Source organism: Desulfosporomusa polytropa (genome assembly GCF_055380075.1).
This window is the reverse complement of sequence record NZ_AP042400.1, coordinates 580,261-695,603: the sequence shown is the minus strand read 5'-3', so window position 1 is coordinate 695,603 and position 115,343 is coordinate 580,261. Positions and strand designations below refer to the sequence as shown.

Sequence of the window (115,343 nt, the reverse complement as noted above, 5' to 3'; positions counted from 1 at the left end):
CAGGACGCTCATGATTTAACCTTCAAACTCTAAATATCTTCTTAAATAAGGCAGCTCAACAGGTGAATACAAATAGGTAATCCCATTATTCTCCTGTTTAATTGTTACTAAAATTAAGGGGTAGGAGTCACACTCTTCACCAGGCAGACCAGAAATGTAAACTTGTCCATCACCTTCCCATGCTGTATATTTTCGAAAAAGCACCTTGGCGGCTTCTATTTTATCCAGTAGCTCATTCTTTATATCTGGAATATCGTCTTCGCCAAACTCTTTTTTTATGTCTGCATTTGCTTGTTCTACTGTTTTAAATGGGAAAAACCAGTCAGTTGGTGCTAATTGATATATATAAGTTTTTGTCATTCTATAGTCTCCTTCCACCTTTTTCGCAATATAATTCGGCAAACGGCATTAAATTCCTGCCCTAAATGTCTATAAAATTTACAAAGCCGCCAGTAACTTGGAGCACTGGCGGCTTTGTCATAACTCGCTTTATTTTTGCATGAAAACCTAATGGTTCAATTTTGTTTCATTACATTTTTCAAAATTTCCTGGAAAGAAGTTTGGGATACTTTCTTTCTTGATCCTTCCTTAGGTGTTGAACCTTCTTTGTAGTTGTAGTTCGGAATAGCTTGAATTACGGCTACTTTTAAATCCATATTATTCGCCCTCCTTGGCTCATAACTTGTCTTATTACTATATTATCGTCATTATTCCTTAATGTCTTAAGACTAAAGTCCTATGTTATGATTCAAAAGTCCTATGTTTATTATCATGCTAACACCGAAAAGCTACCATGGAGACCTATGTCATTGAGTTTATTATCGATCTTGCCATGTCTTAAATCTTCTGATTTTACTCAACAATCCTTTTGCATCTCCATCGAAGGTTAGCGCCCGATCATCGACATACACAATGGCCGGTGGCTTATGAGCGAGTACCTCATCAACAGTGATATTATACTTTTCTAACCATTTCTTAATGGCATCTAGACCACCCTCCTGGAAGCAGCGAGTCGAAACTACAACAACTTTATAGTGCTTTCGAATATCTTCGATAGCTTCTTTGATCCCCTCTACCGGTGGATCGGGTATTACATCTACCCCTTTCCACTTACTTGTATAGCTGTGAATAACTCCGTCAAAATCCAGTACAACAGTTTTAGCCATTATAATCACCTCAACTCATATACTTCCCATTTGCTTAACTTATCCACCTTTGTTTGGCATTTAATTTTTAGGATAAACTATCACTAGGAGGTGATAGCTATTTCTCTATATAAACAAGATATAAAAGAAAATTCAAAGAAAGTTACTTTCGGCGATCCAAAGTATAATTCAAATCGTGATAGCGCTAAGGAAACGAATAGCCAAAATAAACCGTTATTACCGGATAAATGATACAAAGCTTTACTAACTGGCTAGAGTGACATTGCTGGTGGTTCCTATTTTTCAGTTTTTACCTGATGAATATAAACTTCACTTGGAAATACTACTATCGGCGGTGATTTTCTTGAAAAATTCTACTGAGCATAGCAAAAAATTCGAGCGTAAGACTCATGTCATTTCAAGTTTAAACGGTAAAGATACCCCCCCTGAAATTAAGAAAAATATCTATATAAATCAAGAAGAAGCGCCCCAGTAAATATAACAGTCACAGAGCCAGAGTAATTGTAAAAACAGTTCTCTGGCTCTTCTCATCACCACCTGCGCCTGCAAACTTCTTTATTGCACAATACTGTCCAAATAGTTCTATAGCAATCGCTACTTAGGTGTAATATTGCCTGCCGACAGCGTCTTCCCTAACTTGGTAATAGCATGTTTTTCTATTCTCGCATAACGGCTCATATTCTACCCATTTTCAGCAAGTCCACCGCCGTTGCCCGAAAGGAAGTCATCCGGCGGCAATTCAATACCGCCACTGTCATCAGAGCCAAATAGATACACATGAACATTCTCGCCGTCCCAAACCACCTTTTTCACAAAGGTGCGTAAGGCGGCGCGTTTTTGTTCGACGCTCATATCGTCTATCGTATCCCTAAAGGTTGTGAGCACTGACGTATAATATCAAATTCAATATTAGAAAGCGCATGACTGGCTGTAAGGCTCTCCATTTCAGAAATACGGCTTTTCATTATTTCACCCTTGCCGTGCAGTTCGTCAATTTGTTTAACAATATACCTCTCGGCTGCTGTACCCGCCGCTTTAGAGAGTGACGATACCAGCGCCGCAATCTCTTTTTCATTCTCCGCAAGCACACCGCGCAGACGATCTAAATTATCGTCATATTCTTCACGATTGCCTTCCAGTTGTTTTTTGCCGAGTTCAAGCTGACGGATAAATTCTGAACTATCTGCGCCAAGTCTTTTTATTTCTTCACACACGACTCGATCAAGCATATTTCCATTAGCGTTCTTCATCAGGCAGACATGAGAACGGCTCTTTTCTTTCATGGCGCAAAATTAAGAATAAATAAACTCTCCTTGAGCATCCATCCGTTTGCTCTGTTTAGGACGCATATAGTCACCGCAGGTGCAAAATAAAAGACCTGAAAGAAGGGCAATGTTGCTTCTGGGTTTACGAAAGGACTTCGACCGATTCTGTTCTAAATATTCCTGTACCTGAATCCATTCCGTACCTTTAATCATACCAGTGTGCTTCCCCACAGCCACAATCTATTCGTCCATTGGTCGTATTTGGTTAGCCTTACCGGATTTTTGAATGGTGCGGTTGTAGGCCATAACTCCATGCGTGCTATCAAAATCTTCTTTTGCAGCAAACAAATCTACCTCGTTTTCGATTAGGTAATTATAAGCGTCCTCGTCAGCAATCATATATACAGGATTGGTAAGGATATTACGGAGAGCAAAGCGGGTAAACAGTTTCTTGTTTTTCATTTTATAACCGTTTTGGATAAAGTAAGTTTCCGTTTTCGTCAATGAATTTGTTTCCACGAACACTCTGTAAATCTCTTTAACGATTTCTGCTTCTTCGGGAATGAGTTTTAGCTTACAGGCTTTTTTTTGTTTTCCCGTCTATTGTTACATTCTCCACTTGTTCAGAACTGGCGGGATTATTAACCGCCTCGAGTATATGGCTATTACCCAAAATTGCTGTAAACCTATCTCCTTCTGGCATTTATCATCAATACGGTCAAACCTCAATTGTAAGTAAACAAAACGTCCCATTGTATCCATTTCCAAATCACAGGAAACAGCAGAACCGTCACCTTGTATCCTTGCAGATGTAACGTTAATAATGGAAGCCTGTGGCTGGCGGATGAAATGCTCGACAAACATCATCGACAGATGTGTGGGAGCCTCAAAGTTTGCTGCAATTTCCTGGTGGCAGTAACTCCATTCCAGGCCAGTACCCAGCAAATTTATTCGCTGCTGGATTCCGGCATTGTTAATTAATACATTCACCGCCGGAAAAGTGCCTGTAACCCAGTTATATAATTCTCTTCTGCTTAACTCGTCGGCAATATCGCAAACTTTCGTATGCACACCAGGATATCTTTCCTTAACTTCCATCAACTGGTCTGGTCTTCTGCCGCAAATGATCACTTGGTTCCCAGCTTCTAAGAATCGTTTAGTTAAACCCAGACCAATTCCAGAAGCTCCTCCTGTTATCAAAATCGTATTTCCTGTAAGGCGCATAGGTAAACCGCCTTTGCTTGCATCACATTTTTAATTATTGCTCATTTTCTAAGGCTGAGATTATCTTTTGCTTTGCATTGTCCTATGAATAAAGGATACAAAATCATTTGGTCTTCGGCCCAGTATCCACGTCAGAACATTTGGACTACCAGCAAATCCATGTTCATTATAATGATGAAACATCGTTAATAAAGTATTAATTTGATAGTCTCCTAATCCATGCTTTTTCAATTGTGCAGCCCACAGTTCAACTGGAGTTGTTTGAGCTTTGACTTCACGTCCAAAATTCTTTTTAAACGCGGCTAACATATCAGCCATAGATAAATTTTCAGATCCACATAGTTCATAAGTGGCGCCCGTATGACCTGGCTTGGTGAGAATTATAGAAGCAGCCTCTGCCAAATCTTCTAAGTCAACCATACAAATGCGTGTTTCTTTTGACGTAAAAAATCTCTGCTCAAATATACCTTCTTCACTAAGCAACTTCCAACCTTCAAGTATATTCTGCATTAATATTGCAGGTTGAATAATGGTGTATGGTATACCTGAATTCACCACTATTTCCTCTACCCTAAGTTTTTTCTGATGATGCGGTAAATCCTGAAGTACGGAATGAAGCACCGAATGGTACACGAAATGCTCTATTTGGGCAGAACGAGCAGCGTTTATTGCTATTTGTCCTATCCAAACTTCCTCAGGATTCACGGCAGAGCAAATGTGATATGCGGCCCGAATTCCTTTAAATGCTTCATTTGTTGCCTCTTGATTCATCATGTCTCCTGCAACCACTTCCTGTACACCCAAGGATTTAAGTCCCTGAATATGTTCAGCTTTATGAACAAAAGCCCGAACTTCCTCTCCTTTAGATAATAAATTCCGAATTATTGCTCGACCTGTTTGCCCATTGGCTCCCGTTATAAGAATCATAATCCAACGCCCCCTTAATATTGCTAATACCGATGGCCTATCTGTAAAACGCCACTCCAATTTGGAATGGCGTTTTTCGTATTATATACCGCATCCTTAAACGGATAACCGCTTTCACTCCATTCAGGTCTATCCATATTTTACTTAGCCTTATGGAAATTACGTTGCAAAGGTTATACTATTTTTTCATTCTCGCAACTACCTTATGCCACAAGTGCTTTTCCATGAAACTTCCTGCAACGTTTTTTTCCATATCTAAAAACATTGCATACGGCACAGAAAACGAAAACATGTCAGGATCGACCATGGGGCGCACTGTAATATCGGTCAAACCTACCACTGCTCTCGGATTTTCCTTTTGAGCTTCGGCGTAGGGAATAAGAAAAGCAGACTGACATCCTGAACTTTGAGGAATCACAACGTTTTCATTTCCCGGTCTGTAATAGTTAGCAAGTACTGTAAGTGCTGACATCTGGTCATTATTAACATAAAACACAATAAGCTCCAGATTTTCTTTGGTAGTATCAACTTGTGACATTGGTTTTAAAATTACGTACTGATAAGGAATATCTGTTATTGGCAGGCATTCAACAAATTCTTTACCTAGCTCTGAGTTTTTTATATAACCCTCCCCTTCAATTTCACCTTTACCAGTTGATAGAAATTCCTCAATTCCACCTGGAAACTGTGGCATAGGTTTAGGATACTGACCAAACCCTAAGCCTACTTTTCCGCCAGGACAGACTGTTGTTTTACGCTCAAAAACTGCCGTCTTACCTTTTGCAGCAGCAATAAATAGTGGAATTATGCAACTCCAACGATCTCCCTTGCTCTGAAGTGCTCCTTCAGGTTTTTCATTGCTAAACAAGACAGCTACCGGTTCATAACGCAAACTCAATTCTTTAACTAAACGGCTTTCCATATTATTTTCCTCCATCTCGTTTTGTAATTAACATGGCTCCACGAATATCACTTGTTTGGGGTCGGGTGCTATTGGGCAAGCAGGTTCATCATGAGCTTTACCGGATGGTTTACTCGCCTCTGTCCGATAGTAGTTTCGTTCCGTTACCTATGTTATCAAAATCATTCTCTTTAATTACGGTAACAAAACTCTGTTGAGGGATATTAAGTATTTCGCTGCCTTTGTAACAAATTCTTTGACAAGTTTGGCCTTTTGTTCTCTCGTAATTTTAGGGCCGTCAAGGGTAATTACTGGCATCGCTTTTCACCTCCTTTCATAATAATTTCAACTTGATTAGCACCCAAACCAATCTTAAGGTATAAGCATTCTCTAAATTAACAACAGTCTAAAGTACACAGGGACAACAATCATCTTAATAGTGATAATTGTAGTTGTCATGGCAACTACAATTGTAAAAAAATATTTTACTCTATTTTTTAGAACTAATTTCTCTCTAAAATGCTCTGCCAGTCATGCTTTATTCCGCTTACTTTTTCCTGCCTCACTACAGTCCTGGTAAAAATAAAAGGCCTTAAGAAATTACAGACACAGCCATGGTTGTCAAGACAACCACAATCGCAAAAAACAGTTAATTTATATTATCATATATTTGATTTAGCAGTTTCTTCAATTCTGCTATTTTATGTTCTTCCATTCCCCTTGTTGCTTTTTTTATAAGTTGGTTAGCCTTGGGAATTAATTGCTCACGCAATGCCCATCCCTTGTCAGTCAAAAATATTTGAAACGCTCTCTTATCCACTGGATGAGAATTTCGAACAACTAACCCCTTTGTTATTAGCTTCTCCAAAATGCGATTCGTGTTCGGTTTATCTTTACAGGTCAAATCTGACAGTTCTTTAGGGGTAATACCTTCTTGTTCCCATAAACAGCATAATATAGCCCATTGCTCTGGCGTAATATCATATTCCTTGAATCGTTGAAACAATTCATTTTTTAGTTTTGCATTAGCTTTACTTAGTATAAACCCTAATGAATCATCCAATTTAAATCTCATTCATATCACCCTAATATAATTGTCTTGACAACTATATTATATGGCATAAATTAACTACTTGTCAATCACTAAAAACTTGTAAATGCTCTCCAATCAAGTTCCGGAGAAATTGATATACGACTTCATTTTTCGAATAATCAGTATGCTTGGCGGTAATTGTACTACTGGTATATATGCCAGTAAGCTCCGTCCAATATATTTCATTCTATAAACAATAAAAACCAGGCTAGCCGCACATTCAGCCACCCCAACCGACTTCCTACTTTTTATTCCATTTCACACTCACTCTCGGTTCCATCAAGCAATCTTACAATAATCTGATTTTCTTTAAACACCGTCATCTTCTCCACTAACCCCAAAGTATAGGGTAACATCAAATTCCCCGATTAGCTCCGCATCTGCCATAATTTTTATAAACTGCGCCACCTTATACGTTTGAAGCGGATTCTCAGTTTGTAAGTGGTACTTCCACTTGTCCAGAAAAAAATCTTGTTTTTAACCGTTGTATTATACACGCTTACAAAAGCCTGATATAGAACTCCGTCGTCAATATGCCTGCTTTCGCAGCCCTTTCCCCCTTCGCCGGATATTTGCCGTTGCATCACCAGATAATTCTTCTGAACCTTTCATCGGTTGATCTCCATACTTTTCTACCAAAAATTTGGCCTCAATAACCGCACCGGAGTATTGACCACATCCCCAGGATGAAGTTCCTGCGCCGCTTTGCCCATTCCTGATAATAGCCTCGGCCGGCTGTCACCAACAGCATTTGACCACCTCCTCTCGTTGCATGATGAATATGCCAGTGGTTACGGTATCCTGGCTCAAACGTCACATTTCCAACGATTACTTGTTTTAAGGAAGCATATTCAAATAGCTCTTTCCATCAAAATACTGTGCATAATTTATATTCTCCCTACCTATTGGGAATACACTATTTTCCATCAAGTCTTTTAATTCCATGATTTCTCATCTCTTCGCATTTTAATTATGCCTCATTATTTAGATTCATCCCTTAACGATAACCGCTGCCCTCTGTTTTTTCCAATATAGTAGAAACGTCAAAACACAGTATCACTATATGGCTTACTATTACCGCTCACTTGTTTCTTGCGGATCATCTTTATGTGTGTGACAATATCCTAAAAAGATACGGGCTGCCTTGGAAAGGGCTTGTTGCTTTTTCCATGCAAGAACTGCACCTACAGCCCCAATTCCCTCCAACGGTATGAATCGCAAACCTGGCGTCATATGCTGATGGAAATCATAACAAATTGCAGTACCTAACCCGCTCCTCACCATATAAATCGTATTTAACAAAAGATTATATGTCGCAACTTGATGAAGCTTCTCATACGTCCCACCAAACCAACGTTTCAGATGGGATTGTACCGATATACGTTCTGGCAAAATCAAGGGTACTTCCAAAAGATCGTCCGGATGTATATTTTCTTTCTCTGCCAATGGACTACTTTCCTGAACCAGGATACCCCACTGCTCCAGTAAAGGCATGCGCAGGACTTCATATTTCATAACATCCACTGGTTCCATTAGCAGCCCAATGTCCACCAGACCATTTTCAATTTGTTCTTGGACAACATCGGCCGTCTTACTTTGCACCTGAAACGTAATCAATGGATACTGTCTATGGAATTCCGCCATCCAAGCAGCCAGCACTGCCATATTTTGTGTATCACCACACCCAATACGGATATTACCCGCCAAGGTCCTACTGCCAACAAACTCCTGCTTCGTTTTCTCTGCAAGATCCAGGAGATCCTGTGCATAACGACGTAACAACAGTCCATCCTCTGTTAATCTAACGTGATGGCTGTACCGTTCCAAAAGCTTGACATTTAGTTCCTCCTCCAAGCCACGAATCTGTCGTGACAATGTTGGCTGCGTCATATGCAGCAGATTAGCTGCCTTGGTAATGTTCTCTTCTCTGGCTACTGTCAAAAAATAATTCAAAACGCGAAGTTCCAAGACAATTCCCCCCCCCCTCGATTTCGTGACCACGCTTTCGCATCATCCAAGTCTTTTTTGCATCTCATATTTCAAACAATCTATACGGGATATTATCTGCTCTTTCTTATGGATTTCCTCCAGCATATTATTTCGCTTTTCGTTCAGCAAATCCATGCAATGACAGTACTTGCCGTCCTTTTTCATTTTCATATAGCACATAATTTCGTCCCACGGGAATCCGAAATCTAATAAGCTCATAATAAAGCCCAGTTCCTCAAGTGCAGAATCATCATATACTGCCACTGTCCCTTCTACCTGAACCTTAGCGATTGAGCTGCTTTCGTATTTCTCCAACACCTCAAAAGGAATACAATACCTTTGATGAACTGCTTCACGATTCATGATTACACCACCTTTATTTTATAATGTATCAAAGATTTGCGCCAATTTTATATGCCTGATCCCCAAATTCAGATTTCTCTACCAAGGAACGAGCACCGCATCCAATGCCCAAAACCTTCCCGACATCATTCCATTCCATATATCGCACCAGGGTATCATAATGATCCACCAACGCACTCATTGTCCAATCAGCACTATTATAAGCCGTTGCCATCAATACAGATTTCTTGCCATGAAGTTTGCCTGTACGGGAATAGAAGCGGTCTACTATCGTTTTCAGCTGTGCAGACATGCCGTAATAGTAAAGCGGCGTAACTAACACCAATAAATCTGCCTCCAGCATTTTCGGCATAAGCTTCTGCTCAATGGCATCCTGCCAGGCGCATGGACCATCCATGTGGCACTGGTCACAGCCACGACAGGGATGTGTATTCTCATTAGCCGCATCAAAAGTAAATACCTCATGCCCTGCACTCTCTGCACCTTCCGTGAACCGCCCAGATAGATAAATCGATGTGGATTCATTTTTCGGATGCGGGCTGCTATTAATGACTACAATTTTCATGCTCTTACCTCCTGATACGCTTCCCTTTTTCGGGATTTTGCTTTCGTTCTCCTTTGCTCCAGTCAGTGTAGACAATCCACAGCCGCTCAAAAAGAGCGTCAATGTACCCATGCCGCTAACTTTCAGGAAATCCCGTCTATTCATACAACCCCTCCCATCTATTTCTTAGAAATAACCTCAACTTTTGCATCGAATTCACCATTCATGCCAGCCATATTTTCAAGACCACTGATGAAATGTCCCATAAGGATGAGTCCCTTGGAATACCTGAAGTCTTTATAAAAAACAGAAACATTGCCCCATGGACCATAAACCGCCAGATCACCCGGTTTGGGCACAAATCCTTCCGGAGCATTTTCTTTCGACAGCGTCTTTGGTGGATCAGCGATTTTTTCCGTTTCGTTATAATCCTTGAAGTGAAGCGTCATTGGCATGGATTGGAGGAAATCCCGACTAGTAGAGTTATCTTCCAATTCCGCAATTGCTTCCTTGCCATCAAAGGTAAATTTTATACGAACGTGGTTATCATCCTGTGATTGCGACATCGTTTCATGTTCTATCTTTACGGCCCCAGCCTGTATATCTCTCCGGCTTCCATAGGCAACGCCCACAGCAGCAATAACGAACAGGAAGGCAATCCCCAGAAAGCACCTCTTCTTCATGCTCATGATCCCGTTCTCCTTTACTTTTCCTGCAAACTCTGCTCAACAATTTCTTGTAACATGCGTGCATAATCTTCCTGAGATACAGCATTCTGGTTGGCTATGCAAGCCAGGCACATCCAGGAATAAACAGAACCAACAAATACCATTACCGCGAAAGCACCGATTAATTTTTTTTTCATCTCCATCACCCAATTCATTTACCTGATTGGACCTGATGACTCGAAAACCACTGTTCCAGTTCCTGTTTTGATGTACTCTGCGAGAAACGTTTGCCATCCACCCAGTTTGCGGAAGCAGAGCACAGAGTATGAAGTGCATCTGCACTAGAGCCTACATCGCTGCTGGCTGATGTGCAAAGCGGTATGATTTTCTTACCCGAAAAATCATAACTCTCCAAGAAAGTATCGATAATACGAGGAGCCTGTCCCCACCAGATTGGATAAGCAATTACGATTGTGTCGTATTTTTCAAAAGAAGGCACCTTCCCGTTAATGGCTGGGCGTGCATTGCTATCTTTCTGTTCCACTGTAGCACGCGTAGATTCATCGTTATAGTTCAGATCCTCACTGGTATATTTTTTCTCTGGTACGATTTCATAAAGATCTGCTTTGAGAACATCAGCTGCATTCTCTGCCAATGCTTTCGTATTGCCCGTACAGGAGAAATATGCGACCAGGATTTTACTGTTCCCATCTACCTTCGGCGCTGTCATTTCCGATGCAGGCTTCTCCGCCGCCACTCCACTTTGTGCCGATTGCGAAGATGTTGTTGCCTTGGTACTACCACATGCAGTAAACGTCATAATGATACATACGGATAAGAAGAGTGTCATAATTTTTTTCATATCAATATCTCCTTCTTTCTTTACTACAAAACTCAACTTCAATTTCATTATCTACGCATTTATCAAGAGAATTCCTTGTACTTCTTTGAACCATAAAGCTCACTACAGCATACATGCCGATGATATTGAGAAGCATCAACATGAATATCCCGAAAGGAGCCTGCGTTGCTGCCGTGACAAAGAGATGCTTCAGTCGCAGCCGATCGCCAACCTGATGCATAAAAGAACCATAGACGCCACCAGCAATAAAGAAAACCATCATAAAGTAACATCCAACTCGATATTTCAGCGATTGCAGATTCCAACGACGCCAGTTCGTAAAACGATGGCATAAAGACGACCAATGCATTCCCAGATGAAGTCCAAGCAGAATGAGCAACAAATAAGGCAAAGATACATGAAGCTGATGAACCGTTATGTTTCTCTGTAAATATATTCCAAGAATCCCTTTAAACAAATGATTGGAAATCATCATGCCAGTTGCCAGGATAATCACCACATTGACTATCAGCAGCCAATTAATCATCACAGACAGGCCTCGCCTGAAATTCCATTTTCTTCTAAGTAGCGTGGAAAACCATAGACGATTCCAGATGAGATGAAAAACTGCTGCTGCTAGCATAAGAACACCTAGCACCTCATGCAGTATTTTGGGTAAAAATTGGAAGCTCATAGTCAAAAGGAACAGCACCAACACAACAATGTCCAGGAAAATCCGTTTCATATACAATTATCCCATCCTTTCCTGGCAATAGTGGTCTATAGGGTATTTCCACTTTATTTTTCTTCATATACCTCTTTTGCCATACGAAATGCTGCCCAGGCTTTCGGCCAACCTGCATAAAAGCCAAGCTGCGTAAGCATCTCTACCATTTCATCTTTTGTCACACCATTCTGTTTTGCTGTCTGGATATGATATTTCAGTGAACTGTCTGTGACACCGCCTCCTACTAATGCGGATATCGTAACCAAACCACGGTCATGAAGCGAGAGCTTGTCATTGCGTGACCAAACTTCACCAAACAGAATATCATCATTATATCGTGCAAAATCTGGAGCAAAATCTCCTAATATATCGTGTCCTGCTGTCTGTACAATCTTCTTAGCTACTGGTTTTGTTGTTTTGTTCTCGTTGTTTTCCATATTCGCTGCCTCCATGCTCAAAAAATTTGTCATTATAATCCCTGCTGTCAGACCTAACACAATTAGCTTTTTCCATACCATTACAAATACCTCCTCAAACGATAGATGAATCCGTCTCATCTATTGTTTTATTGTAGGTTGTAAAAACAAATTAATCCAATGCTTAAAAATATGTATCATCTATGCTTAAAAGGCATTTCAATCTCTTGTTTCAACAAATTCTTGATATCCTTTGCAATTTGCTCCGGTGTCAAATGGTTTTGTTTCGCCAGTCCCGACGTATCGTAGCCCTTCGCCTTCGGGGCGCACAGTCTCATCTGCATATCTCACGAACTTATGTCCGCGCTTCTTCAGCTATTTGTAAAATTTTGCAAGGTAGGTATTCGATAGCAACGACGAAAGATTTTCTCCCTGCGAGGTTCTCGATGTACTAGGGCTGACCATGCCGCCTTCCATGATTCCACTTTTTAGGTATCTTCGGATGAGAGTGCTCACTCGTTCATCCTTGATTTCTTCGCGTAGCATGATAATGAGCATGTCATAATTTACCGTATCGCAATACTGGGCTAAATCAAGATCGACTACCTTCGTATATCCTTCCCGGTAGTACGCTCCGATACGGGTTTAATTATTCGAGATTTTCGATAGTTTAACAAAACCAATTAGCGAAAGGAGTTCCCAGCGTTCTAACGCTGAAAACTCCTTATTCACGGTATATACTGTAATAATTTCGTCCAAAATATAATAAACATAAATAATAGACGAAATCTCATTGCCCACAAGACACATTTCGGCTATAATATAATAAACTTTATTTTTAGACGATGAGGTGATTTCATGAATTATATACACAGAGCAATGGAGAATACGTTTCTCCGTCTTAGCAAAGAATTTCCAGCGTTGCTGCTCACCGGACCAAGGCAGGTTGGCAAGACAACCATGCTTCAAAAACTAGCTGCGAAGGAAAACATAGGACGGGAGTATGTGACACTGGATGATTTGACAGAGCGCCAAATGGCAAAGAACGATCCGAAGATGTTCCTGCAAATCCACAAACCGCCAGTATTTATCGATGAGGTACAATATGCACCGGAGCTGTTTACCTATATCAAAATACACGTTGACCAAAACCATCGGGCTGGTGACTTTTGGTTGACTGGATCGCAGGTATTCAAATTGATGGAGGGGATACAAGAATCGCTGGCCGGGCGTGTCTGTTTGCTGCATATGGCTCCCATGTCACAGGCGGAAATCTACGGTACTGCCACTGCACCTTTTGTGCTGGATTTGGAGCAGCTATCACAGCGGGTAAAGGAACGCACTCCTATTGATACGCCTGTACTGTATGAGCGTATTTTCAGAGGCGGTATGCCTGCCCTCATCAGTGGACAGTATAGCGACTATCGAACAGCTTATTCCAGCTATATCAGCACCTATATAGACCGGGATGTAAAAGAGCTTTCCGGTTCTATAGATTCGCTCAAGTTTATGGATTTCATCACAGCCGCCGCAGCCTTATGCGGACAGATGCTCAACTACAAGACCATTGCAGACGCTGCCGGCATTGACCAGATTACCGCCAAAAACTGGCTGGGGATTTTAGAGCGACTGGGCATCGTGTTTTATCTCCACCCGTATTCTAACAATATGCTTAAACGCATGGTAACCAAGCCAAAGCTCTATTTCTATGACTGCGGCTTGGCGGCATACCTGACCAAATGGAGTAACAGTGATTCCCTGATGAACGGTGCCATGAGTGGTGCGATTCTTGAGAATTTTGTAGTATCTGAGATTGTAAAAAGCTATCAGAACTGCGGCTGGGAAGCCTTTATTTATTACTATCGGGATAAGGATACCAAGGAAATTGATATTCTACTAGAGGACAGCGGCAAGCTATACCCCATGGAAATCAAGAAAACTGCCACGCCTCAAAAGCAGCTAACTCGTGTGTTTAGCGTAATTGACAAGGCTACTTTGGAGCGCGGCACCGGCGCTGTGCTTTGTACAACTGATAGGTTGTCGGCATTTGACAGCCAGAATTTAATTGTGCCTATTTGGGGGATATAAGTAAATGCCTTTGGTCGTTACCTCATGAAAACTATGATTCTTTTATCATTGGATAAATAGCGGGGATGCAGATAAATTTTTTTTTGATAGAGGTATTAAAAACCTCATATTGTACGCCAGATGCAAAGCTGCAGAACTTAAAAGAGAAAAATGAAATAACAGCAAGTAAAATCAAGCAGTCATCTCTCTATTTCTTTATAATAAATGTAGGGTGGTTGAAACGAGGTGAACAGACGAATGTATGAGTGGCAAAAACAAATTCAAATAATCGTTGATGAAATTGACAAATGTATTAAAAATTATAATGACGAAGCCTTGACACTACGCTTTCTTTCTCGCAGGCTGGGTTATTCCGAATTTTATACAACGAGAAAATTCAAAGAAATATCGGGCATGCAATTTAGGGATTATCTGCGTCATAGAAAATTAGCCTTTGCACTAAAAGAGGTTCGGGATAGTGAAAAAAACCTTTTAGATATTGCTTTTGATTATGGCTTTTCATCACATGAAGCTTATACCAGAGCTTTCAAGGAAACATATGGTGTAACTCCAAGTGAATACCGAAAAAAGCCTAAGCCTGTTGTTCTTCGTACAAAAATAAACCCTTTCGACCGCTACTTTTTCGGATTTGGAGAGATTGGTATGATGAAATCTACAGATGATGTTAAAATTTATTTTATAACCATTCCCGCACACAAATTTTTGCACATTAAAAACTATGAGAGTAATGGGTATTGGGATTTTTGGCAAAAGCAAAGTCTTATTCCGGGACAGGACTGCGAAACAATTTGCGGCTTACTCGATAGTATCAAGGGCAAATTGGATGACGATGGTGGGAGCGAATCTAACAGCGGCAGCGGTCAGATTATGGCGTACATTAATGACCCGGACGGCAGACTCTGCGATTGGGGTATTCCACGTACAGAGTGTTATGGTGTACGTCTTCCTTTTGATTATGAAGGCGAAGTACCACCACAAATGCTTATGATTGATGTTCCCGAAGCGGAGTATATTGTTTTTGAACACGGGCCATTCGATTATGAGCAGGAAAATCGTAGTGTAGAGGAAAAGATTGAAAAGGCAATGGCAACTTTTGATTTTGCAGGCACTGGTTACTGCTTAGATACTTCCCCCGGCAGAATAATTTACTTTTATCATAATCCGGAACGGTTTTTTAAGTATATCAGACCAGTGCGGAAGTAAATAAAATCGACTGCCTATCCACTATAGCCAATGACCATATGAAGTCATGTTTTGTTTATAAGGAGTTATTTGAAATAAGACAATCCGCCCAAACTTCCTCGTTGCTTTCCATCTCGTACACGGAAATAACTTCGGCATTCCGGCTGCTATTTACGATTTCTGTCCAATAAGCAGTATCTCTCAGATAGATAAGCTGCTCCGGCGTCCACGAGAGAAGCAATTCTTTCGGCAGGTTATCATGGCAATCTTTTTTCATGCCAGGTACACAGGCGTAAAATAATCTTATAGCTAAATTATACTCCGCTCATTTTATAAAAGCTCCCTACTAAACGATACACAAACAAAAAGGCGACATGACACATCTAGTATGTCATGCCGTCTTTTCAAGATTTATTTATCATATTTTTTTGCAGCTACTATCTTATATACAGTCTTTGGTGACAAATAATATTTACTTGCCAATTCCTGAGCAGATACACCAGCTTGATATTCCGCAAAAATAGCCGTGTTTCGCTCATTCAGAAAATACTTGCTATTTGCAAGTTCGCCCCATTTCTTTTTGCTCTCTGCTTTACGGGGAATATAAAGATACTGGCCGTCAATATGTTGTTGTATTGCCACGATTAAATCGTCCGGCAATACACAATTTGCATTGATATAGCCCATCGTGCGCCTCCTATTATCGAAAAGAATAGGATTACGCAAGGACTATCTTCATGTTGGAATTATGCGATAGCCCCTGCTATGCACAATTCCGACTCTGGTGAACGTTTAGTAATAAGACATGCTCCTTCCTTTTTATCTGTTATTTTTCCAATAATTATATAGAGAGTAACATCATATCGTTAAATTGTCAAATTCCCATTATTGCATCATTTTCGGGATTCCGCTAAACAGCAAGCAGTGCAACCGTGGCCACGGTTGCACGTTTTTGAGATTTTCCCTTATGGGAAAACTCAAAAACTGTTTGTTGGGAAGTGCCTTCCCCAAACCTGCAACTTCAGGCCAAGTGGCTTCGCAAGGTCGGCAATAAATTCTGGGCGATATAGGCACATAGGGCAATCTATTTTATCCCCGCGAAAATGCTTAAACAATTTGAGCATCGCATCTTTACCGATAAGCTCAAACAATTCCAAATAAATATCGTTTAGTTCGTCTACAGTATCCATGCTAACACAAAAAATTAACTTATCCACCGTTGTTTGGCATTTAATTTTTAGGATAAACTATCACCAGGAAGTGGTATCTATTTCTCTATATAAATCAAGAAGAAGCGCCCCAGTAAGTATAACTGTCACAGAGCCAGAGTAATTGTAAAAACAGTTCTTTGGCTCTTCTCATCACCACCTGCGCCTGCAAACTTCTTTATTGCTCAATGCTGTCCAAATAGTTCTATAGCAATCGCTACTTAGGTGTAGTATCACCTGCCGACAGCGTCTTCCCTAACTTGGTAATAGCATGTTTTTCTATTCTGCTGACATAACTGCGAGAAATCCCCAAAATTTTGGCAATATCGCGCTGGGTCTTGCGCCTGCCGTCAGGTAATCCAAAACGCATTTCAAGCACCCATTTTTCCCGTGCTGTCAGACGATGGATTTCACGGGTCAACCGTTCTTGTTCACACAGACTTTCCACTGCTTCGCCCACGACATCAGGAGCTGTGCCCAGCACATCAATTAAAGTTATCTCATTTCCCTCTTTGTCAACGCCAATCGGGTCATACAAACTAACTTCAGTACGAATGCGCCGAGTACTTCTCAAGTGCATGAGTATTTCATTCTCAATGCAGCGAGCGGCATAGGTGGCCAGTCTAATTTTTTTGGCCGGGTCGAAGGTATTGATGGCCTTAATAAGTCCAATGGTGCCGATGGAGATTAGATCATCCACATCCTCGCCCGTATTATCAAATTTTTTAACAATATGGGCTACCAGTCTTAGGTTGCGTTCAATCAATACACTACGTGCAGCTTCATCTCCGTCTTTTAGCCGCTGTAAATAGACACGCTCATCTTTTTCTGACAACGGTAAAGGAAACGTATTATTGGCTATGTAAGAAACAAGTAGGGTGATGCCTTTGATTATTGATGTTGCCAATACCGTTAAAAACGAAAGAGCCATTAGTCATTCACCCCCGAAAAGTCTGTCGACTACATCATATGGGGCAGACAAGCAAAATGTGCCTGGCAGAATTTATTTTTATTACTCGCTACTTGCGCTAGAAATACAAGTACCATATAATTCAAATAGGAAATGTATGCTGCTCAAAGGAGCGTGACTTGCATGGAGCATTATATTGCTGATATTGGTATATTCTTTGCTGGTACCTTGGTCGTACTGTATATGCTGTGGGATAGACTGTTTCCCGAGGAATAGCGAACATAAACAGAACGAGATTGCTTTTTCGGCAATCTCGTTCTGTTTATGTTTCAAGTATTTACTTAGCAACTGACTGCGTACAAATAGACATTTTATCCACTACTACCGTATTAAGGGCCTCAGTAATAGCTTCACCAATAACTTTACTAAGTTTCATCACTTTGCCTAAGGACGTGCTTTGTAGATCCAGATATCCAATCTGGCTTTGAGCATTGACTACACCGATAACTGAAATATCACCGATAGTAGGCAATCTGTTGCCTACTGCAATCCCTGCGGCCAAACCGCCCTGCCAAATTTCAATATTATCAACTTCATGACTTTTCCCCAGACAGGCATCAATGGCAATAATGAGGGGATGATGATAACGGTGCGTTATACTATTTAACGTCTCTACAAAGTTACCTGCATGAACTGGATGTTCTAATGTACCATACACATTACACTCCGTGTTTTCTTCAAGATAGGTACCGACTAATGGCCCTAAAGCATCACCTGTATATCGATCAGAACCAATACAGAGTGCCACAATTGGCCGCAAACATAATCCGTCTTGACGTTTCAATAGTACTATCAAATGTTCAAATAATTGTTTCCGGACATCGAGGTCATACAAATTAACAGTAAGCTTATTAAGGACATTTTTTACCATTCTCTCTCTCCTCTTAGCTATCTCATTAATCTATATGCAGCTTATGTCCAGTTTATGTTTGGTCTTAGTTACCTATCCTATCAGCGGTAGTTCCTGGTATTCAGGCATTTTCACAGCCTGAGCGAGTGCTTCAATGATAAAGGCAACATGGTCCTTAAAGTCAACTTTCATAGCTTCGGCACTTGTTGTCATGGTTTCACGATTGACAGCGCGAGCAAATGCCTTATCTTTGAATTTCTTCATAACTGATTTTACCTCTAAATTGTCAAGACTTTTATCAGGACGCACCAGTGCGCAGGCGATAACAAACCCAGTCAGTTCATCTACTGCTAATAATGTTTTTTGCAGTAGTGTCCGCTCTGGCTGCCAATCACGAGCGTGAGCCTCTACATCTGTGGCAAACTGACTGTCATAGCCAGCAGCAGTAAGAATTTCTCTACCATGATTCGGGTGATCATCGGGATATTTCTCAAAATCAACATCATGAAGCAGTCCAACCGCCCCCCAGTATTCAACATCTTGACCAAATTTAGCGGCATAGGCTCGCATCGCAATCTCAACTGCTAAACAATGTTTTAAAAGCACTTCGCTTTGAACATGGCTACGTAACAGTTGCCACGCTTCTGATCTACTATAGTTCATGCTAAACCTCCTAATTATGTGGATAATGATCTAACTTTCCGAGTTTATGTGCAATACAAGTTGCCAAGCTGGACTGCCCGAGCATATAAGCCACCTTTATCAATAAGTTCCTGATGAGTGCCGGTTTCTGCCACCCTGCCGCCTGACAAATACACCACCCGATCTGAAGACATAATTGTTGACATACGATGGGTAATAATAAAGGCTGTTCGTCCCCTGCAGGTTTGCCGAATAGCTGACATAACCTGTTTTTCGGTATGAGCATCAAGGGCCGCGGTCGGTTCATCAAAAAGTAATATGGCAGGTTCAGTAATTATCGCTCTGGCAATAGCAATCCGCTGGCGCTGACCACCAGACAAATTTCCGCCCAATTCTCCCACTATCGTATTATAGCCTTGTGGCAACTCCCTAATAAAGTCGTAAGCATTAGCTAACCGAGCTGCTTGTTCAATCTCACTTACGGTTGCAGTGGGCCTGCCATAGCGAATGTTTTCCACAATAGTGGTGTTAAATAACACCGGCTCCTGCTGAATGAAACCAATCTGTCGCCGCAAATCACCAATTTTAAGTTTTTTAATATCTATTCCATCTATATAAACAGTTCCTTTATTAGGATCGTAAAAGCGTAAGAGTAGATTGGCAAATGACGATTTACCCGCCCCACTGGGTCCAACAATAGCAACCACTTCACCTGGCCGCGCAATAATGTTGATATTTTCCAATATCAGGTTGCCGGTTTGGTACGCAAATGACACATCTTTAAACTCAACTAATCCCTCAGCCTTAGGCATCTGTAAATAGCCATCAACCACAGACGGAGTTTGTTCATTAAGTAAGCTGTTAATACGTCCCCAGGCTACCACACCAAGTTTCAGATAAGTTAGTGCTTGGCTGATTTTGCGTACAGGCATCGGAATATTGATAATATAAACAAGAAAAGCAAACATTCCACCGATACTCAGATCGCCCTGAATAACCTCCCGACCGCCGTACCAAACGATAATAGTTAAACCGATAGCGGCAAGAAATTCTACTAATGCTACCAAAATTGCGCTTAATCGCTGAGTTTTTAGTAAATCACTAGCTGCTTGCTGAATCTTGTCACTGAATTTTTTGTATTCATAATCTTCCCGAACATAACTTTGCACGATGATCACCGATAGCAATGATTGTTGAATAATGGCTGTAACTTTAGCAAGCGTATGGTCAACAATTACCCCTAAACGGCCAATTTTATTATTAAAAAAGCTAATGGCAATAATGATAAATGGTAAAGTAGCAAAAGTCACCATAGCCAGTTCCCAATCAAAATAAATCATAATTGCTACGATAGCCAACAGATTAAGTGACTCAACAATAGCATCAGGAATGCCTACTGTAACTGCCTGTTGAATAAATGAAAGATCATTGGTAAATAACGAAATAAGCTCTCCGGAAGAATTCTTCATGAAATAGGCATAATCTAACGATTGCAGCTTACTAAACATGTCCTGACGGAGTTTAGCCAACATCTTATTAGCAGCTTTAGCCATACTATATCCATAAAAATAGGAAAACAAACCACGAATGAGGTATAGCATCATGATACCCGCGGTAATCAAATGCAAAAACGTAATATTTCCCCCGGTCAGCGCATCGTCAATAAGCATCTTAACTACCAGCGGCGCCGCCAAGCCCGCTAAACTTGCAACAATAAAACACATTACAGCTGTTAAAGCTAATAACCAATATGGTTCTATAAACTTTCGCCAATAAAAACTAAACATAATCTATCTCCACTTAATACTGCTTAACTTGTCCACTTATATTGTCGCAGTTACTAGCATTAAATACAAGTACTTATGTAAAAATCCGCCCATTAATACTTGTATTTAAACTAAAAAAGGAAGGCCAACAATGCCTTCCTTTCTAGTTTACATCACCCGTCGAGCACCAATATAGCATGAACCCCAGTAGCCACTATCTAGACTATCAATTCTTACACCACTGCTAGACGTCGCACTGATAAATCTACCATCACCAATATAGATGCCACTGTGAGATGCTCCTGAAGTATAGGTGCTAAAAAACACCAAGTCTCCAGGTTGAAGACGACTATACGATACATGCCGTCCAACTTCAAATTGTTCATCAGCCATTCGAGGCAAATAAATACCGCTCTGAGCAAAAACATAGCGGGTAAAACCAGAACAGTCAAAACCGTCAGGGGTCGTCCCCCCAAACACATACGGTACCCCTCTGTAACTCAAGGAAGTCTGTATGATACGCCTTACCGAAGCGGTAGAGGAATCACGACTGGCTGGAATATCCCGTCCCATCAGAGCACGGTAGGTTTGCGCTCCAATCACACCGTCTGTTTCAAGACCACGTTCTTTTTGGAATGATTTAACAGCATTAACCGTTAGAGTTCCAAAATCGCCATCTGCTGTACCAGCATTAAAACCCAGATTATTCAGCTGAGCTTGAATAGCGGCTACATCATCTCCCTGGTCGCCAGCCTCATATGTTCCCGCCGCATAGGCAAAAGCAGTTGTACCTAAAAAGAGGCATAAAGCGACAATAATCCTGGAAAAATTGTGCAAATTGGTTTCTCCTCTCACTGGCCTCCGAGGTTAGCTGACGGGTTAGGGTTGCAGGCACCCTACTTGAAAAGCTGGCGCTTATCAAGTTTCACCCCCTTAACTTGGTTCCCCCGTACCTGAGCTGGATTCGGCTTTCTATAATGCTCTTATTTATTATTATTCGACTTAAACTTAAAAATTCCTTCCCAAAACCGTATTTTTTTTACATTTATTAGGTCAACTATTTTTTTCACCAACAGTTCACTCTTTATTTTTTGCCGTTTGTTGGCCAATCTCAGCCCGCAGCCAGTAGAGTGGACGCTGTTTTACTTCTTCAAATATCCGTCCAACATACTCACCAATAATACCAATTCCCGCCAATTGCACCCCCCCAAGTAGTAGAATACTAGCGGTAATTGTTGCCCAACCAGGTACAGCCTCAGCAGTAAAGAGTTTTATGTAGAGAACATGCATAGTTAGGGCAATGCTGCCAAATCCCAGTATAATGCCCATATAAAATGCAAAACGAAGTGGTGTTTTCGAATAAGCAGTAATCCCGTCAAGGGCAAAATGCAGCATTTTTTTTAATGAAAATTTAGATTGTCCGGCAAACCGTTTAGGAGCAATAAATTCAATATTGGTTTGACGGTAACCGATCGCACTAATCATGCCGCGAATAAATCTGGCTCGTTCCCGAAAGCGCCGAAAACTGTCTACCACCTGCTTATCCAACAATCTAAAATCAGAGCCACCCTCTGTAACCTGGACATTAGATAGGGCATTCATTAGCTTATAAAACATACCTGAGGTAATGTTCTTAAACCAGGATACACCTTCGGTATTTATCCTAACGGTTTGGACAACCTGAAAACCTTCCTCCCATTTACCAATTAGTAAAGGTATCATTTCCGGCGGATGTTGCATATCACCATCCATGGTAATAACCGCCTCTCCCTGGGCATGATCCAGTCCACAGGTTAAAGCCACCTGATGGCCAAAATTGCGAGCCATAATAAGCGCCCGCACCCGCTTATCAGCAGTAGCTAAACGCTCCAAAATAAGTGGAGTAGCATCGCTTGAGCCATCATCAACAAAGATAAGTTCAAAACGATATGACATTTGCTCCATATGTTTAACAACTTCGTTGTAAAAGTTATCAACATTATCCTGCTCATTATATACTGGCACAACAATAGATATCGAATTATTCATTACGCTCATTAATATGCAAACCTCCTTGTCACCACTATATTATTACATTGCTAGCATGTGATTGCAATTATACTCTATAAAATAAAACATAAAACCTGCCTTGCAAATTGCAAAACAGGTTTTATCCATAAGACGGTAATCTTATCATTATCGTTGAATATCTTGACGCAAATTAGCAGCACCATGTAGATAAACATGCTTAATGTCATGTTGCCCAAGATCAGTATTCCACAAAACCAGTACGCGGATACAAAGCGCCGGCGCATCAGGGCATTCGATTTCTTGCGTCCCAAATAGCGGTACTTGCGTCCAACCAGCCTTTCTTGCCCCGGCTGCCGGAAAGGCTGCATCTAGATCAGGGGTTGAGCTAAAGATTACTGCACCAATATCCTCGGTATTCAGCACATTTTCCTGTGAGATTGCCACAAGAAGTTCAGCGACATGTTCAAAGATTTCTTCACGATTATTAGTTGTAACAGTTGTTGCACCACGAATACCGCGTAATATAATCAACCACTCCCCATGAAAGAATTACGTTATACCATTATATATTATACGCATAAAGTATTCTTTTTCCTGCTAGTATGTATATTGTTTTTGTAATAAATCCTGTATTACGGTTTATTACACCGGCAAGAGTCACAATCATGGCATCGCCACCAGCCACATTCGGGGCAAACTGCATCTGATTGATTAAGTTCTATGTATTGCCCTTGCTCATATTCTTGCCAGCAAAAAATAGATCCTGCTACTTTTCTCAACTTCACGGCCCGGGTATCTACCCAAAGTTTTTGGTCAAAGACTGTAATTAATAACTCATGACAATTCTTTTCCTGGTTATACCGGTAATCCTCGGCAGGAAATACCTCTGGTTCTTCTCTCAGGGTAAGAATAACATACAGAACACGGTAGTTCAAATCCCCACCTCCCGCATTTGTAGATTACTATGTATGCTGAAGGTAGTTTATACCCCAAGAATCTAAAACAGCAAGCGTCCGTAATACAGCCTGCTCAATAGTCGGTTGCACAATCTGACTCAGTTCAAGACCAATATCAATAACAGCGGGCTGAACGCCCAAAACGACTATTTCTTTTACTGGCTCTGCTAAAAGCTCGAGCGCTGTTAGCACATCCTGAACCCCTAATTCGTGCATAGATACCTTTTGTTTAAAATAAACCTTAACTTCCTCATTGGCAAATTGATAAAACTCGCCAGGCTGTCCGCCGCCGTTTACCGCATCGATAATCAACAGACAATCGACACCAGCAATAAAGCGTAGTAGTTCCATTCCGAGAGTGCCGCCATCAAGAATTTGCACATGTTCCGGGAATGTATAGCGCCGGGTGATTTCTTCAATCACCCGGACACCAAACCCCTCATCTTGCATTAAGATATTGCCAACACCAAGAACAACAATTTTTTTCATAGATAGAGCTCCTACTTTGCCTTGCATTTCTTAGTATCTATTATATCCCCTACATCATCCGGCTCTTCTTCCATATATTTAATGCCCGAAAACATAGCAGATATCTCGCTGCCTTTTTCTGTAAAATCAGCCCTGATGGCCATATATACATGCACAATGACAAACAGGATGATAAACCAGGCAACAAAATGATGAATCATGTGTACCACATATTCATTGACCAGCCAGTTATTGAAAGGACCAAAGATTTTTGCCAAAAAGCGGTTAGGCTCAACCATATAATACATGGCGAAACCGGTTATGATCTCAATTAAAAACATGAAATACACCGCTAAATAGCCTGACCTAGCCAGCGAATTTCTTAAATAGGGCCGATGTTTGCCGCGCATAAACATATAATGCATTTGGGTATCCATAATTCCTGTCCAATACAGCTTTGTCCAGGGTTTAGGCAACAACCTATCGCCTGGATTAATAATAAAGCCGTAAATGCGCGGGATAAAGGAGATAACAAGGATATACGCAGCGAGAAAGTGGATATATCGTATCATCTCCATTGACATAATATTAGTAACGGCAAAAGTAGGTTCCATCCCCTGTGTCCCCAGGAAAAAAGGGTTACCGATGTACAGCCCGGTAACAAATAGGATAAATACGCATATTACCATGACCCAGTGGAAAATCCGTGTCCATGGGCTAAACAGGTAATAGGGTTTCATGGCTCCTTGACGCATGACCGGTATCCTCCTTTTCCTATAAATACGGGTCTGTGCGAACTACCGTAATTTCCTTGCCCTCTTTGTCAAATAGATGGGTCGCGCAGGCTAAGCATGGATCAAAAGAATGAAGCACCCGCAGTATTTCAAGCGGTTTTTCGGCAATTTTTACTTTGGTTTCCATCATGCTGGCTTCATAAGCACCATGACCAGATTTGTCATCCCGTGGGCAAGCGTTCCAGGTTGAAGGAACAATAGCCTGATAGTTGTCGATTTTTCCATCCTTAATGGTTACCCAATGGCTAAGACCACCGCGCGGTGCTTCGTGTAGACCCACACCTTTAGCTTCCTTCGGCCAAGTTGCCGGATCCCATTTAGCCGTATTGGCCACTGTAGTATCACCGGCTTTGATGTTATTTATCAGCTTATCAAAGAAGTATTTGTTTATGTAGGCACTCAGTTGAGCATCCAGCCCGCGGATTGCTGTCCGCCCCACCGTGGTAGGCATCCAGGTCTCCGGTGGTAAGTTAAGAAGTTTAGACACAGCATCAATTTGATCAACAATAAGCTTTTCGGCCCAAGTTGGCTGCTGAATAAGGCCCTGTTTAACCTTAGTATATACAACAATATACTTAGCCAGCGGACCAACTTCAGCCATTTTACCATTCCATTTAGGAGTCTTAATCCAGGAATATTTACCAGTTTCGTCAAGATATTTCCAATTGGTTTTGGTCCCTTCTTTAGGACCGGTATATTGCGGGTTAGTAACACCACTCCAAGGATGAAGATCTTTTCCAGCTTCAGGATAATTGTACCAAGAATGTTCAACACCTTCAGCCAAAACGTTCGGATCAGTTAAGTCTTTGCCTTCAAGCGGATAGAAGGTAGCTTTTGCCACACCTTGGCCAAAGTTTTCAACAACACCACTTGAGTTGACTAATAAATTTTTAAAATAATCGCCGTTAGCAACACCGTTATATTTTTCTTCCGGAAAATCTCCAAATGATAATACCCTTTGTCCGGCCAATCCACCACCGTCCACATAGCCTGCCTTAACAAATAAATCGCCAATTGCCAGTAGATCAGGAATATAAAAATTATTTACCAGGTCTATACCCAGATTAACTGAGGTGCCCACAAGTGCTAACCGTTCAGTATTGACCGGCGCATTCATGTCATTCATGGAGATAGAGCAGGGCATTCCCCCGACAATATAGTGGGGGTGAGGATTTTTACCGCCAAAAACAAGATGTGAGTATACTAGCTCTCGCTGACGGTCAAGCATGTTTAAATAATGAGACACAGCCATAAGATGAGCTTCTGGCGGCAATACATTGTAATCAGGATGATCCCAATAGTGACCTGCAAAAATGCCAAGTTGTCCACTCTCGACAATAGCCTTTATCTTATTTTGAATCTCTCTAAAATACGCGGTAGTTGCTTTGGGGAAATCTTTAGCATAAGCACTGGTATCAAAACTAACAGGTCCCTCAAACTTGAGGCTATATTTTTCCAATACAGTGTTTTGGAGAGCTGCTGTAGCTGCAGGATCAGCTTTGAGTGCAGCTACTGGACTTACCCAGTCTAACGCATGCAGGTGGTAAAAATGCACAATATGGTCATGAATCATTTGGGATGCAGCAATTATATTGCGCATATAGTTGGCGTTTTTAGGGATTTCAATTCCTAGCGCATCTTCAACAGCTCGTAAACAGCCTAAAGCATGTACAGTTGTACAAACGCCGCAAATCCGCTGAGCAAACATCCAAGCATCCCGTGGGTCGCGGCCTTTCAAAACCAATTCAATTCCGCGCCACGCAGTACCACTAGATAGCGCATCCTCGACTTTACCGGTAGCTTCATCTACTTTGATTTCAACCCGCAGATGGCCCTCAATCCGGTTTATTGGATCAACAACGATATGTTTCATCTATGCCGTTCCTCCTTGTCCACTATTCATTTTGACCGCGCTCAGGCTTATTCTGGTCATTACCTTGCTGCTCTTTTTCTGCTTTCGACTCATGTTGTTTGTGTTGGACATATGATGCTATACCATGAGCCACTACACCGGCAGTAGTCACGCCAGCCAAAACAGCGCCAACTTTGTCTGCATTGACAATAGTATTAGGCACTGGGATATTGGGTAACCGCTCATAGAATGGGTCATTATCCCAGAAATTTTTGGCAGCACACGCTACACAAGGTGCACCTGATTGGATAGGATAACTCATGCCATTCCACCACCGCATATTACCACAGGAATTATAGGCTTCTGGCCCTCGGCAGCCTACCTTATACAAGCACCAGCCAGCTTTACTTGCCATGTCGTCAAACTTCTCGACAAACATACCAGAATCAAAGAAAGGACGCCGGTAACAGGTATCGTGAATCCTGTTGCCAAAAAATTGTTTGGGCCGTCCTTGATTATCCACAGGCGGTAACTGACCAAATAAAACATAGTGCATAATTGTGCCTGTCAATACTTCAGGAATTGGCGGACAGCCAGGCACTTTAATAATAGGCTTGCCGCTAATTACGTCACTGACAGACACCGATTTAGTGGGATTTGGTCTAGCGGCCTGAATACCACCCCAAGCAGCACAAGAACCATTTTCAATAATAGCGGCGGCATCTTTAGCTACACGTTTCAGTGTCTCAATAATGGGCTTACCGCCTACCATGCAATATATGCCATTTTCCGCTTCTGGAACAGCCCCTTCAAATATCAAAAGATATTGACCGGAATATTGTTTCATAGTTTCTTCTAAATGATGCTCTAACTGTTCGCCAGCGGTAGCAGCCAGTACGTCCATATATTCAAGAGCAATCATATTGAGTACCAGGTCTGAAGCCAACGGTGACTGGGACCGGATAAACGTTTCATCACAGCCGGTACATTCATGACCATGGAGCCAAATCACCGGCGGCAGCGGTTTTTTCTCAGCTGCTTCTATGACTTGCGGAAGTAGTTCAGTAGACAGCCCCATCATGCTAGTCAAGGCCACACATGTCTTGAGAAAGTCACGTCTACTGATATTTTTTTTCTGAAATAGTCCCCAAAGAGTATCGCGCTTTTCCATAGTCGCCCCCCTTAAAAATAAGTACTGTTTAATAATCCTTAATTTGGTATTCTGTTTTTTTTCTCTGTTTCCTCTTCATTTGTCAGAATAAAAAAATATTTTTTTATTATATATAGTACCCAATAGCATTTATGCGCACTCACCAAGGCACCTAAGCACACTTACCCATATTGCTAATGAAAAAACGAGATTGCCACCTTCTGCTCGCCATGACCTATTATCTGGTATTAGTCATATCAAACGATTGTGAAACAATCCCGTCGTAGTTTATTCTGTATAGCTTTTACTGTTTTTCTCTAATACCCCGGCTGCACCAGGGTTCTTCCGCAAGGTAATCCCCGTCTGAGTAATAGTAGGCTCTGGCACGACAGCCGCCGCATAAGCTATCAAAACCACAAGAGCCACAGCCACCCTTAAGCGGTTCATGACGAAGCTTGTGAAACACTTGGCTGCTCTGCCAGATAGTGTCAAAGGCTGTCTCCCGCACATTCCCAACTTTCAGCGGCAAATACGGGCAAGGCTGAACATCACCATTAGGTAATATTACGCAATAGGAAGTTCCAGCAAGACAACCGCGAGTATACCGCATCGGTACGCCCCTTTCCTTGGCAATCCGCATGAATTGGGGAGCACACGTTGGTTTTATTTCAATAGCAGTAGTCGCCTGTTTGTCAAGAATACGGTTCAATACGGCTTCATATTGATTAGTCTTAAGTGTAGTTTCTTCAATGTCTTTTCCCCGCCCGGCAGGCACCAGGAAAAAAACATGGTGGGCAACAGCGCCTAGATCAACTGCTAAATCAGTAATATCAGTCACTTCCGCTTCATTCCAGTTAGTAACTGTAGTGTGAATTTGAAACGGTAAACCAGCTTTCCGGCAGGCCTTGATGCCATCCATGGTTTGCCGCCAAGCGCCTTTCACGCCCCGAAAGGTATCATGGCGCTCAGCATCACAACTATCCACACTAATACCGGCGCACATCAAGCCGGCCGCTTTAAGCTTGGCAGGTACATCGCCAGTAAATAAAATGCCATTGGTACCGAGAACAGGACGAAGGCCAACAGAAGTTGCATGAGTGATGAGTTCATAAATATCAGGACGAAGCATCGGCTCACCGCCGCTTAATATCATAATCTTGAAACCAGCTTTGGCTATTTCACTAAGCAGTTTTTTACCTTCGTCGGTACTTAATTCATCGGTACGTTTGGCACCAGCATCACGATAACAATGTACACAGTTTATATTGCACTGCTGGGTAGTATTCCATGAGATTATCATTCAATTACTCCTTGTAATCAGCAAGATAGCAGGCTGGGTCTTCACCCCATATGTCGCCTGACATGGCTTCCGCCCTTATCCGGCAACCGCCGCAGAAATCCTTGTAGCGGCATTCGCCACAGCGGCCAGTAACATACTTTTCTTTATTTCTAAGTTTGCATAAAAATTCATCTTGCGTGTTATGCCAAATTTGACTAAGCGGCTGTTTGCGTACATTGCCAAGTGACTTATGACCCCAGAACTGACAGGCATGTACCTCACCCTGCGGGTCGACATTAGCCATCTTCTGACCGGCTGAACAGCCACCATGCATCGCTAACAGTTCCTTAATCTCCGGCACACGTTCAGGATTTGTGCGTTCAAAATATTGCAGAATATAAATACCATCAGCATGATTATCTGTGGTAAGAATTTCAACCTCAATACCTCGTTTGTGAAAATCTAGGGTCCGTTCAATTAGCAGTTCAATTGTCTGACGCTTTTGTTCAGGCGTAGTGTCAAGCTCTGCCATTTCCTTGCCTCGTCCGGCATATACCAGATGGTACATACAAAAACGGGGAATCTTTTCGCGTTCAACAATATCTAGAATATCAGGTAACGTATGATAGTTAAGTTTATTTACCGTAAAACGGATCCCCGTTTTATTACCTGCCGCAATTGAGTTGCGAATCCCGGTAATAGTTTCTTGAAATGCACCCTTTTTGCCACGAAAATAATCATGCACTTCTTCGGTACCGTCAAGGCTGACACCAACATACTGGAAACCAGTCGCTTTAATGCGCTTAGCCATCTCAGGTGTAATCAAGGTGCCATTTGTTGAAATCACCGGACGAATTCCTTTTTCAATAGTGTATGCGCCCAATTCAAACAAATCTTTCCGGACAAGCGGCTCGCCTCCGGAGAATAATAGCACCGGCACTTTCATTGTAGCTAGATCGTCAATGAACGCTTTGGCTTCAGCAGTAGTAAACTCACCCGCATATTCATGATCTTCAGCAGAAATGTAGCAGTGCTGGCAACTCAGATTGCAGCGATTAGTCGAATTCCATACAACGATGGGCGTAGCATCTGAGGAAAACTGTAGCATCTGAGGTGGCAAATTTTGTGAACTGCGCCCATATTTTACGATATCCGACACGGTAGCTGTGCCGCAAAGTAATTTAGTACAACCTATCATCTTTGTTTATGTCTCCTTCGAATTCAAGTTTTAATGATAATTTCGACATGTTTTAATATCTTCCCTGCTGACCTCACAAACTTTCCTATCTATTACGATGCAAGTCTATTTACTGTGCTTACTGGTATAACTTCCTTAAAACGCGAATCGACAGTAGCATTAATGATTTTCGTCTTTGTTATAGCCTCTATTAGGCAGTCTCGTAATGGAATCTGAGTGTCAGATTGATGTTTGCCTTGACTAAACATGGTAAATCCATCTCCGCCTTGTGCTAAGAAATCATTTGTTACAACCTTATATGTCTTCGTAAGACTGAGGTTACTGCCATCATTTAAGGTTACTTTAGCAAGCTTCTTACCATCTGGCAATGATTCATCATACTCCACAATAAGACCAGAAAACTGCAGCATCCCGATTTGCTTATTATAAATACCGTGTTCGAGAACCGCCATGACCTGTTGACCAGTTAAATCTACCGTGATCAACGTATTGTCAAATGGTACTACTTGGTACAGTTTGCCTAACGTGATCGTACCTGCCGAGATACTGGTTCGCAGCCCCCCGCCATTCTCAAAAGCAATATCGGCTTTAACTCTGTGACGCATACTATCTGTTACCCATTGACCTAAAACAGAATGAGTGAATTTTTCATGATGCATTTCATTAACTGCCTGGCCAAGCACTTTATTTTTCACAGGAGCTATTTCTTCCTGTACCTTATCAACAATTTCCTGTACTGCAGGGTCGGCAACCAATTTATCAACTGCTAACTCAGTAACGTCGCTCGCTACTGTTACTACTTCCCTGTTATTCTTGGAAAAGGTAAACGCAAGCTTACCTACAGCCCGTCCATTGTACGCAGCCTGAATGACTGGTACTGAATTCACTTCACCAGCCACTTTCATATGCGTGTGCCCTGAGATAATAGCATCAATAGTAGGAACCTCACGCGCCAAGTCAGCTGCTTCGCCTGTAACCTGTTGGGTAAGCGGTTCAACGGCGCTGCCCAAATGTGACAATACGATAATGATATCAGCTCCTTGTTGTTTTAATTCAGGAAGAAGCTGTGTCACTATTTGAGCAGGATTAACAAAATTATAGTTTTTACTGTACTTAGGGTTGGTCTTATATGCTGTTTCTGGGGTTGCCAGACCGATTATAGCAATTTTTACACCGTTTTTCTCAACTAATGTGTACGGTTTGACAAAACTCACCACACGACCAGTAGCTTTATCAATAATATTGGCTGCAAGGTAGGGGAAATTTGATTGCGCAATACGTTCTTTTAACACCTGGATACCCCAATCAAACTCATGGTTACCAATCGCCATCGCCGAAAATCCAAGCTCATTCATAGCTTCAACTACTGGTTCTCCGTAGAGCATATTGGATTCAGGCGTTCCTTGAAACATATCACCGGCGCTGACAATAATCGTCCCTGCCGGATTCTTAGCCACCTCTTCTTTCAAAAAAGCGGCTAGTTTTGCCATACCGGGATTCTTGCCCCCCTCAGACAATGCACCATGGAAATCATTTACTGTTAGAATGTTAATCACTACTTTTTCATTTGATTCTTCCGCTGCTGAAATTACCGGTAAGAAACATGCTATACTTATACATATAATAGTAATAAGTACATTTAACTTTCTTGTAAACACCAAAATTCTCTCCTTTCTTCATGTATTTTTATTATGACAAAACTTCCAGATAAATACAAGTTGCTTATGTAAAAATAAAACTCCCGGATGCTATCCGGGAGTTTTATTTTATAGTGCCTTTTCTAACATATCAGCAATATCTTTTTGTGGACGATAACCGGTAATCCGGCCAACTTCACTGCCCGCTTTAAAAATCACCAATGTAGGTATACTCATAACATTGTAATGACTAGCCAAGTCCTGCTGTTCATCAACATTAACCTTAGCTACCACTGCCCGGCCTTCAAAGTTTTTGGCTATAGTCTCCACTTCCGGGGCTACCATCTTACAGGGACCACACCAAGGTGCCCAAAAATCAACTAGAGCAGGTTTATCTGACTTAAGTACCTCTTCATTGAACTCTGTAACGTTTGTAATGGTAAGCATACTTATATTAGCCTCCTCATATTAATTATATTATTATTCCTATTTGATAACAATATTAACCAGCTTCTTGGGCACTGCTATTACTTTGATTACTGTTTTTCCAGCAATAAGTTCCTGAACCCGTTGCTGTTCAAGAGCTGTCTTTTCAAGTTCTTTGGGAGTTAGGCCTACAGGTACAATCACTTTATCGCGAACTTTACCATTAATCTGAAGAACAATCTCGACCTCTTCCACTTCCAAAGCAGCCGCATCAAAGGCAGGCCAGAACTGTTTATGAACACTACCTTCGGCAATAGTCTCTTGCCATAGTTCTTCCGTAATATGTGGTGCAAACGGTGCCAGCATCTTCAGTAGAGCAGATACCACTTCCCGCGCCAAAGCTGTATTCGGTGTTACACCCTGATCTTTGAGCGCATACATGGCGTTAACCAATTCCATAATGGCACTAATGGCTGTATTGAAATTGAAACGCTGACCAATATCTTCGCTAACGCGTTTGATCGTTACATGTAAGATACGACGCAATTCCTTTTCAGGTTTGGTTAATTCTATGGGGTCATCACTTGTTACTTCTGTTTTAATTAGCGGCACATAATGATCGACTATCCGCCACAAACGACCTAAGAAGCGGTATGCGCCTTCTACTCCCTGATCGCTCCATTCCAGATCACGTTCCGGCGGTGCCGCAAATAACATAAACAACCTGGCCGTATCAGCACCATATTTGGCGATAATCTCTTCTGGAGAAACTACATTACCTTTAGATTTAGACATTTTGGCTCCGTCTTTAATGACCATCCCCTGGGTCAACAGGTTTTTAAACGGCTCATTGACGTTAACCAAGCCAGCGTCTTTTAGTACTTTGGTAAAGAACCGCGAATACAAAAGGTGTAAAATAGCGTGCTCTATACCGCCGATATATTGGTCAACAGGCATCCAATAGTTAGCTTTGTCAGGATCAAACGGCTGATCCGCACTATGCGGACTGGTATAACGGAAATAGTACCACGACGAACAAATAAAAGTATCCATCGTGTCGGTTTCGCGCCGCGCTTTGCCGCCACACTTAGGACATGTGCAATTAATAAAATCATCAGCTTTCGCCAGTGGCGATACGGAACCGCTGGCAAAATCAATATTTTCGGGCAGAAGAATCGGAAGTTGTTCTTTAGGCACAGGAACTGTGCCACAATCCGGACAATAAATGATAGGTATAGGCGCACCCCAATAACGCTGGCGGGAAATAAGCCAATCACGCAGTCGATAATTAATACGACGTTTACCAATTCCCTGTGTTTCAAACCACTGGGCAATCTTCACCTTACCGGTTTCATTATCCAAACCGGTAAATTCCCCGGAATTAACCATTGTTCCCTGACCGCCATACGCTCCGGTCATATCCTCAATTGAAATGTCTTCGCCCATCGGTTGAATTACTACTTTTTTAGTTAATCCATACTTACCGGCAAAGTCCCAGTCACGTTGGTCATGAGCAGGCACGCCCATAACTGCACCAGTACCGTATTCTACCAATACATAATTGGCAATCCAAATAGGCACTTGTTCACCAGTAAACGGATGAATGGCATAAGCGCCAGTAAAGATACCTTCTTTTTCTGTCTCATTCGAGGTGCGGGCAATATCACTTTGATTACGAACGCGGGCTATAAAAGCTTTTACAGCCGCTTCTTCCGATTTGCCAGCAATAAGCTTGTCCACCATTGAATGTTCTGGTGCAAGCACAATATAACTAACGCCAAATACAGTGTCATGGCGAGTAGTATATACAGAAATTTTATCATTAAGTTCCGGCACAGCAAAGCTGAACTGTGCACCTTCACTACGGCCAATCCAGTTTTCTTGCATAGTTTTGACCCGATCAGGCCAACCTTTAAGCTCAGACAAATCGGCTAAGAGACGATCCGCATAATCTGTTATTTTAAGAAACCATTGTTCAAGGTCTTTTTTAACAACAACTGAGTCACAACGCCAGCAACGACCATCAACTACCTGCTCGTTAGCCAGCACAGTATTGCAGTCATTACACCAGTTCACCGCTGCTTTCTTTTTGTAAGCCAAGCCACGTTCAAAAAACAGCAAAAACAGCCACTGCGTCCAATGATAATACTCGGGATGGCAGGTAGCTACCTCACGATCCCATTCATAAGATAAGCCTAACTCTTGCTGTTGCCGGCGCATATTAGCAATATTATCCCATGTCCATGACGAAGGATGAATGCCATTCTTGATGGCGGCGTTTTCGGCAGGCATGCCAAAAGCATCCCAGCCCATGGGATGTAACACATTGTAACCCTGCATTACTTTAAATCTGGCAATAACATCACCGATCGAATAATTGCGTACATGGCCCATGTGCAAATTTCCAGACGGATACGGGAACATTTCCAGAACATAGTATTCTGGTCGCTGGCGGTCAATATGTGTGCAGAAAGCATTGTTTTCGCTCCAGATTTTTTGCCATTTGGCCTCAATCTCGCGCGGTGTGTATTTCTCGTTCATCGAGTAATCCCCCTCGGACAAATAGTATTAAAAAAGTCCCGTGGCTAACGCCAGGGACGAGATTCTCGCGGTACCACCCTGTTTGATGAGCAAAGTCACCCACTCTTCGCCTATAACGCAGACTTACGTCGGCTGTTACTAAAATTTCGCAGCCACTCCTCAGCAGCGAGTTCAACTATCACGCAGATTGGCTCGCAACATCCGCCAACTTTCTGAACTGTGCTATAAGCTTACTATTCTGCCTCTTCAGATTTGTATGTTCCATTATATAACAACTAATTATAAAAGTCAACTTATAGCCTAGGTGTTAAAAGCAGTTCTATCTCTAGTTAATAGTCATACAATAGTTCATAAGGAGGTGCGTCATGTATAAGCTTATTATCGGCAATGTAAGAGTAACTGTAGATGATGACAGTATTAAGCGGGAGCAGGCCGCCGCTTATGCCAAGCAGGCTATTTCTGCCGCCAGTCAACAAGGTAAATTGCTTTCCCATGTTGGGCTTAGCGCCGGCCCTGACGGCATAGAGGTTACAACTACCGAGAAGGCCGGCTGCCGTATGATCAGAAAAACCATCAAGCAAAGCATGCTTGATGGTATCTTGGATGCTGCCCAAGAAAAACTGTACCCCAGCGGAACTTTTTCGCAAAAAGATTCGTGGTTTGACAGCGAAACCGGTCAAGAATGGAGAGGCGAAGAAGTAGCAACAGCCCGCGCTGAAGTATTGTCCAAGTTAGAGGAATGGATTAAATCAACCAGCCCTAATAATTAAATGAATGCAGAGTCAGTCAACGAAACCAATACCACCCAGAACCCGTACGCGGAATCTGGGTGGTATTGGTTTTGTCAGGTCTTAGCAGTATGGATAATCCTTTGTCTGGCTGGTATCGCAGCGTCCAGGCGCTATTACATAACCATATTTGCGGGCATAATATTGCCGTTGGCTGGCGATATGTGACAATAGTTTCAAAAAAACATCTATCTCCCGCAAATTATTATATAGGCCAAAACTAATTCGCACCAATCCTGGTATCGTTTTATCATCATGGGTCTGATAATAGTTAATTTCTTCGGTACTTACTTTTAGTAAATTTGCTACATACGGATGAGCACAGAACAAACCATTGCGAACGGCTATACCTGCTTCCTGAGATAATATTTCAGCTATTTGACTATGGTGCAGTCCTTCTAATGTAAAAGATATCAGGCTCACTCGTTCTGGGTTATTATTTCCAGTACAATATAGGGTAATTCCCGGTATCGCTGACAATCCACCGATAGTATACTCAATCAATTCCCGTTCATACTGACAAATATTGTTTATATCTAGTTCATTTAATGTCTCTATTGCTGTAATAAGGGCTAACACACCCATCATATTAGGTGTCCCGGCTTCATACTTGGCTGGTGGATTATCCCATTCAATTGTTTGATGTGAAACCAATCCAACAGCTCCCCCACCCTGATATACAGGAACAGCCTTCTCAAACGTTTCTTTGGGCCCAATGAGGACCCCTGTCCCAAAGGGTGCATACATTTTATGTGCAGAAAAAGCCAAGTAATCAATATGTTTAGGGGAATTATATGGTTTCATATCAACAGGCATATGTGGCACCCACTGGGCACCGTCTACCAGAATCTTAGCTCCGTATTGGTGAGCCAATTGAGCAATCTCATTTATCGGATTAACATAGCCGGTAACATTGGAAGCGCCTGTTACAGTTACAAGTTTCACCCGGTTTTCATATGCCTTAAGCTTTGATTCCAAGTCTTGTAGCGACAACCTGCCCGACTTAGTTAGTGTTATATAATCAATAATGAACTTATCCCGCCAAGGCATATCATTGGCAAGGTGTTCCATGTCTGTTGACAAAACAACCTGCTGCTCACTCTGATTGGTAAGCGCATATGCTAACATATTAATTGATTCTGTGGTATTCTTGGTAAAAATTACAGCGTCACGTTTATCTGCTTTAACAAATTTTCGTACCACGTCCCGGCCATGCTCATAAACTTCAGAAGTAAGAATGGACTTATAGCCTTTTCCACGATGGACAGAAGCATACCAGGGTGAAAATCGGGCTATTTCATTCAATACAGAGCAAAACGGCGGCGTAGTAGCCGCATTATCAAAATTAATGGCTGTAACATATTTGCCATTTGCTAATAGTATCTTTGTTTCTGTTCCGGTCACTAACTTCCGGAAATAATCATCCATTTTACGATAGCTCATGTTTCAACCCCGCCCTAAATTATTCTAGCTTAGCGATACGCCGTCCCTATAATGTATGCTGAAGAATAATATAATGGGAATACTAATGCAGGATTTTTACCTACCACAGGATAATTAATACTAATTGGACTACTGATAGAACCGGAAGGGAAGCCACATGTTAACAGACGAAATAATTAAAGCTGAAGCAGATTCTGACGCCTCTTATATGAGAGGCAGTCATTATTATCACAACAATTGTGTTGATAACTTACATTTGTCGCGCCAAGATAATACCTTTGAGGCTCGGGTGCGCGGCCAATATTTCTATATCGTAGCAGTGACTTTTAATGGTCAACAAAAAATAAAAAATTATGTCTGTGATTGCCCTGCTTTTCATAGTCACAAAGGTGCCTGTAAACATGTTGTTGCCGTATTAAAAGCCATTCAGCATGCTTGGCCAGACTATTTTGGTACATTAAAACAAGTGCCGCTAACACGGTCCACGCAGGAAATGCTTAATTTTTTTCAGAATCAGGCTACCGAGATGACTTCTGAAAAAGCAGATGCAACTCATTTGGTGAAGCTTACTCCTACGTATGGATTCTATGTATACAATACTAGAAAAATAAGCTACTTAGAGTTTACCATTGGTTCTGATCGCATGTATGTACTGAAAGATATTCCACAATTACTTGTCGCTTTAGATACAAACCAAGAAATTATTTTTGGCAAAAACTTGACTTTACTACCTCAGAAAGTACAGTTTGATGATTTGTCAGTTATATTACTAAACATGTTACACCAGGCTTATAAAGAAGAAAAGGAGCGCATCTTTTGGAACTATCCAGGCTTTTCAAGTTCTTCATCCCATTCAGCCTTTAGCGACTCACGGCACTTTAAACTTACCAATACAAATCTCTTGCATTTTTTGAAGACTATGGGAACAGCGCCATTTACCGCTGTAATTAACGACCAAAAAATTGCGAACCTCACCATCATTAACAGCAGGCCACCTGTTAATTTGGGCATTAAAGAAATCAATGGTGGCTTAAGTTTAACCATGAATTTGGCAAATGACGTATTTTATGGGCTTGATTCTGATTTTCAATACATCTATCATAACAAAGCGATCTATCATGTGGATGCGGTTTTCGCCCAATATATTAAACGTTTACTCAATTGCTTTAGTGAGAATCGAAAACCCGAATTACACATTCCGTCTGGAGCAGTGTCAGAGTTTGTATCAGCTGCCTTACCTGCGCTTGAAACAATTGCATCTGTTACCATTGATTCAGCTGTACATAAGAAATTCCACAAAAAACAGTTGCAGAAACGAGTATATCTCGATAAATTTGCTGAAGGTATAAGTGCAAAAATTGAATTTTGCTATGGCGATGTGATCATCCAACATAACGCCAGTCCCATTTCAGCACAAAATGCCGTTAAAGATAAATGGCTGCTACGGTCGGCCATTGAAGAAAAAATTTTATTAAACATTTTCCACCAGCACGGTTTTGTCTGGTCAACTGATAAATTTGTTTTAGCCGAGGAAGAAGCCGTCTATTCCTTTTTACAAGAAGCTTTACCTGAACTACAAGATATTGCTGAAATTTTTTATTCCGATGATTTTAACAATATGAAAGTACAACCTCCTGGAAAAATCGCCGCAGGAATAAGACTAAATACAGCTACTGACATGCTGGAGCTTTCCCTTGACTTAGAGGATATATCCTCTAAGGAATTAATTGAGTTATTGTCTGCCTATAAGCTTAAAAAGCGATACCACCGCCTCCCCACAGGCGCATTTATACCGCTTGATTCCCCTGAATTCCAGACGGTTGCCGGACTTATTGAAGAATTAGGTCTCCGTCCTGCCGATATTGAAAAACAAGTCGTTGAACTACCCAAATACCGCGCTTTATACTTAGATAGTTTAGCAAGAGATACCGCTGACTTTGCCTTTGAAAGAAACAGCGCGTTTAAACGCATGGTGCAAGATATTCGCGAACCACAAGATATTGAATATGCTGTTCCCCCAGGCATTCAGGGAAAGCTTCGGGATTATCAGAAAACAGGATTGAAATGGCTTAAGTCATTATCCTATTATGGTTTGGGGGGTATTTTAGCCGATGATATGGGCCTTGGGAAAACCCTGCAAGTAATCACTTTTATTCTTGCAGAAAAAGACCATGCCACGGCGCCATCACTCGTCATTGCACCAACCTCATTGGTATATAACTGGCAAGAAGAAGTATTTAAATTTGCGCCTAGTCTAAAAGCAATCGTTATCTCAGGGCAGCCAACTGAGCGGTTAGAACAGCTCAAAGATATAGACAATGCTGATTTAGTTATAACCTCCTATGCTCTTATCAAGCGGGATATTGAATTCTACGAAAAAAGAACCTTTACGTACTGTTTTCTAGATGAAGCGCAACATATCAAAAATCCTAACACCTTAAACGCTAAATCAGTAAAACAAATCAAAGCTAAAAGCTATTTTGCTCTTACCGGCACGCCCATTGAAAACACACTGACAGAGTTATGGTCGATTTTTGATTTCCTAATGCCAGGCTATCTGCGCACACACAAGATATTTACTAACCGGTTCGAAATTCCCATAGTCAAAAATGGCGACCAAACCGCCTTGCGAGAGTTAAGCCGTCATATTAAACCCTTTATTTTGCGGCGCATGAAAAAGGCAGTTCTAAAAGAACTGCCTGAAAAAATCGAGAGTAAAATGGTTAACGAAATGACCTCAGAGCAAACCAGATTATATGCTGCCTGGCTCTTAAAAGCCAAACAAGAGTTTGAAGTGGAAATCAGCACCAAGGGCTTTGAAAAAAGTCAAATTAAAATATTATCGTTATTAACCCGACTTAGGCAAATCTGTTGCCACCCTTCCTTGTTTATTGAAAATTATCAAGGTGGCAGCGGCAAACTTGATATGTTGCAGGAATTATTGAAAGACGCTACCGATGGTGGCCATAGGATTCTGCTATTTTCTCAATTTACCGGCATGTTAGCCATAATTAAACAGAAACTTGCGGCCATGAAAATTGATTACCACTATTTAGATGGCTCAACTAAGGCCGAGGATCGGATTAAACTAGTTAATTCTTTTAATGCCGGTGATAAAGAGGTTTTCCTCATCTCGCTAAAAGCAGGGGGTACCGGCCTCAATCTTACTGGCGCCGACATGGTTATTCACTATGACCCTTGGTGGAATCCAGCCGTCGAAGACCAGGCAACTGACCGCGCTTACCGTATTGGTCAAAAAAATTCCGTACAAGTTTATAAGCTAATTACTAAAAATACGATTGAAGAAAAAATATACCGCTTGCAGCAGAAGAAGAAAGAAATGATTGATTCTCTCATTCAGCCTGGTGAAAACTTCCTGACAAAAATGAATGAGACTGAAATTCGAGAGTTATTCACTTTATAGTACTGCTTTCTTACATTCTTACCTATTTGCTATTCATTCTAATATTAGATAAAATATATTCTAGGCTCTAAAATATACACAAAGGATGCTTTCTTTTATGAAGATATTCGCCATAGCAGATCTCCATTTGTCAGGCCAACCACCAACCAAGCCTATGAGTATTTTTGGCAGGCATTGGGATGGTCATTGGGAAAAAATCAAAGCAAGCTGGCAAGAACAAATAACAAATGAGGATATTGTCCTGCTTGCTGGCGACATTTCCTGGGCTATGAAACTACCGGACGCACTTGTTGATTTGAACGCCATTGCTGATCTTCCTGGCAGAAAAATCATAATTCGCGGCAATCATGACTACTGGTGGCAGACGCTAAGTAAGATGGCTACAGCCACTGAGGGCAAATTTGAATTTCTTAATAACAATTTTGCCACTGCCGGTAAGTGGGCTATCTGCGGCAGTCGGGGTTGGACCTGCCCGGAAGACCCCCTATTCAAATCTAAGGATCAGGCTATTTTTGACCGCGAGCTCCTGCGCGTGGAAGCATCGCTCAGTGCCGCCCGCGCTGCTGGCTTTTCCCAGATCATCCTTATGCTCCACTTCCCTCCGTTTTATAATCACCAAACGGCAACTGGCTTTGCTGATCTAATTAACAACTATCAGGTAGCTATTTGTATTTATGGTCATCTTCACAGTGCGTCATCAATAAAAACTGCCACTACTGGCATGATTAATAACACCATCTACCATCTAGTATCCTGCGATGCGTTGGAATTTACTGTGAAGCAACTTATCTAAAATACGCTTCTTTAATAAAAAATCCCCCAGATGATGCCTATTAACTTTTTCATCAAATCAAAATAAAGCAGAATACCTGCCACAACAAGTACAGTTCCGGCGGTCTGCTGAATAAGCGGCAACCACTTATATAGTCCTTTTATTTGATTCATATAGCGATTGAGCACAATAGCCAATGCCATAAACGGTAGGCAAAACCCCATAGCATAAATAAACAATAAAAAGGCCCCTTGCGCAACTGTGGCCGTAGAACCAGCATACATAAGCACAGTAGCTAGAATCGGCCCAGTGCAGGGTGTCCAACCAGCAGTAAATGCCAATCCAAGCAAAAAAGCCCCAAATGGACCAACAAAAGTCCCCTGTAATAAAGGACGATACTCGCGCTCAAGCCCGGGAATCTTTAGTACACCAATCACCTGTAAACCCATAATTACCATGAAGGCTGCCCCTACTTTGCGGATAATCTCCTGATAATTTAAAAAGAACTCACCAATATAGGAAGCCGTTGCCCCCATAGCGACAAATAGCAAGGTAAATCCGCTCAAAAAGCTAAGGGCATTAACAAAGAAGGTCCAGCTTCCATTGCTTGACTTTGCCGGAGTTTCCGTACCGGCTAAAAGTGCAGTATAGGTTGGCAGCATTGGCAGTACACATGGTGATAAAAATGAAACTACCCCTGCCCCAAAAACTGTTACCAATGTAAGGTTATAATCCATTCAACACCCCTTCCAATTCGGTCACCGTAACCGGACCCGACTTTCGATATTTGATAATACCTTGTTTATCCACTACCAGGGTTGTTGGGATACTATTAATACGAAAGTTCTTTGCCACCTCCCCGTCTTTGTCGGAAAGCACCTTCATGGTGTATTGATTTTGTGTCAGAAATTCGGTCACTGTATCACTAGGCTCCTGAATGTTAATCGCATAAAACATCACTTTACCGCTATACTGTCGGGCAAATTTCTCAAGCTCAGGCATCTCCTGGCGACAGGGTGGACACCAGGTTGCCCAAAAGTTGAGTACAATAATTTGTCCGTCCAGAGTCACTCTGGTTTCTTTTCCTGTCAGCGTAGCCAGCGCAAATTCCGGTAACCGTTTCCCAACAGTTACCCCTGTATCGATGACTGGTTTAGCTGCAGCAAAACCATTACTTTGCTGCTCGTTATTGGCTTTTTCGGGCGTTACACCTGTACTTACTGCTGGCTTACCAGCGTCAGTCCCCGTAAAATTATCTGGCTGCATAGCGATAAAACCTATGGCAACAGTCACCGCAATCATTGCTATGGCTAGTACTATAAATCTTCTTGGCATAAATATCCCCTTTCCTATATAACAGATATATGTTTGATGGCTTGCTACTATTAATTAATAATGGAGGTTTCAACATACTATGCATCAGTACCTCTTTTTCATTGGTGATTTTCCAATCCGCGCTTATGGGTTAATCTTAAGCTTAAGTATCATCCTAGCTACCGGTACCGCCTATTTTCTTGCCAAACAGGACGGCCGCTGGCACCAGCATGTGCCGGATATTGGGATTTACTGCGGTTTAGCTGGCATTGTCGGTGCGCGATTATGGGATGTTTTCTTTTTTGACTGGGATTATTATCAGCACCACCTGCTGGAAATTCCTTTTGTCTGGCAGGGCGGCATGGCCATTCAGGGCGGTGTTTTATTAGGTGCTATTGCCGGCATTATCTATACCAAGCTCCATAAAATTGATACCTGGGCATTTGCTGATATTGTGGCCGCACCAGCAGTTATCATAGGACAAGCCATTGGGCGAATGGCCAACTTAATGAATGGTGATGCCTTCGGGCACCCAACTGGCAGTGATTTTGGCATCATCTATCCAGCAACAACTTTGGCTCATCAGGTCTATGGTAACAAGCCCTTGTGGCCAGCAGAAGTCTGGGAAGGTCAAATTGATATCATTATCTTTGTACTGTTACTGATCTTTAGAACAACGAACCATGCCAAAGGACAGGTTTTCATTCTTTATGCTATTTTGTATTCGACAGCCCGCTTTTTCCTGGAATTTCTCAGGGGAGATTATGGTACACTGATGTTTGGCCTAAAATCAGCCCAACTCACCAGTTTGGCAGTTATACTCATCGGACTTATCCTGTTTATTCGGCAAGGTTATTATGCCGAGCGCATCGGACTGACAGATAAAAATAAATAGTTACTATTTACTAAGTAGTACACCTGAAATCATTGGTATTAACCATATTAACCATACAAAAATACTGAACTTATGAAAATTAACTTTTAGATGGTTATTGGCTGAATATAATACCCAGGTTGCCCATACTGTATGAATAAACATCAGAAGTATAGCAATCAACCCTGTCAAACCATGGAAATCAGCCTGAAATCTCCCTACAATTTTACTCATTGCAGTAGTACCAATACTATCAAATACTAACCCTAACCAAAATGCTACTACATGCCACCAATTTAAAATGTTTTGCTTTTTTTCTGCTAGTACAGCCAACGTATAAAAAAGACCGGCTAAGCTGATAAAAACAATAGCGATAATCAACATATATACTCTGTCCTCCAATTACCCTTCTCTTGCTATTATAGTAAAAGCCGAAACCTCTTATGGTTTCGGCTTTCTCATTTTCAGGAATATACGGCTATCACTTCGATTTCCACATTAACATCACGGGGTAGCTTTGCTACTTGAACGCACGCACGGGCGGGCGGGGCATCAGTAAATTGTTGACTGTATATTTTATTCATTACTGTAAAATCATCCATGTCTTTCAAAAATACTGTTGTCTTAACAACATTAGCAAAACTTAGACCTTCTTTTTCTAAAATCGCCTGAAGGTTAGTAAGTACTTGACATGTTTGACTTTCTATTCCTCCATAAACAATTTGTCCAGTAATAGGATCCAATGGAATTTGCCCTGATACAAATAAGAAACCATTGGCCTTGATAGCTTGAGAATAGGGACCAATGGCCTGCGGGGCACGATCAGAAGAAACAACTGTTTTCATGCTGCAGCCCTCCAAATATTATATTCTCTTAGGTCTTTCTACATTTGCTGGAAAAAACCTGCTTATTTTGTGTTACCAAAAATTTTCTCAGTAAATGCCAGTGCTGTAGGTGTTACCGCCAAACCGCCTTGCGCTGTTTCTTTAAGTGAACAATGCATCGACTGACCAACCGACTCCATGGCATCAATAACTTCATCAACTGGGATGACACTTTCAATCCCGGCAAGTGCCATTTCAGCAGCAACAATAGCCTGAGCTACAGCCCCGGCATTGCGCTTAACACAAGGTACTTCCACTAAACCAGCGACCGGATCACATACCAATCCAAGCATATTTTTGATGGTAATGGCCACAGCATTCCCAACCTGGGCCGGTGTCCCTCCTAATAAGGCTACCATCGCACCGGCGGCCATCGCACCGGCTGAACCGCACTCTGCCTGGCAGCCGCCAGCTGCACCGGCAAGGGAGGCGCGTGAAGCAATAACCATACCAATGGCCCCTGCTACTACTAGGGCTTTGGCTAAATCATGCGAATTAACACCATACTCCTCTTTAAGTGCAAACAAGACAGCCGGCAGTACGCCACTCGAACCAGCTGTAGGCGCAGCCACTATCCGTCCCATGGCCGCATTGGCTTCACCGACTGCCATAGAATACGCTACGGCTTTACCAATAAAATTCCCCAGCATACTTTGTTGTTTACCTGCTAGATATTTCTGCAGCTTTTGTCCGTCACCACCTACCAGACCGCCTTTAGAACGCGGGCCTTTGAGTCCGACAGCAATAGACTCTTCCATCACCGCAAGCATGGCTTCCATCCGCGCCAGTACTTCTTCGGCTGTTAAATCAAGCTCCCTTCTTTGAAAATCCACACAAAAGTCTGTAAAAGAAACTGCTTGCTCTGCAGCCGCCTGAATCCATTCCCCCAGTGACAATTTAGCTAATGCCATAACACTACCCTCCCTCAACTTATCGCATTAATGCGACGTACTGCCCGAATCATCGGTAACCCAGCCACTGCAGCAATATCAGAATCATCCACCGGTTGGTCGGTTTCAAGCACCATACTGGCCAACCCACCTTTGTTCCTACGAAAAACACGCATTTGGGCAATATTCACGCCGCGCTTGGATAAAATGCCAGTCACTTCCGCTACTGCGCCCGGGCGGTCTTCATGAAGTGTCAATATCGTTGGAAATTCTCCAGTAAACTCAAGCGAAAAACCATCCACCTCACTGATAACTACCCGGCCGCCGCCAACAGAAGCCCCGGCCACTTGACTTTCGCTTCCCGTTCTCCCTGTCAAATGAAATTTGACAAAATTGGGATGCGCCGCCTCACCGGCATTAATAGTCTTAAAGGAATATTTCAAGCCCATTTCTTGGGCATACGCAAAGGCTTGCGGAATCCGTAAATCATCAGTGGTCCACCCCATCAGCCCTGCCACCAGCGCCAGGTCAGTACCATGACCCCTTCCAGTTTGGGCAAAGGAGCCGTGCAGACCAATCACGGCTTCAGCCACAGGTTCTCCTAAAATAGCACAGGCAACATTACCTAACCGTACCGCTCCGGCAGTGTGAGAACTAGACGGTCCAACCATAACCGGACCAATAATGTCAAAAATATTCATTAGTTACGGACCTCCTCTAACCGATCAAGTGCCAATAACAGCCCATAGATAAGTGCCGCCGGACGCGGCGGACATCCTGGCACATAGATATCAACAGGTACAATTGTATCAACAGCACCCTGAATTGCATAGCTATTGCCAAAAACTTTACCACCAGCGGCGCAAGCACCTACCGCCATGACCAGTTTAGGGGATGGTGTTGCCTCATATGTCATGGTAAGGGCTTGCGTTAAATTACGAGTCACTACGCCAGTGATCATCAGCATATCCGCATGCCGGGGAGAAGGTACAAAATCAATACCATATTGCTGCAAATCGTAAATGGGATTAGTAAGCGCAGTCATTTCCCAATCACAGGCATTACACGAACCAGCATCAACATGTCTGATATGAAGCGAACGTTTAAGTATTGATCTGATTTTACCAGATAACTGGTTTTTCATCTCTGCCAGCTGGTATTCGCCAGTATGAGCCAGAGCCTTATGCTCACAGACAGCAACACATTGTCCACAAAATGCGCAGGCAGAGTGATCAATTGTCAACCTTCCACCACTGAATCCAATTGCGCCAGTAGGACAGGCAACGCGGCAGCGCTGGCAACTCTGACATTGACCTTCTGCCCACGCCACCTCACCGCGAAAACGCGGCGGCACAATACCACCATCATATGGCTCGGTAACACAACCTGTTTTCATAATTTTTCTTAGAAGGTTAAACATAATCGTCCCCCCTTACCGATCAAGACACGCATAACATAATTCAAAACTTTTATTAATCAAGGGAAAATCCGGAATAATATTTCCTGGAACAGCAACAGTAAGCGCTGGCCAATTAGGGTACGAGGCCGAGCGGACAAAATATCGATAAATCGTATTATTCTCGCCAGCCATAAGCCAGTGCAAATTAGAACCGCGCGGTGATTCAGTCACGCTAAATGCTGCTTGATATGGCTCAACTGAGCCCAATTCACCTTTGAGCTTACCACTTGGTAACCCTTCAAGCAGCTGACCAACAATTTTGATGGACTCAACTGCTTCATCAGCCCTCACCCACAAGCGGGCAGCCACATCACCATTCGTATATACCGGGACGTGAAAGCTAAGGCTGCGGTAAGCAGCATAAGGAAAATCCCGCCGTACATCAAAATCAACTCCTGACGCTCTGGCCGCTACACCAACAACCCCCAGATCAAGCGCCGCCTGTTGTGGCAAAATACCTGTTTTATTAACCCTGTCCAAAAACGCATCATTATCACGTAGCAGGCCAAGTAAATCGTTAAGTTCATCAGTAATCCCTGCAAGCAACCGCGCAATATCCTGCACTAGTTCTGGTGTTATATCCATTGTAACACCCCCGAGGGTGATCCAGCCACGCAAAAAGCGATTTCCCGTCAAGCGCTCGTTAAGCCGCATCAATTGCTCCTTGAGACGAGAACCATTGCTGGTACCTGCAGCAAATCCTAAACCAGCACACAAATTACCAATATCGCCAACATGATTATATAGTCGCTCCAACTCAGCAGCCAGCACTCGTAAATACTCAGCTCTTAGCGGAACCTCCGTATTGGCAAGACTCTCCACGGCCTGAACATACGAAAGTGTATTTGCCACTGAGCAAGCACCGCAAATCCGTTCAGTCTGAAATAATGCTTTACTAAATGAAAGGCCTTCAACTGCCTTTTCAATACCACGATGCGCAAAAAACAGTTTTGCTTCAAGATTGATGATATTTTCACCAGCCTGACTAAACCGAAAATGTCCTGGCTCAATTATACCGGCATGAATCGGTCCGACCGGTACTTCAAATACCCCTTTTCCTTGTACAGGCGGCACTGGATATTCGATGCTCTCGCCAGACTCTACGCTATCAAGTTCAAAATCCTTTCTCAATGGATATTGTCCCTGGGACCAATTTTCATGCAGCACCAATGGTCGTAAATCCGGATGCCCCACTGGTTTTAAGCCAAATAAGTCATGAATTTCCCGTTCATACCAGGCTGCAGCTGCCATAAGCGGCGTAAGTGAAGGAAACTCCGGTGAGTCATCCTGCTTAATAATTGCTTTGATTGTTTTAAAAGCAGCATCTTCCTTGCTAAAAAACAGTACATAAATGGCAAAACTACCGTTTATCATACGTTCATCATTAGCAAACATTGCCGCCAACCGGAAGAGTCCACCATGGCAGACCACCGTGGCCGCAGCCCTGAGGGTTGATGCCGGTATAACCTGTACTGATCCTATCATAATCCCCCTCCTATGATAATAGCCACCGCCTGGGTAATAAGTGTATCAAACCAGGGAGGCAGATATATTCCGCCAACGATCATTAGTACCATAGAAACCGATACGGCTGCCATGGCTGGTTTTCCCAGTCGGTAATTGCCTATTACCTTGCTTGGTATTGGACCAAAGCCAATTTTCAAAGTATAGTAAATCATACCTGCAAAAATAGCCGCCATCAACAGCAATATGATCGCCCCCAACCAGGAATTTCCCGATTGAAATGCGGCCCAGATAATGGTCAGCTTGCTATAGAAAATGCTAAATGGCGGTAAACCAGCAATAGCCAACACGGCAGCTACAAACATGGCACCCACTACCGGCATAGCTCCCACCAGTCCCTTAATACGCATAATATTCTTGGTCCCATAATGCTGAATAATAGCCCCAGCCAAATAAAACAAAGATGACTTTGTTATCGCATGATTAATGATGTGCAGTAGCGCACCATATACGGCAAGGGGAGTTCCCAAACCAAGCCCCAAAGTAATAAGTCCCATATGTTCAATGCTCGAATAGGCTAACAAGCGTTTCAGGTCATGCTGCACTAAAATAAATGGCACAGCAATACTAAGGGAAAGTAAACCAAATCCGATTAAAAACTGTTCAGGAAAAGCAGGCCCTACAGCCCCTTTTACAATAATAACCATGCGAATAATACCATATAAAGCACAACTCAAGAGCGCGCCTGATAACAGACCGCTAACCGGTGAAGGTGCTTGGCTGTGAGCATCAGGCAACCAGGTATGCATTGGAGCTAAACCAGCTTTTGTACCATAGCCGATCAATACAAATACAAAAGCTAACTTAATCATGGCCGGATCGAGTTTATCGCTAACCGCCTGGATCGCCAGCCAGCTTAGCGCCTGTCCCCCACCGCTCAAATCAGCATTAACTTGAGCATAATATAAGAGAATAGTTCCCAATAAAGCCAAGCATATACCAACTGTACACACCATAACATATTTCCAAGCCGCTTCCAATGCTGCCCGATTAAAATAAAACGCAACCAGTAGCGCCGAGCTAAGAGTAGTAGCCTCAACAGCGACCCAAAGCATCCCCATATTTTCTACCATAGGCACACAAATCATCGTAAACTCAAACAAATTAAATAACGCAAAATAGCGTTTGAGCATTTTAAATGAAACCTTTCCCTCTAGGATTTCCTGTTCCATATAAGAGAGGGAAAATAAGGTCGCCGTACAAGTAAGCGTAGCTACCACCAACAGCACAACCGCACTTAAGGAATCAATATAGAATTGACCCACATGAATTGTCCCATTTTCTACTACATGATGTACAATGATGATCAAAGTGAAACTCAATAGCATACTGCCTATTAAATTAATAAACCGGATCGCTTTTTGCCCTGACTGTATCATAGTAAAAGCACCGGTTATAAGCGGCAGAACAAGCGCTAAAACTATCAAATGCCCCATAATATCATCCCTTTAATTTTTTTAACATACTGGTATCTGTCGACATATGAGAGCGTTTGAGCCGATAAGTCAAAATAACCAGCACCACTACCGCCACTAACACATCCAAAAATACACCAAGTTCAATAATCAGCGGCAAGCCTTTAGTTACCGAAAGGCCAACCAAATATAGACCGTTCTCCATAGTTATCAAACCGACAATTTGGAGTACTGCCTGCCGCCGGGTCATAATCATTGTTAAACCGATTAACATCATGGCTACTGCCGCGGCCAGCGCATCTCGACTAACAATTCCCGGAAGCGCCCTGTCAATCAGTCCATAGGCCAAAACAATCATAATACCTGCCGCCATAACAGAATAGTTCGGACTTATAATTGGATTAACTTCCCGTTCCCGGCGCAGCATCCTTACAATGCGAAAAAGGGCGTAGGGAATAAGCCCGGCTTTAATAACAAGTGTAAGAGCCGCTGCAATATAGGTATGCATCTCGCTAGTTTCAGCAGCAACAAAAGCACACGCCAAGGCCACTAAAGCCGACTGAATCAGCAGGATATTTACAGCCGTTTTAAGGCTGGTTACCCGACTCAATAAAAGTGCCAAAAACAACAAAATGATAATAAGCAGATTCATAGCTGCACCCCCTTCTTACTGCGCCACTAACGCCAGAAGCGCCAACATGCCAGCCAACCCCATAAATCCCGGTACTTTAAACAATCGCATTTTATTGGTACTTGTCTCTATGACTGCCAAAACAACTGCTGTAAGTACAACTTTAACAACAAGCCAAAAAAGCACCATTACCGGCGATAAACCGCCTGACTGCCAGGGCAAAAATAATACCGTAAATAGCAGAATAAAAACCAATTGTTTGCTAGCTGCTGCTAAAAAAATCAAGCCTAGTCGGCGTCCCGAATATTCAAGCACCATAGCCTCGTGGATCATAGTTAATTCCAAATGTGTATCCGGATTATCTACTGGAATTCGTCCTGTTTCAGCCACTAATATAATTAAGAAAGCAACCGCAGCAAAAATGTACGGCAATGAAAATGGCGTACTAGCAGCTGCTGCTGACATAGCTGCCAACTTTGTCGAACCAGCCCTTGCTGCCACCGTAAGCAGCGTTACTAATAACACTGGTTCTACTAATACACTAATATACAGCTCGCGTGAACCGCCCATACCGCCAAAAGTGCTACCGGCATCAAGCGAAGCCAGTGCCAGAAAAAAGCGACCGGCCGCCAAAAGATATAAAAGCGCAAACAAATCGCCTGACATTAGCAGCGCTGCTGCGCCAAAAGCTCCGGCAAAATAAATATACGGTGCGCAGGTGAATACCCATGAGGTAGTGGGAGATACCACACTATCTTTCTGCAATAACTTAAATAAGTCATAATACACCTGAAATAAGCTTGGCCCCCGACGGTTTTGCAACCGTGTTTTGCTAACCTTGATAATTCCAGAAACTAATGGCGCTGCCAACACAAGCGCCATAGCATAACCCAGTGAAATTAATATTGTAGTCATTTGTTCCATATTGCTCACCACCCAGTACTCAAAATAAGAGCTATCACTGTAATTGCTGTGATATATCCGATATAAAGCTGAACACTGCCTGCCTGAATGGCCTTCATAAATTGCGCTGCATGAATAATTCCAGTATTAATTGGTCGATAAATAGCACTAAATATATCGACAATACTCATATGATAGCTTAGCCTCCGGCCAAAGTAACGATTGGGAGTCAAGTCGGCAACTGTTTCATGCTGTGGCCGCAATATGGCTTTAAACGCCAACCTAATCGGTTTGGAAAAACCAGTAGCCGTATATTCCATCCTGGAAGTCGGCACAATACCGCAAGTCCAAGTTTCCCCTTGTCGCAGCTGCTCTCTTCCATATAATCTGTATAATATCCCAGCAACCATTACTCCTAACAGCAGCAGCACTGCCACCATAGGCATTTGTAGACTGCCATTAGCTACGCCTGCATGAACTTCGGCTGCCTGCCAGGTAGTTCCAGCAAAGACTTGCGCTGGATCAACGCCGGCTATGCCTGACAAGACTTGCTTAAGCATTTGAATCACAGGTTCAGGCCATAAACCAAGAAGCAAACATAACCCAGAAAGTGCTGCCATAGAAACAAGCATGGGTTTATTGGCTTCCCTAGCCTGCTCTGCCTGAACACTCCGCGGTTTTGCCAAAAAAATGATACCAAATGCCTTGATAAAACAGGCCGCCGCAAGTGCTCCTGTAAGACCTAGCAAAGCTAATAAAAACGCACTAAACACCTTACCCAAAGCCCCAGTCATACTCTGTGGCAGGTAAAATAAAGCCTGAAAAGTCATCCATTCACTAACAAAACCGTTCAAAGGGGGCAGAGCGGAAATAGCAGCTGCTCCCGCCAAAAACCAGACTGCAGTATAAGGCATCTTTCTGATAAGTCCACCCAACTGCTCAATATTTTTGGTGTGAGTTGACTGGAGCACCGCCCCTGCTCCCATAAAAAGCAGCGACTTAAATATGGCGTGATTGAGTACATGATACAGTGCCGCCACCCAGGCCAGAGCAGCCAGCCCCCCCTGTCCCTTTGCTGAAAATACCAGACCTGCGCCCATCCCCAAGAGAATGATACCAATATTTTCTACGCTCGAATAAGCCAGTAAGCGTTTTACATCCTGCTCCATTAGTGCATACAACACGCCCAATACCGATGAGACAATAGCCAATATGAGGATAACCGCCCCCCACCATACCGGCCCTGTTCCCAAAAATTCAAGATAAAATCGGCATAACCCGTAGATAGCTGTTTTAATCATGACTCCTGACATGAGTGCTGACACATGGCTAGGCGCTGCCGGATGAGCCCGCGGCAGCCAGATATGCAAGGGAATAATGCCAGCTTTAGCGCCAAAACCAATAAGCGCACATAAAAAAACAGCATTTCTGGTCCAGGTATCAAGACTGCCTGCCGTTTGTATTAAATGAAAAAAGTCCAAACTACCTGCCTTACTGGCCAACAGGAAAAAAGCTGTAATGATAAAAGCTGTTCCTACGTGAGTCATAACAATATAAATAAAGGCTGCCTTGCTAACTTCATTTTTTGTATGTTCATAATTAACCAAGAGAAAAGAAGTCAGCGCCATAATTTCCCATACAATAACAAACGCAGCTACATGGCTCACACTTACTACTAAAATCATGGATAGTAAAAAGGCGTTATACAGTGACGCCATTACTCGGTAACGGCAGCCATCCTCAAGGTATTCTTTGCTGTAACCGATAGCGTAAACACTGGCCGCGCACCCTGCCACTCCAATTATCAGCAAAAAATAAGCCGCCAAATAATCCAAGCGGATATAGACGGGCTCGGCAAACATAACCCATGGCGTAATTAATTCAATCTTCCCACTGTTAAAAATAATAATTGCACATAGTATGGCCGCCAAACATCCTAGCGCTGCCATTCCATGTGCAACATAATTAACTATTTTATTTTTACTAGTGAAAAATGGTGCTACTACACCTACAATAAAGAAAATCATCAAAAAATATAATAATAACTCAACAATCAAATCGCTCGCCTCCGGCATATTGGTAAATAGGTAGCATTTCGCTATTATACCACATTATTATACTGCGTACGACATTAAATATACTTTTTACATGTTTTTATGAAATTGACTGTATGTAATACCAACACAAAAATAACGTAGAATACAAGAAGAGGTGTTTTACTTTTGGCATTGCCCCCAAAGTAACAAAAGGTCTAGTCCTAAGCCTCCAAAAGCTGAAAAGCCGGACGATATTCCTAAAATCCGTAAACTCGCTACGCTCAAACAGTACGGATTTCTTTACGGAATACCGCCCGGTTTTTCTCCTGCGGAACGCTTTTTCCGGCAAAGGCCGGGGAGTTACGGGGGGGCCGGGTTTTGTACTTGACACCCCTTATTTTATAAGGCCTTCGCGACTCCCAAAACTATAAATTCTGATACATTAAGAAAAACAACAGCTTACGCCCCGTGTGTCTCCTTATTGCCAGCTTGTTCTCCCCGCTTTTTCTGCCAATAACCGATAGACAGAACAGCTACTGTAACCCCAATCTCAAGCATAAGTGCGTATGGCTCGAACCATACGCCAAGCTTCTCATCAGCAACCATCATTTTAGCAGCCGTCCAAGCAAGAATAGCTGAACCCGCCCAAATAATAATAGGGAACTTATCCATAAGTTTCATTAACATCTGACTACCAAATACCACTAGCGGTACACTCAAGACCAAGCCAAATACTAACAAACCAAAATGTCCATCAGCAACGCCAGCAATTGCCAATACATTGTCAAGGCTCATGATCAAGTCAGCAAAAATAATAACTTTAATTGCTTCCCAGAAGTTTCCTGCACCATCACAGGCTACTTCTTCATGCTTATCTCCCAGCAAATTCACTGCAATATATACCAAAGCAAGGCCACCCAAAAATTGCACATATGGGATTTTAAGCAAATATGCAGCAACCAGTGTAAGAAGAATTCTCAAAATTACAGCGCCAGCACTACCCCATATTACAGCTTTTTGCCGCTGCTCAGCAGGCAAATTTCTACTAGCCAAAGCTATGACAACAGCATTATCCCCACTCAGTATTAAATTAATCAGCGTAATACTGCCTAACGCAATCCATAATTCCATGTCCATCAAACATACCCCCTAAACTATATTATTTATATGGTATCCTAGTTCTTACGTCGCATTATGCAATCTTAGTGCCCACCCCCACCACAAAATAAACAAAGACCTTAGCCGTCAGCAACGGTAAGGTCTTCTTTAAATATAACAACAAGACCTTACTATAGTATATATTGGAGTAATATACTAAAGGTCTCACTATTGGACTGATCCAACGACACAACCATGCACTATGTACAGTATTGTTGACTGTGCCTGCCAGTTACTCCCCTTTAGGGTATTCAATTTTACTTGCTACGTACTGCACTTATGATAATATAAACTTTTATCGAAGTCAATATAATTTATCTGAAATTAGACTAATCACTATAATTTTGTCCACCAATTACCATTAGACGACCTTCCTATAAGTTGTGATATAATTAGCGAGTGTTTTTTATTATTTATGTCACCTAGGTTAAGGAGGTCCTACTTTCTATGGACGCTGTATCTCATGCTTTGCTTGGCGTTGCCGTTGCTGGATTATCTGGCCATCCGCTAAGCCTTACTGATCCAATTTACTTAGCTAGTGTAATCGGTGCGCAAGCACCTGATTTTGATATCATCGCCATAGTCCGCGGTAATTTTGCCTTACTCAGACAACACCGGGCTTTCTCTCATTCCCTCCCCGGCCTTGCCCTATGGTCAAGTTTGATTGCCGCCAGCTTTTTATTGTTTTATCCTGGGGCAGCCTGTACTGAAATATTCATTTGGGCTCTTTTGGGCGGGCTGTCACATAGTATTCTGGATTTTTTTAATGCCCATGGTGCCGCTGTTTTATGGCCGTTTAGCAGAGAACGCAAAAGCTTTAGCTTGTTAAATGTATTTGATCCTTTCCTGTTAACCATCATGCTTACAGTGTTTATGCAGCAATTACCTGCCCGCGAAACTTCGTTGCTATTTTTTATATCAATCAGCCTATATATTGGTCTACGGTACTTACTCAAGCGACATGCCACCCTGCGGCTCAACCAATATTTTGCTTCCTATGCTCTTACCCGCCTGCTGGTTATGCCCTCACTCAAAAGCCTATTTTTCTGGGATTTTGTCGTTGAAACCAAAGACCAGTATTATGTCGGCCAACTAGGTTCCTGGCAACAGTCTTTGACAATTCACACCAAATTTGCTAAACAAATATTATCTCCTGCTGCTCAAGAAGCCCATAATACTGTTTTAGGTGAATTTTTTTCATCCTTTACACCATTTAGCTATTTCACCGAAAATCAAGATACAGAACATGCTGGCAAGCTTGTGCACATATATGATTTACGTTATTTCCTTAATCAAGACTTTCTTCATAGTGCCACAATTATTTTTGACTGCGACCAACATCCTTGTGACTCTTATATTAAGACATCTGGACGAATAATAAAAATACCTTGTTAGGAGTGGCATTGTGCTTAAATTCGCAGGCTTAGTATTTGCTCTAATGTTGACGACACTTATCTTGTCCCAGCCAGCAGCAGCAGCTACCTTATCGCTTAACAATTGGCAGGCCAGCGGTTCACAAATATGGCGTATTACTTTTCCAGGCTATGGGGGGCTATCAACTATTGATGGGAAAACCGCTAGCGGCACTTCCGAACTCTATTATCCTCAATCAGGTAATTATGCGACTATCAATTATGAAAAGCCCCTTTCTCCTACCCATAAAATAAATTTAGAAGTAGGAATATTGGGGACCTTTACATCAGGAACAGGCACTGATTCTGATTGGGATTACTCGCAATCAGAAAAATTATGGCATTATGGTGTTTTTGAGACAGGCGGTAATAGTACTATAATAAATCTTGATTTCAAACACACGATTGGTAACAATACTGATTTTTTTTATGGCTATGGATATTCTAACAGCCACTATGTTATGACTCAAGGTCACTATTCTATTCTGGATTACGACGATAATGCAAATATCTCCCTGCCTAATCTGAATTCGACTTACTCGCTTGTTTATCATGGACCACATATGGGCTTAGCTACAACTAAACAACTAGCACCAAAACTAACGCTAGTTGGCAGCCTTTCTTATTCACCCCTTACCTTGGTACAAGGCCGTGGTTGGTGGAATTTGCGCGACCTGAATTTTCGGCATTTAGGTACTGGCCAAATGATAGATGGGAAAATTGGTCTGCGTTATAATGTGACAAACCACCGTGATAATTCACTTACATTGGGCTATCGTTATCAACAATATAATTTATTTACTGGTTCAGAAAATACCAGCGAACAAATAACCTGGGCTAAAGCTACTAAAGTACAGCAAGGTTGGTACATGGGAGGAGATTTTAGTTTTTAACTTTATAGGTTGTTTTGTGGCTCCTTGTTACCTGACTGCTTGTTTTTAGAAAGCCGCGAACCAATAAGGACAACAATAACGGCAAAAGCTATTGGTATAGCCCAATGCATCCAGGGATATGGCGCCAACAAAGGCTCAATTTTTTGATCGGCAGTTGCCATCTCACCGCCAGTCCAGCCCAGAAAAGCCGCACCAATCGTGATTATGATTGGCCAACGTTCCATTAGCATATTAATTAGTTTGCTACCCCAAATAATAATCGGAATGCTAATCCCCAAACCAATAACCAATAATGTAATATCCCCTTTGGCTACGCCGGCAATGGCAAGTACATTATCAACACTCATAACTACATCAGCAACAATTATTGTCTTAATAGCCCCCCATAAATTACTATTCGCTTGTAGCTCATGGTTTTCTTCTTCACCTGCCAAAAGCTTAACTGCAATCCACAGCAGGGCTAAACCACCAATTAGCTGTAAGTAAGGAATCTTCAACAATACAATGGCGACAAAAGTGAGAATAATTCGTAACCCAATAGCTCCTGCCCCACCCCAGATCATAGCCTTATTTTGCTGATCAGGTGGTAGATTACGACTGGCTAAAGCAATCACTAACGCATTATCGCCGCTTAAAAGCATGTTGACCGTTATAATACTCATTAGCGCTACTATCCACTCCACAAAAATCACTCCCCTACTGTGTGTCAGTCATTTATTGCAATGTTAGTATTGCCGCTTTTTCAATAAATTGTTCCTAACAAAAATAGCCAACCGTATATTCACAAAATACGGTTGGCTACCTCTGTTAGTTGTTCTAAATTGCGACATTCAAATACTTGTTGACAATATGGCTGGTATTCTTTCATGAGACAATCGCCCTCAAGCCATTCAGTTTCCGGTAGCGGGTTAAGCCAATAAATGGACTGCGCCTGTTCAGCAATCTTAGCCAACTCATCAGCGCCACCCGGATGCCAGTTGTTACGTCCATCGCCTAAAATAATCAGCTTTGTCCGACCACCAATGGCCGCAAGCTCATAACGAGCTATTTGTTCAAAAACCAAGTCATAGCGTGATAGTCCTACGCGGCGATTGAACCGGTCTCGAAGATGCCTAGCCTGCAAAAAGGCGTTAACATCTTGACTTTTAAACCAATCAGTTACTTCTACTGCTTCATCAATAAAAACAAAGGATCTGATGTTAGCGTAACGCCGCTGCGCTGCCTGCACCAGTTGCAGCATAAAACGGCTAAACCGTTCAACAGAATTGGAAACATCACATAACAGCCATAAGTCTACCTTACTTTTTATTTTGTCCCGGTATTTCAAGTGTAATGGGCAACCACCTGTACGTATTACTTCCTGAAAAGTTCGGCGAATATCGACCTTACCCCGTTTAGCCCGCCGCAAGCGAATTCCCGGTCTCTCTGCCAGTTTTTTGGCTAATTTACCAATTTCTTGTTCAACAGCTACTATTTCTGCCGCTGCCAGGCAATCAAATTCCCGGCGGCGAATGTTTGCATATTCTACCAGTTTGAGAATATGCTGACGGCCAAACTGTTTGACAGCCTTACGCTCCAATTCGCGCCGCAGGAGCGCTTCTAACTGGGCAAATGTCTTTTGCCATTTTTGCAAGGCCGCCTCCTTCATTTGTCCAGTCGCATATTGACGTTCAACCTTGTTGACAGCCTCAAACCATCGTAAATTTACTTGGGCTTGACGTAGCTTTTGCGAAATTTCCGCCGGCTCGGCACTACCAAGCGGTATATCTGCCGTAAATTGCCTTGCCAATTCTTCCAATATGGCTGCTGGTTGATTATTGATAGTTTCTAGCAAGCCCTCGGCATCACCGCCAGCACCAGACGAACTGCGACCACTACCATCAGCAGTAGCCCCCTTAATCGTGAGTACTTCTGGTTGAGACTTAGCTTGTGTTGCCTGATTCACTGGCGCAAGATCAAAATATAGTTCAAATAGAGCAGTAAAAACCGGGCGCTCCCAAGTGCTTTTCACAAGGGTGGTTTCCAATACCCCCCGCAGTAAAGCGGGATCAAAACAGGTAAGCTCGGCTGCCGTTAACGCATCCACTGCTTCCATTGTTGTTACCGTTAGCCCTGCTTGGCGCAACAGCCGAACAAAATCAACAATTACTTGTTTCATGGCTTTAATAAAAATGGCAGTTTATCGTTGACAAGATCACGGTCTTTAGTATATTTAAGCAAGGCACTAAGTGTAGCACGAACTGTATCTGTAGTTAGCTCACTGCCAAGCAGTGTCATGGATGCCACCCAGTCAATCGTTTCGGTAACACTAGGGGGTTTTTTGAGTGCCTGTTTACGTATATTTTGAACAAATTCAACAAGCTGACTAGCAAACTTACGGTCAATGTCTGGTGCATTCAGTTCAACAATCGCCAACTCCCGTTCAAATTCAGGATAATCAATATTAAAATGCAAACACCGGCGACGCAAAGCATCACCAAGTTCTCTAGTACTATTGGAGGTCAAGACAACATAGGGCCGGGTAACCGCGCTTATCGTACCCAGTTCAGGAATCGTAACCTGCCAATCAGATAACGCCTCTAACAAGAAACTTTCAAATTCCTGATCGCTTTTATCAATCTCATCAATCAAAAGTACCACAGGCTCCGAACTAGTAAGCGCCGATAGCAGCGGACGTTTTAGCAAGAATTCCTGGTCAAAAATTTGTTTACGTCCTGTCTCCCAACCTTTTTCCGTCAATGCTGCAATTTGGATATATAATAACTGTTTTTGGTAGTTCCATTCATATAGTGCTTTACTCTCATCAAGGCCTTCATAGCATTGCAACCGAATAAGCCGCCGCTTACGAAGGCGCGACCATGCTTTCGCCAATTCCGTTTTACCAACACCGGCTGGCCCTTCTAATAACAGTGGCTTTTCCAGGTTCTCCGCTAAATACAAAGCGGCAGCTAAGCTATCATCAGTAAGATATCCATTTTGGCCAAGCTGAGCCTTAAGCTCTTCAATTGCCTCTATCATATTACCAACTCCGTTACTTTGTTTCTGTGGCTGCTAAACTCACTCATGGAAGATACACCTTCCCATCTTTGAATACTGTTACTACTTTTTTTATATAGTTAATATCTCGTAATGGGTTACCTGACAGCACCAGCAAATCTGCCCGTTTGCCTGCAGCCACTATCCCTATCTCCTGCTCCATCCCCAATGCCTGAGCCGCAAGGCCAGTAGCAGCATGCAGCGCGGCAGCAACCGGCAAACCGCAATCCACCAATAAAGCAAGCTCCCGCCATATATCGCCATGTCCAACACCTAATGCTCCGGCATCGGTCCCAGCAACAATCTTAGCTCCCGCCTGATACGCTCTTTGTACCATAGTCTGATGTTGCCGGTAAACAGTCTCAATCCCCCTCGCCGGTAGTGTTCTGGTCTCATGGGTCTGACCATACTTCAACATACGTTCAAACGGGACTAATGTGGGTATCCAATATACCCCGCTGTCAGTAATGGCATCAGTTGTGGCTTCATCAATAAGCGCTCCATGTTCAAGCGTACTGACACCAACAGTCAGAGCCTGGCGTACGCCATCTACACCGTTGGCATGTACTGCTACCATCTTTTTCAGGTGGCGTGCTTCCATGACAGCTGCCTGGGCTTCCGGTAGTGATAGTTCAACAACACCTGCATCTTGACGAACAAAATTAACACAGCCTGTCATCATGATTTTGACACAGTCAGCACCACCTCTGACCTGCTCGCGCACAGCTTTAACCACTTCTTCAGGGCCATCAGCTTCCCGACCACCCGCATAATGAAAGTGTCCCCCAGTGATGGAAATGGCCTGCCTAGCAGTAAGAACGCGTGGCCCGCTTACAATACCTTGCTTGACTGCTTTTTTTAAAAATGCATTAATGCCAAAAGGACCACCTAGATCCCGGACAGTAGTTACCCCTTGGCGAATAGTTCTGGTCAGGTTGTTAACGGCCCTGAGCAGTGTTGTCTCTTTATCTTCTTTCCACCGTAATGTACGGGATTTCATATCAGAAATTCCTTCTAAAAACAAATGCACATGGGGGTCAATAAGCCCGGGCATAACGGTGTACTGCGAATAATCAGCAGCTGCTGCCACTTGCTCGGCTGCAAAATCATCCGCTTGGCCAATACCAGCAATATACCCATTTTCAACCGCCAAATAACATGACTCTTGCGGCGTAAGGCCTGTCCCGTCAATTAACAAGCCAATTTTAAATAAATGCATAGTTGCTTCCTTCTTCCTCACACTAATCTCAAGGTATTCTGCATAATATGCTTAAGTACCTGCCATAATGGTTTGACTTAAGTAAAAATTCTTGACATTATGTTGCTGCCTAAGTATAATTTATATGTAATTATATCTGGGGGTATAGCTCAGCTGGGAGAGCGCTTGAATGGCATTCAAGAGGTCAGCGGTTCGATCCCGCTTATCTCCACCAAAGCAAATAAAAGCTTACGAGGTTTCTATCTCGCAGGCTTTTATTTTGCTTCGCTTTCTATATACAACGTGTTAAAGATTTTTGCATCACCTACCTGCGCCTGCAAACTTCTTTACTGCGGAATATACTATGCACCTTCCTGTTGTATTACTTCTTGACTGAAGTGCTGCAGGTAAGATAAACTATTGATATCGTATACTTTATTGTAATAATGACAATCTAACAGAAGGGAAACACATCAATGGAAGCACTGCTGTCCGTACTTTTAGAATGGGGTTTTACAGGTCTCTTACTTGCTGCTTTCACAGAGTCCTTTATTTCACCTATATTACCTGATTTGCTTCTTATACCGCTGGCAATAGCTAACCCGCACAATGCTATTTATTACGGTTTGGCAGCTACTGCTGTTTCCATTCTCGGTGGCTTGATTGGTTATATGATCGGGCTGAAACTTGGCCTTCCGGCGGCTCGTAAGTTTATCCCTCCCAAATATATGAACAAAATACAAACTACCGTCCAAGAAAACGCTCTATGGGCCATATTTTTAGCTTCCTTGTCACCCATTCCGTATAAATTTGTCAGCATCACGGCCGGCGCACTAAAAATCAATATGCCTGTGTTTCTCTGTATCTCCCTGTTGGGCCGTGGTAAGCGTTTTTTATTGGAAGGTGTGCTCATTTATTATTTTGGACCACAAGCTGTTGAAATGTTTACACAACACAAAACAGATATGCTGATTATTTCACTTATAGTCATACTAGTCGCAAGTATCATTGCTTATGCTATGAAGCGGAGCAAAAAAGCGGCACCTGCAGTAAATAAATTATAAATCTGCTACCCGCTGCTGTTAAAGCTAGCGGGTAATTTATTATGGAGGACTTACCTTTTGGAAACGATAAAATCAATATTCTACTTTGTTCTAGCCGGTTTATGTGAAATTGGTGGCGGTTATCTTATTTGGCTATGGTTACGTGAAGGAAAAGGCATCTTCTACGCCGTCACCGGAGCTGTCATACTCATTATTTATGGAATCATCCCTACCTTTCAGCCTGCCAGTTTTGGTCGTGTCTATGCGGCATATGGCGGAGTATTCATTGCTTTATCTATTCTTTGGGGCTGGGGGGTTGATAAGGTAGTTCCTGATAAATTTGATCTCATTGGTGGTATGGTGGCACTTATAGGTGTTATGATAATTATGTACTGGCCTCGCGTTTGATCACTACTACAACCGGATATGATAAGATTACGAATAAAAATTTTTACTCAAGGGAGAGTGTTATCTTAATTTTGGACACAGGCTCGATCGGCACCGAAATTATAATTATCTTATTTTTAATTTTTGCAAATGGATTATTTGCCATGACAGAAATGTCTATTGTATCTTCCCGTAAAAGTCGTTTGGAGAATATGGCAGCTACCGGTAATAGAGGCGCTCAGGCAGCGTTAAAGATGGCTGAAGAGCCAACAGCGCTGTTATCTGCCGTACAAGTCGGCATTACCCTTATTGGAATTCTTACCGGTGCTTTTGGTGGTGCCAAAATAGCTAACTACCTCGCTTCTTTTTTGAACGAAATTTCTTTTTTGCAGGGCTATAGCAATGCTATTAGTCTTGCTATTGTCGTAGGTATCATTACCTATCTTTCACTGATAATCGGCGAATTAGTGCCAAAAAAATTAGCACTTAATAACCCAGAACCCATTGCAGCGGCTATTGCCAGACCCATGTCGACCTTTGTGCGTCTCAACCGGCCGCTAGTTCATCTATTGAGTCTTTCTACTACTATGGTAATGAAGCTTTTGGGCACCAAACCACCAGACGAACCACCAGTCACGGAAGAAGAAGTAAGAGTACTGATCGGTCAAGGAGCCCAGCATGGTGTCTTTGAAAAATCCGAGCGGGAAATGCTGGAAAAAATTTTTATTCTTGGCGATATGCGAGTAGGGGCACTTATGACACCGCGGACCCAAATCAAATGGTTAGATCTCGAAGATAATGACCAGTACAACTTACGGATTATTCGCAGTACCAACCATCTGTTTTTTCCTGTAGCCCGCGGCAGCTTGGATGACATCGTTGGTGTAATTTATTCCAATCAAGTCTTAACTAACTATATTCCCGGCCGTCCTTTAGAACTCGAAAAGGCTTCCCGTCAACCGCTTTTTATCCCCAAAAATACACCGGCTTTAAAAGTTCTGGAAAGCTTTAAAGATACTGGGATCTACGTTGCATTGGTAGTTGATGAATATGGCGGCATGTCAGGCTTGATTAGCCTTTATGATATTGCTGAGCACATTGTTGGCGATATGCCCTATCTCGGCGAAGATGCAGAGCCTGATATCATCCCTCGCGGCGATGGCTCATGGTTAGTGGACGGTATGCTGTCAGCAGAAGAACTCAAGGAGCTACTGGATGTTGATCATTTTCCGGGTGAAGAAAGAGGTTACTTTCAGACGCTCGGAGGATTTATCGTTTCCTATCTTGGTCATATTCCTAGTACTCCCGAGAAATTTGAATGGAGCGGCTATATTTTTGAGATTGTCGATATGGACAAAGCACGAGTTGACAAAGTACTCATCACCCGCAATTTGCCGCCAATAGATGGTGACCATTCCTTTGAGTGAGTAAATCCCCAAACACCAAAACCCCGCTATAGAAAATAGCAAGGTTTTGGTGTTTTTTTCCTGTAAATGATATTCATGTAACCATTGCAACACTTACAGCTAGCAATCATTGTCGCTCATGCTAATTCATCGTCTGGGAAAACTAGCAGCATGGAGGTGAACAATTTGACAAATAAAAAAACAGAGTCCTTCAAAGGCGAAAATTTTGCCTTTGATCCACAAGCAGGTACCACCAAGTCAACCCCCGTAAATAAGGATACTATCTCGGCAGATGACCTCCAGCAGCCGTCTGCCCAATCAGCCCAAGAACTCACCACCACTGACGGCTGACCGCCCCGAAGATAAGCTGTAGCTTATCCACACAACTCAAATTTTAAGGAGGGATTGTTTTATGAATGCAAAAGATCAATTAAACTCAAGTACTGCTAAAAATAATAAAACAACAGCGGCTATGTCAAATGCCAAAAATACGAACACGACTGCAGAGAAGAAGCATATGCCCTGCAAAAACTCTCTCCCGACATAAAAAGAATAACGAAGGTGGCTTAAGTGCCACCTTCGTTATTCTTTAAATATGTCCAGCCTTCTTTCTGTTCAACAAGCTGATCTTTGAGCAACCGTCCCATAGCGCGTTTAAAAGCAGCTTTACTAATGTTAAACTTTTCCTTGATGATTTCCGGTGGAGATGCATCACTGTACGGCATCTGACCACCTCTAGTGCGAAGTACCTCAAGTATTTTTTCAGCATCAACATCCATTGCAGTTTCCTTGATAGGCCTCATGGATACATTTAGCCGACCGTCATCGCGCAAATAGGTAACCCGGGCAGTAAGCTCAGCCCCAACACGAGGACGTTCAAGCATTTCGTCATTATGCAAAAAAGCAATAAAGCGCTCTTTAGTAAAAATAAAGGCACCTTGATCGGTGTAGTTATAAACCGAGCCGGTGACAGTAGCGCCGACTTTAATATCCTCAGCTGGGCGGGATGCCTGCCTCAGTTCATCCTCAACTTCCATAGTAACAGCCGGACGGTCAGACTTGTCACGATACAGTTTGACCCACACCTTTTCGCCAACCTTTGGCAGACCTCGCCGACCAGCATGAGGCATAAAGACTCCTCGCTCAGCACCAATATTAACAAAGGTACCATCACGAGTTGTATTAATAACCTCTACTCTTGCTACTTGTCCTTCTTGCATTTGTGGCAAATGCATGCTGGCAGTTAACCTGCCCTTAGGATCTTTATAAAGGTACACCCTAACTGCTTGTCCAACAGTAATTTCTTCGGTTTGCTGAGCCTTATGCAATAATATATCGTCACTGGTATTGCCTGTGCCAACATCTAAAAAAACTCCCAACTCACTTTTCCGGACAGCAGTGAGCTCTACTACATCACCAGGTCTGTAGTTATGCTTAATATTATCCATTATTACACCTATCCTTGATAAGACACTTGTTTGGCATCGCCCCATAGACGCTCAAGGTTATAGAATTGGCGATCTTCTTCTACAAAAATGTGGGCTACACAATTACCATAATCCAAGAGAACCCACCGTGCTTCCCGGTAGCCTTCTCTATGAAGCAACTTAACGCCTTGTGATGCAAGCTGTTCTTCCATATTATCGGCAATTGCCTGAACCTGCGTAGTCGAATTGGCACTGCAGATAACAAAGTAGTCAGTCACTGGTGAAATACCCACCAAATCCATAATAATAATATCATGCGCCTTTTTGTCACTGGCGGCTTTGGCCATTAGTTCCGCTAACTTGCTGTCATTATCAATCATCAATTAACAAATACCTCCTGGAAACTCTTCAGTATAGCTTTTTCTTTCCGAAATTATTTTATTCGGACTTTATCGGTACGATTCCTGCAAAGCAGGGTAAAACCTAATCCTGCTTTATCTGGCAGAGACAGTATTCTTTTTAGACCCTCCTGCCACTTCAGACAAAAACATGGTTTGGACTAGCTGTTGTGTCTGTTCCTTATCAGGAAGCCAATAGCTTAACCCATCAATTGTCGCAAAATCTCCTGGCAGCATCTCTGACGTTAAATTATTTGAGTCAAAGCTCTTGAGGCTATTACCGACTTTTATCATAGTCATTGCCGACATATCTGTTTCGACATACTGATCAAGCGTATTCACTAGCGCCGGCATCTTAAAGATAGTGCTTACTTGCATCGTCTCTTTAGCTAATGCTTTTAGAAAGCGCTGCTGGCGTTGGACCCGGCCAATGTCACCAAGCTCATCACTACGAAACCGTACATATTGTCCAGCTTTTTTGCCATCCAAATGCTGATAGCCTTTAGTAATATCAATATCAAGTTCTGCATAAGGGTCTTGATAATTCATATCATGTTCAACGTAAAGGTCGACACCACCTAGGGTATCAATTACTTTAATAAATGCTTGCCAGTTAATGACTACATAATAATTAATCGGAATTTGCAAAAACTGCTCCACTGTTCTTTGGGCAAGCTGAACCCCGCCGTAGGCATAGGCATGATTAATTTTATCATAGCCCTTACGCCCCGGAATAGTAACCTTGGTATCCCGCGGTAAGGACAATAAATTAATTGTACCATTCTCAGGGCTTATACTTGCAACCATCATAGTATCAGAACGTCTTGCTGTATCACCAGGGAGCTCCTTGTCTGTGTCATCAACACCTAATAATAGAATATTAACTCTGTTCGTCAGCGTCTCTGGCGGACGCTCTTTGGACTTGACAACCTGCACAGCAGGCGGACGAACCATATTAAGGTAGGCATAAACGGTAGCTCCCGCTAATGCCACTACCGCAATTAACAGCATTACTAATAGAATAAAAATTCTGTCCCAACGAATTCTGCGCCGTCGTTTTCCGGCATTATCGCGCACATTCTTCATGGCATCATCTCCTCTCCCTAAAGACAACACCCTTCACAAAATTTACATGCTTTGCTTTTGCAATAAATAATTACGGCCTTCAATAGTGGCCGGATGTATAAGCAAACCCAGCTCAATAACATAGTGAAGGGATTGATCAAAGGCGACCAGCATCGCCGCGTCTAAATCAGTAAAAGCTAAACTGCGCAGCTTGTCTAGGCCGGAAAAATTCCGGCTTGGCTCTATACAGTCCGCCAAATATATAATTTTTTCCAGTAGTGACATATCACGCCCACCAGTAGTATGAAGCGCGATAGCTTTACAGATTTGCGAATCATCAATGCCATATTCTGTTCTGGCCAGCAACGCACCTAAAGGCGCATGCAAAAGTACCGGCTGGCAGCGTTCGACATCATTCACCACTATAGCAAAGGTCTCGGCCATTTGCAATAGTTTATTGCTGGATAATCCCCGGGCACAATCATGCAAGAGCCCCGTCAACTTAGCTTTCTCTACATTTTCGCCGAACTGAGTGGCAAGTTCAGCTGCGCTCTGGCTAACTCCTAAAGAATGTTGAAACCGTTTAGCCGGCAAAACCTGTGACAGCTTATCTAACACTTGATTATATTCCATGATTTTACACCACCTGAGTACTAAAATTCGGCAGATTCCTGCAAATATCCTCTTTTACAGAAATAAAAAACCTCCTATAAACAGGAGGTGAATACTCGTACACAAGTCTAATCTCCAAACTAATCTATCTTAAAAATCAACCTTGCCGCGGTTTAGCTTCATTAACAACAATCTGCCGCCCCTCAACTTGGGCACCATTCATGACCTCAACCATTTTATCTGCGTCACCATCTTCTACTTCTACAAACCCAAATCCACGAGACCGTCCTGTTTCTTTGTCTGTAATAATTCTGCTCGAAATTACATCACCATGCGGACGAAAAACATCTGCCAGAGTGGTGTCTGTAGCACTCCATGGTAGATTACCAACATAAAGCGTTTTTGCCAAAGGAAATCACCTCCGTTACTCAGGATACTTAAAACAGAATAAGTTTTACGTTAACATTATCTGCAAAAAACCAGGATTTATGCTTGACTAGTACTACCTTTATCTGGCACATTAGCATGTGGTTAGCGGTACAATCCTTCTTTATAAATATAATCTTCCACACTTTCCGGCACAATATATTTAATTGAGCGACCCTTCCTTACCCGTTCACGAATATCTGTTGATGATATTTCCAGTTCCGGCGTCGCCAATCGCTGAATACTTCGCCGGCCTTTAGCACCAAATTGTTTTATTACCTGGTCAATATAACTGATACAACCAGGGCGGGCAGCAGCTACAAAATAACATAAATCCAAAAGCTGATCAATTTCCTGCCAACTAGGCAAATCCTTCACAGCATCAGCACCAGTAATGAAATACAACTCCGTACTAGCTCCATAACAATCAATTAAGGCCTTAACCGTATCAATTGTATATGACAAGCCCGAACGTTCAAGTTCAATGCCAGATACAAAAAAATGGCGATTGGAATAGGTAGCCATAATGGTCATGATATAACGATGAATTGCAGGCGTAACCATCGAGTCCTGTTTATGGGGCGGGTTGCTGGCAGGTATAAATAAAACTTTATCAAGATTATACTCAATACGGACAGCTTCAGCTGTTACCAAATGGCCGACATGAATAGGATCAAATGTCCCGCCCATAATACCTATCTTAGCTTTTGCATGTAACATACTATCTGCCTTTCAAATATCCAAAAATTTCTAATCATTTTTATTATAGCAAATACTTGTCTCTATGAAAAGAGCTACATGCTTTGCCACCACTGTATTGCCCCTATGAGCAGTACAGCAATTCCCACAATTATGACTGCCGCGCGTGTGTAATCCATAGCATCATGGCGACCTTTTGGTGTCCGCAAATAATTGTACATAGCATAATAATAACCCCATAGTTTCCCCATGTTCATATTAATTTCGTATTTGTCCATTACCATTTATAACGTATTTAATACTAGTAAGTTCAGGCAAACCCATCGGGCCACGAGCGTGAAGTTTTTGCGTACTAATACCAATCTCAGCGCCAAACCCAAACTCAAAGCCATCAGTAAAACGTGTTGATGCATTAACATAGACGGCCGCCGCATCCACTTCCTGCTGGAAACGCCTGGCATGTTCGTAGTCACAGGTAACAATGGCCTCCGAATGACGGGTGCTGTAGGTGGCAATATGTTCAATAGCCGCCTCTAAACTGTTTACCACCCGCACTGCCAGAATGAGATCAAGAAATTCCGCTGCCCAATCTTCGTCTGTAGCCAATGTAACGGCCGAGTGGTATTTCATGGTTTGCCCGCACCCTCTGATCACAACACCGGCTTGGTGATAACGTTCCAGCATAGTAGGTAAAAACTGTTCAGCCACGGCCTCGTGAACCAGTAATGTTTCCATGGCATTACACACCCCTGGTCGCGAAACCTTGGCATTAAAGGCGATATCCTGTGCCATAGAAAGATCAGCAGTTGCATCGACAAAAGTATGGCAAACACCAGTACCTGTTTCAATGACCGGCACTGTACTATTTTCCACAACCGTCCTGATCAGCCCCGCCCCGCCACGGGGAATGATGACGTCTAGATAGTGATTTAACTTTAGCATAGCAGTAACCGCCTGCCTGTCGGTAGTCTCCACAAGCGCAATAGCGCCTGCTGGCACACCAGCAGCATACGCTGCCTCGGCAATAATTTTGGCAATGGCCATATTAGAATCGATAGCCTCAGAACCACCACGTAAAATAACGGCATTCCCGGCCTTTAAACACAGTCCTGCAGCATCAACTGTAACATTCGGACGGGCTTCGTAGATAATACCGATAACGCCTAGCGGTACACGCATTTTGGTAATAGCAAGTCCATTAGGGCGTAGCCAGCCAGCAATAGCCTCGCCAATGGGATCTGGCAGTGTTGCAATCTGCCGCAGGCCTTCGGCCATAGTTTTTATTCTGGTTTCATTTAATAGCAAGCGATCCATAAGTGGCTTCGGCATGCCATTTGCTTGCGCTCTATTTATGTCTTTGGCATTAGCAGCAACAATAATCCCTTGCTTTGTTTCTAAAGCAGTTGCCATGGCGATTAACGCTTGATTTTTCTGAGCAGTTGACAGACTCGCCAGTTTGCGAGCTGCATGTTTTGCTGCCTTGCCTTTTTCCGTTAATTCAGTTATGTAATCCATGCATCAGCTTCCCCCTCTTATACCAACAGTACTAGGTTATCACGGTGTACAACCTCGTCATACGATTTAAAACCCAGTATATCATTAATTTCGTGGGTATGCGCACCCTTGATTTTTTTCAAATCATCGGCGCTATAATTGCTAATACCGCGCGCTAATTCCCGGCCACATTCACTGACAATACTTATGGTGTTGCCTAACTCAAAATCGCCGTTAACAGCTGTTATCCCTGCCGCTAATAGACTAGACCCCTCCTTTAAAAGGGCCTGTTCGCAGCCTTTGTCCACACAAACTTTGCCGCTCACACTAACGCCAAAGGCCAGCCACCGTTTGCGGATTTGTAGACGATTTTCTTTGGAAAAGAAAATCGTCCCCACCTTTTTTCCCTGCACAATATCACGAACTGCCCCCTCATGCCCACCAGAGGCAATAACCATGGTTACACCCGAGTTAACCGCAATCTTGGCAGCCTGAATCTTAGTATACATGCCGCCAGTCCCCCGTAATGACCCTGGTCCACCAGCCAAAGCTTCAATAGCTGGTGTAATATCAGTAATTTCACTCAACAAGGTGGCACTCGGATCTGCCTGGGGATTGGCGGTATAGACACCTTCGATGTCTGAGAGAATGATAAGTAAATCTGCATCAATGATACTGGCAACCATCGCCGAAAGTGTATCATTATCCCCAATTTTAAGTTCATCAATGGCAACCGCATCGTTCTCATTAATAATGGGAATGACGCCCTGGTTTAAGAGCGCCATTAGTGTGTTACGAGAGTTAGTATAACGCTTGCGATTGACTGAATCGGCGCGAGTCAACAATACCTGCGCAACAATTTGTCCATATTCTCCAAACATTTTTTCATAAATATGCAGCAAAATCCCCTGACCGACAGCAGCCGCCGCCTGCTTCTCAGGAATGGTCTTAGGTTTTTCCTTCAACCCAAGGCGATCCATACCAGCGCCAACTGCACCTGAGCTCACCAATATTATTTGTTTGCCCTGATTGGCAAGATCTGATAATTCAAGAGCTAGTTTCTCGATGCGTAAGAGATTAAGTTTGCCTGTCGCGTGAGTTAATGTACTAGTGCCAACCTTAACGACAATACGCTTAGCATTGTTCAGATTTTCTCTGGTAAACATACTCAAAGCTCCCCCATAATTATGGTAATTCTATCTTAGACTTTTCCTCATTTTTCTTATATAACAAACCATTACGGCCAATCACCTGCACTAATTCTGCGCCAGTGGCGTTAGCAAGAGCAGCAATGAGCGTTTTCGGTTCCTCCGGACTATTTTGCAGTACCCGAACCTTGATAATTTCACGGGCAGCCAGAGCTTGCCCTGCGCTCTCAATAACAGTGTCTATTATGCCGCCTTTTCCGATTTGCACAACAGGGTCAAGCGTACTGCCAAGGGCTCGCAAAAAGCGCTTCTGCTTACCTGTCAATGGTGTTTCGTTCTCTTCCAACATAGTACCTCCTATGGTCTAAACTCAAATTCCATATCACGAATTCGGACAGTATCGCCTTCTTGGATGCCACGTGCCCGAAGTTCTGCATCAATTCCAATTCGCCGCCAAATCTTTTGGAACCGGAGCACACCTTCTTCTTCATCAAAGCGAGTCATTGCGACCAGTTTTTCAATTCCTGCGCCTTCGACAACAAACGCACCGTCCTCATCCCGTCTGACAGAAAAAGTATCTTCAGGTTTAGCTTCATATATCTTAGCTTCTTCAATTTCTTCGGGTTCTTCCACATATACAGCCAAAAGCTGTGCTGCTCGCTGCATCAAAGCCGTCAAGCCATCACCGGTAGCTGCGGAAACAGGATAAATTTCATGACCTAGTTCAGTCATGTATTTAGCTACTCGTTCATAATTTTCCTGCGCCTCCGGCAAGTCCATTTTATTAGCAGCAATAATTTGTGGCCGCTTGAACAGTCTTTCGTTATATAACTTTAGTTCATTGTTGATCTTGTGAAAGTCATCAATAGGGTCACGGCCTTCCAGCCCTGACATATCAAGTACATGAATAAGTACTTTGGTACGCTCGACATGGCGAAGAAAATCATGACCAAGCCCCACGCCCTCATGTGCGCCTTCAATAAGCCCTGGAATATCTGCCAAAACAAAATTCTGACCCTCACCAATGCTAACAACCCCGAGCACTGGTGATAAGGTAGTGAAATGATAAGCGGCAATGTCCGGCTTAGCAGCTGATACCATTGATAAGATACTCGATTTTCCCACACTAGGATAACCTAAGAGACCAACATCAGCAAGCAGCTTCAGTTCTAACCTAAGCGGACGCTCTTCGCCTGGTTCACCAAGCTCAGCAAAAGTGGGTGCACGATGGACGCTGTTAACAAAACGGGCATTACCACGTCCGCCGCGTCCGCCTTTGGCTACTACTATGGTTTGACCTATCTCCGTGATATCACCAAGCACTTGGCCAGTAACTTCATCTTTAATAATAGTCCCTGGTGGAACTTTGATCAAGAGATCTTCCGCTCCATGGCCATGCATATTACTGGATTGACCATTGGCACCATTATCGCCTTTAAATATACGCTTATAACGAAAATCGATCAACGTATTCAGATTGGCATCCCCAACCAATATTACATTGGCACCACGACCGCCATCGCCGCCGCTGGGTCCACCTTTAGGAACATATTTTTCCCGCCGGAAACTGGACATGCCATTACCGCCGCTACCGGCTTTAACGGTAATTTTAGCTCTGTCAATAAACATAAAAATCCCCTTGCATTTTATATGTAATATGCGCTTTCGCGATCATTTACATTCGTTTTTGTATGTTGCCAGCACATTTGATATCATCTCAGGGTCATGCGCCAATTTTTCGATATACTGAAGTGCCTTTTCATTACGTCCCAATTGAATCATAGCATGAATAACCTGCAAGTGATTTAAAAAATCATGACGCTGGATACGAAGCAGTTTACTTATATCAACACATGTTGTAACTTCAGAACAGACCTGGCTTGTCATACCATCATCCTTCCAATCGGTTGTGGAATGGTATATATTTCGCTCCCATCAACCGAAATACCTGTCGCATTTCAACATCTTCATTGAAAATTAAAAATAAAAAAATCTGCGGCTTTATGAGCCGCAGATTTTTATCCTACCTAGAAAGATTTAACTTTCTTGAAAACAGGATGAACATCGGCTGTCGCTTTTGCCAAAGGGCTCGGCACAAGCCGTGTTTGCTTTATATAGCTTCTTCAGCTGCTGGATACACACTAATTTGACGATCATAACGACCTTTACGCTCGAAAGAGACTTGGCCGTGAACTTTGGCAAATAACGTATCATCTTTGCCGATGCCGACGTTATTACCGGGATGGAAATGAGTACCACGCTGGCGCACTAAAATGCTGCCTGCAGTGACAACTTCACCGGCATGGCGCTTAACACCTAGGCGCTTGGCCTCACTATCGCGACCATTACGAGTACTACCCATCCCTTTTTTGTGAGCAAACAACTGTAAATCAAAAGAATTCAGTTTGAAATTTTCCATCTTACTTTCACCTCCTGTGCTCAGTTATGCGAACACTCTTAGGATATAGTTTGGCAATTTCGTTTAACCCCAACAGCATTGTTTCAAGAATTGCGCCTGTAAGACTGTCCGGCTGACCAATAAGTCTCATTGTAAGACCGTCATTATCTTGCCCAAGATCGATATGCCGTCCAAGATGGCGTTCAATTCCCATAATGGATGACTGAGTAAGCGCAGATACTCCGGCACATACAATGTCCTGTCCATGTGGCGCAGTCTTGGCATGACCGCTAATAGCAAAACCGGTAATTGCCTTATTGTTATCACGAACTAATGTAACCGTAATCATTTTCTGTCCTTATGCATGAATCTTTTCAATACGGACTTTTGTGAACGGTTGACGATGACCCTGACGACGACGGTAATTGGCTTTGGCTTTATATTTGAAAACCAAAATCTTTTTACCTTTGCCATGGGCTACTACTTCAGCAGTAACTTTCGCATTAGCTACTAGCGGTTTGCCAATAACTACCTCACCGTCTTTTACGACAGTCAGAACACGATCAAAGTCAAAAGTTTGACCTTCCGTTACTTCGAGTTTCTCAATTGTGAGCACATCACCTTCAGCAACGCGGTACTGTTTACCACCTGTTTCAATAATAGCGTACATAATAAATTGCACCTCCCCCATATAAGGACTCGCCAGATTCGGTACACTGGAACGATTTATAAAAATGCCATCTATAACAACATTTTCAAGCGCTCCCAGTGTTTAAAGGAACCTCTCCGCGCGGTTAGAGTAGACTAATGCCTACATCATGAAATTTTACCATACTGGTAATAGTTTGTCAATCAGGTTTCCACAGTAGGGAAAACATCTCTGGATTCATATTGTCAGTTGACTCTAGAGTAAGCGACCTAGCTGTTTCCTGTTCAAGACGTTTGAGTTCTCCCTGCTTGTTCAGATAGTCAGCTACCAAGGGATGAACCTGCAGCAGCAGTCGCCCGCCTGAGTGAGAGCGCTTATTTAACTTTCTCAATTCCCGCTTGATGTCAATTACCACGGTTTCCGGTGATTTAATACGGCCTTTTCCCATACAGTGCGGGCAGGGACTGTAGAGCATGGCTGTAAGATTCTGTCTAGCTTTTTTTCGCGTCATTTCTACTAACCCCAGACTAGTAATACCTAACACATTTGATTTGGTACGGTCTTTTTTCATTTCTAGTTCTAGTCCGGAAAGTACCGCTGCACGTTGCTTGGCTTTATCCATATCAATAAAATCAATGATGATAATACCGCCAATATCTCTCAATCTAAGTTGTCTGGCAATCTCGGCAATGGCCTCCAAATTAGTCTGAAACACCGTTTCAGACAGATTGGTATTACCAACAAACTTGCCAGTATTGACATCAATAACTGTCATAGCTTCTGTATGATCAATAACAATATAGCCGCCACATTTTAGTTCAACCCGCCGGTCACGCAAACTTTCCAAACTTTCATCAAGGTTAAACCGTCGGAATACATCACCACCTTTAACTGTTGGCTCATAGAGTGTTACACAATCAATTAACTCTGGTGATATGTATTGCAGCAAATCAATAACCCTGTTATAGGCTTCCTGACTATCAATAACAAACGCATTCACATCACTGGTAAGATAGTCACGCACAATCCGTACGACCAGATCAGCATCCTTATAAATAAGTGCAGGCGCATTGCTCCGTTTGGCTCTGGCACTCAAAGTTGACCACATGTTGGCTAGATAGGCCATATCTTTCATGAGATCATCCTGGCTTTTCTCCTGGGCTACTGTCCTAACAATAACCCCCATACCTGCTGGCCGGATTTTCTCTGCAATCTGCCGCAAGCGGTCTCGCTCAGGTTCATCTTCGATACGGCGCGAAATGCCAATATAATCAACGGTTGGCATTAATACAATATACCGTCCCGGCAGTGTCAGGCTGATAGTGGCTCTTGGCCCCTTATCACCCATAGCATCTTTAGCGATCTGTACCAACACATCCTGGCCGATAGTCAAATGCTGGCTGGCAGCCTGACGCCCGGCATCTCCCATATATAAAAAGGCGTTTTTATCCCGCCCAATATCAACAAAGGCAGCTTGCATACCTGGCAGAACATTTTTAACCCGGCCTTTGTAAATGTTACCAACCAAATGCCCGCTCTCGCTACGCTCCACCGAGATTTCCATGAGTTCACCATCTTCCAAAAGTGCGACTCGGGTCTCTTCTGGCATAACGTTGGCAATTATACTTTTATTCATAGTTCGTTCCTTCTGTTGTTAATCTGTTGTTTCTACAATTCAATAGGTGAGCACTCTGCTTTGCCGTCAGTTACGAACAGCCCAATACGATTAATTAATGCCGCATCTTTATCAACAGGCAAACCGAAATTGTCTGTTAGCACAGCAAGCACCTCAACAGGTTTAACACTGCCACTAGGCGTAATTTTTATAGAAAGGTTTATTATCAGTTTTCGCTGATTATCAGCTAATGGTTTAACAACTACCGGTTCAGACAAATATTCTTTGATATCGATTTCTCGCCGACCTTTAGGAGATTGTTTAACATAAATTACTTCAATTTCACTATTAAAATTATCTATGATTGTTTTTACATTCTCCCAAACTGCATCAGTAGTAAGTAAAACGTCAATTTCATAGACAGCTAGATTAACCACTGCCATAAGGGCTTTGCTATGCTGCTCAACATATTTTGCTGCTTTAAGTTCAATGCCAGCAGGCAACTGGGATTTAAGCTGCGCTTCCAGCAAAGTAATGTCTGCTGCTTCTGTCAGTTCAAGATCGAGATACTCGGCCTCACTGGTCACCCCTACTGCCAAAGCTGAAGCAAAAGCCAGTTTCATATGAGGGTTAAAGCCTTCCGAATAAGCTGCTGGCAATTGAGCCCGACGCACAGCCCGCTCGATTGTACCCGCATAATCCAAATGAGAAACATAGCGAATTGGGTTGCCTTTGGTTATCTTAAGCCGTAATTTTGCCATTACTCCTGCCCCCAATCAACAACTTTGGCATCAATCGCCTGACAAACGCCACAAGCACCGCACACCTTATGACGACAGTCAGCAGTGAAGGACTCTTGCTGTGCAGCTTGCCACTCCTTCGCCAGGAAAGACTTGTCCACCCCTGAGGATAAATGCTCCCATGGTAAAAGTTCAGCAAGCTCCCGGTCACGCTTGGCATAAAATGCGGGATCAAGTCCTACAGCGGCAAAAGCCTCCATATAAACATTATACCTAAAATGCTCAGACCAGCCGTCAAATCTTGCACCATTCTGCCATGCTTGCAGCAACACTTTTCCAAGGCGTCGATCACCCCGGGCAAATACGCCTTCGAGAAAGCTAGTACGGGCATCATGCCAACTAAGCGAAATGCTGCGATCTTTAATCAACGAACGCAACAGCTTTTGCTTGCGTTCAATTTCCTCTACCGAGTTTTGTCCAAACCATTGAAAAGCGGTATGCGGCTTCGGCACAAAGGAAGAGACACTAACAGTCACTTTGGCGCCTTTCCGGCCTTTTATCTGCTTATATAGGTCGGCCACTCGCTGAGCGAGCCTAGCAATTCCTTCTATATCCTCGTCAGTCTCAGTTGGCAATCCAATCATGAAATAGAGTTTAATAGTTGACCAGCCAGCTGAAAACGCAGCACTTACTGCTTCGGTAAGATTCTCCTCTGTAACGCCTTTATTAATTACATCCCTTAGGCGCTGCGTACCAGCTTCAGGTGCAAAAGTCAAACCACTCTTTCTCACCTGCTGCACTTGTTTTGCCAAATCAATGGAAAAGCTGTCAACCCTAAGGGAAGGCAATGACACACTTACCCCCTGCTGTTTAAAGCGGGTGATTAACTCCGTAATTAACGGGCTGAGGCAAGAGTAGTCCGCCGAGCTTAGTGACACCAAAGACACTTCATTATAACCCGTATTATCGACAAGTTCCTGAACATAATTAATCAGTGTCTCCATTTTGCGTTCCCGTACAGGACGATAAAGTACCCCGGCCTGACAGAAACGACACCCCCGCGTACAACCCCGAAACAATTCCAGCATGATCCGATCATGCACAATTTCAATAAACGGCACAATAGGTTTAGTAGCAAACGTCACTTGATCCAGATCTTTTATTAGCCGTTTAACAATCACCGGCTTAGCTGCTGGCACCAATAGCTGTAAAGCGCATATCTGTCCATCAGCATGGTATTCTACCTCATAAAAACTGGGAACATATATACCGTCAAGTACTGCAAGGTGCTGTAATAGACCGTTTTTTCCACCCGGTTTGCTTGCCTGTTTCCATGCAGCAATAGCAGCAGCAACCTCACCAATTACTTCCTCGCCCTCACCAAGGATAAAGAAGTCAACAAAATCTGCCATAGGCTCAGCATTAAAGGCGCAAGGCCCGCCGCATACTACCAACGGCTGATTCTCATCACGCTTAGCCGCCTCTACCGGAATGCCCGCTAGATCAAGCATATTAAGCACATTACTGTAGCTCAACTCATACTGTAGCGTAAAACCAATAATGTCACATTCCGCAACAGGCCGCTTGGTCTCCAGTGTGTATAATTTGATATTTGCGGCTCTCATTTCAGCTTCCATGTCCACCCAGGGAGCATACACACGCTCAGCAAAGGTATCTGGACGATTATTCAATAATTGATATAATATTTTAAGCCCCAGGTTGGACATACCAACCTCATAAACATCAGGCATAGCCAAAACAAAACTGACTAAATCTGCATTAGTTTCTTTGCTCACACTATTCCACTCATATCCAGTGTAGCGGGCCGGCTTCATCACCCTACTTAAAATAGCAGGGCTGACAGGATCTATAGGATGCATATGTACCTCCAATATATAGCTATAAAAATTATTATGTATTTTTTGGGTGGAAATATCAAGACTTATTTTTTCCAGTTACTACTGATTTGAAACCTAATGACTGGAAAAGGCTTAGATAAAGTGAGCCTTAGCCTCAGGTGAGGTTAACCTCACCTGAAGTTTAGTCGAACCTATCCAAGGACTTAGTTGCTCTTAACTCCCGCTGGCATGGGTAGAAGCGAGAGTCTTAGAGCAACTTGGTCATCGGAGAAATTCATTGATTCTAGACTTTATCCCCTTTTGGACTAATCCTTCCCATACCTCAGTTTCAGTCAGAGCTCCACATAATTTGAAATTTTGATCTATGATATGTATGATATAGTATTTTTCTGGGCCGAACAGTCGAATAATGTCACTAAGCATGGCACTCTCCATCGCAGTAAGGTGACTAGTGGGCATAACCTGCCGTCCAAGCAACTCCGTTTTTTTACTAGCTAAAATACGCATCGCCCGAAACCCAGCTAAATTCTTTTCTGCCCGGACAGTAATGAATAAAAATAGCGCTGCAACCAGCATAGTTAAATTTATTGTATTATAGAGCCAATATCCTGCTCCTGTCAGGATTGCCAGTATACATATAATACTATAACTAACAGTAACCACTATGGCCGTGGCATCACGATAATCGCGCCGATAACTTAAAATAGCCCGCAAAATTCTTCCCCCATCTAGCGGTAGGGCCGGTAATAAATTAAAAAGTGCCAACATAAGATTTACTTCACCATAAAACTGACATACATCCTGCCAGTTGCTGACCTCATGTATTCCAATATAACATAAAACCGCCAGAGCCATACTTGCCAGTGGCCCGGCGGCGGCTATCATTATTTCACTTATCGCTCCCGCATCAGCAATTCCTTCAATACGCGCTACCGCCCCAAAGGGCAATAGCTCTACCTGTTTTACTTTGTAACCTAACCCTATCGCCATTAGCATGTGTGCTAATTCATGACATAAAACAGCACTAAACACCAGAAGCACTTTACTTACAAGACCAGCTGCCGCAAATAGGGCAAACAGTAAGATAAACCAATTGTTTATTACTAGCTCAACACCTGCTATCTTCCCGGCCCTCATAATTCACATCCCTTATTTGGCAGATTCACCTTTAATTCTAGACAACGGATCAACGGCTTTTCCGTTCTCTCGTAATTCAAAATAAAGTTCTGACATAGCTGTCGAGTCAATTTTACCAAGATGGGCTATTACTTGACCTTGACTCACCAAATCGCCTTCCTTGACCAGCACATCGCTTACATGTCCATACAGTGTTTCGACACTTTCGCCATGGTCAATCCTTAGAATTTTTCCTAACTGGGCACTATCAATAACATCTTTAATCCGCCCGTCAGCCGCCGCCTGTACACTATCCCCCACGGAAGCAGCAATAACAATTCCTTCATGCCATACCGCCGGTTTTGGTGCCGGATTAGTCTGCCAGCCATATTGTGTTATTATCTGCCCTGCAACTGGTTTCTTCATGTAGCGTAAAGGGTCTGCCGAACGCGAAATTGTCGTCTGAACCTGTTTTAAAACTGGAATACTTGGTAAATTGACCACATTAGGCCAATGAATAGTAACATACTCGACAGCTCTATTGGTATAGTAAGCGAAATCAGTCTGCGTAGCCAGTATTTGACGAACGCCTCCAGCGATATCCTGCCCAATTCGGGTGTTTGACATCTGAGCGCCATACACCAGCGCAAATAGTGACAAAGCCGCTACTGTCTTTTTAATCCAGGAATAGTCAGGTTCTTCTTCATAGTATGACTGCCAATTTTTTTCATTGTTACGGCTACTAAACTGCCTGCCATTTTTTAAATGATTCCATAGCTTCGTCATTATAAGCCCTCCATGTACCAGTGCGGAGTATTCTTACAGAATATATATTGACAAAACTATAAAATTATAACTCTAGCAGCAACATCTTTAACCGTTGAAGAAAATTTAAGAAAAATCGCTAACGCAGTCCTTGGGATTTGAGCACATCAGATATCCGGTACTCAAATCCATGAATCCTATTGTAGTAGCGATGATCCCCCCCACACACATACGGTTTACTTTTGGCATTGCCCCAAAAGTAACAAAAGGTCTAGGCCCCAAGCCTCCAAAAGCTGAAAAGCCAGGCAATATTCCTAAAATCCGTAAACTCGCTACGCTCAAACAGTACGGATTTCTTAACGGAATACCGCCCGGCTTTTCTCCTGCGGAACGCTTTTTCCGGCAAAGGCCGGGGGGGGTTACGGGAGTTACGAGGGTTGCCGAGGGTCATCTTACGGCCGCCTGTGCCGGGTTTTGTACTTGATACACCTTGTTTTATAATGCCTCCGCCACTCCCAAAACTTATAAAGTCTGATACATAGAAAAAAGAGATAGTTGCTTTTTAATGAAAAAGCCCTTTATCTCCTTTTAGCAAATCAAAATAGTATCTTTTGTCGTCGCATATAGATGTTTAATAATATACCAATACTGATGAGATTCGTAGTCAATGCACTTACGCCATAACTCATAAGTGGTAGCGGAATGCCGGTAACTGGCATAATTCCTGCTGTCATGCCAACATTCACTAGTAGATGAAACGCCATCATTGAGGTAATGCCTGTAGCCAGAAGTGTGCCGAAGTTGTCTCTTGCTTCACCCGCAATTTTAACGCCGCGGTAAAGCAATATAAGATAAAGCAACAATATTAGACTAGAACCAATAAATCCCAATTCTTCTCCAATAACAGCAAAAATAAAATCAGTATGGTTTTCCGGCAGGAAATTTAATTGGCTTTGTGTGCCGTTGAACAGACCTTTTCCAAACAACATGCCTGAACCAATAGCAATCTTAGATTGAATAATGTGGTAACCCGAACCCAAGGGGTCGACATTAGGATCAATGAATACAGTTAAGCGTTTTTTTTGATAGTCCTTTAAAAAATGCCAGAAAATCGGCAGAAAAGCCATCCCAGCGCCAAATATCACCGCCAAATGGCGTGAACTGATACCAGCAACAAAAATCATGCCAAATAATATCGCTAAAAACACCAATGATGTGCCCAGATCAGGTTGTTTTAATACTAGGATAAAGGGTATCCCCACATAAATAAACACTGGAATTATTTCTTTAAACGAATTTAGTTTACCAGTTCGCTTATCTAGGATTTGAGCCAAAGCAATAATCATAATAATCTTAGAAAACTCTGAGGGCTGCAAGCTAATTGGCCCGAGCTGTATCCAGCGTTGAGCCCCCAATGCCGAGTGACCAACAAACATAACCGCAAGCAGCATAACTAGGTTTAGAACATATAGAAATCCTGAAAATCTTTTCAGCGAGTTATAGTCAAAATTAAGCATAATAAAAATAACAAGAATATTGGCTACAGCAAATAAACCTTGACGCTGTACAAACCAGTATCGATCCTCGCTAGGATTATTGATATGTGTAGCGCTGCCAATAATAACAAGGCTAATAAGAACAATCAGAGCAGTAATACCAATAAGTATAAAATCTAAATTTCGCAAAAGGCGCTGGTTAAGCATACCTTACTAACCTTCTCTCTATCAATATCTTGTTTATTATAATAGTATTTCCCGCTCACGTCTAGTATTGATAAAGAAAACACTGCTTTAGCCAAATTAATGTTGATTCTGTTTTTTCTTTAACCGCTCTGTTAGCTAAAGAAAAAGCAGAGCAAGTTATTCTTGACTCTGCCTAATCGCTGCGTCACTCACCTGACAGGTTGTTGCGTTTCATGCGATTCACTGGAATATTAGCCACTAAGGCAACCTGCGTGTTGCTTCTTGTCAGATTTATCTCCATCTCATTCTCGTTAATATCCATATAGTTAGAGATCACTTTAATCATATCGTCTCTAATAGCTTCCATATATTGTGGCGATACATTGACACGATCATGAACCAGAACAAACCTAAGTCGTTCTTTAGCGATATTTTTCGATCCTTGTGGTTCTCTGCCGAACAACTTCTGAATAAGTTCAAACACCTTGCTTCCCCTCCTTGGTTACTAATTTAAAATCCCAACACCTTTTTAAATTTACCCCATAGGCTATCGTTCGTTTCAAACGTCATAAGTGGAACATTTTCTCCCATCAGCCGGCGGACAATATTTCGATAAGCCAAACTGGCCAAGGCAGCCGAATTAGTAACTGCCGGCTCACCGCGATTAGTAGAAATAACAATATATTCATCTTCAGGAATAATTCCGAGCAAATCAACAGCTAAAATTTCAATGATATCATCAATATCCATCATATCGCCTTTTTTGACCATTAGCGGTCGAATACGATTGACAATTAGTTGGGGGTTATGTTTTCCTTCAGATTCTAATAATCCTATAATCCGATCCGCATCGCGAACCGCAGATACCTCCGGTGTAGTGACAATAATAGCGCGATCAGCCCCAGCAATAGCATTTTTAAATCCTTGCTCAATTCCAGCCGGGCAATCAATAAGTACATAGTCAAATTCTGCTGCTAGTTCTTTGCACAACTGCCGCATCTGCTCAGGGTTAACTGCATTTTTATCTCTGGTCTGCGCCGCTGGCAGCAGATACATTGTTTCATAACGCTTGTCCCTAATCAATGCCTGTTTTAGGCGGCAATTTCCTTCGGTTACATCCACTAAATCATATACGATCCGATTCTCAAGGCCCATAACTACATCAAGATTTCTTAAACCGATATCAGCATCAACCAAAACAACCTTTTTGCCTTGTAGAGCAATACCAGTGCCAAGATTAGCGGTCGTCGTAGTTTTACCAACTCCGCCTTTGCCTGACGTAATGACAATTACTTCACCCATCTATGTACCTCCTATTTATCAATCATGCCGGTTCAATGACAACGGCACCACTCACAATTCGTGCTATCTCACGACACGTAGGTTCATCCTGGTTATCAGGAGCCCTAGCAATCAAACCAGCAATTCGCAACTGACCTGCCATCAACTTATCAGCCGTTATCGTAGCTGTTTGATCACCATTAACTCCGGCGTGAGCTAAACCACGACAGGTTCCTTCAACCGTAATGTTACCGTTAGCAATTACTTCTGCTCCAGGATTCACATCCCCCATGATAATGACAGAACCATCAAACACTACTTTTTGACCGCCCCGCAACATTCTTGAGACAATTAATGTTTGCCCCCCTTCAGCCTCGTGGCGATATTCAACAGGACTATCACCGACATGAATATCAGTATCTTGAACCAATTCTGATGACAATGCTTCTGAATTGAGTTGTTCGTGCAAATCTAGGCCATAATCAGCTAGCAGGCTAATCAGTTGCCTACGTTCATCACCGGTTAACGCATTTGTACCAGATACTACTTTAACACCAGTACTACCGGTAAAAAAATTAGCCGCTGATTCCAATTTATCCTTTAGTTGTCTCAAAATAACAGTAAAATCAGCCGATTGGTTTATTACCAGTTCAAGACCGCCTTTACTTCCTTTAAACAATACATCCTCCTGCATATCGTCTCCTAAATTTTGTCATGCGTAATTATCTATATGTCAACTAAAATTCGCCTTACTTGCGAATTTTCCTGCCAGATACATCGCTATCGATTTTAAAATTGGTGAAAAGCGGTTTTTTAAGTATAATAATGAATATACGCTTTTAATTTTTACTTTTGGAGGCTAGCATGTGATTACTTATTTGGCAAAACTTACTGGCTGGCTGAGTCAACACATGTTCTATATTGTGTTGTCTGGCCTGTTACTAGGGTTTCTAATCCCACTTCCTGACTCACCGCCATTACGGATAGCGGCAGTTGGCGCCTTTGCTTATATGACCTTTGTTACCGCACTTGGAACAAGTTTAAAAGAATTTTTACTGGTGCTAAAAAAACCTGTTATTCCCCTCTGGATACTTGTACTCATTCATGTTATAACACCACTCATTGCCTATATAATCGGTCTCTTTTTGTTTAGCGGCGACCATTACAGCCAATTGGGATATTTAGTAGCCACTTCGACCCCTATTGGCGTTACTTCTGTTATCTGGACCGCGATAGCAGGCGGCAGTGTCACCATTGCCTTGGTAGCTGTTACTCTCGACACACTCATTGTCCCGGTAATGCTTCCGTTCTTCTGTAAAATTGTTATTGGCCAAACACTACAAATTGATTATATCCAGATGATGGTTCAGCTATTGGCCATGATTACCCTCCCCAGCATGGTCGGTATGCTACTTCATGATTATGGCAAAAAAGATGTGTTGCCTGGCTCCCTTAAAATACTTGGCAATTTTCTTGCAAAGATTGCTTTCTTCATCGTAATCTTTATTAATGCAGCAATAGTCGGTCCTGACATCTCCTGGGATTTGTCAACACTCAAAATAGTTTTAGTAACCATGTTCCTAGTAGCCGCAGGTTATTTTTTGGGGTATTTAGGTTCCTTTGTTTTTAAAACCCGGTCAAAAGAAATCACTTTGGCAATGATTTATTGCGTTGGGTTACGTAATGCCAGTTTTGGCGTGGTGCTGGCCTTAACCTTCTTCCCTCATGCTGTCGCTGTGCCTGTAACTATGACCATCTTGTACCAGCAGCCATTTGCAGCCATCATTCCGTATTTTTTCCGTCACAAGGTGCACGATAATTACTAACGCCCAGATTCTAAAAAAATTATAGGGTCAGAACTCATTACTTGAGCCTGACCCCGCTTTTTTTTATTATCCATAGTAGCTATATATGAGCGTTATAATGCTGTCTGCGGGCGATATATCTTAGCTGATTCAGAGGGAGGCTGATTAATATTAAAAGCAGCTTCGAGAATTTTTTTAGCGATAGGAGTAGCCGAAGATGCGCCATACCCACCCTGTTCAACAATAACAGCTACTGCTACTCGCGGGTCTTCATAAGGCCCATATGCTACAAACCAGCCATGATCACTCCCTTGCGAATTTTCTGCAGTACCTGTCTTACCAGCAATAGCAATAGGGAAATCCTGAAAAGCAGTTGCTGCAGTGCCCCCCTCTTTCGCCACTTCGCGCAGAGATTCACGAATAAGGTTTAGGTTATACTCAGAAATAGTAATATTACCTACTTCTTCTGGAGCAAATGTTTTAATAACCTCGCCGTTAGCTCCAATCACGCGGCTAACCAAATTCGGTTTATAACGGTGACCACCATTAGCAATTTCGCCCATGACCATAGCCATTTGTAGCGGCGTCGCCAACTGAAATCCTTGCCCAATAGCTGCGTCGAAGGTTTCGGATAAATACCATTCTTCACCATACACTTTTTCTTTATAGCGGCGGTTAGCCACCAGCCCCTCAGATTCGCCTGGCAGATTAATCCCCGTAACTTCTCCCAGACCAAACATTCGAGCATATTTTTCCAGGTTATCAATACCTAAGCGATTGCCCATTTCATAGAAATATACGTTATCAGACTTAGATAACGCTTCCCTAAAATTAATCCAACCTAACGCTTCCCCACCAGCATTCCCTTTAGGAATAATCCAGTGAGTACCGGTATCGAGAATTTTTTCTTCAGGTGTTACCTTGCCAAGTTCTAATGCCGCTGCACCAGTAATAATTTTAAATGTTGAACCTGGTGAATATTCACCAGAAATAGCCTTATTATCCATCGGATGATAAGGATTTTCGTTGAGCAGATTCCACTCCTTAGAAGAAATACCTCCGTTAAATAGATTGGGGTTAAAGGCAGGGCGACTTACCATCGCTAAAATTTCACCTGTCTTAGGATTTATGACAACAGCAGCTGCTGCTTTTGCCTTGACAAACTCAGTCTTAGTTTGCAGATACATAAGTTGTTCATCAATGGCTGCTTCAGCCGCCTTTTGGATTTTATAATCAATCGTCAATACCAAATTACGACCTGGCACCGGATCTTTTTTACCTATTACTTGGATGGGACGACCATTTACATCAACCTCTACCTGATTGCCACCATCAGTACCCCGAATTTCCTTATCGTACAATTTTTCAAGTCCAAATTTGCCAACAATATCTCCAGACTTATACCCATCCGCTTTGCGTTTTTCCAGCTCGACCTCATTAATCTCACTTACATAACCAAATATATGGGCGCCAAGCTCTTTATTAACATAGTTTCGTAGCGGTTGAATTTCAATAACTACCCCTGGTAGTTCAGAGCGGCGTTCTTCAATTTTGGTAACAATATCAGTACCAACATCGGTTTTGACTCTGACAGGTTCAAATGAGCCTGTATGCTGTGATAACTTAACTTTTATTTCCTCAACATTCATACCGAGGATACCAGCCAGTTTAGCAATTACTTCATCAGGAACAGGACCACTTATTGATAATATCGATACTGTAAAACCCGGTCGATTGGATACCAGCATCACACCGTTCCTGTCATAAAAAACACCACGAGGCGACATGATGGGAATAAGTCGGATGCGGTTGCCGTCGGCCAACCGATCATAGTATTGACCTTGTGCCATTTGCAAATAGGCAAGACGGCTTACTAATGTCATAAAAATAATAACAATGATCATGCCCAAAATCTCTAGTCGGCCATTTGATCGTTTAACAAGCATACGGCAACCTCCTTTCTACGCGATATAGTCTTTAATGCGGACGCTGGCGGGTGGTATATTGCCAACACACCACCCGCCTACAAATCATTCCGCGTTATATATTGCAAACATCTCATTAAAATTGACTTTTGTCACCAAATGTAATTCGGTAAATCAGCCTATGGACCGGAATACAAAATAAAACATTATAGACTAATGGTAGCACCATCTGTTCTTTCCATATGGGCATAACTCCGACTTTGTGCCCTAACAGAAAAAGCACTATCTGCATGAGTGCACCATTTAAAAATGTAGCTAAGATAATCGCCAAAACCGGCAATACTATACTTTCTTTAAATACTTTTCGTTCAGCTAAGCCAGCCACATAACCTATCGCCATCTTTGCTAACGTGTTTAACCCAAAAATATTGCCTGAAGCAAAATCCTGAAGTAAACCAGCAAAAAATCCGACTCCTATAGCCCGTTCTCGTCCGGTCAACAACCCACAAGCAACTACAATAATTAAAAGTATGTCCGGTTTAACCCCTTGCGTAAATATAAGTGGTAGTACTACGGCTTGAGCAGCAATAGTGAAAATAAGCAAACAGGCCCAGACAAGTGTCGTTTTCATCGTCCTGCCTCTTTCGGCTGAACAGGCTGCCCCGGCTGCGTAGTTTTTCCAATTGGCGTCTGCGTGAGAGCCTCTGGCAGAGGTTCTCGTGAACGCACAATAACCAACACTTCTTCTAGTCTATCAAAATCCACGGCCGGCTTCAAGACAGCATATTTTAACAATCCGCCTTCGTCATTAACAATATCGACGACATCGCCAACCAGCAAACCTTTAGGGAATATACCACCAAAACCTGATGTAATAATTTTATCACTCTTAATGATATCAGCATCACGGGCAATATTAACCATATGTGGGTTCTGAGGATTTATGCCACTACCTTCGACAATTCCAGCCACCCGCGACTCAGATCGCTGCACAAGACAACCAACAGCACTGCGCGGATCCAAAATTAGCTGTACTTTGGCAGAATTATTATAAACACTGACAACACTACCAACAAGTCCTTGTGTCGCCACTACCGTCATATCTTTGGTAAGCCCATCGGCAGCGCCTCTGTTGATCATAATAATGTTTGTCCAGGTTCCCGGATCACGGGCAATTACCTGAGCAGCAACAAAATCAAACTGCTGAGCCCCTCTCTTATAATCAAGCATAGCCCGCAGTCTCACATTCTCTGCCACAATCTCAGTCGTATTAACATTATTTTGGCGAAATTCCTCATTTTGAGCTTTTAGTGTCTGATTATCACGGTATACAGTCATAATATCACTGGTAAACGAGCCAGTATGGCGGATGCCATAACCGATTGTTCCTAATACATACTCAACTGGAGTTAACAGTGTAGCTACAACCCGTTCCATAAAAACAAATTGATACTTTCCTTTCGCAACAGTACTAGCAATCAAAAAGACGGTTAACACCGCCACTATGAGGATAACCGCCTTTTTGTGAATGAATCGCACTTTCTGGGCCCCTTCCTTACATTGATTAATTTTGGTAACTGATTACTCTAGTTGAGTTTTTTTGTAGTCATAAGTACCCGTTTCAACAAATCTATGCTTTCTAAAGCACCGCCCGTACCTGCCGCAACACAAGACAGAGCATCTTCTGCAATATGTACTGGCATTCCTGTTTCTTTGTTCAGCAATAGATCAAGTCCTCGTAGCAGCGACCCCCCCCCAGTCATAACAATACCCTTATCCATAATATCAGAGGCGAGTTCTGGCGGAGTTTTTTCCAGCGTTACTTTTACCGCTTCAATGATACTTGCGACCGGCTCACTGAGCGCCAACTGCACTTCACTTGCTTTAATTGTTAGTGTTTTCGGCAGCCCTGTTACCAAATCACGGCCACGCACGTCAAATTGCTCATCAACCTTCAATAAGATAGCAGCACCAATTGTAATTTTCACTTCTTCTGCCGTGCGTTCACCAATCATTAAATTATAAGTACGCTTAATATACTGAACAATAGCTTCATCCATCTCATCGCCACCAACACGGATGGAACGACTGGTAACAATACCACCTAACGATATAACAGCTACCTCAGTTGTACCGCCGCCAATATCCACAACCATATTACCTGTTGGTTCATGCACAGGCAAACCAGCACCAATGGCAGCCGCCATAGGTTCTTCAATTAAGTACGCCTCCCGGGCACCGGCCTGAATAGTCGCATCAATAACTGCCCTTTTTTCCACTTCAGTAACCCCGGAAGGCACACCAACAATGACGCGTGGTCTAATAAAGGATTTTGAATCCATAGCTTTTCTGATAAAATATTTAAGCATTGCCTGCGTTACATCAAAATCAGCAATAACCCCATCTTTAAGAGGCCTAATAGCCACAATATTTCCCGGTGTTCGACCAATCATTTGCTTGGCTTCCTCGCCAACAGCCAGCACCTCGCCGGTATCACGCTGGATAGCGACTACAGAAGGCTCTCTGAGAACAATGCCTCTGCCTTTTACATGTACTAATGTATTAGCCGTGCCGAGGTCTATACCCATGTCACGTGACAGTGAACCAAATAATTTGAACATAGACTTTAACCCCTTTCATTTAGAAACCCTATTATATTATTCCCTTTTCTTTAAAACTAACATACTTGCCATCACCGATTATTACATGGTCAAGTACCGAAATAGCAAGCAAATTCCCAGCCTCGACCAACTGCTTAGTCAGGCTAATATCTTCCTGACTTGGCATAGGATCACCACTAGGATGATTATGAACCAAAATAACAGCCGCAGCACTATAACTAATCGCTTCTCGAAACAACTCTCGCGGATGCACAATAGAGGCATTTAAGCTGCCAACAGAAATAATTGCCCGGGCAATAACATGATTCTTGGTCGATAAAAGCAGCGCCACAAAATGTTCTTTCGTTTGATACCGTAGCTCAGGCATCATTAAATCAGCAGCATCACGCGGACTTCTAATGATCGGACGCTCACCTGGGTCCTTTTGACTTAACCTACGCCCCAATTCAATACCCGCAATCACGGTAACAGCTTTCACTAAGCCAATACCGGTGTTTTTGCTTAATTCAGGTGGTGATACGCTCCCAAGGCCAGACAATTCATATTTGATTAAAAGTTGTTCGGCCAAACGATTAACTGGCAAGTTTTTCGTACCTGTCCGGAGAAGTATAGCTAGCAGCTCCGCATTACTTAACGCCTTAACACCCTTTTCCAGCATCTTTTCACGCGGCCTTTCGGTCTCAGGCAATTCCTTCATCATCAACTGCTTGTCCCTATTCATAGCAAGCCTACTCCTATTTGCTGAAGTAGTTCAGCAAGCCTTCCTAGCGGCAAACCCACCACATTGTTATAACAACCAGAAATATTCTCCACTAACAATGCGCCACGTCCCTGAATAGCATAAGCTCCAGCCTTGTCCATTGGTTCGCCAGTATCAACATACCGTTCTATCTGCGATTGTGACAGTGATCGGAATGTAACAGTAGTAGCGCTTGAGCCACTAACAAGCTTTTTTCCTTGAACCACTGCCACTCCGGAGATAACAGTATGCTCTCGTCCGGCAAGAACAGTCAGCATTTGAATCGCTTCCATACGGTCTTTCGGTTTACCAAATACTTGGCCATCTACCACTACAATAGTATCAGCACCAATAACAACCGCACTAGCAGAAACTCGCTTGCTAACAGCAACTGCTTTATCAATTGCCTGCGCTATAGCCAGTTCCTCAGGCAGCATATCTTTGGTATTATCTTCTTCAACTTCACTAACCATAATTTCAAAATCAAGACCAATTAGTTTTAAAAGCTGCTGGCGCCTCGGTGATGCTGACGCTAAGATTATTTTCATGCCCTACCCTCCTAAAAGCGCCGGAACAGCATAATAGCTGCTATAATTCCTAGTATGCTCATCAAATTTGGGTATAAAGCAAAGCCAATGACAACTTTTATTACATACAAATTAATTGCCACTGGCGGCAAATCAAATACGGGAAATGGTTTGATAAGATAAGGTGCAACCCCTGAGAGCAAGCTGGAGTTCGCAGCCAACTCGCCCAAAATACCACCAACTATTGCCCCGGTAATTAGAAATAAAACCATCATTCCCATACTTTTGCCGGCTGAACCGCTCCTATTACTGCCAGTTCTCACCTTATCCCCCCTTAGAATGAAAATAAATAATCCTTGCATTTTACAAGGACACTATTTATTTACCTAATTAGTTTTCTAATTTTTAACCCCATACTTTGTTAGTGCCTTAGCAAAACAGTAGTCAGCCGCCAAACCAGTAAATAAGCCAGTAGGTATCGCAAATATAAGCAAGTATGGTACATACCATAGAAGCCCTACGCTATGTACAAGTACGGCCGCCAAACTCACTTGGGTTATATTATGAACGGCTGCGCCTATTAAGCTAACACCAGCAAGCGAAAATACCCCTTGGTAATTATTACAGATATGCACCATAATAAAAATGCTTGCAAGCGCCCCCCCCATGCTCATAACAAACGCCGGCCCCAAAAGGGAGCCGCCAAATAAGGAGCCTAGGAAAACGCGAGCAATAGCAACATACACAGCATCCCGCCAACCTAGCATAAGGATTGCCAAAAGTGAAATAATATTGGCTAACCCTAGCTTTACACCAGGTACAGGCACAGGAATTGGCAACTGATTTTCCAGTACATGGAGAGCAGATGCCATCGCTACTAACAGTGCTAATACAACCAGGCGTTTTGTTTTAACCACAGCTACCTCACAATATCGTCAACATCAGCAGGATTATCAGACACAACTTTAATGACTACCCGATAAGGCAAACATACAATCTGCTGCGGTGCAGTACTTATCCAACCTGATTGTACACATATCTGGTCAGGGCAATCGGATTCCTTCATGCGCACACGCCCATCTTTATATTCAACAACATTAAAGCCGTTATGACCGTCAATTCTAAATTCTCCCACATAACCTTGTCGTAGTGGAAAAGTCTTAGTAATATGACCATCAACAGATATAATTACAGTTTGCGCTTGACTGCTCTGCTCTGATATATAATAGATATTTAGACCAATACCTACTAATGCAAGTGTTACTAGTACAACAACCAGCCATTTGTCAGCTTTTGTCAACATTAGCTTGCCACCCTGCTCATATTCTATTACATTTTACATTAAAATATAGGTTAATGCAAACAATAGCTAATTTAAATCTTGATAAAAAATTATAACAAAGGAGGAGGGCTTTTACCCTCCTCCTTTGCCGCTAAATACAATGTATTAAGCTACCGGATCTTCATTCCCAGGTACTACGCCAAGCACAGCTTGACGAATAGCTTTTGTCGAACATTTAGCCAAACAAACAGGATTATCGCATTTTTCCATACAGACTTTGGCATCAACAACAGCCAAATTCTTATCCATCTTAATGGCACCATGCGGACATTCCTTCATGCACAACGTGCAACCAATGCAAGCAGCGCTGCAAGCTTTTTTAGCCACCGCTCCTTTGTCGTGTGAGTTACAGTTAACACGGACAGACGCACCTATTGGCATCATTGCAATGACTTGTTTCGGGCATAGTGTTTCGCACTTACCACAACCGGTACATTTATCTGGATCAATAATTGGCAACCCGTCTTCACTCATCGTCATAGCACCAAAAGGACAACCTTTTACACAAGTACCTAAGCCTAAACAGCCGTATTTACAGCTCTTGTGACCCCCAAACAACAGATTGGCAGCAACGCAATCCTGAACACCATGGTATTCATTAGCTTTAACAGCTTTAGTATGGCTGCCAGCGCAACGAACTTGCGCAATCCTTGGCTCAACCTCGGCTGCTGCTTTACCAGTCAACTGACCGACTAATTTAGCCACCGGGTCTTTGCCAGGAATACATAAGTTAGGTGGTACATCAGGGTTAATTACCACAGCTTCAGCGTACGCCATACAACCAGCATAGCCACAGGCACCACATTGTCCTTTGGGCAACACATCTTCTACAACATGAATTAACGGATTAACCTCAATAGCCATTTTTTTATTGGCATAAGCCAGCACAAGTCCAAATATAATCCCCAGACTTGTCATAATCGCCAGTATTATCAACGAATGTTGGACAACTCCATGCATTTATTTCTCACACTCCTTTCTATTCAGCTTATAGCGGAATCATACCTGAAAATCCCAGGAAGGATAAGGCAAGCATGCCTGCCAGTATAAAAGCAATTCCAAGTCCTTGCAGAGTTTTAGGAACATCTGCATACTGAAGTTTTTCGCGCAAGCTAGCCATAAGAATAATCGCCAAGGCAAAGCCTACGCCTGAACCAAAAGCGTTAATAATACTTTTAAGAAAGTCAAAGTTAGCGCTTGCATTAATAAGTGGTACACCCAAAACAACACAGTTGGTAGCAATTAGCACTAGGTAAATGCCCCACATTTCATAAAGTGCTGGCGCGTACCGTTTAATCGCGATTTCCAAAAATTGTACGAAGCAGGCAATTAACACTACAAACACTACAATTTTTAAGAACACTAAGTCATAAGGAACAAGCACAAAATTGTACACGAGCCAGGCAAGAGCTGATGATACCGTAAGGATAGAGGCAACTGCCATACCCATACCGACAGAAGCACTTAAGCTCTTGGAAACTCCGAAGAAGATACACAGACCCAGAAAGCGCGTGAGTACAAAGTTATTAACAACTACCGCGCCCATAAACAGAGTAAAATATTCCATTATACAGCCTCACTCCTTTGCACGGTAAGCTGCGCTGCCGCTTTGGCTTTAGCCGCTTGCTTATCCTGATATTCGCCGATAACATTAAACATGCCGATCATCAGCCCGATTACCAGGAAAGCACCAGGCGCAAGAATTATAATCATAGGGCCGTCATATGACTGTGGAAATACTTGCCATGCCAGGGGCGTGCCACTCAGGATTGTACCGGTACCAAACAATTCACGGAAAGCACCAATAAACAGCATAGCCACGGCAAAGCCAGCACCCATACCCAGCCCATCAATAGCTGAAGCTATTACCCCATTCTTCATAGCGAACACTTCAGCACGAGCCAAGATGATGGCAAAGACTACCACTAACTCCAGATAAAGACCTAATTCTTTATAAACAGATGGGAAGTAGGCTTCCAAAATCAAAATAATGAGTGTAACTATAGTAGCAATGATCGTGATGAACACCGGTACGCGAACCTTAGGGTTAACGAAGTTTTTAACAAGCGATACAACCATGTTATTCGCAGTAATAACTACCATAACACAAATTCCCATACCGAGTGCATTAAATACTGTTGAAGTAACCGCCAGCGCTGGACAAAGACTTAACGCAAGGCGGAATATGGGGTTCATTTCAAAAATACCCTTTTTAAATATATCCCAATAATTCATATTCGCACACCTCACTTCTTCTGGGTAGCCGAATACGCGGCAACCGCTTCTACAGCTTCTTTTACGCCTTTCGTGACGGCCCGGGAGGTAATGGTTGCGCCAGTCAGCGCTTGAATATTTTTGTCTGTGGGAACTTTTACTACTTCCATATCCTTAGGAGATTTATTGGCAAACTGATCACGGAACTTAGGCAACACCATTTTATCGCCCAAACCCGGAGTCTCAGCATGCTTTAGCACCTTAAAATCCATTGCCTTACCATCGGTCGTCACCGCTGCCAGCATTTCAATATTACCGGCATATCCCTTACCATTAGCAGGTACTACATAAGCAATGATCTTGCCGCCTTTCATGCCAGCATACCAGCCTTCCTTACCATCAATAGCCTTGAAGCTTTCGGCATCTTTCACAAGTTCCCTCATAGCGTCATTTTTGGCTTTAACACGTTGTTCAGCTGCAGCCGGCTCGGTAATGGCGAACGCCGAGGCGATGATGATCCCTGAAATAAAACAAGTTATGGCTAAGTTCAACGTTATCTTAAAAACACTACTATTTTTGTCGTCATGTGCATCATGTGCCATGGTTATTACCTCCTTGCCCCAAATTTTGCAGGCTTAACCAAAAGGTCAATCAGCGGCGTTACACAGTTCATAAGCAAAATAGCATAGCAAACGCCTTCCGGATAGCCGCCTAATAAGCGGATTAACACAGTAAGCGCACCAGCACCAACCGCAAATATAATTTGACCCTTAACGGTAATGGGAATAGTGACCATATCAGTAGCCATGAAGAAGGCACCTAGAATAAGTCCACCTGACATCATATGCATAATTGGATCATGTCCGAAGGCGGCTGTTAAAATACCGACAGTCGCAATCATACATACCGGGATCTGCCATTTGATATACCCTCGATAGATTAAGAATAACCCGCCTAAAATCAAGAGCAAGGCTGAAGTCTCACCCATACTACCGCTGCGAGAGCCGAGAAAGAGCGACTGATACATTGTTACCTTGTCACCAAAAATTGCAACAAGACTTTCATACCCTTGCAATTTTAAGATACCTAGCGGCGTAGCCGAGGTAACTCCGTCAATTTTGCTTGCCATTTGCGGCCAAGTTGTCATCGCTACCGGCCAAGACGCTAAGAGGATTGCACGTCCCACAAGAGCTGGGTTGAAAATATTGTAGCCTAAGCCGCCCATCGTGTGCTTAGCAATGGCGATAGCCGCCACAGTACCAAATACGGGCATATACCAAGGCAATGTAGCAGGAATATTCATAGCCAGTAAAAGGCCAGTCAAAAAGGCACTGCCGTCATTAATCGTAATCGGCTTATTTTGCCATTTCTGAATAAGATATTCTGTTCCCATCGCAACAATGATACAGAGAATCATTGTTGTTAATGCAGGCATACCAAAACGATACACCGAGAAAAGAGCTGCAGGCGCTAATGCCAGATTAACCGCCCACATTATTTTGGCAATAGACTCGTCGCACCTGATGTGCGGCGATGCCGAAACTGTTAAGGTACCCACGTCAAGTTTTACTTCTGCGCTCATACCGCCCACCTCCTATTTCTTCTGCGCAGCCGCAGCTGCTGCGTTTTGCGCTTTAGACAATTTGATATAGTGAACAATATTGCGCTTTGCCGGACATACATATACACATGAACCGCACTCGACGCAATCAAGAAGATTATACTCTTCCTTCGCAACAGCAAATACATTGCGCTCACCAAGAATACTCAGCATGCTAGGAACAAGTCCCATGGGACAGGCCTCAACACAGCGACCACAACGAATACATGGCTGTTCAGGTCCGATATTAACATCGGCTGCACTCAGTGCCAGAATACCTGAAGTACCTTTTATTACAGGCACATCAAGAGTACGCTGCGCCATCCCCATCATCGGGCCACCCATAATAACTTTAACTGGTTGCTCTTTAAAGCCGCCGCACAGCGCTACAGCTTGAGCAAACGTTGATCCTACTCTTACCAGAATATTTTTTGGTTCAGCGATAGCACCACCAGTAACAGTCGCTACACGCTCAATAAGTGGAATACCTTTTTCTACAGCATCAGCTATGGCTACTACAGTACCTACGTTTTGTACAACAACACCAACATCCATTGGCAATCCACCAGAAGGTACTTCTCTATCTAACGTCACTTTGATTAATGTTTTTTCTGCGCCTTGTGGATATTTAGTTTTAAGAGGAACTACCTCGATACTAGAACCAGCGCAAGCTTTACGCATGACTTCTATAGAATCAGGTTTATTTTCTTCAATACCAACATAGCCTTTGCTTACACCAAGAATCTTCATTGCAATTTTCATACCAGTAACAATACGCTCGGTTTGCTCTAACATTACCCGGTGGTCAGCTGTCAGATAAGGTTCGCATTCAGCGCCATTGAGGATAAATGAATCAATAGGTTTTTCTGGAGGAGGCGACATTTTTACGTGTGTTGGGAAGGTAGCTCCCCCCATTCCCACTAGACCAGCCAAGCGAACGATTTCCTTAAGTTCTTTGACATCCAAGGGCTGCCAGTCACGGTTTAGCGGCAAACCTGAAATCCACTCATCCTGACCATCACTTTCGATGACAACTGCTTGACAGGTGCCAAATACAGGATGAGGATATTCAGCAATTTCCACCACTTTACCTGAGGTTGAAGCATGAATGGGACTGGCAACAAAGGCTTGCGCCTCAGCTATTACCTGTCCTTTTTTGACCAGATCCCCTACCTTAACTACAGGGGCGCAAGGCGCTCCTATATGCTGCCTGGTAGGAATGATGACTTTTTCCGGTATAGGCGCCACTTCTATTGGTTTAGCAGCCGTATACCGTTTGCGGTCGTCCGGATGAACTCCTCCGCGAAAGGTTTTTGCCATATTTTCACTCCTTTGTTTGGTGCGGTTTAATCGCCTATCTTAAGCTGTCCTATGATAAAATGCGAGTTATGACAGGCCGCATTTTATCATTAGTCCTAGCATTGCGATCAAAATACCTAATGTACATCAGGGACAAACCAAAAGCGGCAATCCCGCCGCCAACCTGGTACCACATTGAGTCTGCCGCCATTTGGGTAGTTGCTAGGTAAGTCCCAGCAAAAACTCCCGCAACAGCAGCTATAAGCGGTAACATATAAACAATAAAAGCAGCTTTTAGCATATTGACTTCTTTTACTTCAATAGCTACCAACTGACCTCTTTGAGCTCCCAATGGATTTAGTGCATCAACAACTATAGCTGTGTTTCCTGGGCAGCTGCCACAATTTTCACAATCACTATGGCGGCTAGCTTTTACTTTGGCCATTCCATCAAATACTTCCAAAACAATGCCTTCTTGCTGCTTTTTCAGATTTACACCCCCTTCTGGCAGAATATCTTCTTACTAAAACGGGATATATATTCGCTGTAAACGAATATTTACCTGCAATTTGATGCAAATTACTTTTTTCACTATAGTTGTCAAATGCTTTCCGTATATTTTAAAAATTCCCTGTATTTACAATACCAGATTTCGAAAAAAAATACTATAGTTTTTTGTGAAATTTTGTACAAAATTACATAGTTTATTAAAAAAAAGTCTCCCCAATACTAATTTGTAAACGTACGGAAGGTAGGCCTTGTTGAATTGTCATTCATTTTTCAATAAATAGTTGCTCCTCCTTTTCTTTGTTCAATACTGCTTTAATAACTTGCTCCTCCGGAATCATGACCTTGTCTGGCAACTTTATCTGCAGCGCCACCAGAAGCTCAGCCCCAGGTTTAAAGTAAAAACGCCGATTCTCTATTTTCCCCCGTAAATCCGAAACTGTATACGCCAGTGTCCATACATCCTGTTCATCAAGCGCCGAATTAAAACGGTATGTTCGCCGAAATTTGATAATGCCCATCAATTGTGGCTTATAGCGATAAATACCAAAAATATCGTGATAAGGGACCTCATGAATTATCGTACCTAGCAGGCCACGTTTCGTCAGTCGAAGCACCTGTTCATCCATTGTGTAGGTATATCGAGCTGACATGCGTTCAATCAGAACAACTAGTACCAAAGCCTCTGCCATTAATTCTAAAGGTTGAAATAAGGCAAGAACAAACCATTTGTAAAGTGAAAAAATGACAAAAATCACAAAAGTTGCTACAGAAATTGACATAATAATAGTGTGTTTCTTACTGATCTCAGACTGTACTACCAATTTGTCCAAATTAGTGAATCCTCCATCATACTCATGGTTTCCCTTAGATTATTGCATAAAAGCGGCAACCTTCTTTTATGTTACTATATATGTCTATATTCTCTTTGCAGTTGCTTATTTCCTGTGCATCCATTATAAAATCCGCTAAGTACTTAATGGAAACTAAACTGACCATTCCCGCTTTTAAGACAAAAATATAAGGCGAAGGAAAAGTAAGCGTACTATCCCTCGCCTTGTTTATTCAGATTCATGATTATAATGGTTTGTTATTCTTCGTCTTCATATTCTTCTTCGTCGTCTTCCGCTTCTATTGGTGCAGGAAATGCGGCGTGCAAGGCTTTTGTAGCCACAATGAAGACACCGATAACAGCGAACATAGTAGGCAGTGCGACTGTCATCAATGTTACTGCTTTAGAAAATGCACTTTCCATTATTATCTTCCTCCCCCTATTTCGCCAGCGCTGGAATCAGGGCAAGTACCAACCCGCCAGCCACAACAGAAGCGACCTGTCCGGCTACATTTACCCCAATAGCATGCTGAATAATGAAGTTGGTGGGGTCTTCTTTGAGGGCCATCTTGGCAATTACACGGCCTGACATTGGGAAAGCCGAAATACCGCAAGCACCAATCATTGGATTTATTTTAGTTGAACTGAACATATTTAAGAGCTTAGCAAACAGTACGCCACCAGCAGTATCAAATATGAAGGCTACCGCACCAAGTGCCATAATGAGAAAAACTTCAAAAGTAAGGAAGCGTTCAGCAGACATAGTGCCGCCGATGGTGATACCCAGCACTAGGGTAATTAAATTAGCAAGTTCATTCTGCGCAGCATTTGAAAGATTTTCAACAACGCCGCTTTCTTTCAAAAGATTACCAAACATCAGGCTACCAATAAGAGCAACAGAGATGGGAGCAACAATACCAGCAATAACCGTAATCATGATTGGGAACAGGAATTTGGTGGTTTGAGAAACAGGTTCTTCCCCTTCAAAACCCATTTTTATCTTGCGTTCACTTTCAGTAGTCAGGGCCTTAATTACAGGCGGCTGAATTACTGGTACTAACGACATATAAGAATACGCAGCAACCGATAGTGGCCCTAACAGTTCTTGAGCAAAACGACTAGCTACATAAATCGTAGTAGGACCGTCAGCAGCGCCAATGATACCGATAGAGGCAGCATGTTCAAAAGAAAAACCTACCAGTGTTGCACCAATGGCAGTAGCAAAAATGCCAAACTGAGCAGCAGCAGCAAACAACATTACCGATGGCCGGCGAATCAGCGGGGTAAAGTCACACATAGCACCAATAGCAACAAAAATAAGTACAGGAAACAACTCGTTAGCAATACCCGCGTTGTAAAGCACAATGAGGAAGCCTTCCTCTCCCGGAACAGTTGAGACCGCGGAGGAGTGTGGAATGTTGGCCAGGACTGCGCCAAAGCCGATAGGGAGAAGAAGTGACGGTTCATAGTCATGTTTTACTGCAAGGTAGATGAGTAATGCACCGACAGCCCACATGACTACATGCTTCCAGGAAAGGCCAATGAAACCCATGAGCAGTTCGTCGAGCCAAGGATACTGCTGAATCAATACTTCCATGTGTGTTTATACCTCCTAGCCTATATTAGTAATAAACATTGGATAATTAAATATCTGGAATTAATGCGGCGTCAATTTTGCCGCACTAATTCCAGCTTGGTGGAATTAACCAATAACTGCCATGACTTCACCAGGTTTAACACTTTGACCAGCGGTTACGTTGATGGACTTAACAGTACCATCAGCTGGAGAACCAATTTCATTTTGCATTTTCATAGCCTCAAGAATAAGGATGATCTCACCTTTTTTCACATTTTGCCCAACACTAGCAACTATCTTAGTCACTTTTCCTGGCATTGGAGCATTTACAGGAGTATCACCAGCGGAAACCTGAACCGGAGCAGTGGCAGGTGCGGCAGTAGCGGCTTTAGGAGCCGGAACTGCGGCAGATACAGCAACTGGAGTTACCGGACGTGGTTGGGCGGCAATAGCACCGCCTACTTCTTCTACTTCTACCTCATAGGTATTGCCATTAACTGTTACATTAAATTTTTTCATTCTATCAGACCCTCCATTCATTGATGGTATTCATATTTAACTCAGGCAAACTGGCGGCTATCCATAATCTTTTGCCGTCCAACATTTGCCCACTGGTTGCTAGTGCGAGAAATTTTAACAGCTAGGTTACCTGTCCCCATCATCGCATAGATACTGGCCGTAATAACGGCAACGATTTCAGGACTAATGCCCTCAGCCTCTACCGCCATGGAAGCTGCAGCTGAAGTTTCGATTGTTGCTTCAACTGGCCTTTTCTTTTTTTTCTTAGCCTTAGGCGGCTCAGGCTTACCAAATACTGAGTCAAAAAAGCCCACGTTAACTATCCCCTTTCTTGCCATCCCGAAAGTGTAAGCGAGAGAATTACAACGGAATATTGCCGTGTTTTTTGGCTGGTCGCTGTTCGCGCTTACTAGCCAGCATGTTGAGGGCGGTAATAATCCGCGGCCGGGTTTCTTTGGGTTCGATAACTTGGTCAACGAAACCTCGTTCTGCCGCTTTATATGGGGTTGCAAAGTCTTCCACATATTTTGCCGTTTTTTCTGCTGCGTCAGCATCATTACGGAAGATAATATTAGCAGCGCCCGCTGGTCCCATAACAGCAATTTCGGCACTCGGCCACGCCAAAACCTGATCGGCTCCGAGGTCCTGAGAGCACATAGCCAGATAAGCACCACCATACGCTTTACGGGTAATGACAGTAACCTTGGGAACAGTGGCTTCACAATAAGCATACAGCATTTTAGCGCCATGACGAATAATGCCGCCATACTCTTGGTCAGTGCCTGGCAGGAAGCCAGGAACATCAACAATATTAACTACCGGCAGGTTAAAAGCATCACAAAAACGAATAAACCGTGCAGCCTTATCAGACGCATTAATATCAAGGCAGCCAGCCATAACATTAGGCTGATTAGCAATAATGCCTACAGGCTGTCCGTCAAAACGAACAAAGCAAGTGATGATATTTTGCGCGTAGTGGGCATGCACTTCATAGAATTCGCCATTGTCAACAATGGACTTAATGACATCTTTCATGTTGTATGGTTGATTCGGATTGTCTGGCAAAAGGGTGTTAAGACCGTCATCCATCCGGTTGGCATCATCGCCAGTTTCGACAATTGGTGCCTCATCTAAATTATTACTTGGCAAAAAGCTTAAAAGATAACGAACTTGCTGCACGCAATCGTCATCATTTTCAGTTGCAAAATGAGCCACACCAGAAGTTGCGTTATGGGTCAGAGCACCGCCTAACTGCTCAGCAGTTACTTCTTCAGCGGTAACAGACTTAATAACCTGTGGGCCAGTAATAAACATTTGACTGGTATTCTTCACCATGTAGATAAAGTCGGTAATCGCCGGAGAATACACTGCGCCACCAGCACAGGGTCCCATGATTACTGAAATTTGGGGAATAACACCCGAAGCTGCAGTATTCTGATAGAATATCTTTCCATAACCAGATAAAGCATCTATGGCTTCTTGAATCCGTGCGCCGCCTGAATCGTTAATACCAATTAAAGGAGCACCCATTTTAAGAGCCAGTTTTTGTACTTTTACAATTTTGTTGGCATGCATTTCGCCTAAGGAACCACCAATTACCGTAAAGTCTTGCGCATATACATATACCAAGCGACCTTCAATCGTGCCATAACCTGTTACTACGCCTTCACCTGGAGATTCTACATTCTCCATACCAAAGTTAGTGCAACGATGACAAACAAATTGATCCAGTTCAACAAAAGTACCAGCGTCCAACAGTTTTTCAACACGTTCCCGGGCCGTTAACTTACCACTGGCATGTTGTTTCTCAATACGCTTTTGGCCGCCGCCTACTTTAACCTTTTCCTGGCGTTTTTTTAGATCGTCAATTTTTTCCTGGATTGTAGCCATTTAGAAAAACACCTCCATTACTTGGGAACTATTTACGTTCAGACAGTTCTAATAGAATCCCGCCAGTAGCCTTCGGATGAACAAATGCAATACTGGCACCGCCAGCGCCATAGCGCGGGGTTTCGTCGATTAGTCGAACGCCTTGTTCTTTAAGATCAGCAAGCGCAGCCTCGATGTTGTCAACACGAAGAGCAAGATGTTGCATGCCCTCGCCATTCTTTTCAATGAATTTAGCAACTGGTCCATCAGGAGAAGTTGATTCCAACAGCTCAACTTCACTGTCGCCACAAGGAATAAAGCAAACTTTCACTTTCTGCTGTTCAATAACTTCTTCGCCCATCGCCGTCATACCAAGCACGTCAGTGTAAAACTTCTTGGCTTGTTCCATATCTTTTACCGCAATCCCGATATGGTCAACTTTGAGAACTTGGAATTTGCGAGCATTAACACCGCAATTACAATCTTGGCACATATTCCTACCTCCTGTTACAAATTCGATTGATCAAGCCAATCTTTATATATGATACCATATTTTAATATCTGGTACTATAAATTCCCATTATTTTTTTATTTTATTAACGCAATACTTGGCGCAACAAATTAGCAACAACACTATATGGATCCCTTTCCCGTCTTTCAACAGCTGCCACTACAGCAGTAAACTCACCACTGCTTGTAATGTTTTTAAGTATGTACCTGCCAATTTGTTCGTCAAGTAACGCCATCAACTCATTTTGGGTTCGTTTTATGCGCCGCATAGATAGTTGATTCGATTTCTGCAAATAGCTGATATGTTCTTCCACAGCAACAAGCAGTTCAGTAAGGCCTTCGCCCAGACTTGCGACTGTTCGTTTGACTGGCGGCCGCCAGTCAACCCTGGTTTGATTCAATTCAAGCATCATCTCAATCTCAGTGTTTAACCGTTCGACGCCTTCCCTGTCTGCTTTATTGATGGCAAATATATCGGCAATTTCCAAGATACCGGCCTTAATGGCCTGGATGTCATCGCCAAGACCAGGCACTAATACAACAATCGTAGTATCGGCTGCTTTGATAACATCAACTTCAGATTGTCCAACGCCTACTGTTTCAATAAATACAATATCTTTACCAGCTGCATCCATTATTTTGACTGCCTCGGCTGTCTTTCGGGACAGACCACCTAGACTACCTCTTGTGCCCATACTCCGAATGAAAACCCCTTCATCTAAAGTAAGTTCATTCATACGAATACGGTCACCTAAAATAGCACCGCCGGAAAAAGGGCTAGTTGGATCCACAGCAATTATCCCCACAGTCTTGCCTTGACGACGATATTCTTTGGTCAACTTATCAGTAAGGGTGCTTTTGCCAGCGCCTGGAGGACCAGTAATACCAATAACATGCGCTCTTCCCGTGTGAGGATAGAGCTGTTGCATAATTTCGGCCGCTTCATCATATTCATTTTCTACAGCTGTGATAGCGCGGGCCAGGGCCCGTTTGGACCCGGCCAGCACTTGTTCAACAATATTCATCCTTATCACCCGCCTGTACCTGCAAACTGCTACTATTTTACGTTAGTTTGGATGAACTCAATAATAGCACTCGTCGTAGTGCCAGGCGTAAATACTTCAGCTACACCAGCTGCTTTAAGACCAGGAATATCGGTATCAGGAATAACACCGCCACCAACAATGAGTACATCACTCATATCTTTTTGCCTGCATAATTCAACAATGCGTGGGAAAAGGTGGTTATGTGCACCAGATAGCAGACTTAAAGCAATAACAGCTACATCCTCTTGCAAGGCTGCTTCGACAATTTGCTCTGGTGTCTGCCTAAGACCAGTATAAATTACTTCAAAGCCGGCATCGCGGAGAGCGCGTGCTACAACTTTTGCGCCGCGGTCATGACCGTCCAGACCAGGTTTTGCAACCAATACTCTAATACGTTTTTCCATCGTTGTCCCTCCTACTCAGCTTATAGACTTACATGCGCTTGGTATTCACCGAACACTTTGCGCATTATGCCACAGATTTCTCCAAGAGTTGCATACGCCTTAACGGCATCAAGAATCAGCGGCATAAGATTAGTACTTTCATCTTTGCAGCCTGCTTCCAATTTTACAAGAGTCGCTTCAACCAACGTATTGTCACGGCGAGCACGCAGCTCTGCCAGTTTCGTCTTCTGCAGTTCACCAACAGAAGCGTCAACCCGCAAGAGTCCCGCAACCGGCTTTTCTTCCACTTGAAACTGATTAACACCAACGATAATCCGTTGTTTGTTTTCCACTTCCATCTGCCATTTATAAGCGCTTTCTTGAATTTCTCGTTGAATATAGCCTTTTTCAATGGCTACAACAGCGCCACCCATCTCATCGATCTTTTCAATATATTCCCAGGTCTCTTTTTCTATTTGATTAGTAAGTGCCTCAATATAGTACGAACCTGCCAAAGGATCAACTATGTCTGCTAAACCGCTTTCGTAAGCCACGATTTGCTGCGTACGGAGCGCGATACGCACCGAATCTTCGGTGGGCAAAGCCAACGCTTCATCCTTGGAATTGGTATGCAGCGATTGGGTACCGCCAAGTACGGCAGCTGCCGTTTGCAGTGCCACACGGACAATATTGTTGTCAGGCTGCTGCGCAGTAAGCATAGAGCCAGCAGTTTGGGTATGCACGCGAAGCATCCAGGACTTAGGATTGGTAGCGCCAAAACGCTCTTTCATTATTTTGGCCCATACGCGACGTGAAGCACGGAATTTAGCAACCTCTTCCAAAACGTTATTATGAGCATTCCAGAAGAAGGACAGGCGACCCGCGAAATCGTCAACATTTAAACCAGCTTTAATGGCAGCGTCAACATAGGCGATACCGTCAGCTATAGTGAAGGCAATCTCCTGCGAAGCAGTAGAACCGGCTTCACGGATGTGGTAGCCCGAAATAGAAATGGTATTCCAGTTCGGGACATGTTGGGAACAGTATTCGAAGATATTAGTAATAAGGCGCATGGAAGGCTTAGGCGGAAAAATGTAAGTCCCGCGGGCCGCATATTCTTTAAGAATATCATTCTGGATAGTGCCCTTAAGTTTATCAGGACTAACACCTTGTTTTTCGGCAACAACGATGTACATCGCAAGCAGTATTGCTGCAGGAGCATTAATGGTCATTGAAGTCGATACTTTCTCGAGATCAATGCTGTCAAATAGTATTTCCATATCTGCCAGAGAGTCAATAGCAACCCCCACTTTACCAACTTCGCCTTCGGCAATAGGGTCATCAGAGTCATAGCCAATCTGCGTTGGCAAATCAAACGCACAAGATAAACCAGTACCACCTGACTCTAATAGATAACGATAGCGTTTGTTAGACTCCTCTGCTGTTGAGAAGCCAGCGTACATACGCATGGTCCAGAAACGACCACGGTACATAGTAGGCTGTACACCACGAGTAAAAGGGTATTGGCCGGGAAAACCAAGATCTTTTTCATAATCAAGACCTTGAACATCAAGTGGAGTATACACCCTGTTTTGAGGCAGGTTTTTGCGTTCTGGAAATTTGGTCAGTGCTTTTTCCACCTTGCCGGTGTACTCAGCCATCTTTTGTTTCAGGCTCTCGGTATTAGCTGTGCACATGTTATAAAATTCCTCCCTTATAAGTATGTATTCCTTAGTGCATCTGAAAGAAGTGCTGCAAAGCCCTTCTTTCTATTGTATTTTCATACTGCCTGTTTCCAGGAAGCGAGTATGCCAGGCAATATTCACCTTGTGAAAAGTTTATACAATGAATACTATAGCCGCTGTTATTGTTAGAAAAAAGACAAAAACTATTCTAACAAGCATTATGTATACAATAAAAAGCACCTTGGATTGATTTTGTATTAACAAAACAAGCCAAGGTGCGCGCTTACTTACGGGTCACACAAAAAACCAAAGGGCTTACGTAAGCTATTATACTTTTAGGTATCAATAATGCTTGTCACCTGTCTGTATGGTATGAACTTATGTTATTACAATATTATATTGCTTTGCAATTATTCTATATAATGTGTTAAATTCCTGCTAATTTTTTCAATAAATATTTTTATTGAAAATTAACTTACCCGTCTTGTCGCGAAAGATAGTAAGAAATACTGCTTAACCCTACCGATAAATCTTCGCTAACAACATGAATATTGGCAGGAACATTTATTTTCATAGGCGCAAAATTCCATATACCTTTAACTCCCGCTTCAACAAGACGTGTTGCCGTATTTTGAGCATACACAGCCGGTACTGTTATGATACCAATCTGGATATCACATTTCTGAATAATTTCTTGCATTTTGTCAATATGATAAATTTCTACCTCATTAATATAACGGCCAATTTTGTCAGAATCAATATCAAATATTGCCTGTATTTGAAATCCTTGCGAAGAAAAATTAGAATAATTAGCCAAAGCCCACCCCATATGGCCAACACCGACGATAGCAATATTCCATTTGCGGTTTAGGCCTAGTATCTCACCAATATTACGCATAAGCTCCCGCACATAATAGCCTACACCTTTCTTACCAAACTCACCAAATGCCGATAAGTCTTTACGTATTTGTTCAGGAGTAACCCCGATCTTTCGGCCCAATTCATCGGAAGATATTATTTCTATACCCTCTTCTTGACTAAGTTTAAGGGTACGATAATATAGTGGCAACCGATCAATCGTTGCTTTAGAAATTACCGCATTCTCTTTACTATCTTTCATTAACAACTCTCCCCAGCAATAGTTCGCGCTCACAAGCAGCTTATATCAACTTTTTGATTACTAGTAGTTAATTCTCACTCTGCGGTAAATTTCCTTCTTAAATATTTCCAAAAAAGCTTTATTTGTTATATCTTTTCACATATTATCATAATTTATAATAAAAAAAAGAAAAAGGGTTGTCTACGAAGACAACCCTTTTCTCTTTTTAACATTTGTCTTGCTTATGATAGTGGGTATGGAGAAGATGATGCGATTTTTCACCCAATGGTTTTCCGAGCCAAGTAGCATACAGTTCTTTAATTGCCGGATTATCATGTGACTTCCGAATCTCAGAAGAACGATCACACTCATAAATTGCATCCATACGTTTTTGGCGTTTTTCAGCTGAAGTAATAATTGGCTGTCCACCGCCACCGGAGCAACCACCTGGGCAGGCCATAATTTCAATAAAATGATAATCTGCTTCGCCAGCACGAATTTTTTCAAGTAATACACGTGCATTGGCTAATGTATGGGCTATAGCAACCTTAGCGGTTAAGCCTTCTTTTAACTGAACCGAGGCTTCTTTAATACCAGTCATACCGCGAACAGCTTGAAACTCGATATTATCAAGTTCCTTACCTGATACCAGTTTAGCCACTGTCCGAAGAGCGGCTTCTGTTACGCCACCAGTAGCGCCAAAGATTACGCCTGCGCCTGAACCAACGCCAAGCGGTGCATCAAATTCAGTCTCCGGTAGATTAGCAAAGGTAATGCCTGCTTCACGGACCATGCGACCTAATTCACGAGTTGTCAAAACAAAGTCAACATCTTGATAGCCACTAGAATTCATTTCAGGACGAGCCGCTTCGGCTTTCTTTGCTGTGCAAGGCATGATCGATACAGAAACGATATCTTTTGGATCAATACCCGCTTTTTCAGCATAATAGGTTTTAGCCAATGCACCAAACATTTGTTGTGGCGACTTGGCAGTTGATAAATGGGCTAACAGGTCAGGGTATTTCAATTCGATGAAATTAACCCAACCTGGGCTGCAGGAGGTAATCATCGGCAAAGTACCACCATTAGTCAAACGTTCAATAAGCTCTGAGCCTTCTTCCCAGATAGTAAGGTCAGCACTGAAGTTGGTATCAAATACCTTATCAAAACCCAGCCGTTTTAGCGCAGCCACCATTTTGCCGGTAACAATCGTGCCATTAGGCAAATCAAGAGCTTCGCCCAAAGCTACGCGAACAGCAGGCGCTGTCTGCACAATTACATGTTTTGTCGGATCGCTGATAGCGGCCCACACTGCCTCGGTATCGTCTTTTTCAACAATAGCGCCTGTCGGACATACGGCAGCACATTGACCACAATAGGTACAGGCAACTTGGTCTAACCCTAAGCTAAAAGCTGGCACAACAGTAGTATCAAACCCCCTGTTTGCAAAGCTATATACATGTACGCCCTGACGTTCGCTGCAAGCACGGATACAGCGTCCACACAAAATACATTTGCTTTGGTCGCGAACTAACGACGGATTTTTATCATCTAGCGGATAGTTTTTCTTTTCGCCCTCAAAGCGAATTTCTCTAACACCAACGTCAGACGCAATATTTTGCAGTTCACAGTTTAAATTACGCTGACAGGATAAGCAGTCAGTCGGATGATTGGCCAGTAACAACTCTACTACGGTCTTACGCGCTTCGCGGACAGCCGCAGTATTAGTACGAACAACCATTCCCTCATTTACCGGATAAACGCAAGATGCAACTAAGCTACGAGCACCTTGAACTTCTACCATACACACCCGGCAAGCCCCTTCTACACGCAACTCAGGATGATAGCATAAAGTCGGGACTTTTATTCCAAGCGAAAGTGCAGCTTCCAAAACAGTCGATGTTTTTGGCACAGCAACTTGCCGGTCATCGATTGTTATATTAACCATTTCCATCGTCATGTCACCCTCTCTTCACCCAATCACTATTGGGATATATTACTGGAAATCTAGTGCCAACTTTAGCCTTTAGCAATTGATTTAAACGGACATTTGCCAAAGCAAGCACCACATTTAATACACTTAGCACTATCAATCTCGTGCTGCGCTTTCTTTTCGCCACTGATTGCCTCAGCCGGACATACCTTTTTGCATAAGCCGCAGCCTTTGCAAGTATCGGTAATAGTGTACTCTAGCAATTTGGTGCAGGCACCTGCCGGACAACGTTTCTCCTTGATATGGGCCTCATATTCATCGCGGAAATACTGCAAGGTAGACAATACAGGATTAGGAGCAGTTTGACCCAAACCACAAAGAGCAGTAGCTTTAATGTTTTTGGCCAGGGATTCTAGCAACTCAATATCACCCTCACGGCCTTCACCTTCGGTAATCCGAGTGAGAATTTCCAACATACGCTTGGTGCCTTCACGACATGGGGTACATTTGCCGCAAGACTCAGATTGCGTAAAGTTCAAGAAAAACTTAGCAACGTCAACCATACAAGTGGTCTCATCCATTACGACCAGACCGCCTGAACCCATCATGGCACCAACTTTAATAAGCGAGTCATAATCTACCGATAAATCAAGCAGACTTTCAGGCAGACAGCCGCCAGATGGACCGCCGATTTGGACTGCTTTGAATTTATTGCCGCCTTGAATGCCGCCGCCAATCTCAAAAATAATTTCACGCATGGTAATACCCATCGGAACTTCCGCCAAACCAGTATTATTAATCCGGCCGGTAAGTGCAAATACCTTCGTACCTTTACTGCGCTCAGTTCCGATGGATGCATACCAATCAGCACCCTTAGTGATAATTTGCGGTACATTAGCAAAAGTTTCAACATTATTGATATTGGTAGGTTTGCCCCATAATCCCGAAATAGCCGGGAATGGTGGACGAGGACGTGGCATACCGCGTTTACCTTCAATGGAAGCCAACAGCGCCGTTTCTTCACCACATACAAAGGCACCAGCGCCTTCTTTGATTTTTAATTTAAAGTTGAAGCCTGAGCCTAGGATATTTTCACCTAATAGACCCAATTCTTCAGCTTGCTTAATAGCTATTTTCAGTCGTTTGATAGCCAGCGGATACTCGGCACGAACATAGACGTAGCCTTCATCGGCGCCAATTGCGTAGCCACAGATAGCCATACCTTCAATTATACGATGAGGATCACCTTCAAGTACGCTACGATCCATGAATGCACCAGGATCACCCTCGTCAGCATTACAAACAACATATTTTTTCGTGCCAGGTGCACCAGCGGTAAAGCCCCATTTCATACCTGTTGGGAAACCGCCGCCCCCCCGACCACGCAGACCAGCCTTTTTAACTTCATCGATCACGTCTTGCGATTTCATTTCTGTCAACGCTTTACCTAAGGCTTCATAACCACCCTCAGTTATATATTCGTTGATCTCTTCTGGATTAATATGACCGCAGTTAGCCAACACATAGCGCATCTGCTTTTTATAGAATGCAATATCGCTGTAACTTGGAATTTTTTCGTGAGAAATAGGCTCTTTATATAATAACCGCTCAACAATACGACCTTTGTAAAGATGGGTTTCAACCAATTCAGCCACATCGGCTTCCTGAACACGAACATAGAAGGTACCTTCAGGATAAATGATGACCAGCGGGCCCATTTCACAGAAGCCATGACAGCCGGTTTCAATAATTTTTACTTCTTTATCTAAACCCTTTTTGGCCAGTTCTTCCTGAAATGCGGCTTCTACTTTTTTTGAGCCTGAAGACACGCAACCGGTACCGGCACAAATGAGCACATGCGCTCTGATATGTTCCATACTATCCCCTCCTGTTACTTTACAAAAAAATTATTCAACTATTTTACCGATAGCAAGCTCGGCAATAATCCGTCCGTTAACTACATGTTCGGCAATAATTTTTGGCACATCGGCCGGTGTAACTCTGCCATAAGTTATCCGCGGTTCACCAGGGCGCACAACGTCAAGAAGCACCTCTTTTTCACACATGCCAATACAGCCTGTTTGGCAGACTTTAACATCTTCTAGTTTACGCTTGGCAACCTCTTCTAATACAGCAGTCATAACTTGCCTGGCGCCTGCAGCAATACCACAAGTACCCATTCCAACAATTATCTGCGTGCCACCATCATGGCGCAGGTTGTTCTTGGTCTTAAGCTGTTCCCGCAGACGTTTCAAATCTTCAATTGTTTTCATCGTTAGCACCTCCGTACAAATTGGCTATATTATCTGACAAGTACCCATGCAACCAGATTAATACGTCTGGCTGCGTTAATGATATCCCATCTAAAATATCGGCTATCTCGCGAGAAGAAATTGAGATACTTTTGTCATCAACCGTATGATTATAAGAAAATTCCAGTACCGGATTTCCAACAAGTATACTCTTAATTGTTTCCACTAAATTTCCCATTGGTGGCCTATCAAAGTGGCTATGTTGGTACATAGCTTCAATCACTGTACCCTGCCCTGGTGTTGAATCAATCTTTAAATACCCACCACAACGTTTAGTAGACATATCCATTAGCGGCAATCCCAATCCTATCCGCCGGGTAGTTCTGGTGGTTATAAAAGGATCAATTACCAACTGCCGCATTTTTTTATTCATACCCCGACCATTGTCATACACTCTAATAACCATACTATCCTTAACTATAGTCTCAATAATTTCTAATTTAACTGCTGTCGCCCCAGCTTCGATTGAGTTTTGAACTAAGTCAAGTATATGAAGCGATATTTCGCGCATAGGCTAAATGCTAGGCGTATTGGGCCAATAAATCGGGAATTACTTCAGGAGTCAGGCGACCATGGGTATCATCATTGACCATCATTACCGGAGCCAAACCACAAGCACCAATACAAGCCACTGTTTCCAATGTAAACTTAAGATCAGGAGTGGTGCCACCAGCTTTAACCTGCAGACTATCTTCCAGTGCAGCAAGAATAGCTTTAGCGCCGCGCACATGGCAAGCAGTGCCTTGGCAAACACGGATAATATTTTTACCACGAGGATTGAGATGGAATTGCGAGTAGAAGGTTACTACACCGTAAATCTGGCTAACCGGAATTGCCATTTTTTCAGCAATCGCCTGAATAACTTCTCTAGGCAGGTAACCATAAGCATGTTGTGCGTCCTGCAGCACCGGGATAAGAGCGCCTTTTACACCCTGGTATTTGGCAAGAATTGCATCCAATTGATCAAGAGCCAGCTTGCCTACTTCACCGCCGCCACAGCAGCAGCATTTAGTTTCGTTGTCGCTGTTCATTTTAACTCCTCCTTATGAAAAAAATCACATTTGTTCTACTAAAACTACTATTAAACAGTGGCTAAACCACCACCACCTTTCGCAAGTTTTGAGCTAATAATGCCTGATGGATTTCCCCTAACGTCGGTTGCTCAATATAGAAGACAGTCTTAGGGCCATGAATAAAATCATCCATTACATGGGCATCCGAGGCTGTTATTATAGGCAAGCATCCAATAGTAGGAATACGCTGTGACGCCTGCTCTACACTCATATTTCTTGATACTTCCACCGCCGCCAATTCAACATCAGGTGGAATAAAACCAAGTTGTGAAATAATACTGTAAGTTGGCCTGTCTATATGGCTGGCAATACAAATTCCACCAAGTTTTTTTACTTGTGCTGTGATTTCTGCAATACCAACAGTCAATGATGCTAGCAACATTTCCGTTTTCTCAGCAACAAAATTATCGTCAGCATCAACAATAAATTGAGCACCAAACCTTTCAGCATCATTGAGGCGTCCTGACCTATGCTGCTGAACAAATTGTTCCCAGACTTTGAGTTGCCGCATTTTTTCAAATAAAACAATCAGATGGACTTCTTCTTTGCTTTCAACTTCCATCCCCGGTATTATGGTGACAGTAGTACCTTTTGCCGCTTCTAAGGCGGCAACAACATTATCACAGGCATTATGGTCGGTAATGGCAACTATATCAATTTCATGCTGCACGGCGTGCCAAACAATATTACTTGGCGTCATTTCAATTTCAGCACAAGGCGACAACAACGAGTGCACATGAAGATCGGCCACAAACCGTCGCATCATTCCCCCGTAATGCCAAGCTGATATAAGCGTCCAACTACTTCATAAGCAGAAAGCGTTGTAGTCAGCATAACTATTTCTTCTGTTTCGGCCTTACGTACAGCCTCTGGATCTGGTTCCACACCGCCGGCAATAACAATAGCAGTCAGGCCAGCCAGTAATGCTACAGCCACAATATTCTGGTGCCCCTGCATCGTAACCCATATATTACCGGCATTTGCTTGACCCATGACATTACTCAGAAGATCTGACGCATACCCACCACTAACCAACTTATCGAGGTTAGACTGGCCTGATATTACTTTTAGAGATAAGGCTTTCACTATTTCTTGAATAGTCACAAATACTCCTCCCCATACTGTTACTGAACCTATTCTTCCTTTTCTTTATCAAGCGGTGGCGGTAATTTGGCAGCCAAATTAACCATTTCGTAAGCCAAATCCCGCACCTTGTTACGCAAAAGAAATACGCAGTCAGTCAGACTAGCCCGTCCCTGAGCAATGTCTTCAGCCAACGCCTTACAATTGGGAGAACCGCACGAGCCACAATCAAGGCCTGGCAAGCTTTTTAACGTTGCATCCATTATCTCGATTTTAGACATTGCCTTAGAAATATCGGCATCAAGACGCATTGCCGGTTTAGGCTCAATAGCCCGCCGCCCAGCTATTCCGAGTTCAAATTCAGAGTAATCTGAACGCGGTAGTATGCCGAGCTTAGGATCCTGTATTTTTTTCTTTTCAATTCGCTGTTTCATGCAGTGTTCTGCTACGTAGTGGTTTTCTACTGTCAGTGCACCACCGATACAGCCGCCATCACATGCCAATACCTCAATATAGTCAACATCTTTGAGTTTACCTAAGGCAACTTGCTCCAGTACATTTGTAGCGTGATTAATATCATGTACTATTAAGATGTTATCAACACCAATAGCTGATGTCTCACCACCTGGTACCGCCCAGCCGACACCTACCCAAGAAGCTTGTCGGCGAGCATCTTGAACATCAGCAGTCACGACTTTAAATAACTCATGATAAATTTTATTAATAGCAATAGCGCCACTAATACTAGATTTTTCAGTGCCAAGCGGCTGATATACTGCCGTCATCTTGGCTGGACAGGGCGTAATAAACCATACACCAATATCTTTTGGATCAAGACCACGCAGCCGTTCAGCCTCAGCTCGCGCCAACCGGGCTGCCACCTCAACCGGAGCATCAAAAGGTACTATATGGTTAATAATTTCAGGAAATTTAACTTGAATAAGCCTGACAATGGCCGGACAAGCCGAAGAAATGGCGGGGCGAGGAACATCAGTACGCTTAAGGTAATCCCGAATTGCCAATGAAATAATTTCTGCTCCGTGAGCTACTTCAAACACTTCGTCAAAACCAAGTTTTAATAAACCAGACAAAATAGCTCTAACCGGAATATCAGCCTTAAACTGACCATAGAGTGCTGGTGCTGGTAATGCAATATTATGTTTGTATTTTTTTAGATCAGCAATTTCATCAGTCACGGCTGTTTTAGCGTGACTCGGGCAGTGCCGAATACACTCACCACAATCGATACAACGGGAGGATGTTATGCAGGCTTTACCGCCACGAATGCGTATTGCTTCCGTCGGACAGCGCTTCGTACAATTTACACATCCTTGGCATCGCTCCGGCATCAACCTCACAGAATGAAAACGTTCTTCCACCACTTTCACCACTCAATCCATTCAATATCTTACCTTTATTTTAGTGGTAAATAACCATTC

The 115,343-nt window shown here is 42.8% G+C and carries 129 protein-coding genes, 1 tRNA gene, 1 riboswitch and 1 other annotated feature (1 of these 132 running past the window's edge); of the genes, 16 read left to right on the top strand and 114 right to left on the bottom strand.

Translation table 11 applies throughout. The features are described 5' to 3' along the window. Positions 1-15: 15 nt before the first annotated feature. The 3 genes from ACZ449_RS04930 to ACZ449_RS04920 form a co-directional block, all read right to left on the bottom strand. Entirely contained in the window at positions 16-360 is a 345-nt protein-coding gene (locus ACZ449_RS04930; RefSeq protein ID WP_464259951.1) for a hypothetical protein, read from the bottom strand. A gap of 155 nt (positions 361-515) precedes the next feature. Continuing rightward, positions 516-656: a hypothetical protein gene (locus tag ACZ449_RS04925; protein ID WP_464259950.1), complete on the bottom strand. Its 141-nt coding sequence runs from the start codon at positions 654-656 to the stop codon at positions 516-518. Positions 657-818: 162 nt separating this feature from the next. Continuing rightward, complete coding sequence (locus ACZ449_RS04920) at positions 819-1,166, bottom strand: hypothetical protein (RefSeq protein WP_464261811.1); 348 nt, start codon at positions 1,164-1,166, stop codon at positions 819-821. 256 nt (positions 1,167-1,422) lie between these two features. On the opposite strand from ACZ449_RS04920, the gene ACZ449_RS04915 reads away from it, so the two are divergent. Continuing rightward, complete coding sequence (locus ACZ449_RS04915; RefSeq protein ID WP_464259949.1) at positions 1,423-1,641, top strand: hypothetical protein; 219 nt, start codon at positions 1,423-1,425, stop codon at positions 1,639-1,641. Between the two features lie 206 nt (positions 1,642-1,847). On the opposite strand, the gene ACZ449_RS04910 is transcribed toward ACZ449_RS04915, so the two are convergent. The 16 genes from ACZ449_RS04910 to ACZ449_RS04835 form a co-directional block, all read right to left on the bottom strand. Then, positions 1,848-2,018, bottom strand: coding sequence for a hypothetical protein (locus ACZ449_RS04910; RefSeq protein WP_464259948.1), 171 nt, complete (start codon positions 2,016-2,018; stop codon positions 1,848-1,850). A gap of 5 nt (positions 2,019-2,023) precedes the next feature. Next, positions 2,024-2,395 carry a hypothetical protein gene (locus ACZ449_RS04905; RefSeq protein ID WP_464259947.1) on the bottom strand — a complete coding sequence of 124 codons (372 nt, stop codon included), beginning with the start codon at positions 2,393-2,395 and terminating at the stop codon, positions 2,024-2,026. A gap of 276 nt (positions 2,396-2,671) precedes the next feature. Then, the gene (locus ACZ449_RS04900; RefSeq protein WP_464261810.1) at positions 2,672-2,995 is read right to left on the bottom strand and encodes a recombinase family protein; all 324 of its coding nucleotides are present in this window, start codon (positions 2,993-2,995) and stop codon (positions 2,672-2,674) included. A 42-nt stretch (positions 2,996-3,037) separates the two neighbouring features. Then, positions 3,038-3,655, bottom strand: coding sequence for an SDR family NAD(P)-dependent oxidoreductase (locus ACZ449_RS04895; protein WP_464259946.1), 618 nt, complete (start codon positions 3,653-3,655; stop codon positions 3,038-3,040). A gap of 60 nt (positions 3,656-3,715) precedes the next feature. Beyond that, positions 3,716-4,582, bottom strand: coding sequence for an SDR family oxidoreductase (locus tag ACZ449_RS04890; RefSeq protein ID WP_464259945.1), 867 nt, complete (start codon positions 4,580-4,582; stop codon positions 3,716-3,718). Positions 4,583-4,760: 178 nt separating this feature from the next. Further along, positions 4,761-5,504, bottom strand: coding sequence for a DUF169 domain-containing protein (locus ACZ449_RS04885; protein WP_464259944.1), 744 nt, complete (start codon positions 5,502-5,504; stop codon positions 4,761-4,763). Positions 5,505-5,678: 174 nt separating this feature from the next. After that, a complete protein-coding gene (locus tag ACZ449_RS04880; protein ID WP_464259943.1) occupies positions 5,679-5,801 on the bottom strand; it encodes a hypothetical protein in 123 nt (40 codons plus the stop codon). 331 nt (positions 5,802-6,132) lie between these two features. Further along, positions 6,133-6,558, bottom strand: coding sequence for a MarR family winged helix-turn-helix transcriptional regulator (locus ACZ449_RS04875; protein ID WP_464259942.1), 426 nt, complete (start codon positions 6,556-6,558; stop codon positions 6,133-6,135). A gap of 1,092 nt (positions 6,559-7,650) precedes the next feature. Continuing rightward, a complete protein-coding gene (locus ACZ449_RS04870) occupies positions 7,651-8,544 on the bottom strand; it encodes a LysR family transcriptional regulator (RefSeq protein ID WP_464259941.1) in 894 nt (297 codons plus the stop codon). A gap of 42 nt (positions 8,545-8,586) precedes the next feature. After that, positions 8,587-8,928 (bottom strand): hypothetical protein, encoded by a 342-nt coding sequence (locus tag ACZ449_RS04865; protein WP_464259940.1) that lies wholly within the window; start codon positions 8,926-8,928, stop codon positions 8,587-8,589. A gap of 28 nt (positions 8,929-8,956) precedes the next feature. Further along, complete coding sequence (locus tag ACZ449_RS04860) at positions 8,957-9,637, bottom strand: NAD(P)H-dependent oxidoreductase (protein ID WP_464259939.1); 681 nt, start codon at positions 9,635-9,637, stop codon at positions 8,957-8,959. 14 nt (positions 9,638-9,651) lie between these two features. Further along, entirely contained in the window at positions 9,652-10,161 is a 510-nt protein-coding gene (locus tag ACZ449_RS04855; protein WP_464259938.1) for a cyclophilin-like fold protein, read from the bottom strand. 14 nt (positions 10,162-10,175) lie between these two features. Beyond that, positions 10,176-10,337 (bottom strand): hypothetical protein, encoded by a 162-nt coding sequence (locus ACZ449_RS04850; protein ID WP_464259937.1) that lies wholly within the window; start codon positions 10,335-10,337, stop codon positions 10,176-10,178. A 14-nt stretch (positions 10,338-10,351) separates the two neighbouring features. Next, entirely contained in the window at positions 10,352-11,002 is a 651-nt protein-coding gene (locus tag ACZ449_RS04845) for a flavodoxin (protein WP_464259936.1), read from the bottom strand. A gap of 1 nt (position 11,003) precedes the next feature. Then, on the bottom strand, positions 11,004-11,726 hold the full coding sequence (locus tag ACZ449_RS04840; RefSeq protein ID WP_464259935.1) for a hypothetical protein: 723 nt from the start codon (positions 11,724-11,726) through the stop codon (positions 11,004-11,006). A gap of 53 nt (positions 11,727-11,779) precedes the next feature. After that, on the bottom strand, positions 11,780-12,226 hold the full coding sequence (locus ACZ449_RS04835) for a carboxymuconolactone decarboxylase family protein (protein WP_464259934.1): 447 nt from the start codon (positions 12,224-12,226) through the stop codon (positions 11,780-11,782). 756 nt (positions 12,227-12,982) lie between these two features. Here ACZ449_RS04835 and ACZ449_RS04830 point away from each other — a divergent pair. Continuing rightward, complete coding sequence (locus tag ACZ449_RS04830) at positions 12,983-14,212, top strand: ATP-binding protein (protein ID WP_464259933.1); 1,230 nt, start codon at positions 12,983-12,985, stop codon at positions 14,210-14,212. Between the two features lie 237 nt (positions 14,213-14,449). After that, positions 14,450-15,415 carry a helix-turn-helix transcriptional regulator gene (locus ACZ449_RS04825; RefSeq protein WP_464259932.1) on the top strand — a complete coding sequence of 322 codons (966 nt, stop codon included), beginning with the start codon at positions 14,450-14,452 and terminating at the stop codon, positions 15,413-15,415. 390 nt (positions 15,416-15,805) lie between these two features. Here ACZ449_RS04825 and ACZ449_RS04820 read toward each other — a convergent pair whose 3' ends face one another. The 18 genes from ACZ449_RS04820 to leuS all read right to left on the bottom strand — a co-directional run bounded on the left by ACZ449_RS04820 (position 15,806) and on the right by leuS (position 35,141). After that, entirely contained in the window at positions 15,806-16,081 is a 276-nt protein-coding gene (locus ACZ449_RS04820; RefSeq protein ID WP_464259931.1) for a CD3324 family protein, read from the bottom strand. A 738-nt stretch (positions 16,082-16,819) separates the two neighbouring features. Beyond that, complete coding sequence (gene sigK / locus ACZ449_RS04815; RefSeq protein ID WP_464259930.1) at positions 16,820-17,533, bottom strand: RNA polymerase sporulation sigma factor SigK; 714 nt, start codon at positions 17,531-17,533, stop codon at positions 16,820-16,822. Between the two features lie 316 nt (positions 17,534-17,849). Beyond that, positions 17,850-18,443: a spore protease YyaC gene (gene yyaC / locus ACZ449_RS04810; protein ID WP_464259929.1), complete on the bottom strand. Its 594-nt coding sequence runs from the start codon at positions 18,441-18,443 to the stop codon at positions 17,850-17,852. Between the two features lie 72 nt (positions 18,444-18,515). Then, entirely contained in the window at positions 18,516-19,085 is a 570-nt protein-coding gene (locus ACZ449_RS04805; RefSeq protein ID WP_464259928.1) for an HD domain-containing protein, read from the bottom strand. 44 nt (positions 19,086-19,129) lie between these two features. After that, on the bottom strand, positions 19,130-20,851 hold the full coding sequence (locus ACZ449_RS04800) for an ABC transporter ATP-binding protein (RefSeq protein ID WP_464259927.1): 1,722 nt from the start codon (positions 20,849-20,851) through the stop codon (positions 19,130-19,132). A gap of 147 nt (positions 20,852-20,998) precedes the next feature. After that, positions 20,999-21,649, bottom strand: coding sequence for a C40 family peptidase (locus tag ACZ449_RS04795; RefSeq protein ID WP_464261809.1), 651 nt, complete (start codon positions 21,647-21,649; stop codon positions 20,999-21,001). Positions 21,650-21,671: 22 nt separating this feature from the next. Beyond that, positions 21,672-21,810, bottom strand: a riboswitch (cyclic di-AMP (ydaO/yuaA leader). A 97-nt stretch (positions 21,811-21,907) separates the two neighbouring features. Next, positions 21,908-22,867, bottom strand: coding sequence for a glycosyltransferase family 2 protein (locus ACZ449_RS04790; protein ID WP_464259926.1), 960 nt, complete (start codon positions 22,865-22,867; stop codon positions 21,908-21,910). A gap of 138 nt (positions 22,868-23,005) precedes the next feature. Beyond that, entirely contained in the window at positions 23,006-23,371 is a 366-nt protein-coding gene (aroH, locus tag ACZ449_RS04785; RefSeq protein WP_464259925.1) for a chorismate mutase, read from the bottom strand. Positions 23,372-23,472: 101 nt separating this feature from the next. After that, the gene (locus ACZ449_RS04780) at positions 23,473-23,775 is read right to left on the bottom strand and encodes a hypothetical protein (RefSeq protein ID WP_464259924.1); all 303 of its coding nucleotides are present in this window, start codon (positions 23,773-23,775) and stop codon (positions 23,473-23,475) included. 27 nt (positions 23,776-23,802) lie between these two features. Further along, positions 23,803-24,285 carry a HyaD/HybD family hydrogenase maturation endopeptidase gene (locus ACZ449_RS04775; RefSeq protein WP_464259923.1) on the bottom strand — a complete coding sequence of 161 codons (483 nt, stop codon included), beginning with the start codon at positions 24,283-24,285 and terminating at the stop codon, positions 23,803-23,805. 11 nt (positions 24,286-24,296) lie between these two features. Beyond that, complete coding sequence (cybH, locus tag ACZ449_RS04770; protein WP_464259922.1) at positions 24,297-25,019, bottom strand: Ni/Fe-hydrogenase, b-type cytochrome subunit; 723 nt, start codon at positions 25,017-25,019, stop codon at positions 24,297-24,299. 19 nt (positions 25,020-25,038) lie between these two features. Next, positions 25,039-26,931 (bottom strand): nickel-dependent hydrogenase large subunit, encoded by a 1,893-nt coding sequence (locus tag ACZ449_RS04765; RefSeq protein ID WP_464259921.1) that lies wholly within the window; start codon positions 26,929-26,931, stop codon positions 25,039-25,041. A gap of 22 nt (positions 26,932-26,953) precedes the next feature. Continuing rightward, positions 26,954-28,081: a hydrogenase small subunit gene (locus ACZ449_RS04760; RefSeq protein WP_464259920.1), complete on the bottom strand. Its 1,128-nt coding sequence runs from the start codon at positions 28,079-28,081 to the stop codon at positions 26,954-26,956. A gap of 283 nt (positions 28,082-28,364) precedes the next feature. Further along, a complete protein-coding gene (gene nirJ2 / locus ACZ449_RS04755) occupies positions 28,365-29,360 on the bottom strand; it encodes a putative heme d1 biosynthesis radical SAM protein NirJ2 (protein ID WP_464259919.1) in 996 nt (331 codons plus the stop codon). A 4-nt stretch (positions 29,361-29,364) separates the two neighbouring features. Beyond that, the gene (locus ACZ449_RS04750; RefSeq protein WP_464259918.1) at positions 29,365-30,537 is read right to left on the bottom strand and encodes a radical SAM protein; all 1,173 of its coding nucleotides are present in this window, start codon (positions 30,535-30,537) and stop codon (positions 29,365-29,367) included. 92 nt (positions 30,538-30,629) lie between these two features. Continuing rightward, complete coding sequence (locus ACZ449_RS04745; protein WP_464259917.1) at positions 30,630-32,195, bottom strand: bifunctional metallophosphatase/5'-nucleotidase; 1,566 nt, start codon at positions 32,193-32,195, stop codon at positions 30,630-30,632. A gap of 108 nt (positions 32,196-32,303) precedes the next feature. Further along, the gene (gene trxA / locus ACZ449_RS04740; RefSeq protein WP_464259916.1) at positions 32,304-32,621 is read right to left on the bottom strand and encodes a thioredoxin; all 318 of its coding nucleotides are present in this window, start codon (positions 32,619-32,621) and stop codon (positions 32,304-32,306) included. A 39-nt stretch (positions 32,622-32,660) separates the two neighbouring features. Beyond that, the gene (leuS, locus tag ACZ449_RS04735) at positions 32,661-35,141 is read right to left on the bottom strand and encodes a leucine--tRNA ligase (protein WP_464259915.1); all 2,481 of its coding nucleotides are present in this window, start codon (positions 35,139-35,141) and stop codon (positions 32,661-32,663) included. Positions 35,142-35,190: 49 nt separating this feature from the next. Then, positions 35,191-35,397, bottom strand: a binding site (T-box leader). Between the two features lie 109 nt (positions 35,398-35,506). Between leuS and ACZ449_RS04730 the strand changes: the two genes are divergently transcribed. Continuing rightward, positions 35,507-35,911 carry a hypothetical protein gene (locus ACZ449_RS04730; RefSeq protein WP_464259914.1) on the top strand — a complete coding sequence of 135 codons (405 nt, stop codon included), beginning with the start codon at positions 35,507-35,509 and terminating at the stop codon, positions 35,909-35,911. Between the two features lie 81 nt (positions 35,912-35,992). On the opposite strand, the gene ACZ449_RS04725 is transcribed toward ACZ449_RS04730, so the two are convergent. Continuing rightward, positions 35,993-37,372, bottom strand: a complete 1,380-nt coding sequence (locus tag ACZ449_RS04725) for an aminotransferase class V-fold PLP-dependent enzyme (RefSeq protein WP_464259913.1) — start codon at positions 37,370-37,372, stop codon at positions 35,993-35,995. Between the two features lie 157 nt (positions 37,373-37,529). Between ACZ449_RS04725 and ACZ449_RS04720 the strand changes: the two genes are divergently transcribed. Both ACZ449_RS04720 and ACZ449_RS04715 read left to right on the top strand, forming a co-directional pair. Then, the gene (locus ACZ449_RS04720) at positions 37,530-40,796 is read left to right on the top strand and encodes a DEAD/DEAH box helicase (RefSeq protein ID WP_464259912.1); all 3,267 of its coding nucleotides are present in this window, start codon (positions 37,530-37,532) and stop codon (positions 40,794-40,796) included. Positions 40,797-40,893: 97 nt separating this feature from the next. Next, a complete protein-coding gene (locus ACZ449_RS04715; RefSeq protein WP_464259911.1) occupies positions 40,894-41,589 on the top strand; it encodes a metallophosphoesterase in 696 nt (231 codons plus the stop codon). 11 nt (positions 41,590-41,600) lie between these two features. Here the strand turns inward: ACZ449_RS04715 and ACZ449_RS04710 are convergent, their stop codons facing one another. Together ACZ449_RS04710 and ACZ449_RS04705 are read right to left on the bottom strand one after the other, a co-directional pair. Beyond that, positions 41,601-42,305 carry a cytochrome c biogenesis CcdA family protein gene (locus tag ACZ449_RS04710; protein ID WP_464259910.1) on the bottom strand — a complete coding sequence of 235 codons (705 nt, stop codon included), beginning with the start codon at positions 42,303-42,305 and terminating at the stop codon, positions 41,601-41,603. After that, positions 42,295-42,903 (bottom strand): TlpA family protein disulfide reductase, encoded by a 609-nt coding sequence (locus ACZ449_RS04705; protein ID WP_464259909.1) that lies wholly within the window; start codon positions 42,901-42,903, stop codon positions 42,295-42,297. The genes ACZ449_RS04710 and ACZ449_RS04705 overlap by 11 nt, the downstream gene beginning before the upstream one ends. Before the next feature lie 79 nt (positions 42,904-42,982). Here ACZ449_RS04705 and lgt point away from each other — a divergent pair, with 79 nt between their 5' ends. Next, positions 42,983-43,777, top strand: a complete 795-nt coding sequence (gene lgt / locus ACZ449_RS04700; protein WP_464259908.1) for a prolipoprotein diacylglyceryl transferase — start codon at positions 42,983-42,985, stop codon at positions 43,775-43,777. Positions 43,778-43,780: 3 nt separating this feature from the next. Here lgt and ACZ449_RS04695 read toward each other — a convergent pair whose 3' ends face one another. The 11 genes from ACZ449_RS04695 to ACZ449_RS04645 form a co-directional block, all read right to left on the bottom strand. After that, positions 43,781-44,140 (bottom strand): HsmA family protein, encoded by a 360-nt coding sequence (locus tag ACZ449_RS04695; RefSeq protein WP_464259907.1) that lies wholly within the window; start codon positions 44,138-44,140, stop codon positions 43,781-43,783. An 80-nt stretch (positions 44,141-44,220) separates the two neighbouring features. Then, positions 44,221-44,601, bottom strand: a complete 381-nt coding sequence (locus ACZ449_RS04690) for a RidA family protein (RefSeq protein WP_464259906.1) — start codon at positions 44,599-44,601, stop codon at positions 44,221-44,223. A 62-nt stretch (positions 44,602-44,663) separates the two neighbouring features. Continuing rightward, a complete protein-coding gene (gene sdaAA / locus ACZ449_RS04685; protein WP_464259905.1) occupies positions 44,664-45,551 on the bottom strand; it encodes an L-serine ammonia-lyase, iron-sulfur-dependent, subunit alpha in 888 nt (295 codons plus the stop codon). A gap of 14 nt (positions 45,552-45,565) precedes the next feature. After that, positions 45,566-46,231, bottom strand: coding sequence for an L-serine ammonia-lyase, iron-sulfur-dependent subunit beta (gene sdaAB / locus ACZ449_RS04680; protein ID WP_464259904.1), 666 nt, complete (start codon positions 46,229-46,231; stop codon positions 45,566-45,568). Further along, a complete protein-coding gene (nuoB, locus tag ACZ449_RS04675) occupies positions 46,231-46,950 on the bottom strand; it encodes an NADH-quinone oxidoreductase subunit NuoB (protein WP_464259903.1) in 720 nt (239 codons plus the stop codon). Before nuoB ends, sdaAB begins: the two co-directional genes overlap by 1 nt. A gap of 12 nt (positions 46,951-46,962) precedes the next feature. Continuing rightward, positions 46,963-48,474, bottom strand: a complete 1,512-nt coding sequence (locus ACZ449_RS04670) for a hydrogenase large subunit (RefSeq protein ID WP_464259902.1) — start codon at positions 48,472-48,474, stop codon at positions 46,963-46,965. Then, positions 48,471-49,949 carry a hydrogenase 4 subunit F gene (locus tag ACZ449_RS04665; protein ID WP_464259901.1) on the bottom strand — a complete coding sequence of 493 codons (1,479 nt, stop codon included), beginning with the start codon at positions 49,947-49,949 and terminating at the stop codon, positions 48,471-48,473. The genes ACZ449_RS04670 and ACZ449_RS04665 overlap by 4 nt, the downstream gene beginning before the upstream one ends. Before the next feature lie 4 nt (positions 49,950-49,953). Continuing rightward, positions 49,954-50,580 (bottom strand): NADH-quinone oxidoreductase subunit K, encoded by a 627-nt coding sequence (locus tag ACZ449_RS04660; protein WP_464259900.1) that lies wholly within the window; start codon positions 50,578-50,580, stop codon positions 49,954-49,956. Positions 50,581-50,595: 15 nt separating this feature from the next. After that, positions 50,596-51,483 carry a respiratory chain complex I subunit 1 family protein gene (locus ACZ449_RS04655; protein ID WP_464259899.1) on the bottom strand — a complete coding sequence of 296 codons (888 nt, stop codon included), beginning with the start codon at positions 51,481-51,483 and terminating at the stop codon, positions 50,596-50,598. Between the two features lie 5 nt (positions 51,484-51,488). After that, positions 51,489-53,519, bottom strand: a complete 2,031-nt coding sequence (gene hyfB, locus ACZ449_RS04650; RefSeq protein WP_464259898.1) for a hydrogenase 4 subunit B — start codon at positions 53,517-53,519, stop codon at positions 51,489-51,491. 438 nt (positions 53,520-53,957) lie between these two features. After that, the gene (locus ACZ449_RS04645; protein WP_464259897.1) at positions 53,958-54,635 is read right to left on the bottom strand and encodes a TerC family protein; all 678 of its coding nucleotides are present in this window, start codon (positions 54,633-54,635) and stop codon (positions 53,958-53,960) included. A gap of 468 nt (positions 54,636-55,103) precedes the next feature. Here ACZ449_RS04645 and ACZ449_RS04640 point away from each other — a divergent pair, with 468 nt between their 5' ends. Beyond that, positions 55,104-56,051, top strand: a complete 948-nt coding sequence (locus tag ACZ449_RS04640; protein ID WP_464259896.1) for a metal-dependent hydrolase — start codon at positions 55,104-55,106, stop codon at positions 56,049-56,051. A 10-nt stretch (positions 56,052-56,061) separates the two neighbouring features. Further along, a complete protein-coding gene (locus tag ACZ449_RS04635) occupies positions 56,062-56,961 on the top strand; it encodes a hypothetical protein (RefSeq protein WP_464259895.1) in 900 nt (299 codons plus the stop codon). A gap of 2 nt (positions 56,962-56,963) precedes the next feature. On the opposite strand, the gene ACZ449_RS04630 is transcribed toward ACZ449_RS04635, so the two are convergent. The 4 genes from ACZ449_RS04630 to ACZ449_RS04615 form a co-directional block, all read right to left on the bottom strand. Further along, on the bottom strand, positions 56,964-57,644 hold the full coding sequence (locus ACZ449_RS04630) for a TerC family protein (protein ID WP_464259894.1): 681 nt from the start codon (positions 57,642-57,644) through the stop codon (positions 56,964-56,966). A gap of 98 nt (positions 57,645-57,742) precedes the next feature. Then, entirely contained in the window at positions 57,743-59,119 is a 1,377-nt protein-coding gene (locus tag ACZ449_RS04625; protein WP_464259893.1) for a VWA domain-containing protein, read from the bottom strand. Then, positions 59,116-59,979 carry an AAA family ATPase gene (locus tag ACZ449_RS04620; protein ID WP_464259892.1) on the bottom strand — a complete coding sequence of 288 codons (864 nt, stop codon included), beginning with the start codon at positions 59,977-59,979 and terminating at the stop codon, positions 59,116-59,118. Before ACZ449_RS04620 ends, ACZ449_RS04625 begins: the two co-directional genes overlap by 4 nt. A 43-nt stretch (positions 59,980-60,022) precedes the next feature. Continuing rightward, entirely contained in the window at positions 60,023-61,216 is a 1,194-nt protein-coding gene (locus ACZ449_RS04615; protein ID WP_464259891.1) for a metal-dependent hydrolase family protein, read from the bottom strand. 138 nt (positions 61,217-61,354) lie between these two features. Here ACZ449_RS04615 and ACZ449_RS04610 point away from each other — a divergent pair. From ACZ449_RS04610 to ACZ449_RS04585, 6 genes are all read left to right on the top strand, one after another. Further along, positions 61,355-61,430 (top strand) — tRNA-Ala (locus ACZ449_RS04610). Between the two features lie 241 nt (positions 61,431-61,671). After that, positions 61,672-62,259, top strand: a complete 588-nt coding sequence (locus ACZ449_RS04605; protein ID WP_464259890.1) for a YqaA family protein — start codon at positions 61,672-61,674, stop codon at positions 62,257-62,259. 57 nt (positions 62,260-62,316) lie between these two features. Continuing rightward, on the top strand, positions 62,317-62,646 hold the full coding sequence (locus ACZ449_RS04600) for a YnfA family protein (protein WP_464259889.1): 330 nt from the start codon (positions 62,317-62,319) through the stop codon (positions 62,644-62,646). After that, positions 62,643-64,052 carry a hemolysin family protein gene (locus ACZ449_RS04595; protein WP_464259888.1) on the top strand — a complete coding sequence of 470 codons (1,410 nt, stop codon included), beginning with the start codon at positions 62,643-62,645 and terminating at the stop codon, positions 64,050-64,052. Before ACZ449_RS04600 ends, ACZ449_RS04595 begins: the two co-directional genes overlap by 4 nt. 165 nt (positions 64,053-64,217) lie before the next feature. Continuing rightward, the gene (locus ACZ449_RS04590) at positions 64,218-64,382 is read left to right on the top strand and encodes a hypothetical protein (protein ID WP_464259887.1); all 165 of its coding nucleotides are present in this window, start codon (positions 64,218-64,220) and stop codon (positions 64,380-64,382) included. Positions 64,383-64,443: 61 nt separating this feature from the next. Then, on the top strand, positions 64,444-64,578 hold the full coding sequence (locus tag ACZ449_RS04585) for a hypothetical protein (protein ID WP_464259886.1): 135 nt from the start codon (positions 64,444-64,446) through the stop codon (positions 64,576-64,578). 19 nt (positions 64,579-64,597) lie between these two features. Here the strand turns inward: ACZ449_RS04585 and ACZ449_RS04580 are convergent, their stop codons facing one another. The 23 genes from ACZ449_RS04580 to minC form a co-directional block, all read right to left on the bottom strand. Next, complete coding sequence (locus tag ACZ449_RS04580) at positions 64,598-65,479, bottom strand: CvfB family protein (RefSeq protein ID WP_464259885.1); 882 nt, start codon at positions 65,477-65,479, stop codon at positions 64,598-64,600. A gap of 8 nt (positions 65,480-65,487) precedes the next feature. Next, positions 65,488-65,838 (bottom strand): ribosome silencing factor, encoded by a 351-nt coding sequence (gene rsfS / locus ACZ449_RS04575; RefSeq protein WP_464261808.1) that lies wholly within the window; start codon positions 65,836-65,838, stop codon positions 65,488-65,490. Between the two features lie 114 nt (positions 65,839-65,952). Next, positions 65,953-66,942, bottom strand: coding sequence for an LCP family protein (locus tag ACZ449_RS04570; protein ID WP_464259884.1), 990 nt, complete (start codon positions 66,940-66,942; stop codon positions 65,953-65,955). A 42-nt stretch (positions 66,943-66,984) separates the two neighbouring features. Next, positions 66,985-67,554: a bis(5'-nucleosyl)-tetraphosphatase (symmetrical) YqeK gene (gene yqeK / locus ACZ449_RS04565; protein WP_464259883.1), complete on the bottom strand. Its 570-nt coding sequence runs from the start codon at positions 67,552-67,554 to the stop codon at positions 66,985-66,987. 136 nt (positions 67,555-67,690) lie between these two features. Continuing rightward, the gene (locus ACZ449_RS04560) at positions 67,691-67,942 is read right to left on the bottom strand and encodes an RNA recognition motif domain-containing protein (protein WP_464259882.1); all 252 of its coding nucleotides are present in this window, start codon (positions 67,940-67,942) and stop codon (positions 67,691-67,693) included. Positions 67,943-68,064: 122 nt separating this feature from the next. Further along, entirely contained in the window at positions 68,065-68,679 is a 615-nt protein-coding gene (gene nadD / locus ACZ449_RS04555; protein ID WP_464259881.1) for a nicotinate-nucleotide adenylyltransferase, read from the bottom strand. Positions 68,680-68,916: 237 nt separating this feature from the next. Beyond that, on the bottom strand, positions 68,917-70,173 hold the full coding sequence (locus tag ACZ449_RS04550) for a glutamate-5-semialdehyde dehydrogenase (protein ID WP_464259880.1): 1,257 nt from the start codon (positions 70,171-70,173) through the stop codon (positions 68,917-68,919). 17 nt (positions 70,174-70,190) lie between these two features. Beyond that, positions 70,191-71,318: a glutamate 5-kinase gene (proB, locus tag ACZ449_RS04545; protein ID WP_464259879.1), complete on the bottom strand. Its 1,128-nt coding sequence runs from the start codon at positions 71,316-71,318 to the stop codon at positions 70,191-70,193. 19 nt (positions 71,319-71,337) lie between these two features. Continuing rightward, positions 71,338-71,649, bottom strand: coding sequence for a ribosome assembly RNA-binding protein YhbY (yhbY, locus tag ACZ449_RS04540; protein WP_464259878.1), 312 nt, complete (start codon positions 71,647-71,649; stop codon positions 71,338-71,340). Between the two features lie 8 nt (positions 71,650-71,657). Further along, the gene (obgE, locus tag ACZ449_RS04535; protein ID WP_464259877.1) at positions 71,658-72,929 is read right to left on the bottom strand and encodes a GTPase ObgE; all 1,272 of its coding nucleotides are present in this window, start codon (positions 72,927-72,929) and stop codon (positions 71,658-71,660) included. 42 nt (positions 72,930-72,971) lie between these two features. Next, entirely contained in the window at positions 72,972-73,187 is a 216-nt protein-coding gene (locus ACZ449_RS04530) for a Spo0B domain-containing protein (RefSeq protein WP_464259876.1), read from the bottom strand. Positions 73,188-73,410: 223 nt separating this feature from the next. Then, on the bottom strand, positions 73,411-73,704 hold the full coding sequence (gene rpmA, locus ACZ449_RS04525) for a 50S ribosomal protein L27 (RefSeq protein WP_464261807.1): 294 nt from the start codon (positions 73,702-73,704) through the stop codon (positions 73,411-73,413). 22 nt (positions 73,705-73,726) lie between these two features. Then, a complete protein-coding gene (locus ACZ449_RS04520; RefSeq protein WP_464259875.1) occupies positions 73,727-74,047 on the bottom strand; it encodes a ribosomal-processing cysteine protease Prp in 321 nt (106 codons plus the stop codon). A gap of 9 nt (positions 74,048-74,056) precedes the next feature. Beyond that, a complete protein-coding gene (rplU, locus tag ACZ449_RS04515; RefSeq protein WP_464259874.1) occupies positions 74,057-74,368 on the bottom strand; it encodes a 50S ribosomal protein L21 in 312 nt (103 codons plus the stop codon). 178 nt (positions 74,369-74,546) lie between these two features. Further along, positions 74,547-75,983 (bottom strand): Rne/Rng family ribonuclease, encoded by a 1,437-nt coding sequence (locus tag ACZ449_RS04510; protein WP_464259873.1) that lies wholly within the window; start codon positions 75,981-75,983, stop codon positions 74,547-74,549. Between the two features lie 32 nt (positions 75,984-76,015). After that, complete coding sequence (locus ACZ449_RS04505) at positions 76,016-76,723, bottom strand: TIGR03936 family radical SAM-associated protein (RefSeq protein WP_464259872.1); 708 nt, start codon at positions 76,721-76,723, stop codon at positions 76,016-76,018. Next, a complete protein-coding gene (locus tag ACZ449_RS04500) occupies positions 76,723-78,582 on the bottom strand; it encodes a TIGR03960 family B12-binding radical SAM protein (protein WP_464259871.1) in 1,860 nt (619 codons plus the stop codon). Before ACZ449_RS04500 ends, ACZ449_RS04505 begins: the two co-directional genes overlap by 1 nt. 240 nt (positions 78,583-78,822) lie before the next feature. Beyond that, positions 78,823-79,698, bottom strand: a complete 876-nt coding sequence (locus ACZ449_RS04495; protein WP_464259870.1) for a M50 family metallopeptidase — start codon at positions 79,696-79,698, stop codon at positions 78,823-78,825. A 12-nt stretch (positions 79,699-79,710) separates the two neighbouring features. Continuing rightward, on the bottom strand, positions 79,711-80,463 hold the full coding sequence (locus ACZ449_RS04490) for a M23 family metallopeptidase (protein ID WP_464259869.1): 753 nt from the start codon (positions 80,461-80,463) through the stop codon (positions 79,711-79,713). Positions 80,464-81,038: 575 nt separating this feature from the next. Then, on the bottom strand, positions 81,039-82,145 hold the full coding sequence (gene rodA, locus ACZ449_RS04485) for a rod shape-determining protein RodA (protein WP_464259868.1): 1,107 nt from the start codon (positions 82,143-82,145) through the stop codon (positions 81,039-81,041). A 184-nt stretch (positions 82,146-82,329) separates the two neighbouring features. Continuing rightward, positions 82,330-82,608, bottom strand: a complete 279-nt coding sequence (minE, locus tag ACZ449_RS04480) for a cell division topological specificity factor MinE (protein ID WP_464259867.1) — start codon at positions 82,606-82,608, stop codon at positions 82,330-82,332. Positions 82,609-82,634: 26 nt separating this feature from the next. After that, the gene (minD, locus tag ACZ449_RS04475; RefSeq protein ID WP_464259866.1) at positions 82,635-83,426 is read right to left on the bottom strand and encodes a septum site-determining protein MinD; all 792 of its coding nucleotides are present in this window, start codon (positions 83,424-83,426) and stop codon (positions 82,635-82,637) included. 22 nt (positions 83,427-83,448) lie between these two features. Beyond that, positions 83,449-84,084, bottom strand: a complete 636-nt coding sequence (gene minC / locus ACZ449_RS04470) for a septum site-determining protein MinC (RefSeq protein WP_464259865.1) — start codon at positions 84,082-84,084, stop codon at positions 83,449-83,451. A gap of 187 nt (positions 84,085-84,271) precedes the next feature. On the opposite strand from minC, the gene ACZ449_RS04465 reads away from it, so the two are divergent. After that, positions 84,272-85,231: a bile acid:sodium symporter family protein gene (locus ACZ449_RS04465; protein WP_464259864.1), complete on the top strand. Its 960-nt coding sequence runs from the start codon at positions 84,272-84,274 to the stop codon at positions 85,229-85,231. A gap of 92 nt (positions 85,232-85,323) precedes the next feature. Here ACZ449_RS04465 and mrdA read toward each other — a convergent pair whose 3' ends face one another. The 36 genes from mrdA to ACZ449_RS04285 all read right to left on the bottom strand — a co-directional run. Further along, positions 85,324-87,156, bottom strand: coding sequence for a penicillin-binding protein 2 (gene mrdA / locus ACZ449_RS04460; RefSeq protein WP_464259863.1), 1,833 nt, complete (start codon positions 87,154-87,156; stop codon positions 85,324-85,326). Between the two features lie 115 nt (positions 87,157-87,271). Continuing rightward, positions 87,272-87,766: a rod shape-determining protein MreD gene (mreD, locus tag ACZ449_RS04455; protein WP_464259862.1), complete on the bottom strand. Its 495-nt coding sequence runs from the start codon at positions 87,764-87,766 to the stop codon at positions 87,272-87,274. Further along, complete coding sequence (mreC, locus tag ACZ449_RS04450) at positions 87,763-88,674, bottom strand: rod shape-determining protein MreC (RefSeq protein ID WP_464259861.1); 912 nt, start codon at positions 88,672-88,674, stop codon at positions 87,763-87,765. Before mreC ends, mreD begins: the two co-directional genes overlap by 4 nt. Before the next feature lie 47 nt (positions 88,675-88,721). Continuing rightward, entirely contained in the window at positions 88,722-89,756 is a 1,035-nt protein-coding gene (locus ACZ449_RS04445; RefSeq protein WP_464259860.1) for a rod shape-determining protein, read from the bottom strand. 31 nt (positions 89,757-89,787) lie between these two features. Next, a complete protein-coding gene (radC, locus tag ACZ449_RS04440) occupies positions 89,788-90,477 on the bottom strand; it encodes a RadC family protein (RefSeq protein ID WP_464259859.1) in 690 nt (229 codons plus the stop codon). Beyond that, the gene (locus tag ACZ449_RS04435) at positions 90,474-91,043 is read right to left on the bottom strand and encodes a Maf family protein (protein WP_464259858.1); all 570 of its coding nucleotides are present in this window, start codon (positions 91,041-91,043) and stop codon (positions 90,474-90,476) included. Before ACZ449_RS04435 ends, radC begins: the two co-directional genes overlap by 4 nt. A gap of 11 nt (positions 91,044-91,054) precedes the next feature. Further along, entirely contained in the window at positions 91,055-91,345 is a 291-nt protein-coding gene (locus tag ACZ449_RS04430) for a DUF4321 domain-containing protein (RefSeq protein ID WP_464259857.1), read from the bottom strand. A gap of 75 nt (positions 91,346-91,420) precedes the next feature. Beyond that, a complete protein-coding gene (locus ACZ449_RS04425; protein ID WP_464259856.1) occupies positions 91,421-91,939 on the bottom strand; it encodes a Gx transporter family protein in 519 nt (172 codons plus the stop codon). Between the two features lie 2 nt (positions 91,940-91,941). Further along, on the bottom strand, positions 91,942-92,325 hold the full coding sequence (locus tag ACZ449_RS04420; RefSeq protein ID WP_464259855.1) for a NusG domain II-containing protein: 384 nt from the start codon (positions 92,323-92,325) through the stop codon (positions 91,942-91,944). A 144-nt stretch (positions 92,326-92,469) separates the two neighbouring features. Further along, positions 92,470-93,324, bottom strand: a complete 855-nt coding sequence (rnfB, locus tag ACZ449_RS04415) for an RnfABCDGE type electron transport complex subunit B (protein WP_464259854.1) — start codon at positions 93,322-93,324, stop codon at positions 92,470-92,472. A 28-nt stretch (positions 93,325-93,352) separates the two neighbouring features. After that, on the bottom strand, positions 93,353-93,931 hold the full coding sequence (locus ACZ449_RS04410; RefSeq protein WP_464259853.1) for an electron transport complex protein RnfA: 579 nt from the start codon (positions 93,929-93,931) through the stop codon (positions 93,353-93,355). After that, positions 93,931-94,599, bottom strand: a complete 669-nt coding sequence (rsxE, locus tag ACZ449_RS04405; RefSeq protein WP_464259852.1) for an electron transport complex subunit RsxE — start codon at positions 94,597-94,599, stop codon at positions 93,931-93,933. Before rsxE ends, ACZ449_RS04410 begins: the two co-directional genes overlap by 1 nt. 11 nt (positions 94,600-94,610) lie before the next feature. Continuing rightward, positions 94,611-95,180 (bottom strand): RnfABCDGE type electron transport complex subunit G, encoded by a 570-nt coding sequence (locus ACZ449_RS04400; RefSeq protein WP_464259851.1) that lies wholly within the window; start codon positions 95,178-95,180, stop codon positions 94,611-94,613. Between the two features lie 5 nt (positions 95,181-95,185). After that, on the bottom strand, positions 95,186-96,160 hold the full coding sequence (locus ACZ449_RS04395; protein ID WP_464259850.1) for an RnfABCDGE type electron transport complex subunit D: 975 nt from the start codon (positions 96,158-96,160) through the stop codon (positions 95,186-95,188). A gap of 12 nt (positions 96,161-96,172) precedes the next feature. Beyond that, positions 96,173-97,498 (bottom strand): electron transport complex subunit RsxC, encoded by a 1,326-nt coding sequence (rsxC, locus tag ACZ449_RS04390; protein ID WP_464259849.1) that lies wholly within the window; start codon positions 97,496-97,498, stop codon positions 96,173-96,175. Positions 97,499-97,547: 49 nt separating this feature from the next. Continuing rightward, positions 97,548-97,940, bottom strand: coding sequence for a SoxR reducing system RseC family protein (locus ACZ449_RS04385; RefSeq protein WP_464259848.1), 393 nt, complete (start codon positions 97,938-97,940; stop codon positions 97,548-97,550). A gap of 310 nt (positions 97,941-98,250) precedes the next feature. Continuing rightward, the gene (locus ACZ449_RS04380; protein ID WP_464259847.1) at positions 98,251-98,817 is read right to left on the bottom strand and encodes a hypothetical protein; all 567 of its coding nucleotides are present in this window, start codon (positions 98,815-98,817) and stop codon (positions 98,251-98,253) included. Between the two features lie 257 nt (positions 98,818-99,074). Next, positions 99,075-99,239 carry a hypothetical protein gene (locus ACZ449_RS04375; RefSeq protein ID WP_464259846.1) on the bottom strand — a complete coding sequence of 55 codons (165 nt, stop codon included), beginning with the start codon at positions 99,237-99,239 and terminating at the stop codon, positions 99,075-99,077. A 16-nt stretch (positions 99,240-99,255) separates the two neighbouring features. Next, complete coding sequence (locus tag ACZ449_RS04370; protein ID WP_464259845.1) at positions 99,256-100,413, bottom strand: sodium ion-translocating decarboxylase subunit beta; 1,158 nt, start codon at positions 100,411-100,413, stop codon at positions 99,256-99,258. Positions 100,414-100,518: 105 nt separating this feature from the next. After that, positions 100,519-100,911: a biotin/lipoyl-containing protein gene (locus tag ACZ449_RS04365; protein ID WP_464259844.1), complete on the bottom strand. Its 393-nt coding sequence runs from the start codon at positions 100,909-100,911 to the stop codon at positions 100,519-100,521. 41 nt (positions 100,912-100,952) lie between these two features. Further along, entirely contained in the window at positions 100,953-101,225 is a 273-nt protein-coding gene (locus tag ACZ449_RS04360) for a hypothetical protein (protein ID WP_464259843.1), read from the bottom strand. A 46-nt stretch (positions 101,226-101,271) separates the two neighbouring features. Further along, complete coding sequence (gene mmdA / locus ACZ449_RS04355; RefSeq protein ID WP_464259842.1) at positions 101,272-102,801, bottom strand: methylmalonyl-CoA decarboxylase subunit alpha; 1,530 nt, start codon at positions 102,799-102,801, stop codon at positions 101,272-101,274. Between the two features lie 28 nt (positions 102,802-102,829). Beyond that, the gene (gene mce, locus ACZ449_RS04350; RefSeq protein ID WP_464259841.1) at positions 102,830-103,273 is read right to left on the bottom strand and encodes a methylmalonyl-CoA epimerase; all 444 of its coding nucleotides are present in this window, start codon (positions 103,271-103,273) and stop codon (positions 102,830-102,832) included. A gap of 103 nt (positions 103,274-103,376) precedes the next feature. Next, entirely contained in the window at positions 103,377-104,315 is a 939-nt protein-coding gene (gene meaB / locus ACZ449_RS04345) for a methylmalonyl Co-A mutase-associated GTPase MeaB (RefSeq protein ID WP_464259840.1), read from the bottom strand. A 32-nt stretch (positions 104,316-104,347) separates the two neighbouring features. Further along, a complete protein-coding gene (locus tag ACZ449_RS04340; RefSeq protein ID WP_464259839.1) occupies positions 104,348-104,740 on the bottom strand; it encodes a cobalamin B12-binding domain-containing protein in 393 nt (130 codons plus the stop codon). 20 nt (positions 104,741-104,760) lie between these two features. Further along, a complete protein-coding gene (locus ACZ449_RS04335) occupies positions 104,761-106,380 on the bottom strand; it encodes an acyl-CoA mutase large subunit family protein (RefSeq protein WP_464261806.1) in 1,620 nt (539 codons plus the stop codon). A 499-nt stretch (positions 106,381-106,879) separates the two neighbouring features. After that, positions 106,880-107,524 (bottom strand): redox-sensing transcriptional repressor Rex, encoded by a 645-nt coding sequence (locus ACZ449_RS04330; protein ID WP_464259838.1) that lies wholly within the window; start codon positions 107,522-107,524, stop codon positions 106,880-106,882. Positions 107,525-107,729: 205 nt separating this feature from the next. Continuing rightward, a complete protein-coding gene (locus ACZ449_RS04325) occupies positions 107,730-109,457 on the bottom strand; it encodes an NADH-dependent [FeFe] hydrogenase, group A6 (RefSeq protein ID WP_464259837.1) in 1,728 nt (575 codons plus the stop codon). A 65-nt stretch (positions 109,458-109,522) separates the two neighbouring features. After that, on the bottom strand, positions 109,523-111,313 hold the full coding sequence (gene nuoF / locus ACZ449_RS04320; RefSeq protein ID WP_464259836.1) for an NADH-quinone oxidoreductase subunit NuoF: 1,791 nt from the start codon (positions 111,311-111,313) through the stop codon (positions 109,523-109,525). Positions 111,314-111,343: 30 nt separating this feature from the next. Next, positions 111,344-111,709: a (2Fe-2S) ferredoxin domain-containing protein gene (locus tag ACZ449_RS04315; protein ID WP_464259835.1), complete on the bottom strand. Its 366-nt coding sequence runs from the start codon at positions 111,707-111,709 to the stop codon at positions 111,344-111,346. Beyond that, positions 111,696-112,259, bottom strand: coding sequence for an ATP-binding protein (locus ACZ449_RS04310; RefSeq protein WP_464259834.1), 564 nt, complete (start codon positions 112,257-112,259; stop codon positions 111,696-111,698). Before ACZ449_RS04310 ends, ACZ449_RS04315 begins: the two co-directional genes overlap by 14 nt. Positions 112,260-112,269: 10 nt before the next feature. After that, positions 112,270-112,779, bottom strand: a complete 510-nt coding sequence (nuoE, locus tag ACZ449_RS04305; protein ID WP_464259833.1) for an NADH-quinone oxidoreductase subunit NuoE — start codon at positions 112,777-112,779, stop codon at positions 112,270-112,272. Between the two features lie 61 nt (positions 112,780-112,840). Beyond that, positions 112,841-113,587 carry a PHP domain-containing protein gene (locus ACZ449_RS04300; RefSeq protein WP_464259832.1) on the bottom strand — a complete coding sequence of 249 codons (747 nt, stop codon included), beginning with the start codon at positions 113,585-113,587 and terminating at the stop codon, positions 112,841-112,843. Further along, positions 113,584-113,925 (bottom strand): DRTGG domain-containing protein, encoded by a 342-nt coding sequence (locus tag ACZ449_RS04295; protein ID WP_464259831.1) that lies wholly within the window; start codon positions 113,923-113,925, stop codon positions 113,584-113,586. Before ACZ449_RS04295 ends, ACZ449_RS04300 begins: the two co-directional genes overlap by 4 nt. A gap of 29 nt (positions 113,926-113,954) precedes the next feature. Then, positions 113,955-115,283, bottom strand: a complete 1,329-nt coding sequence (locus ACZ449_RS04290; protein WP_464259830.1) for a [Fe-Fe] hydrogenase large subunit C-terminal domain-containing protein — start codon at positions 115,281-115,283, stop codon at positions 113,955-113,957. A 40-nt stretch (positions 115,284-115,323) separates the two neighbouring features. Continuing rightward, positions 115,324-115,343, bottom strand: the 3' portion of a protein-coding gene (locus ACZ449_RS04285) for an ATP-binding protein (protein ID WP_464259829.1). 409 nt of this gene lie beyond the right edge of the window; only the last 20 of its 429 coding nucleotides appear in the window; its start codon lies beyond the right edge, outside the window; it ends in the stop codon at positions 115,324-115,326.

Excerpts from the sequence above, each read along its gene's own strand:
- ACZ449_RS04875 (WP_464259942.1), bottom strand. The coding sequence starts at position 6,558 with ATGAGATTTAAATTGGATGATTCATTAGGGTTTATACTAAGTAAAGCT.
- ACZ449_RS04530 (WP_464259876.1), bottom strand. The coding sequence starts at position 73,187 with ATGACAAGCCAGGTCTGTTCTGAAGTTACAACATGTGTTGATATAAGT.
- ACZ449_RS04670 (WP_464259902.1), bottom strand. The coding sequence starts at position 48,474 with ATGATAGGATCAGTACAGGTTATACCGGCATCAACCCTCAGGGCTGCG.
- proB (WP_464259879.1), bottom strand. The coding sequence starts at position 71,318 with ATGTTTACCAGAGAAAATCTGAACAATGCTAAGCGTATTGTCGTTAAG.
- ACZ449_RS04930 (WP_464259951.1), bottom strand. The coding sequence starts at position 360 with ATGACAAAAACTTATATATATCAATTAGCACCAACTGACTGGTTTTTC.
- ACZ449_RS04335 (WP_464261806.1), bottom strand. The coding sequence starts at position 106,380 with ATGGCTGAGTACACCGGCAAGGTGGAAAAAGCACTGACCAAATTTCCA.
- ACZ449_RS04370 (WP_464259845.1), bottom strand. The coding sequence starts at position 100,413 with ATGGAAGTATTGATTCAGCAGTATCCTTGGCTCGACGAACTGCTCATG.
- ACZ449_RS04925 (WP_464259950.1), bottom strand. The coding sequence starts at position 656 with ATGGATTTAAAAGTAGCCGTAATTCAAGCTATTCCGAACTACAACTAC.
- ACZ449_RS04645 (WP_464259897.1), bottom strand. The coding sequence starts at position 54,635 with ATGGACATGGAATTATGGATTGCGTTAGGCAGTATTACGCTGATTAAT.
- ACZ449_RS04800 (WP_464259927.1), bottom strand. The coding sequence starts at position 20,851 with ATGTTTAGTTTTTATTGGCGAAAGTTTATAGAACCATATTGGTTATTA.
- yhbY (WP_464259878.1), bottom strand. The coding sequence starts at position 71,649 with ATGTTGGAAGAGAACGAAACACCATTGACAGGTAAGCAGAAGCGCTTT.
- ACZ449_RS04830 (WP_464259933.1), top strand. The coding sequence starts at position 12,983 with ATGAATTATATACACAGAGCAATGGAGAATACGTTTCTCCGTCTTAGC.
- ACZ449_RS04420 (WP_464259855.1), bottom strand. The coding sequence starts at position 92,325 with ATGTTGACAAAAGCTGACAAATGGCTGGTTGTTGTACTAGTAACACTT.
- sdaAB (WP_464259904.1), bottom strand. The coding sequence starts at position 46,231 with ATGAATATTTTTGACATTATTGGTCCGGTTATGGTTGGACCGTCTAGT.
- ACZ449_RS04510 (WP_464259873.1), bottom strand. The coding sequence starts at position 75,983 with ATGAATAAAAGTATAATTGCCAACGTTATGCCAGAAGAGACCCGAGTC.
- ACZ449_RS04395 (WP_464259850.1), bottom strand. The coding sequence starts at position 96,160 with ATGAGCGCAGAAGTAAAACTTGACGTGGGTACCTTAACAGTTTCGGCA.
- ACZ449_RS04820 (WP_464259931.1), bottom strand. The coding sequence starts at position 16,081 with ATGGGCTATATCAATGCAAATTGTGTATTGCCGGACGATTTAATCGTG.
- ACZ449_RS04580 (WP_464259885.1), bottom strand. The coding sequence starts at position 65,479 with ATGGATAATATTAAGCATAACTACAGACCTGGTGATGTAGTAGAGCTC.
- ACZ449_RS04505 (WP_464259872.1), bottom strand. The coding sequence starts at position 76,723 with ATGGCAAAATTACGGCTTAAGATAACCAAAGGCAACCCAATTCGCTAT.
- ACZ449_RS04865 (WP_464259940.1), bottom strand. The coding sequence starts at position 8,928 with ATGAATCGTGAAGCAGTTCATCAAAGGTATTGTATTCCTTTTGAGGTG.
- rodA (WP_464259868.1), bottom strand. The coding sequence starts at position 82,145 with ATGCTTAACCAGCGCCTTTTGCGAAATTTAGATTTTATACTTATTGGT.
- ACZ449_RS04845 (WP_464259936.1), bottom strand. The coding sequence starts at position 11,002 with ATGAAAAAAATTATGACACTCTTCTTATCCGTATGTATCATTATGACG.
- ACZ449_RS04625 (WP_464259893.1), bottom strand. The coding sequence starts at position 59,119 with ATGAAACAAGTAATTGTTGATTTTGTTCGGCTGTTGCGCCAAGCAGGG.
- lgt (WP_464259908.1), top strand. The coding sequence starts at position 42,983 with ATGCATCAGTACCTCTTTTTCATTGGTGATTTTCCAATCCGCGCTTAT.
- ACZ449_RS04760 (WP_464259920.1), bottom strand. The coding sequence starts at position 28,081 with ATGGAAAAGCGCGATACTCTTTGGGGACTATTTCAGAAAAAAAATATC.
- ACZ449_RS04835 (WP_464259934.1), bottom strand. The coding sequence starts at position 12,226 with ATGGTATGGAAAAAGCTAATTGTGTTAGGTCTGACAGCAGGGATTATA.
- meaB (WP_464259840.1), bottom strand. The coding sequence starts at position 104,315 with ATGAATATTGTTGAACAAGTGCTGGCCGGGTCCAAACGGGCCCTGGCC.
- nuoE (WP_464259833.1), bottom strand. The coding sequence starts at position 112,779 with ATGAACAGCGACAACGAAACTAAATGCTGCTGCTGTGGCGGCGGTGAA.
- rnfB (WP_464259854.1), bottom strand. The coding sequence starts at position 93,324 with ATGCATGGAGTTGTCCAACATTCGTTGATAATACTGGCGATTATGACA.
- ACZ449_RS04340 (WP_464259839.1), bottom strand. The coding sequence starts at position 104,740 with ATGGAAAAACGTATTAGAGTATTGGTTGCAAAACCTGGTCTGGACGGT.
- ACZ449_RS04375 (WP_464259846.1), bottom strand. The coding sequence starts at position 99,239 with ATGGAAAGTGCATTTTCTAAAGCAGTAACATTGATGACAGTCGCACTG.
- yqeK (WP_464259883.1), bottom strand. The coding sequence starts at position 67,554 with ATGGAATATAATCAAGTGTTAGATAAGCTGTCACAGGTTTTGCCGGCT.
- leuS (WP_464259915.1), bottom strand. The coding sequence starts at position 35,141 with ATGAACGAGAAATACACACCGCGCGAGATTGAGGCCAAATGGCAAAAA.
- ACZ449_RS04825 (WP_464259932.1), top strand. The coding sequence starts at position 14,450 with ATGTATGAGTGGCAAAAACAAATTCAAATAATCGTTGATGAAATTGAC.
- sdaAA (WP_464259905.1), bottom strand. The coding sequence starts at position 45,551 with ATGGCATTAGCTAAATTGTCACTGGGGGAATGGATTCAGGCGGCTGCA.
- ACZ449_RS04750 (WP_464259918.1), bottom strand. The coding sequence starts at position 30,537 with ATGATAGGTTGTACTAAATTACTTTGCGGCACAGCTACCGTGTCGGAT.
- ACZ449_RS04620 (WP_464259892.1), bottom strand. The coding sequence starts at position 59,979 with ATGATAGAGGCAATTGAAGAGCTTAAGGCTCAGCTTGGCCAAAATGGA.
- ACZ449_RS04615 (WP_464259891.1), bottom strand. The coding sequence starts at position 61,216 with ATGCATTTATTTAAAATTGGCTTGTTAATTGACGGGACAGGCCTTACG.
- ACZ449_RS04400 (WP_464259851.1), bottom strand. The coding sequence starts at position 95,180 with ATGGCACATGATGCACATGACGACAAAAATAGTAGTGTTTTTAAGATA.
- ACZ449_RS04690 (WP_464259906.1), bottom strand. The coding sequence starts at position 44,601 with ATGAAAACAGTTGTTTCTTCTGATCGTGCCCCGCAGGCCATTGGTCCC.
- ACZ449_RS04710 (WP_464259910.1), bottom strand. The coding sequence starts at position 42,305 with ATGGATTATAACCTTACATTGGTAACAGTTTTTGGGGCAGGGGTAGTT.
- ACZ449_RS04705 (WP_464259909.1), bottom strand. The coding sequence starts at position 42,903 with ATGCCAAGAAGATTTATAGTACTAGCCATAGCAATGATTGCGGTGACT.
- rsxE (WP_464259852.1), bottom strand. The coding sequence starts at position 94,599 with ATGAATTATTGGGATATATTTAAAAAGGGTATTTTTGAAATGAACCCC.
- mmdA (WP_464259842.1), bottom strand. The coding sequence starts at position 102,801 with ATGGCTACAATCCAGGAAAAAATTGACGATCTAAAAAAACGCCAGGAA.
- ACZ449_RS04550 (WP_464259880.1), bottom strand. The coding sequence starts at position 70,173 with ATGGATTACATAACTGAATTAACGGAAAAAGGCAAGGCAGCAAAACAT.
- ACZ449_RS04725 (WP_464259913.1), bottom strand. The coding sequence starts at position 37,372 with ATGAGCTATCGTAAAATGGATGATTATTTCCGGAAGTTAGTGACCGGA.
- ACZ449_RS04695 (WP_464259907.1), bottom strand. The coding sequence starts at position 44,140 with ATGTTGATTATCGCTATTGTTTTTATCAGCTTAGCCGGTCTTTTTTAT.
- mce (WP_464259841.1), bottom strand. The coding sequence starts at position 103,273 with ATGTGCCAAGATTGTAATTGCGGTGTTAATGCTCGCAAATTCCAAGTT.
- ACZ449_RS04805 (WP_464259928.1), bottom strand. The coding sequence starts at position 19,085 with ATGAACTATAGTAGATCAGAAGCGTGGCAACTGTTACGTAGCCATGTT.
- ACZ449_RS04910 (WP_464259948.1), bottom strand. The coding sequence starts at position 2,018 with ATGAGCGTCGAACAAAAACGCGCCGCCTTACGCACCTTTGTGAAAAAG.
- ACZ449_RS04315 (WP_464259835.1), bottom strand. The coding sequence starts at position 111,709 with ATGAAAACAATTGAAGATTTGAAACGTCTGCGGGAACAGCTTAAGACC.
- ACZ449_RS04325 (WP_464259837.1), bottom strand. The coding sequence starts at position 109,457 with ATGGAAATGGTTAATATAACAATCGATGACCGGCAAGTTGCTGTGCCA.
- rplU (WP_464259874.1), bottom strand. The coding sequence starts at position 74,368 with ATGTACGCTATTATTGAAACAGGTGGTAAACAGTACCGCGTTGCTGAA.
- nuoB (WP_464259903.1), bottom strand. The coding sequence starts at position 46,950 with ATGTTTAACCTTCTAAGAAAAATTATGAAAACAGGTTGTGTTACCGAG.
- ACZ449_RS04605 (WP_464259890.1), top strand. The coding sequence starts at position 61,672 with ATGGAAGCACTGCTGTCCGTACTTTTAGAATGGGGTTTTACAGGTCTC.
- ACZ449_RS04720 (WP_464259912.1), top strand. The coding sequence starts at position 37,530 with ATGTTAACAGACGAAATAATTAAAGCTGAAGCAGATTCTGACGCCTCT.
- ACZ449_RS04655 (WP_464259899.1), bottom strand. The coding sequence starts at position 51,483 with ATGGAACAAATGACTACAATATTAATTTCACTGGGTTATGCTATGGCG.
- ACZ449_RS04665 (WP_464259901.1), bottom strand. The coding sequence starts at position 49,949 with ATGGGGCATTTGATAGTTTTAGCGCTTGTTCTGCCGCTTATAACCGGT.
- ACZ449_RS04715 (WP_464259911.1), top strand. The coding sequence starts at position 40,894 with ATGAAGATATTCGCCATAGCAGATCTCCATTTGTCAGGCCAACCACCA.
- ACZ449_RS04840 (WP_464259935.1), bottom strand. The coding sequence starts at position 11,726 with ATGAAACGGATTTTCCTGGACATTGTTGTGTTGGTGCTGTTCCTTTTG.
- ACZ449_RS04855 (WP_464259938.1), bottom strand. The coding sequence starts at position 10,161 with ATGAGCATGAAGAAGAGGTGCTTTCTGGGGATTGCCTTCCTGTTCGTT.
- yyaC (WP_464259929.1), bottom strand. The coding sequence starts at position 18,443 with ATGGTAAAAAATGTCCTTAATAAGCTTACTGTTAATTTGTATGACCTC.
- nuoF (WP_464259836.1), bottom strand. The coding sequence starts at position 111,313 with ATGGAACATATCAGAGCGCATGTGCTCATTTGTGCCGGTACCGGTTGC.
- rsxC (WP_464259849.1), bottom strand. The coding sequence starts at position 97,498 with ATGGCAAAAACCTTTCGCGGAGGAGTTCATCCGGACGACCGCAAACGG.
- ACZ449_RS04500 (WP_464259871.1), bottom strand. The coding sequence starts at position 78,582 with ATGCATCCTATAGATCCTGTCAGCCCTGCTATTTTAAGTAGGGTGATG.
- ACZ449_RS04775 (WP_464259923.1), bottom strand. The coding sequence starts at position 24,285 with ATGAAAAAAATTGTTGTTCTTGGTGTTGGCAATATCTTAATGCAAGAT.
- rsfS (WP_464261808.1), bottom strand. The coding sequence starts at position 65,838 with ATGATTGATAATGACAGCAAGTTAGCGGAACTAATGGCCAAAGCCGCC.
- ACZ449_RS04365 (WP_464259844.1), bottom strand. The coding sequence starts at position 100,911 with ATGAAAAAATTTAATGTAACAGTTAATGGCAATACCTATGAGGTAGAA.
- ACZ449_RS04435 (WP_464259858.1), bottom strand. The coding sequence starts at position 91,043 with ATGAAAATAATCTTAGCGTCAGCATCACCGAGGCGCCAGCAGCTTTTA.
- mrdA (WP_464259863.1), bottom strand. The coding sequence starts at position 87,156 with ATGCTTGTTAAACGATCAAATGGCCGACTAGAGATTTTGGGCATGATC.
- cybH (WP_464259922.1), bottom strand. The coding sequence starts at position 25,019 with ATGCGTCAAGGAGCCATGAAACCCTATTACCTGTTTAGCCCATGGACA.
- ACZ449_RS04310 (WP_464259834.1), bottom strand. The coding sequence starts at position 112,259 with ATGCGCGAAATATCGCTTCATATACTTGACTTAGTTCAAAACTCAATC.
- ACZ449_RS04850 (WP_464259937.1), bottom strand. The coding sequence starts at position 10,337 with ATGAAAAAAAAATTAATCGGTGCTTTCGCGGTAATGGTATTTGTTGGT.
- ACZ449_RS04880 (WP_464259943.1), bottom strand. The coding sequence starts at position 5,801 with ATGCCAGTAATTACCCTTGACGGCCCTAAAATTACGAGAGAACAAAAG.
- ACZ449_RS04585 (WP_464259886.1), top strand. The coding sequence starts at position 64,444 with ATGAATGCAAAAGATCAATTAAACTCAAGTACTGCTAAAAATAATAAA.
- minD (WP_464259866.1), bottom strand. The coding sequence starts at position 83,426 with ATGGGTGAAGTAATTGTCATTACGTCAGGCAAAGGCGGAGTTGGTAAA.
- sigK (WP_464259930.1), bottom strand. The coding sequence starts at position 17,533 with ATGGCTCTTTCGTTTTTAACGGTATTGGCAACATCAATAATCAAAGGC.
- ACZ449_RS04490 (WP_464259869.1), bottom strand. The coding sequence starts at position 80,463 with ATGACGAAGCTATGGAATCATTTAAAAAATGGCAGGCAGTTTAGTAGC.
- obgE (WP_464259877.1), bottom strand. The coding sequence starts at position 72,929 with ATGTTTATTGACAGAGCTAAAATTACCGTTAAAGCCGGTAGCGGCGGT.
- ACZ449_RS04895 (WP_464259946.1), bottom strand. The coding sequence starts at position 3,655 with ATGCGCCTTACAGGAAATACGATTTTGATAACAGGAGGAGCTTCTGGA.
- ACZ449_RS04445 (WP_464259860.1), bottom strand. The coding sequence starts at position 89,756 with ATGTTCAAATTATTTGGTTCACTGTCACGTGACATGGGTATAGACCTC.
- ACZ449_RS04890 (WP_464259945.1), bottom strand. The coding sequence starts at position 4,582 with ATGATTCTTATAACGGGAGCCAATGGGCAAACAGGTCGAGCAATAATT.
- mreD (WP_464259862.1), bottom strand. The coding sequence starts at position 87,766 with ATGAAAACGACACTTGTCTGGGCCTGTTTGCTTATTTTCACTATTGCT.
- ACZ449_RS04330 (WP_464259838.1), bottom strand. The coding sequence starts at position 107,524 with ATGAAAGATAGTAAAGAGAATGCGGTAATTTCTAAAGCAACGATTGAT.
- nirJ2 (WP_464259919.1), bottom strand. The coding sequence starts at position 29,360 with ATGATAATCTCATGGAATACTACCCAGCAGTGCAATATAAACTGTGTA.
- ACZ449_RS04410 (WP_464259853.1), bottom strand. The coding sequence starts at position 93,931 with ATGGAATATTTTACTCTGTTTATGGGCGCGGTAGTTGTTAATAACTTT.
- radC (WP_464259859.1), bottom strand. The coding sequence starts at position 90,477 with ATGAATAGGGACAAGCAGTTGATGATGAAGGAATTGCCTGAGACCGAA.
- nadD (WP_464259881.1), bottom strand. The coding sequence starts at position 68,679 with ATGTTACATGCAAAAGCTAAGATAGGTATTATGGGCGGGACATTTGAT.
- trxA (WP_464259916.1), bottom strand. The coding sequence starts at position 32,621 with ATGCTTACCATTACAAACGTTACAGAGTTCAATGAAGAGGTACTTAAG.
- ACZ449_RS04730 (WP_464259914.1), top strand. The coding sequence starts at position 35,507 with ATGTATAAGCTTATTATCGGCAATGTAAGAGTAACTGTAGATGATGAC.
- ACZ449_RS04765 (WP_464259921.1), bottom strand. The coding sequence starts at position 26,931 with ATGAAACATATCGTTGTTGATCCAATAAACCGGATTGAGGGCCATCTG.
- ACZ449_RS04885 (WP_464259944.1), bottom strand. The coding sequence starts at position 5,504 with ATGGAAAGCCGTTTAGTTAAAGAATTGAGTTTGCGTTATGAACCGGTA.
- ACZ449_RS04660 (WP_464259900.1), bottom strand. The coding sequence starts at position 50,580 with ATGAATCTGCTTATTATCATTTTGTTGTTTTTGGCACTTTTATTGAGT.
- ACZ449_RS04300 (WP_464259832.1), bottom strand. The coding sequence starts at position 113,587 with ATGATGCGACGGTTTGTGGCCGATCTTCATGTGCACTCGTTGTTGTCG.
- ACZ449_RS04905 (WP_464259947.1), bottom strand. The coding sequence starts at position 2,395 with ATGCTTGATCGAGTCGTGTGTGAAGAAATAAAAAGACTTGGCGCAGAT.
- ACZ449_RS04640 (WP_464259896.1), top strand. The coding sequence starts at position 55,104 with ATGGACGCTGTATCTCATGCTTTGCTTGGCGTTGCCGTTGCTGGATTA.
- ACZ449_RS04520 (WP_464259875.1), bottom strand. The coding sequence starts at position 74,047 with ATGATTACGGTTACATTAGTTCGTGATAACAATAAGGCAATTACCGGT.
- ACZ449_RS04495 (WP_464259870.1), bottom strand. The coding sequence starts at position 79,698 with ATGAGGGCCGGGAAGATAGCAGGTGTTGAGCTAGTAATAAACAATTGG.
- ACZ449_RS04570 (WP_464259884.1), bottom strand. The coding sequence starts at position 66,942 with ATGAAGAATGTGCGCGATAATGCCGGAAAACGACGGCGCAGAATTCGT.
- ACZ449_RS04920 (WP_464261811.1), bottom strand. The coding sequence starts at position 1,166 with ATGGCTAAAACTGTTGTACTGGATTTTGACGGAGTTATTCACAGCTAT.
- ACZ449_RS04860 (WP_464259939.1), bottom strand. The coding sequence starts at position 9,637 with ATGAATAGACGGGATTTCCTGAAAGTTAGCGGCATGGGTACATTGACG.
- ACZ449_RS04790 (WP_464259926.1), bottom strand. The coding sequence starts at position 22,867 with ATGAGCGTAATGAATAATTCGATATCTATTGTTGTGCCAGTATATAAT.